Below are 115,343 nucleotides of genomic sequence, written 5' to 3'. Positions count from 1 at the left end.
GACTCATCAGCCGTTCCAGATGGGCAGGCGCGGGTGTTCCGCCCCCCAGATGAAACTGTTCGACCCGTTGCTCTGCACTGAGGTGACAACCGACGAGGTCAATTTCCTGCTCCAGATGCTGAAGGTACTGCTCGATGCCGCTGTGTTCGCCGGCGATATCGCGCGGGGCACAGGAAGACGGCTTGAGGCTGGAAGGCAGTTGCACGTTCAGGGACAGCGGACGGCACTTCTGGCGGCTGACGCGCAATGCACGAAGCAAATCCAGAGAGCCAATACCTTCATGAAATTTTTGTGTGTCGGCATGACAGTTAGGGTCAAGCACGCCTTGATCGCACCGGGCGATCTCGCCTGGGTTGTGAAATAAATCGAGCATGACGGTCTCCGAGACTGGCTGCGGATTGTCAGTCTCCGGGTTTAACCCTCAATGCTCCTTGATTTGCATCAAGCGCAAGCCAAGTGTCTGCACAACGGACCACCGGTCAGTCCCGATTACCACGTCAGGTAAAACATGCCCTTGGCCAGCAGCACGATAACGACCATGTGGCAGAACAGGCTGCCATGGATGAAGTGCAGGTATCGCGGGCTCATTCGGCCGCTTTTGAAGAGAAACATGGCACCCAGGAAATGCAGCAGCACACTCACGGCCACCGCGATTTTCAATGCCAGCAAGGTGCCGAACGATGAGGCCAGTGGTGAGGCCAGGGCTGGCAAGTAACGCAACCAGACCATGCCCAGCCCCGCACCGAACAACACCAGCAGCACCCACGGCATCAGCGAGCGGGCCCGGCGGCCGATACCCTGCTCCACCAGCAGCATCACCCTGGCGGGTAGCTGTTTGCGGATGCTTTCCAGAAACAGGACTTCGAAGAACACCGTGCCGATGAAGATCAGCGCGGCAAACAGGTGCAAGGTCAGAATCAGCGGATAGATCATGGTGTTTTCGCCTTGGGTCAAGGCAACCCGCGCTACGGCGAACATTGGGGTGAGCGCACTGGCTGTCGGTCTCTGGAGATTACAGAGCGCGCCTGGTTATGCGGTTGACACTGATCAAGAAAGCCGTAAAACCGCCAGGCTCGTGTGCATATCCGTTTCTTCGGTAACGGCTGCTTATGATTCCGCTCTTACAGCGGGTCACTTGGAAAAGCCCCAAGTAACCAAGGGCTCTTGCCCCTGACGTTCGGTGCCTCGCCCAGGCTCGGCATGCCCTCGCTCCGGTCCTGCTCCGTGGGCCCGCCGCCATCGGCCATCCATGGCCGGGGGCGGCTAACCCGGCATCCATGCCGGGTTGCCCACTGCGCAGAACCTCCTCTCGGCCTTTCGAGGGGGCGAGTACCGCAAAAGCACCGCGAGGCGGCCTACCGGCCGGCCTGTCTCTTCAAGCGTACGCATTCCCCCTGTGGGAGCGAGCCTGCTCGCGAAGGACGTCAACGATGACGCGTGCTGTCTGAATGAACGCGGTGTCCGGACGTTTTTCGCGAGCAGGCTCGCTCCCACAGGTACAACGCCAGGCTTTTGATCTTGCTTCTGATCTTGATCTGCCCCGTCGGAAGGCCGAGTGGAGGTTCTGCGTAGTGGGCACCGCGGCAAGGATGCCGCGGTAGCCGCCCCCGGCCATGGATGGCCGATGGCGGCGGGCCCACGGAGCAGGACCGGAGCGAGGGTATGCCGAGCCTAGGCGAGGCACCGTACGTCAGGGGCGAAAGCGTTTGGTTACTTGGCGCTCTTCCAAGTGACCCGCCGTAAGGGCGGAACCAATAGCCGCCGTGACCGCAGAAACGGATATGTACCCCAACCTAACCATTCACCGTGACAACAACCCATTCAGTGCCCACGAATGTAATGCTCCAGCTGCCGAATCAGATCAGCCTGTTCAACGATAGCCTCCTTGACCAGATCCCCAATCGATAACAGCCCCATCAGTTCGCCGCCCTCCATCACCGGCAGATGACGCAGATGGCTGTCAGTCATGACCGCCATGCAACGCTCAATACTCTGCTGACTGTCAGCCGTCACCACAGGCGCGCTCATGATGTCGCGCACCGGCGTACCGACCGAAGAGCGCCCCTGCAGCACGACCTTGCGCGCATAGTCGCGCTCGCTGATCACGCCGACCACCCGCCCGGCCTCGATCACCGGAAGCGCGCCCACGTTCTTTTCGGCCATGATCCTCAGGGCTTCAAGCACCATTTCATCAGGCGCGATGCTATGCACCTGGCGGTTTTGCACGACCTTGAGTTTCAGCAATTGTGCGGCTGTTTTCATAAATGCCTCCGATGCGCATACGTGATGCTGTTGAACAGGCTCAAGCCACCCCGACTTCCACCACGCCGCTGTTCAACCGCACGGGCCAGACACGCAGACGCTGTTGCGGGTACTCCAGGCAGCTACCGTCCTCAAGGCGGAAATGTTGTTTGTAGATCGGCGATGCAACCACCAGATCACCCTTGATGCTGCCGACCAACCCGCGACCGATCACATTCGCCCCGGATTGCGGGTCATGGTTGTCGATGGCGTAGAGGGTCCGACCCTCGGCACCCGGCAGGTAGAACAACGCCACCTGTGCGCCGTCGAGCCAGACGACGACGCCGGAGTTGCTGACCAGGTCCTGTTGCTCGCACACCGTTTGCCAAGCCTCGGCGCTTTCCAGGGAATCGATGCGTTGGGTATTGGACTGGCTCATCAGGCAATCTCCTCGGTAACAGGGATAAGGTTGAGTTCGGCCGCCATGATCGGGCGCCGCTGGCCGCGTTCCTGGACAAAGTGGATGTCCGGGTCCGGGCGTTTGTCGTTGACGAAGGTACGGAAGCGCTTGAGTTTTTCCGGGTCTTTGAGGGCGTTGGCCCACTCGCATTCATAGCGATTGACCACCAGTTGCATCTGCGATTCGAGCTCTTCACCCAACCCGAGGCTGTCGTTGATGATCACATCCTTGAGGTAATCGAGGCCGCCCTCCAGGCTTTCGCGCCACACCGAGGTACGCTGCAATTTGTCGGCGGTGCGGATGTAGAACATCAGGAAGCGGTCGATGTAGCGGATCAGGGTCGCATCGTCGAGGTCGGTGGCGAACAGCTCGGCGTGACGTGGACGCATGCCGCCGTTGCCGGCGATGTAAAGGTTCCAGCCTTTCTCGGTGGCGATCACGCCAACGTCTTTGCTCTGGGCCTCGGCGCATTCGCGGGTGCAACCGGACACCGCGAATTTGAGCTTGTGCGGCGAGCGCAGGCCCTTGTAGCGGTCCTCGATGGTCAGGGCCATTTGCACGCTGTCTTGCACGCCGTAACGGCACCAGGTGCTGCCGACACAAGACTTCACGGTGCGGGTCGACTTGCCATAGGCGTGCCCGGTTTCGAAACCGGCTTCGATCAGCTCGGCCCAGATGTCCGGCAATTCATGCAACTGCGCGCCAAACAGGTCGATCCGCTGGCCGCCGGTGATTTTGGTGTAGAGGTCGTATTTCTTCGCCACCACACCAATCGCGATCAGTTTGTCGGCGGTGATTTCGCCACCGGGGATGCGCGGCACCACCGAATAGGTGCCGTTTTTCTGCATGTTGGCCATGAAGGTGTCGTTGGTGTCCTGCAGCGGCACCAGTGAGGCGTCCATGATCGGCTGGTTCCAGCACGACGCGAGGATCGAGCCCACCGCCGGTTTGCACACGTCGCAACCGGTGTGGCCACGGCCATGCTTGGCCAGCAGTTCTTCGAAGGTGATCACCCCTTCTACCCGCACCAGCGCATAAAGCTCCTGACGGGTATAGGCAAAGTGTTCGCACAGACTCTTGTCGACGCTGACGCCACGGGCGATCAACTCATGCTCGAAAACCTGCCTGAGCAGCCCGGCACAACCACCGCAACCGGTGCACGCCTTGGTCTGCGACTTGAGCAGGCCGAGGTCGGTGCAGCCACCGTCGATGGCCGAGCAAATGGAACCCTTGGTGACGTTGTGGCACGAGCACACCGTGGCCGCTTCGGGCAACGCGCCCGGACCGAGGGTCGGCGCGCCTTCGGACGATGGCAGAATCAGGCTGGCAGGTTCCGCCGGCAGCGTAATCGCGTTCTGCATGTATTGCAGCAGCGTGTCGTAATAGCTGTTGTCACCGACCAGCACCGCGCCGAGCACGTGTTTGCCGGTCGCATCCACCACCAGGCGACGATAGCTGGCCGTGGTTTCGTCGATGAACTGATAACTGCGCGCGCCCGGCGTGCTGCCGTGGGCGTCGCCGATGGAACCGACATCGACGCCCAGCAGTTTGAGCTTGGTCGACATGTCCGCGCCCATGAACGGCTCGGCGGTTTCGTTGCACAACAGTGCGGCGACGCCGCGCGCCATCTGGTAACCGGGTGCAACCAGACCAAAGATGCTGCCATTCCAGGCGGCACACTCGCCGATGGCGTAGATGTTCGGATCGCTGCTCTGGCATTGGTCGTCAATCACCACACCGCCGCGCGGACCGACTTCCAGCGAGCATTGCCGGGCCAGTGCGTCTTGCGCACGAATACCGGCGGAGAACACGATCAGGTCGGTTTCAAGAAATTCGTCATTGGCGAAGTTCATCCGGTAGCGGTATTCCTCGCCTGCGCTGATCGATTGCGTGCCGCGCGACAGGTGCACACCGACGCCGAGCCGTTCGATCTGCGCCTTGAGCGCCAGGCCACCGTATTCGTCCAGCTGCACCGGCATCAGGCGCGGGGCGAATTCCACCACATGGGCTTCCAGGCCCAGGGTTTTCAGGGCATTGGCCGCTTCCAGGCCCAACAAGCCACCGCCGACCACCACACCGCGTCGGGCGTTGCTGGCCGCGGCACGAATGGCGTCGAGGTCTTCAAGGGTGCGATACACCAGGCGCGAATCGCCCTCGGCGCCTTCGATGGGCGGTACAAACGGATAGGAGCCGGTGGCCAGCACCAATTTGTCGTAGGAGACACAGCCTTGCGCGGTGATCACCTGGCGGCGGGCGCGGTCGATTTCCAGGACCGGCACCCCCAGATGCAGGGTTACGCCCGGGGTCTGGTACAGCGAGGCTTCACCAAGGGCCAACGACTCGGCATCACGGCCGGAGAAATACTCGGAAAGGTGCACGCGGTCGTAGGCACGCATCGGCTCCTCGCTGAACACGTGCAGCCGATAGTGATCAAGGGCACCGCGTTCGATCAGCTGTTCGACACAATGATGTCCGACCATGCCATTGCCGATCACGATCAGCGTTTGCAGCTTGTTCAAAGTGGCAACATTGGAATTCATAAGAGACACCCGTCGATAGCTGTTCAAAAAGCAAAAAAAAACGCCTGAAACCTTGCGGTTCCAGGCGTCTTTGCCTGTTCGTTTACGGTGCTAAGTCAGGCATCTATGCCGGATCCACCGATGTTGCCCGCGACCTGTTCGGCCAATCGATCGTCGTTGACCGAGGGGGCTGCCCACTCGACTGCATTCACAGTGGGCCTGAACAGTGTCTTGCAGACTTTGTGCCAGTCGGCCATTGGCCGTCCTTGCGCCAGTAAACGTTGACCACGGGAACCCATCAAAGCCCGATGTTTGCCTTCGCATAGTGCAGAGGCGTGTTGCGCGGCCTTATAAAAGTGCACAAAGGCGATCCCGTTCTGGATCAGAATTTGCCACCCAGCGGGTATTCGATCGCCAGGCGGATCTGATTGGCGTCCAGCTCTGCTTGCGCCGCATTCCCGCGATGAACCGCATGGCGCAGGCTGAACGCGAGGTTTTTCGCAACGCCCGACTGCACCACGTATTTGGCTTGTAGATCACGCTCCCAGTGCTTGCCGCCCTGCCCGTAACCCAGCCATTTGTAGCCGCCGTTCGGGTCCATATCAGTACCGTCGATGCCGCTGCCGCGCACGTACAGTGCGCCGAAGGTCAGGCCGGGAATCCCGTAACCGGCCATGTTCAGGTCATAACGCGCTTGCCAGGAAGCCTCCCGGGGCGCGTTGAAATCGGACAGTGCCACGGCGTTGCTCAGGTAGATCGCGCCACGGGTCACGTAATCGAAAGGCGTGTCGCCATCGACCTTTTGATAGCCCAGGCCGAAGCTGTGGGCCCCGAGCTTGTAGGTCGACAGCAAACTCCAGGTGGTGTTGTCGATGCGGCCGGACAAGGCTTTGCCAGTGTCCTGGGTTCGGTACAGATTGAGATCAAAGATCAGGTCCTGACGTTCCGCCAACGGCTGGGTGTAGACCGCGCCCAGGTAGTGCTGTCGCCAGGTGTCGGCGTAGTCCGCGCTGAACAGGCTGGCGTTGAGCCCTTTGACAGCCGTGTTGCGCACCCCCACCAGGTCGAAGCTGTCGCCCTGTTTGCCGTTGGAGTAATTGACCACAAAACCTTGGTCATGACTGGTGGCGTTGCGGTCGGTGCTTTCGTTGAAATGCCCGCCATACAGGGTGGTGGCGGGCAGTTCGCGACTGGTCAGCAGCCAGCCGGTGGCAGTCTCTGGCAGCAAGCGGCTGTCGGATGAACCGAACACCGGGGTTTTTACCCGCTGCTCGCCGTAACGCAATTCCGTCGAGGAAAACCGCAGCTTGGCCACGGCGCCGCCTCGGCTGAACTCATCCTTGGGGTGCCCGTCATTGTCCACCCCCAACACCCGCGCCTTGCCGGCCCGGCCGCCGCCGCTGTCCAGTTCCCAGCCGGAATAGACATGGGCATCCAGGCCCAGCCCTACGGTGCCGGTGGTGTAGCCGGACATGAAATCGGCCATCAGGCCATAGGCCCATTCCTCGGCCAGGTCGCTGCGTTCGGCTCGGGGCTTAAAGGCATTGCGCGCGCCATTGCTCAGTGAGCCGTGTTCATAGTCGCGACGGTCGTAGAGGCTGCGGTTGAGCAGGCTCCATTGGCTGTCTTCGATAAATCCTTTTGCGGTGTCTTGCTCTGAAGCCAGGGCGAGCAGGGACTGCCCGCCCAATGCCAATAGCAGGGTGTGCGTCGATAGGGTTTTCACAGTGCAACTCCACAGAATTCGGGGTCTGCAAGGTGTCCCGCCGAACGGGGGACACCCTTGGGCACGTCAGAGGTATTTGAGGATCGCGATATCGCGGCGGCGCTGTTTGAGGTTGGCGAACCAGCGCGTCGGGAAGAACAGCAACACCCCGAGGATCACACTCCACAGCCACACCGTGGGCAGGTTGTCGAAGCCATAGTAGGCACCCTGATTGGCGCCCCAGATCGCCACTGCCACCAAGTACATGGCCTTGAGCACGTACAAGTGCAGCAAATAGAAGAACATCGGCGCCCCGCCGTAAATCGCCAGGGTCGCGGTGGACCAGCGATCCTGCAGCTTCTCGAACAGCGCCAGCAAGATCAGCGAAAGGCCAATCGTCGGCATCAGGAACATCAGCGAGGGCGGGTACTTCTTGGCGCTCATGAAACTCATGAAGGTGCGCAACGAGTCACCGGTCTGCACCCAGGGTTTCTCACCGTAGACGTTCAGGTAGCGAATGAACACGAACGCCACCAGCAGGCCGGCGCCCAGTTTGAGCAGACGGAAAATCCGCTCGGCCGGGTCCATGTCCTTGCCGAACCACGGCCCGATTCCCCACCCCAGCAGGATCACGCCAATCCAGGGCAATACCGGGTAAGTGGTGCGGGCCCGGGTGAATTCGGTGATGTCGATGAACACCCGCTGATGCAGGATCGACCACGGCACGAAGAACGGCGACTCCGGCCCCACGGTTACGCCATCGAGCAGGTTGTGCCCGGCGACAATGGCCACCCCGAGCACGATCAGCCAACCGCGTTTGAAGTGCAGCAACCCGGCAAGCACGATCATGCAGATGCCGATACACCAGATCACCTGCAGCCACAGGGTCTTGGGCGGGAACTCGGCGTTCCAGGCAAAGCACACAAAGGTGACTTCGAGAAACACCAGGAACAACCCGCGCTTGAGCAGGAACACCGAGGTTTCTTTCGCCGTGTGTTTCTGGCTGTAGAGCCAGGCTGACAAACCGGTGAGGAAGATGAATGCCGGGGCGCAGATCTCGCTGAGCATGCGGGTGAAGTACAGGTCCGGCGTGACGCTCAACGCATCGATCGGGTCGGTGACCTGACGGTGCAGCAGAAAGGTTTCCCGCACATGATCGATCAGCATCAACAGCATGACGAAACCGCGCAGGGCGTCGATCGCCAGCATTCGGGTGTTGGCCTTGACGGCACTGGTTGCAAACGCAGGGGAAGCGGTTGTCGCCTGCCCTGCCAATCCTGAAGATTGGGTCATATCAGTCACTCATGTAGTGGTCGAGGGATCAGGCCTGTTTCTTCAGCCTGGCGACTTCCGATGCCGGCAGCTGCGACGGCGCGCGCGGCAACGGCGTCTGGCCCTGTGATCGATAGAACGACAGTGTCGAACTGAAGCTCTTTATATCGAACGGTTCGGTCTTGCCTTGAGGACTGATGCGTTCGCCGGGCGTGCGGTCCTTGTATTCCACGGCCACCACGTAAGTGCCCTGCCACGGCAGCTCGAAGCTGACTTTGCCCGCGGCATCGGTGCGCTGGGTAAACACTTCGCCGGAGCCGGTTTCCAGCACCACGTCCTGGTCGGCCAACGGTTTGGACGCATAGAACACCTGGAACTGCGCCTTGCCTGCATCGGCGACGCCGGTCGGCACGATGTCCAGGGTCAGTTCCGGGGTGCGCGCGCGCAAGTCACCGACCCAACGGGTCGCTGGCGTCCAGTGCGTCTTCAGCGCCTTGTCGGCCTCATGAAGGTCGAAGATCGGATAGTGCGGGTCCTGGGCCAGCAGCGAGTCCTCTGCCCGGGTTTGATGCGCCACCGCAAACGCCTGACGCTGCAAGGTCAGCGTTAATGGCTGGGACCGGTTGCTGATCGACCAGCCCTTGAGTTGCTGAAACCGGTCCATCCCGCCCGGCGTGACTTCCAGCATGTTCTTGTCATATTCCCCGTAGTACAACGCCAGTGGTTGGCCGGGTGGTTGTTCGTACCAGATTTGATGCGCCTCGCTGCTGCTCGCCAGCAGGATGGCGCCGTAACCCAATAGTGCTTTTGCGTTGCTCATTCGCATTTTTTTACGCTCCGATTGGTGTTATTCAACGGGTTGTTGCCGCCGCCTCGTTTTATCGAAACCAGCCAGACAACAAACCGCTCCCCTCTCTCTGAACGCATTACAGCGCAGAGACTTTTGCGCTTTGCTCTGAAATCAGCGCATACGGGGCAATCGGCAACTGTTTTTGTGGGTTGAAACAGCCGTTTATGCGGCTTGCGCCATGATGAAGCGCCTAGGCCGGTTGTGCCGGCCTGATGTCCAAACGCAGTGCATTGCGAATGCAACTGTGGGAGCAGCCTGCTCGCGAAGAGGCCGTTACATTCAACATTTCTGTTGACTGTGACGCCGCCTTCGCGAGCAGGCTCGCTCCCACAGGGGGGCTCATGTCGGGATTGGGAAAGGGGGTTGGTTCAGTGGCGCAGCAATTTGCGCAGCGGCACGCCGTCCTTGAGCACCGGAGATTTGATGACGATGTAACTGAAGTACTTGGAGATGCCGATGTTCTTGTCCAGCAGGCTTTCGATCACTTCCTGATAATGCTGGATGCTGCGGGTCATGAAGCGCACCAGGTAATCGTAGCCACCGCTGATCAAATGGCACTCGAGCACTTCGTCCACCAAGCGGATGTTGGACTCGAACTTGGCGAAGTCTTCGCGCTTGTGGTCGCTCAAGGTGATTTCGGTAAACACCGTCACCGAATCGGTGATCTTGGCCAGGTTCAGGTGCGCCTTGTAGCTGGAAATATACCCGGCCGACTCAAGCCGTTTGACCCTTTGCAGGCAGGGACTGGCCGACAACCCTACCGCATCGGCCAGGCTGACGTTGGTCATGCGCCCGTCCTTTTGCAGCTCCACCAGGATGCTGATGTCGATTCGGTCCAGTTTGACTAACCCTTCCATTGCGTACCTCTTGACTGCCGTTTGTAAGACAATCTTCTAGCAAAATCAGCGCCGTAAAGACAGCTGATGCTGAGCCACCAGATCCGCCATGCTGTTAATACAGTAATCCGCCGCGCACGGCGTAGGGTGTTTTGACCGGCCGCGACAGATCAGGCACACGTCTTTGGCCGTCTGTCGATCGACCGAAGGTCGGGTCACTTGCAGGATGCTGCCGGGTTCAAGTTCGTTGGCCTTCAACCACTCTGAATCGAGTAATGGGTCGCTGGCCAGTGAAATGAAATCGTCGGGCATGATCCCCAATCGTTCACACAACAGCCCTCGATCCTCGGCATCCCGGTCGCCGTGCACCAGCAAGCGGTAGAACTTGCGCAGGTACAACATCGCGCCGGGCGCGTCCTCGAACAGCGACCAGCCGGCCACCGAACGGGCAAAGCTCATGCCCTCCTCCCAACTGGCTTTCAGGCTCCAGCGCTCGGCCAACTGACGATGGGCGAAACACAGCACGCCACTAAAGCCCAGTTCAGCGAAACGCGGATACAGCGCTCGCACCACCTCGCTGTATTCGGCCAGCACCTGTTCCTTGTCCGGGTGACCGCCTCGGCTGTCCAGCAGCGGTTGCAGTGCCGTCCAGACACCCGAGTCCCGATCGACCAGGACCTCATCGCAATCGATGAGCAGTGCTCGATATTCAGTCAGCCCCATGGTGCGCAAAGCCTCCGATGATGCATTCCATCAATCCATGCTCCATAAACGCTCACGGACGATGCCTTGTGGCACCGCCCCGAGCGGCCATGAGCTCAGTTCAAGACCCGTGCCAATGCCGCTTCAAGAATCTGCAGCGCTTCGTCGACTTGTGCTTCGGTGGTCACCAGCGGTGCGAGGAAGCGCAGCACGTTGCGGTACACACCGCATTTGATCACCAGCAAACCGCCAGCCCGGGCTTCATCGATCAGTCGCTGATTCAGGTCCGCGTCCGGCGTGCGGGCCGAGTCATCCTTGATCAGCTCGATCGCCAGCATGAACCCGGTGCCGCGCACGTCGCCGATTTGCCCGTGACGGGCCTGCAGACGCAGCAATCCCTGACGCAAACGCTCGCCCAGTACGTCGCCGCGGGCCAGCAAATGTTCTTCTTCATAGGCCGCGATCACCGCCAGCGCAGCGGCGCAGGACAAGGCATTGCCACCGTAGGTGCCGCCCAGGCCACCGGGCAGCGGCGCGTCCATGATCTCGGCTTTGCCGACCACCCCGGACAACGGCAAGCCACCGGCCAGGCTCTTGGCGACGGTCACCAGGTCCGGCTGAATGCCGGCGTGCTGGAAACCGAACCACTTGCCGGTACGGCCGAAACCGGTCTGGATTTCATCGAGAATCAGCACGATGCCGTGCTTTTCAGTCAGTGCGCGCAGGGCCTGGAGAAACTCCGCCGGTGCTGACAGGAACCCGCCGTCGCCCTGCACCGGTTCGATGATGATCGCGGCGACACGCTCAGGGGCAACCTGGGTGGCCAGCAGCTCGTCGAGGGCTTTGAGCGCCATCTCGCTGGTGACGCCGCGATAGGCATTGGGATACGGGGTGTGGAAGACCTCCGGCGCGAACGGCCCGAAGTTCTGTTTGTACGGCTGGCTCATGCCGGTCAGCGTGGTGCCGAGCAAGGTACGGCCGTGGAAGCCGCCGCGGAAGGCGATCACCGCCGAACGGTTGGTGTGAGCGCGGGCGATCTTCACCGCGTTTTCCACCGCTTCGGCACCGGAGGTAAAGAACGCCGCTTTATACGCTTCCTGGCCACCGATCATTTCGCACAGGCGCTGGGCCAGGTCCAGATAAGGCTTATAGGCCACCACCTGGAAACAGGCGTGAGAGACCTTTTGCAATTGCGCCTGTACCGCAGCGACCACCTTCGGGTGGTTGTGACCGATGTTCAGCACACCGATGCCGCCGACAAAATCCAGGTAGCGCTTGCCGTCCACGTCCCATAACTCGGCACCTTGGGCGCGATCGATCACCAACGGGTGAGCGGTAACCAGGCCACGCGGCACGAATTGATCGCGCTGACGGAGCAAATGAGGGGTTTCGTCGACTTTGCTATTCATGGCATTTCCCATCGTGAGTCCGGCAACCGGGAGGTGGTTGCGATGGTGTTCAGGTTAAGCCTTGCGCGAAACGATCTACGCCGAACTTGGCCCCTGAGAAATTCGGATCGACTGTTTTCACCCTGCCAAACGGCAGATTCCTTTCGCCCGCCGAATCTGCCGGGCCGTCGCCGATCGAACATCACGAAACCCGTTTAACCCGGCCCTTTCGACAGATCCTGCGCCGACGTTGCGCGATGATGGACAGCACCTTCTTCCTTCAGGACATGCCCATGGCCCTGCTTTATAAAGCTGACCCTGTGCGCGGCGAACAGTGGAAAGCGCTGTTCGCCAAACACGCCCCGGATATCGAATGGCGCGCCTGGCCGGACATCGGCGACCCCAAGGACATTCAGTACCTGGCCGCTTGGCAAGCACCGGATGATCTCGAGGTTCTGCTGCCCAATCTGCGCGTGCTGTTTGCGCTGTCCGCCGGGGTCGATCAACTGGACCTCAGTCGCTTGCCCGCGAGCTTGCCGGTGGTACGCCTGCTGGATCCGGGCATCACACGTGGCATGTGCGAATACGCCAGTTTTGCGGTGTTGAGCCTGCACCGGGACATGCTTCGCTATCGCCAGCAGCAAATGGCGCGGTGCTGGCAGGCGCACTTGCTGCAACCGGCGGCTACGCGGCGGATCGGGGTCATGGGCCTGGGCACCCAGGCTCAGCAGATTCTGGCGACGTTGCAGCCCTTGGGCTTTGCCTTGTCGGGCTGGGCGCGCAGTGCGCATCAGGTCGCTGGCGTGGAATGCTATGCCGGGCGCGAGCAACTGCCGGCGTTTCTCAGCCAGTGCGACATTCTGCTGTGCGTGCTGCCGTTGACGGAGCAGACCCAAGGCATTCTTGATCGTGAATTGTTCCGGCAATTGCCCCGTGGCGCGGCGTTGATCAACATGGGCCGTGGCGGGCATCTGGTGGAAAGTGATTTGCTTGAAGCGCTGAACAGCGGGCAACTGAGCGGCGCCGTACTCGATGTGCTACAGGAAGAACCGGCGCCGGCGGATCATCCGTTTTGGGATCATCCGCAGATTCTGCTGACCCCGCACATTGCGGCGATGACACAGCCGGAAAGTGCGTTCGGGGTGTTGCTGGAGAATATTCGGCGGCATCAACGTAGCGAGCCTATGGTCGGTGAGATCGATCGCACCCAGGGTTATTGAATACATAAAAATTCAAAATGTGGGAGCTTGCTCCGGGCGGCGTTCCGACGATAGCGGACTGTCGGTCAACGGTTGAATATCAGGCCCTCATCGCGAGCAGGCTCCCACAGTAGTCCGGTGGTTGATTCAGAGTCTGTCGGCAATCACCCGTTCGACGCTGATCATGCTTTCAATGCATCTTCCAGAAAGGCCACCAACGCCTGTACGCGCGCACTGCGAAGTTTGCGTGAGGGGACCAACAGGTTGATCGGCGCGCTGTCGAATTGCCAATCCGCCAACACCCTTGTCAGGCTGCCGTTGGCGATCGCTTCACTGATATCCCATTGCGAACGTAGCACCAGCCCCAGGCCTTGCTCGGCCCACCGCCGGGCCACGCTTCCATCGTTGCTCAACAGCGCCGGCTCGATGCGCAGCGTTTTTCGCCCCTTCCCCTTACGCATATGCCACAACGTGACGTCTTCATCATTCTCGCGAATGCAAATGCAACGATGCTCGGCCAGTTGCTCGGGCGACGACGGCACGCCGTACTGCTCCAGATACGCCGGACTGGCGCACAGCCATCGGTTGTTTTGCGTGAGGGGTTTGGCGATCCACAGGCTGTCGTTGAGGTGACCAATGTGAATCACCGCATCGCTGTCGTGACGATCAGGCCACGGTGTTTCGCGCAAATCCAGGTGCAGGCACAGCTGTGGATGCAATCTGGCAAAACGGGCCAGCAGCGGCGCAATGCGCTGGCGCCCATAGCCGAACGGCGCCGCCAGCCGGAGTGTGCCAGCCAGCCGCTCATCATGCTGCCTGAAGGACTCTGGAAGTGCCTCCAACTGTTCCAGCAAAAGCGCGCTTTCACGAGAGAAACGTTCGCCATCGGCAGTGAGACTCAGGCGCCGGGCATCGCGATTGGCCAAGGTCAGACCAAGCAGCGTCTCCAGTTTGCGCAAACGCATGGACAGCGCCGGTGGTGAGACATTCAGGACTCTGGCGGCAGCGCTTAAAGACTCGGAGCGCGCCAGCGTTACGGCCAGACGTAAGTCTTCGACAGAGATCATTCAATTTTACTTAATGATTGATGACTATCCATTGAACCACACCTTCATGACGACTGAGTAGAGTGGACCTCGTACCCAGCCACCCGAGTTCTGTCATGTCACCCCCTGTTGCCTCCCTAGATACGCCCGCCGCGATAGTCGATGTCCCGCGAATGCAGCGCAATATCCTGCGCATGCAGCACCGCATGGACACCTTGGGTGTGCGTTTGCGCCCGCACATCAAAACCAGCAAATGCCTCCCCGTGATCAAGGCACAGGTAGCCGCTGGCGCAAGCGGTGTCACGGTTTCCACCTTGAAAGAAGCTGAGCATTGTTTTGCTGAAGGCATCAGCGACATTTTCTACGCCGTTGCCATGGCGCCTGCCAAATTGGTCCAGGCGCTGACACTCAGGCGCAAGGGCTGCCAGCTAAGCGTGCTCACCGACAGTGTTGCCGGGGCGCAAGCCATTGTCTCCTTCGGACAGAAACACGACGAACGATTTGAGGTCTGGATCGAGATAGATTGCGATGGCCACCGCTCAGGTCTGACTGTTGAAGATCATGCACTCGTAGAGGTCGCACGTGTCCTTTCTGCGGGGGGCATGCAACTGCGAGGCGTAATGACCCACGCCGGATCCAGCTACGAACTCGACAGCCTTGAAGCACTGCAAATCCTCGCCGAACAAGAACGCGCCCTCTGCGTCGAGGCCGCCGAGAAAATCCGCGAAGCCGGACTGGCGTGCCCAGAGGTCAGCATCGGCTCCACTCCCACGGCACTGTCGGCACTGAGTCTGGAAGGCGTCACTGAAGTACGCGCAGGTGTCTATGTGTTCTTCGACCTGGTCATGCACAACATCGGCGTCTGCCAGGCAGACGAGTTGGCGCTGAGCGTGCTGACCACCGTCATCGGTCACCAGCAAGATAAAGGCTGGATCATCACCGATGCCGGCTGGATGGCCATGAGTCGTGATCGCGGCACGCAGCGCCAGCGACAGGACTTCGGTTACGGACAGGTGTGTACCGAGGCCGGTGACTGGATCGAGGGCGCGCTGCTCACGGACGCGAATCAGGAGCATGGCATCATCACCCTTGGAGCGGCCGAGAGCGCCAACCTCGTCGCGCGCTTCCCTATCGGTAGCCGTCTGCGCATTCTCCCCAACCATGCGTGTGCCACGGGCGCGCAGTTCCCGGATTATCACGCCTGTGACGCCGAGGGCGTCGTGCACACCTGGAGTCGTCTACATGGCTGGTGATCAAGCAGGTTCGATCGACTTGATCCACACGACTCACGCAGCAACGCCGGGAGGACACTACTCCCAGGCGGTATTGCACGAGGGCGTTTTATATGTGTCCGGACAACTGCCGGTACGCGCGAATGGCGACCACAGTGCCGACCAGCCGTTCGAGATTCAAGCATCCATCGTGCTCGATAACCTGGTGGAGATCCTCCGCGAAGCAGGCCGAAGCACGAGTGACCTCCTGAAGGTCACTGTCTATGTCGTAGGAATAGAACACTGGCCCGTCTTCGATCGGATTTATGCCCAATATCTGGGAGAACATCGGCCAGCTCGCGCCGTGGTGCCCGTTCCGGTATTGCATCATGGTTACTTGATCGAAATCGAAGCACTGGCCCGCGGCGAACAAAAGGAAACCTACCGATGACGAGGCGCTTTGCACGACTGGCCGAGCAGGGTCGGCCGACCGTCAACAAACCCTAATCGACGATGATCATCGAGGAACTCTCATGACGCAAAAAAGTGATGTCCTGATTATCGGCGGCGGCATCATGGGCTCGACGTCAGCATTTTTCCTGCGCCAGCGTGGACGCTCAGTCACCCTGCTGGAGCGTGACCAGATCGGTCAGTACGCCAGCGGCGTGAACTTCGGCAACGTCCGGCGCCAGGGGCGATTCCTTGGGCAGCTTGAGCTGGCGAATCGTTCCTGGGCGTTGTGGAAACGCTTGCCGGAGCTGATCGACGACGACCTCGAATTCATCGCCAACGGCCACATGCGGGTGTGTTATCGCGAGGACGAAATCGCCGAACTTGAGGCCTACGCTGCCGCCCCCGAGGCGGCGCAACTGGACTTGAAAATCTTTCGCGGCGCAGAGTTGCACCAGCGTTTTCCGTTTCTTGGGCCGGAAGTCAAGGGCGGCTCCTATGCGCCTCACGATGGCCACGCCAACCCGCGTCTGGCAGCGCCGGCGTTTGCCCGGGCGGCCCGGCGCCTCGGTGCGCGGATCGAAGAGCGCACCGAAGTCGCCGAGGTGCAGAAGGTCAATGACCAATTCCACGTCACGACCACCGATGGCCAACTGTTCGTCGCCCAGCAACTGCTGATCACCGCCGGCGCCTGGGCCGCCAAGCTGTCCGAACAATTCGGCGAACCCGTGCCGCTGGAACCCAATGGTCCGCAGATGTCGGTGACCGAGCCGGTGCCCTACGCCTTGCCAACGGTGATCGGCGTGTTTACCAAAATCAAGGAAGAGGTGATTTACTTCCGGCAGATCCCCCGCGGCAACATCATTATCGGCGGCGGCAACCGCTGCAAACCGGACATGGTCAACCGGCGCGCTTACTTCAAGCCGGAAAGCCTGCTCAACCAGATGCGGCAAATGCGTCGCCTGCTACCGGGGGCCGAGAAGCTGAACATTATCCGGGTCTGGAGCGGCATCGAGAGCTATACGCCGGATTCCCTGCCGGTCATCGGCCCCAGCGGCACCGTCGATGGATTGTTTTATGCTTTCGGCTTCTGCGGTCATGGCTTCCAGCTTGGCCCGGGCGTCGGCGATGTGATGGCTGAACTGATCAGCACCGGTCGTACCAGCACCTTGATCAGTCCATTCGATATCCGTCGGTTTACTAATCCATCCGCGATTGCGATGCCGTTATCTACAAGCCTCCTCAGCACAGGCAAACTTATATGAGCCGCGCATCGCAACGCCTTGATCGCCCCACTCAAGATTGCCCTCTTCAAGGAGGCTCCATGCCTGCAACGCCAGATTCTGCCTATCTGTACCGCACGGTGACCGCGGCGGATATACCTGCGGCACACGCTCTTTCCGTGCACCTGAAATGGCCTCACCGAGAAGAGGACTGGGCCATGGTACAGCGCACGTCCGAAGGCTTTGTCACGGAACATAACGGTCAACTGGTCGGCGTAGCATTTGCCTGCCATCAAGGTGCTTACTCCTCCATCGGCCTGGTGATCGTGAGTGATGAGCACCAGGGAAAGGGGATCGGACGTCGGCTGATGAACCTGTGCCTGAACGCCACTGCACCCCGCACGCCGATCCTCAATGCCACCGAGCCGGGCGCACCGCTCTATGCCAGCCTGGGATTCGTCGATTTCGCGCGTATCCAGCAGCATCAAGGCGTGCCACAGACACCTGCGCTGATCCCTTTGATCAAGGGCTCGCATTGTCGCGCATTAGGCCCGGCCGATTACCCGAGGCTGATTGAATTGGCCAATGCGGGTAGCGGCCTGGACCGCACAGCGGTACTCAACGATTTGCTTGCGATGGCCGAGCACGCAGTCGGCATTGAGGTGGATGGACAGCTACAAGGCACTGCCCTGCTCCGTCGTTTTGGCCGTGGCCATATCATTGGTCCGGTTGTCGCACAGAACCAGGAACAGGCCCAACACTTGATTACCCACCTTCTGCGTTTGATACCGGGAACCTTTGTTCGCTTCGACATTCTGGCTGATTGCGGGTTAGCAAGCTGGCTGGAGAGCCTGGGGTTGCAGTGCGTCGACAGAGCGCCGCGCATGGTGCGTGGCCTTCCCCCGCAGTCAAGCGGTGGAATCAAGCAGTTCGCGCTGGTGACCCAAGCTATCGGCTAGTGATCACAACCGCCAGCGAGGGTTTTATCGGACGCACTACCCACATAAACGGCTCAGTTGCATGGGTGCAACGTTAACCTGGCAGATACAGCAGATTGTCCCTCGCCGACTTGAATAACGGCATATTTTGCCGGGGTCATTTTGTTAGCGTATCGAGGTAACAGGGCTTAGGGATGTATGGGTCGCCATGGCGATGCTCTGGTGACTCGCTCCCTCCCCGGCCCTTCTGTTCGCGGTGTATTACCGCTCCAAGGAGTTCGTTGGATGACAACACAATCTTCGAATAGCTACAGCGTTGATCCGGAAACGTCTCACAAGTTTTATATCAACGGCCGTTGGTGTTCTCCCGCCATCCCGGCCAGTTTGCCGGTGGTTAATCCGGCAAGTGAAGCCGTTGTTGCGCAGGTCGCGCGCGGGTCTGCCGAGGATGTTGATCGGGCAGTCGCTGCGGCGCGTGCAGCATTTGCGAGTTGGTCTGCTTCCTCGGCAGAGTCGCGCGGGCTTGTCCTTGGAAAGATCTACGATCTCATCCTTGAGCGAAAAGAGGTTCTCGCGCAGGCACTCTCCCTCGAAATGGGGGCAGCGATCAGTTTCGCTCGGGCAATGCAAGTGCCTCTCGCGGCCGAACACGTTCGGGTCGCACGCGATCTCCTCTGCAGCTATCGTTTCCAAACGGTTGAAGGCGGCACCGCGATTGAACGCGAAGCAATAGGTGTCTGCGCGCTCATCACGCCGTGGAACTGGCCGCTGTATCAAATCACCGCGAAAGTTGCCCCGGCTATTGCTGCCGGGTGCACGGTGGTTTTGAAACCCAGCGAACTGTCGCCTCTGAGCGCCCTTCTTTTTGCACAACTGGTCCATGACGCAGGCCTCCCGCCTGGCGTCTTCAATCTGGTGAACGGAAGTGGTCCCGAGGTCGGCGCCGCCATGGCGGCGCATCCCGACATCGATATGATCTCAATTACCGGCTCAAACCGCGCAGGCGCGCTGGTCGCACAGGCAGCCGCTCATACCGTGAAGCGCGTCACGCAAGAGCTGGGAGGCAAGTCCCCGAATCTTCTGCTTCCCGACGCCGACTTCGCCAAAGCCGTCCCGCAGGGAGTGATGTCTGCGTTTCGCAACGTCGGACAATCCTGCAGCGCCCCGACACGAATGATCGTTCCAAAGGACCGGCTGGCCGAGGTCGAATCCCTGGCTGCCGCAACCGCCAATGCGATTATCGTGGGTGACCCGCAATCGGAAGATACAGTGCTCGGCCCCATTGCCAACGAGGCCCAGTTCAATCGCGTGCAAGCCATGATCGACGCTGGCCTTAGTGAGGGCGCCAAACTCATTTGCGGAGGACCAGGACGTGTGCAGGGTTTTGAAAAGGGCTTTTACACCCGACCCACTGTTTTCTCCGAGGTAGATTCCACAATGCGGATCGCCCAAGAGGAAATTTTTGGTCCCGTGTTGTGCATCATTGCGTATGAGACGGTCGATGAGGCGGTCGCTATCGCAAACGACACGGTATATGGGCTGGGCGCCCATATTCAGGGTCAGGACCTTGATCTTGCACGTGCCGTTGCCTCTCGTATTCGCGCGGGACAAGTGCATCTGAACTACCCCGCCTGGAATCCAATGGCTCCGTTTGGCGGTTACAAGCGGTCGGGTAATGGTCGGGAATACGGTGTCTACGGCTTTGAAGAGTACCTGGAAACCAAAGCAATCATCGGATTTGGCGCAGCGCCCGATCTCCCTTCGCGCACATAGAACACGCATCATCGGACCAATAGGGCAACTGCTCGCAGCCGCCCTATTGTTACCTCAGTTCAAAGCATAGCGACGATTGCCCTACCGACATCCTGAGTCGAGCCTTTCCCACCCAGGTCCGGCGTGATCGGCCCCTCGGCAATCACTCGTTCAATCGCCTGCAGAATCCCGTCATGCGCTGCGCGATAGCGCTCATCACCGTTACCGAGGAAATCGAGCATCAATGCCCCGGACCAGATCATCGCGATCGGGTTGGCGATGTTCTTGCCGTAGATGTCCGGCGCCGAACCATGCACCGGCTCGAACAGCGACGGAAACCGCCGCTCGGGATCAAGGTTGGCCGACGGCGCAATGCCGATGGTTCCGGCGCAGGCCGGCCCGAGGTCGGAGAGAATGTCGCCGAACAGGTTCGACGCCACCACCACATCAAAGCGGTCCGGTTGCAGGACGAAACGCGCACACAGAATGTCGATGTGCTGTTTGTCCCAGGTGATATCCGGGTACTGCGCCGCCATCAATGCCGTGCGCTCGTCCCAGTACGGCATGCTGATGGAAATCCCGTTGGACTTGGTCGCCGCCGTCAGGCGTTTGCGCGGCCGGGTCTGAGCCAGCTCGAAGGCGAACTTGAGAATCCGGTCGACGCCGCGCCGGGTGAACACCGACTCTTGCAGCACGAACTCATGCTCGGTGCCCTCGAACATCTTGCCGCCGACCGAGGAATACTCGCCCTCAGTGTTCTCGCGAATCACCACGAAATCGATGTCCCCCGGCTTGCGCCCGGCCAACGGACACGGCACGCCGGGAAACAGCCGCACCGGGCGAATGTTCACGTACTGATCGAAGTCCCGACGGAACTTGAGCAGCGAGCCCCACAGGGAAATGTGGTCTGGCACCTTGTCCGGCCAGCCGACGGCGCCGAAGTAGATCGCATCGAAACCCTTGAGCTGTTCAAACCAGTCGTCGGGCATCATCTGCCCATGCTCAAGGTAGTAATCGCAGTGGGCCCAGTCGAGCACCTCGATGCTCAAATCCAGCTGCCATTTCTTCGCGGCCTGCTCCAGTACCCGCAGCCCTTCGGGCAGGACTTCCTTGCCGATGCCGTCGCCGGCAATCGCAGCGATTCTGAATGTCTTACTCATCAATCGTGGCTCCCCGTGTCTGTGCATTACAGCCCGCCGATGTGGAAGGCTTTGACTTCAAGGTATTCATCCAGGCCGTACTTGCTGCCTTCACGGCCCAGGCCCGACTGCTTGATGCCGCCGAACGGGGCTATTTCCATGGAAATAATTCCGGTGTTGAGACCGACCATGCCGAACTCCAGTGCCTCGCCGAAACGCCATGAACGGCGCAGGTCCTGAGTGAAATAGTAGGCGCCCAGGCCATAAGGCGTGGCATTGGCCAGCGCGAGGGCTTCGGCTTCATCGGTAAAGCGCATCAGCGGCGCCACCGGGCCGAAGGTTTCTTCGTTGGCCAGCAGCATGCCGGCGTGGGCCTCGCCGAGTACCGTGGGCTGCACGAATTGGCTGTCGCCCTCGGGTATGCCGCCGCAGAGCAAACGCGCGCCCTGGCTCAGGGCATCGTCGATGTGCCGGGCGACTTTGCTCACCGCCGCCGGGTTGATCAGCGGGCCGATGGTGACGTCGGCGTCCAGGCCATTGCCGACTTTGAGCTTGCCCACCTCCTCCACCAGGCGCTGGGCGAAGCGTTCGTAGATACCGTCTTGCACCAGAATGCGGTTGGCGCAGACGCAGGTTTGCCCGGCGTTGCGAAACTTGCTGAGCATGATGCCGGCCACTGCCTGCTCCAGATCGGCATCGTCGAACACAATGAACGGCGCGTTGCCGCCCAGTTCCAGGCTCAAGCGCTTGATGTGCTCGGCGCTCTGGCGCATCAGCAAGCGGCCGACGGCGGTCGAGCCGGTGAAGGAAATCTTGCGCACGCTCGGGTTGCCGGTCAGCTCTTCGCCGATGCCGGCGGGCATGCCGGTCAACACGTTGAACACCCCGGCCGGGATGCCAACCCGCTCGGCCAACACCGCCAGGGCGAGGGCTGACAACGGCGTCAGGTCCGAGGGTTTGACAATGATCGGGCACCCGGCCGCCAGGGCTGGCGCGCATTTGCGGGTGATCATCGCGTTGGGGAAATTCCACGGGGTGATCGCGGCGCACACACCCACCGGTTGCTTGAGCGTCAGCAGTCGGCGGTCACCACTGGGGGCCGGCATGGTTTCGCCGTAGACCCGTCGGGCCTCCTCGGCGAACCATTTGACGAAACCGGCACCGTAACGAATTTCGCCTTTGGCTTCGTTCAGCGGCTTGCCCTGTTCGCAGGTCATGATCAGCGCCAGGTCGTCGAGGTTGTCGATCATGGCCTGATACCAGCGCTCAAGAAGCGCCGCACGTTCTGCCGCCGGGCGTGCGCGCCAGGCCGGCCAGGCTTTTTCGGCCGCTTCGATGGCGCGACGGGTTTCCGCGCCTTGCATCGCCGGTACACGACCAATCAACTGGCCGCTGGCCGGGTCGAGGACGCCCAGGGTGGCGGTGTTGTCAGCGCCGATCCACTGCCCGTCCACATAAGCGAGTTCTGCCAGAAGGCTGGGGTCTTTCAAACGATTCTTGAGCATGGTCGAGTCCTGATCCGAGACACGTTCCAGTCTAGGGAGGTGCGGCGGATGAGGATGCTGAAAGTACCTTTGGTGCGGTGTTGGATGCTGAAATTCGGGGTGGGACGGCAGGCTCTACCGAGGGGAGAAACGGTCTGTCCAGGTAAACACAGAACCCTGTGGGAGCGAGCCTGCTCGCGAAGGCGTCGTATCAGGCGACATCAATATCGACTGGAAGGACGCCTTCGCGAGCAGGCTCGCTCCCACATTTGATCTGTGTTTGCCATGGAACCTGATTACAGTTTCAGGGAACCGAGCAACCCATCAAGAAACCGCTCCCCGGCCTCCATCTGGCTGATCTCGATGAACTCGTCCGGTTTGTGCGCCTGTTCGATGGAGCCCGGTCCGCAGACTACCACCGGCACATCCAGGCGCTGCTTGAACAACCCGCCTTCGGTGCCGAATGAGACTTTGGCGGTGCCGGTATCCGGCGCGGCGAAGTTCTTCAGGAAACGCACCGCTTCGACACTCGGATGGGTGTCGAGCCCCGGATAGACGTTGAGGGTTTCAATCTCGATGTCCGCCACGTTGGACAGCTTTTTGGCTTCGCGCACGATGACTTCGGCACGCTCTTGCATCTGCGCCAGGAACTGATCCAGATCGTCCGCCGGCAAGTTGCGCACTTCGAAGTCCAGGGTGCACAGGTTCGGCACAATGTTCAGCGCCTTGCCGCCAACAATCTGCCCGACATGCACGGTGCTGTAGGGCACATCGTAGTCCGTATCCTGCGCGCCCTGCTCTTGCAATTGCTGCTGGCTTTGACGCAGTACCGCGATGAAATCACAGGCCACGTGAATCGCATTGACCGAGCGCGGTGCCAGCGATGAGTGCGCCTCCAGCCCCCGACAGTACGTGCGATAAGAACCTTTGCCCTTGTGCCCGAGCACAAACTGCATGTTGGTCGGCTCGCCAATCAGGCACAGGAATGGCCGCACTGGCGCCAGGTGCAATACGTCCAGCAAACGCCGCACACCGACGCAACCGATCTCTTCGTCATGGGACAGGGCCAGTTGCAGCGGTCGGCTCAACGAATGGTCGGCGGCGTCGAGCATGGCGTCGATGGCCAACGCGATAAACCCCTTCATGTCGCAGCTGCCGCGACCGTAAATACGACCCTTCTGCACCGTCGCCTGAAACGCCGGAACGGTCCAGGCCTGGCCCGCTGCCGGGACCACGTCGGTGTGCCCGGACAGCAGAATCCCCGGCAACCCTTCAGGGCCAGTGCTGGCGAACAGGTTGGCCTTTTTGCCGGTTTCATCCTTGACGATCAACGACTCGATGCCCTTGCTCAGCAACAGCTCGCGCACGTACTCGATCAGGGCCATGTTCGACTCCGAAGACACGGTATCGAAAGCCATCAGGCGTTTGAGAATATCCAGTACACGGGGTTTCATGAGGCCTTGCTCCGTTGCTCGGCTGGGAGGGCGAACCGGTTGATGGAGAACGGCTCAATCGAGGTGCTGGTGCTACCGGTGCTGATCAATTCGGCCATCACGTCGCCGACGCCGGGACCGAGCTGGAAGCCGTGACCGCAGAAGCCGAAGGCGTAGAACAACCCATCAACGGTGCCGCTGGGGCCCATCACCGGCAGGGAGTCGGGCAGATAACCTTCTATGCCGCTCCAGACCCGGATGATATTGAGGTTACCGACACCCGGCAGCAGACGGCGCATCTGCTCCATCTGGTTGAGGATGCTACGTGGCTCGACATAGGCCCGTCGATTGAGCATGTCCGGTTTGCTGCGGTAGCCGCCGCCGATGACGATGTTGCCGCGCGGAATCTGGCGGAAATAGATCACTTCCTCAGGAATTTTGGTGTACACGCCGATCACCGTCGGCAAGGCGTAAGGCACCGGTTCGGTCACGGCCATTTGCGGGCCATGGGTGTCCAGCGGCACCGGTTCGCCGAACTGCGCCGACAGCTTCTGGCCCCAGGCGCCGGCGGTGATCAACAGCTGGGCAGCGCTGAACTGGCGGCCGTCGGTGGTGGTAATGCTGAACTCGCCACCGACCTTCTGCACTTCGGCGACTTCGGTCTGTTCTTCGATCCGCGCGCCAAGGCGTCGGGCAGCACGGGCAAACGCCGGAGCGGCCAAACGCGGATTGGCGTGGCCATCGTGGGGCGCGTAGGAACCGCCCTTCACGTCTGCCCCGAGAAACGGGAAGCGCGCGTGCAGCTCGGCGCCGCGATAGATTTTCAGATCCAGTTGCGCCGCTTCGGGCGCTGCCGCGTAGGCTTCCAGTTCAGGGATTTCGTCTTCGCGGTAGCACACACGCATGTGCCCGCTGGCGATGAATTCGAGGTCGTCGTCGATCAACTCCGGCAAGCGCTTCCACAGCGCCCACGAACGGTTGGCCAACGCCAGTTGCCCAAGGAATCGGCCCTGACGGCGCACGTTGCCGAAGTTTACGCCGCTGGCGTACTGACCAATCTGGTCGCGTTCCAGCAAGATCACCGACTGCCCGCGCTGGCGCAGGAAAAACGCCGCCGCCGAGCCCATCAGGCCACCCCCGACAATCACCACGTCGGCTTTTTCTACCGTCATGGCGACACCTCCTCGGTGAGCATCGAAAGGGGTTTGACCGGCGCCTGACCGCGCTGGCGGCCGACCTGTTGCACGTCGACGCCTGCCGCAGCGGCAATCACCTCGGCACCTGCCTGGGAGCAATAACGGCCCTGACAACGGCCCATGCCGACCCGGCTGAACGCCTTGGCCCGGTTGACCTCACAAGCACCTTTCTCCCGGACCACGGCCCGCAACTCGCCGGCGCTGATCATCTCGCAGCGGCAGACAATGGCGGCGTCAGGCAAGGCTTTGGCTTGCGCCGCCGGCCAGGGAAACGCCTGGGCCAGCCCCAGGCGAAACTGATCCATGACAGCCAGCGCGTGGCGCTGTTCGTCGCGCAACCCGGCATTCACCGATTGGTGCAGGTCCTCCAGCAGCGCCACCGCGACCAGCCTTCCGGCGTGCTCAGCGGCATCAGCGCCGCGAATCTTCGAGCCGTCCCCGGCCGCGTACACACCACTGACCGAGGTCCTGCCGTCCTCATCAACCGCCAGCAACCATTGGCTGGACGCCTCATCGAAACGCAGGCGACAACCGGCCAGGTCCGCCAATTGCGTTTCCGGGCGCAGGTGATAACCCAAGGCCACGGCATCGCAATTGATCGTCAGGCTTTCCCCGCGCGCCGTGCTGATCCGCACGCCACTGACCCCGCTCGCCGCGTCACCCAGCACTTGCTGAGGTTTGATCCCAAGATGTACCGGGATTTTCGCCTGATACAGCTGCGCCAACAGTTTCATCCCGGTGAACAGCAATCCGGGACGGGCCAGCAGTTTGGGCATAGCAAGGATGCGTTTGCTCAGCGGCGAAGTATCGAGCACTGCCGCCACATTGGCGCCGGCTTTGACATATTGGCTGGCCACCAGATACAGCAAAGGCCCGCTGCCCATGAACACCACCGTGTGACCGATGGAAACCGCCTGGGATTTGAGCGCGATCTGCGCCCCGCCGAGGCTGTAGGTGCCCGCCAGTTGCCAGCCTTCGATCGGCATCAAGCGATCGGTGGCGCCGGTGCAGAGGATCAGCGCGTCGTAATCCACCGTCGAGTGCTTGCCCTGGCTGACGCAACACAGTTGCCCCGGCGTGAGGTTCCACACCAGCGTGTCCGGGCGGTAGTCGATCGACCCGCGCAAGCGATCGAAGCTTTGGTGCAGGTCCCGGGCCTTGGCCGCTTCGGTGCCGTACAGCGTGGCGTAATCGCGGGTAAAACCTTCCGGTTGGCGACGGTAGATCTGCCCGCCATCCCGGCGATTTTCATCGATAAGGATCGGCTTGAGACCCGCGGCCACCAAGGTTTCGGCACAGCGAATACCGGCCGGCCCGGCGCCGACGATAACGACTTTATTAGAGCTCAGCCGTGCAGTGGCCATGTCGCCTCCGGTTGTGTGGTGACGATGTCCAACCCTTCACGGACTTCGTTGGAACAGGCACGCAAGCGTTCACCGCTGCGGGTCCAGACCCAGCAATCCTGGCACGCGCCCATCAAACAAAAACCGGCGCGGCGACCCGAATCGAATTCCGACTGGCGCAATGCCGAGCCCTGGGTCAGCAACGCGACCATCAGGGTATCGCCCTGCAACGCCTCGATAGGTGCACCGTCCACCTTCAAACTGACGGTCGGCCGGCCCTGCTCGGCCAGCCTCACAAAACGCCCGTTCATGCATAGGCTCCCTGGGTCATGGTGTTCAAATCCTGTTGGGTTTTCAGCAACTCGGCACTGTCGTGGTGGCAGAGGATTTCACTGCCGCCGACAAGCGTTCGGCGGTTCGGCGCAGTGCGATTACACAAACCGTCGACCCGCACCGGGCACCGATTGAGAAAGGTGCACAGCTCCGGCACATTGGCCGTGGCGCCGATCGGCGGCAGTTCGCCGCAGGTGGTGCCGCAGTTCTCCAGCCAACCCTGACGCAGCTCCGGCACCGAATGGATCAACAGATCGGTATAAGGATGAAACGGTGCCTGGGCGAACGATTGCCGAGAGCCGGCCTGAACCTTGTGGCCGCTGTACATCACCACAATGTCATCACACAGGGCGCGTACGGTGGAGATGTCGTGGCTGATAAACAGGTACGACACCCCCAGTTCCTGACGCAGGTCGCGCAGCAGTTCGAGAATCGCCGCGCCGACCACGGTGTCCAGCGCCGAGGTCACTTCATCGCAAAGAATCAGGTCCGGCTTGGCTGCCAGCGCCCGGGCCAGGTTGACCCGCTGCTTTTGCCCGCCAGAGAGCTCGTTCGGACGCCGCTCGGCCATGGCTCGTGGTAGCCGCACCAGGTCCAGCAGCTCGCCGATGCGCTCGCGCAAGGCCGCCCCTTTGAGACCGAAATACATCTTCAGCGGCCGGCTTAGAATGGTGCTGACACTGTGCATCGGGTTGAGTGCTGTGTCGGCATTCTGGAACACCATTTGAATGCGTCGGAATTGTTCGGCAGTGCGCTCGGACAGGCTGCCGCCCAGCGGTTGACCATCGAAGGTCAGCCCGCCCAGCGCCGGGGTCAGCAGCCCCGCCACCACCCGCGCCAGGGTCGATTTACCCGAGCCCGACTCACCAATCACGCCGATGGCCTGGCCCCGGCGCACGGTCAAATCGATGTCTTCCAGCACCCGAATCGACGGCATGCCGTGCATGTTCTTGTTGCCGTAACCGGCGGTCAGGCCCTGGATCGTCAGCAAAGGCGTGTCTTGCGCCACATCGCAGGGCGGACGAATCGTCATGTCCGGCCGCGCCGCCGCCAGCAGGCTGCGGGTGTATTCGTGGGCTGGACCTTTGAGCAATGGCGCGGTGGCGCTTTGTTCGAAAATCTCGCCGCCGTTGAGCACCACAATCTGATCGGCCATCTGCGCGACCACCGCGAGGTCGTGGGACACGTAAACCGCCGTGGCCCCGCGTTCGCGCACCACCCTTTTGAAGGCGCGCAGCACGTCGATCTGGGTCGTCACGTCGAGGGCCGTGGTCGGTTCGTCGAGCACCACCAGCAGCGGATCGCTGATCAGCGCCATGGCTGCCATGACCCGCTGCAGTTGCCCGCCGGAGACTTGATGGGGGTAGCGTTGGCCGATGCGATCGGGGTCCGGCAGCGCCAGGTCGCGGAACAATTCGATGGCCTTGGCTTCGAGCACGGCCCGGTTGCCCAGGCCATGAATCAATGCGCCCTCCACCACTTGATCGATGAGTTTTTTCGCCGGGTTGAACGCCGCAGCAGCACTTTGGGCGATATAGGACACGCGGTTGCCACGCAGGCCTTGCAGCTCGCTTTCGCTCAAGGCGAGCATGTCGTGCTCGCCGATCTGCACCACACCGGACGCCAGGCGACAACCGCGCCGGGCGTAACCGAGCAGCGCCAGAGCAATGGTGGTCTTGCCGGAACCGGACTCGCCGATCAACGCCAGCACTTCACCTTTGGCCAGGGAGAAACTCACGCCCTTGACGATTTCGACTTCGCCACGCTCACCGCAGGCGACCACGCGCAGGTTTTCGACTCGAATCAATTCACTCATTTCAATGGCCTCCCGTACGTCGACTACGTCGCGAAGACAGGCGGTCGATAAACAGATTCACACCGATGGTCAGGGTGCCAATGGCCAGGGCCGGAATCACGATGGCCGGCGCGCCCTGGTTGAGACCACCGATGTTTTCCCGCACCAGGGATCCCAGGTCTGCATCGGGCGGTTGCACGCCCAGTCCCAGGAAGCTCATGCCACTGAGCAACAGCACGATGTAACCGAAACGCAGGCCCAGATCGGTCAACACCGGGTTGAGCATATTCGGCAGGATTTCCATGCAAGCGACGTACAAACGGCGTTCGCCACGGGTACGCGCCACTTGCACATACTCCAGTGCTTCGATGTTCACCGCCATGCTGCGGGCAACGCGGAACGCGCCCGGCGTGAAACTAAGCACTGCGGTGCAGATCAGCAAGGTCACCGAGGAGCCGAAAGCCGAGACCATGATCAGCGCCAGCATCTTGCTCGGGATCGAGATGAAGGCGTCCATCAAGCGACTGATCACCTCATCCAGCCACTTCGGCGACACCACCGACAGCAGCGCACAACTGGTACCCAGACCGCTGGCCAACACGGCCGCCACCAACGCCAGGCCAACAGTGAAACGTGCGCCGACGAGGATTCGGCTGAGCATGTCGCGGCCCAGGTAATCGGTACCAAACGGGTAAACGGCGCTGATGCTGTCAAAGACATTGTCAGAGACCACTTCACCCACCGGGTGCGGCGCCAGCCAGGGGCCGAAGATCGCCACCAGCAACCAGATAACGCACATCGCAGCCCCGATCAGACCCAGCCAGGCCGGACCATGAGACACCTTGCCAACCGACAGATCGGGGGTCGCGGGCGTCGATTTCACAATGAGATTGTTCATTGGTTTCTCAGCCTCGGATTGGACAGAATCGCGCACAGGTCGGCAATCAGCACCAACCCCAGGTACGCCGTGCAAAACAGCATGGTGCAGGCCTGGACCAGCGCCATGTCGCGGTTGGTCACCGCATCGACCATCAGGCTGGCGATGCCGGGGTAGTTGAAGATCGTCTCGACAATGACCACACCGCCCAACAGGTAGGAAAGACTCAGGGCGATGGCATTGGCGATCGGCCCGATGGCATTGGGCAAGGCATGGCGCAGGACGATGCGCATCGGGCTAACGCCCTTGAGCCGGGCCATTTCCACGTAGGGGCTGTCGAGCTGATCGATCACCGCCGCTCGGGTCATGCGCGCCATTTGCGCAACGATGACGCAGCACAGCGTCAGCACCGGCAAAGCGTAAGTGCGCATGAATTGCCAAGGCGAGGTGATGTCGCTGGCGTAGGACAGCGCCGACAACCAGCCCAGGTTCACCGCAAAAATCAGCACCGCCAGGGTCGCCACCAGAAATTCCGGCACGGCGACCATGGCCAGGGTAAAAAAGCTCAGGAAGCTGTCGATGCGCCCACCGCGGCCCATCGCCGAGCCGATCCCCAGAATCAACGCCACCGGCACTGACACCAACGCCGTGGCGGCCGCCAGCATCAAGGTGTTGGGCACCCGCCCGGCCATCAACTCGCTGACCGGCATGGCGTTGGAGACCGACTGGCCCATATCGCCGCTCAGCAGGTTCATCAGCCAGTGCAGGTAACGCAACACACCGGGCTGATCCAGCCCCAGTTTCAGGCGCAACGCCGCCACCTGTTCCGGCGTGGCGAACTGTCCGAGCGATTGTTGCGCCGCGTCCCCCGGCAGTACCGCCGTGATCGCAAACACAACCATGGACACGATCAACAAGGTCACGATCGCGGCGCCCAGGCGCCGGCCGATCAACCACAGTGTGTTGCTATTCATCGCCCTACCCTCATGCAATGTCCCCGTCGCTTCAATCACCGCTCATCAAGCGTCCAGCCAGACCTGCTCGGCGAACATGTAGCCCATGAAACCACCCAACGGATTGCTGCCGTAGCCTTTGATGCGCTGGTCGACACCGTCGATGTTGCTGATGAACACCGGCACGCCGATACCGCTGTGATCATGCACCAGGGTTTGCATGTCGGCGTACATCTTGCTGCGCTTGGCATCGTCGGTTTCACCCCGGGCGAGCATCAGCAACTGATCGAACTGATCGTTCTGCCAGCCCGATTCGTTCCAGGGTGCTTTCGACTGGAAGAACTGCGAGAACATCACGTCGGCATTCGGCCGCGGGTTGATGTTGCCGAAGCTCAACGGGTGCTTCATCCAGTGGTTGGACCAGTAGCCATCGCTCGGCAGGCGGTTGACGTCGAGCTTGAGCCCGGCCTGTTTCGCCGATTGTTGCAACAGCACCGCGATGTCCACCGAACCTGTGGCGGCCGGCGATGCGACCAGCGGCATGGTGATGCTTTCCATGCCGGCCTTCTTCAGCAGGAACTTGGCTTTTTCCGGGTCGTAGACCCTTTGCGGCAGGTCGGCGTTGTAATAGCGCGAACCGGGGGAAATCGGATGGTCGTTACCGACCACGGCAAAACCACGGAACACTGCGGATTTGACCTGTTCACGGTCCAGCAGGTACTTCATGGCCTGGGTGAATTCGGCGCTTTTGCCCGGCATCTGGTCCTGACGGATGATCAGGTCGGTGTAGTTGCCCGAGGGTGCATCGACAACCCGGTGCTTGGGGCTGGCCTTGATGCGCGTGGTTGAGCGCGGGTTGACCTCGTTGATCAGGTGAACGTCGCCCGACAGCAGCGCGTTGATCCGCGACGGTTCGTCGGCAATGGCGATGAATTCGATCTCGTCCAGGTACGGCAGGCCCGGTTTCCAGTAGCCGGTATTGCGCGCGGCAATCGAGCGCACGCCCGGTTTGAATTCCTTGACCTTGAATGGCCCGGTGCCGATGCCCTGATTGAAATCGGTGGTGCCCTCGGGAACGATCATCAGGTGCGACACGGCGAGGATCGACGGCAGCTCAGCGTTCGGCGCGCTCAGGCGGATTTGTACTTCGTTGGGGCCGGTGGCTTTGATTTCTTCGAACTGCGCCATCAGCGGCATGACCTTGGAACCGGTCAGCGGATCCTTGTGGCGCGACAGCGAGTACACCACGTCCGCGGCGCTCAGGGTCTTGCCGTTGTGGAAGGTCACGTCCTTGCGCAGGGTGATGGTCCACAGCGTGGCATCGGTGTTGTCGATGCGCTCGGCCAGTTCCAGTTGCGGCACCAAGTGGGCGTCGAAACGGGTCAGGCCGTTGTAGAACATGAAGTGGCGCACGTAGTCGGTCGACAACGCGCCTTTGGCCGGGTCCAGCGTATCGGCGGTGGAACTGGACATGCCGGCGACGCGAATCCGCCCGCCCGGCTTGCCTTTGCCTGGGGTGGCGGCTTCTTCGGCGAACAGTTTACCGGCGGCGCCGAACAGGCTGCCGGCGCCCGCTGCGGCAACACCGGCCACACCGAGCATCTGCAAGGCGTTGCGGCGCGACATGCCACGATTGAGACCTTCGAAAACCCGCAGGCTTTCCTGGCCGGAAATCAGTTGGGAGTCGATCTTGTTGTCAGTCATATCAGTTGTACCTGTCGAAGATGAGAAGGCTCGAGTGCTCCTGGTTATCCGGAGCGTCTGGAAACGCAAACGACGGTGACGCCACAACATCAACTCAATGCAAATAATCCTGGAAGCGGTAATAGGCACCTACGAACGGCAGGAACCACGGTTTGCCGAAATGCCCGGGGATCGCCGGCCATTCGAGTTCACGCCAAGGGTTGGCTTCGACGTTGCCGGCCATGACATCGGCCATGACCTGGCCCATATGCACCGACATCTGCACGCCATGGCCGCTGTAGCCCATGGAGTGATAAACACCGCCGTGCTGACCGGCCCGAGGCAAGCGGTCGGAGGTCATGTCCACCAGCCCGCCCCAGCAGTAGTCGATCTTGACGTTGGCCAACTGCGGGAACATCTGCACCATCGCCGCTTGCAGCACTTTGCCGCTTTTGGCGTCGTTGACGCTGTCCGACATGGCGAACCGCGCACGGCCGCCAAACAGCAGGCGATTGTCCGGGGTGAGGCGAAAGTAGTTACCGATCATGCGGCTGGTGACATAGGCGCGGCGGCCCGGCAACAACTGCTCGATCAGCGATGGCGGAAGGACTTCGGTGGCAATCACGAAACTGCCCACCGGCACGATCCGCCGCCGATACCAGCCCAAACCACCGTGCTGACAGGCGCCCGTGGCCAGCAACACCTGACCGGCGTGCAGCGATCCTTTGCTGGTGTTGACCTGATAACCGCCGGCCTGGGCTTTCCAGTCCACAACCGAGGTGCCTTGATGGATCAACGCACCCTGACGGGCGGCGGCCTCGGCCAAACCGACACCGAAGCGTCCGACATGCATCTGCACGCCGTTGCGCTGCAGCAAACCACCGTGGAACTGCGCTGAATTGACTTCCGCGCGGGTCTGCTCGGCGGTCAGCAATTCGACGTCGGCATCGACTTCCTTGCGAATCAGTTCGCACGTCCGTGCCAGCCCCTCGTAGTGCATGGGCTTGGCCGCCAGTTTCAGCTTGCCATTGCGAATCAGGTCGCAGGCGATCTGCTCCTGCTCCACCAATGAAACGACACTCTGCACCGCGCTTTCGTAGGCCTGGTAATAAGCCCGTGCCTTGTCAGCACCGAGGCTGGCGCTGAGCCCGGCGTAGTCCTGGGCAACACCGGTGTTGCACTGGCCGCCATTGCGCCCCGACGCTTCACCGATGACCCTTCCGGCCTCGAGCACCACCACACTGGCGCCCTTCAAAGCCAACGCCCGGGCCGCCGCCAGGCCGGTGAAACCACCACCGACGATGGCCACGTCGACCTGCCCGGGCAAGGCGCCGAGCTGTGCACCGCTGAATGCCGGTGCGGTGTCGAGCCAGTAGGATTCACTGCCCATGTCTAACCCGCCTATGCCAAATGAAGAATGCCGTTACCGTTCGACTCAGAGACCTACCAGAGCCGCCAGCCCACCAATATCGGTGATCTGCTGGTAGCCGTAGAAAGCATTGGCCGGGACTTCATGGCCACGGGCGACGAAGGCCTTGTTCTTGATCTTCATGTCGTGGGCCGGCATCAGGTCGTAACGGAAGCTGGAAGAGACATGCAAGATGTCTTCCGGGCCGCAGTTGAGGTTGTCGAGCATGTACTCGAACGCGGCTAGACGCGGCTTGTAGGCCTGAGCCTGCTCGGCGGTAAAAACCTTGTGGAACGGCGCGCCGAGCTTGTCGACGTTGGACATGATCTGGCTGTCGCTGGCGTTGGAGAAAATCACCAACGGGATCTTGTCGGCGATTTTCGACAGGCCGGCCGGCACATCAGGGTGCGGGCCCCAGGTCGGCACTGCGTCGTAATACAGCTGACCTTCGTCACGGTATTCGATGCCCCAGCGCTTGCAGGTCCGCGCCAGTGCGGTTTTGAGAATTTCGTCATACGGCATCCAGTCACCCATGACCTGGTCCAGGCGGTAGGCCGAGAAGTCCTTGACGAACTGATCCATCTGCTCGGGCTTCACGCGATCGGCGAACAGTTCGCGAGTCATCGTGCCCATGTGGAAGTTGGTCAGCGTACCGTAGCAGTCGAACGTAATGAATTTGGGGCGAAGAAAGCTCATTGAGTGCGGTCCTGAAGTTCGTTGAGGTCATGGCGTGACAAGCATTCGCTCCGTTACCGAAGCTGTGATGCAGCGCTGCAGCACACCGTCATTACAACACTGTGAAATCAGCAGATGGCGTTAAAAGCGACCTTCGCTTGATACAAACCACCGTTTTAACGCCCGCCCTCAGCAGACTTTGCGGTGCGCACAAGCCTTGGGCAAACCCCGTATTTATGCGCTCTTATGGGCCTTTATAGCCCTGCAAGGCCCGATCACGCACCGATCTGCCGCAGAACCTGCGCCGGGCTGAACGAAAACGGGCGCTTACCGAAGTAAGCGCCCGTTTGGGTGCGGTTTGAAACTTTACTCTTGGAGCAGCTGCCGAGCCTGCGAGGCTGCGTTCGGCTGCGCACCAGTCGTGAAATCATGCGCCTCGGTGTGTCAGGTAAACCACGTCATCCCGGTTGACGACTGCTTCGCAGCCGAACGCAGCCTCGCAGGCTCGGCAGCTGCTACAGATGACGTGCTGTGTGTTATTGCACGATATCGATCAGCACACTCTTGAAGCGTAAATTGGCTTCGAACGCTTCGCGCCCCAGGTCCTTGCCAATGCCGGAGCGTTTGTAGCCGCCGGACCAGACGCAGGGTGCGATTGATATCGGCGGTGTGTACGCCCGCCGCCAAGCCATAGGTGGCGTGCGCAGCCTGGCTCAGCGCCTGCTCTTCATCATCGAATGCCTGCACCGTCAGCACCGGGCCGAAGATTTCTTCGCAGACGGCCGGGTTGTCATTGTCCAGACCCGCGAGCAAGGTTGGTTGGTAATAAGCCCCGCCCAGACCTTCAAACAACCTACCGCCGGTCAGCACTTCAGCGCCGGCCTGACGCGAGCGATGGACGATGCCATCGATGCGGCTGGCTTGCAGTCGGGAAATGATCGGCGACAACGTGCTCTCGGATGACCAGGTCGGCCCCGGACGCAGCGCCTCGAAATACGCCTGCAAATGCGCAATAAACGGTTCCATGATCGAACGCTGGATCAACAACCGCGAACCGGATACGCACACCTGCCCGGCGTTGCCGGTGATGGCCAGCGCTACGGTGCGCGCGGTTTTGGCGATGTCCGGTACGTCGGCGAATACCAGTTGCGGGCTCTTGCAACCAAGTTCGAGTGTCACCGGTTTCGGCCCCACCAGCGCGCAGGTCGACATGATGCTCGACCCGGTCGCCGTGGACCCGGTGAACGTCACCTTGGCCACGCGCGGATGGCGACACAAGGCATCCCCCGTGATGCGGCCATCGCCCTGCATAACGTTGAAAATCCCCGCCGGAATGCCGGCCTGCAATGCCAGTTCGGCAAAGCGCAGGCTGGAGAACGGCGTCAGTTCCGAAGGTTTGAGCACCACGGCATTACCGGCAGCCAACGCCGGAGCCACTTTCCAGGAGGCCATGCTCAAGTGCGATGGCGGCAATGACGCCGTAGGGTTCGGCGATCTGCATGCCCAGCCGATCGGTCTGGGTTGCCGCCACTTGGCCGCCATGCTTGTCCGCCAGTTCGGCGAAGAAGCGAATGCCTTCGGCGACATAAGGAATGTCCCAGGCGATCACATCTTTATGAGGACGTGTCGAGCCCACGGCTTCCAGCGGTGCCAGAATGGCGGCGTCCGCCTCGATCAGATCGGCCCAGCGGCGCATCACCCGTGCCCGCTCCCGGGGTGGACGACTGGCCCAGTCACTGCGGTTGAACGCCTGCCAGGCATCAGTGACCGCCTCATCCACCAGGTCGGCATCGGCGATTGGCAACTGGGCATAGACCTGGCCGTCAGAGGGGCGCACCACCTCAAGCCCGGGTTGTGCGTCGCGGTATTTTCCAGCAATGAAGTGAGCGCTGCGCACAGCGATAAGGCGGGGATCGAAGCTATCCATGGAGCACTCCAAATATGGGACGACGCGTCGTGAACTCTGGCCTCCATCGTAGAAAAAAAGCCCTGGCATTTGCTGCCGACCTTGCGGTGCATTTAAGTAGTAAGTGTGGTCTGCCGGCCTCGGGCTTGCGGAATCTGCCGAATGCTCCAGCCCCTCTTGTCAGGCCTTCACACAGATGGGATACAGGCACCATCGCGCTGGAAATCCGGTCGCTCGCGCACATTGTCCAACGGAGACTCGCCATGTCCGCCTTGCAACAACCTGCTTATGTCTATCGGCCAATGACGGCCGCCGACCTTTCCTCGGCCCATGCCTTGTCCGTGCAGTTGAAGTGGCCCCATCGCCTGGACGACTGGGCCATGTTGCAACGGGTCAGCGAAGGCTTTGTCGTGCTCGATGGCGAGCGTCTGATCGGCACGGCATTCGCCTGCCCCCAGGGTGGCTTCACCACCATTGGCCTGGTGATCGTCAGCAATGACTATCAGGGCAAGGGCATCGGCCGCAAGCTCATGGAGCAGGCCCTGGACGCCTGCCAGTCACGCACCCCGATGCTCAACGCCACACTGGCCGGCGCACCGCTTTACGCCAGCCAGGGCTTTGTCGAATTCGGCCGGATTCAGCAGCATCAGGGCAACGCCAATCCACCTGAACCCGCCGCACTGGCGGACGGCGAACATTGCCGTGCGCTGAACGCGGCGGATCAGGCTCGCGTGCTGGCTTTGGCCAACGCCAGCAGCGGGCTGGATCGCAAAGCGGTGCTCGCCGAGCTGTTTGAGGTGGTCGAACAGTCGGTGGGGATCGAATGCGACGGCCAGTTACGCGCCTTCGCCTTGCTGCGCCCCTTCGGCCGTGGTCGTTGCATCGGCCCGGTCGTCGCCGAAAACCTCGGGCAGGCTAAACACCTGATCGCGGTGTTGCTGGCGCAAGTACCGGACGCTTTCGTGCGCATCGATATTCCAGCTGACAGCGGCCTGGCCCAATGGCTGGAGTCGGCGGGTTTGAAGCAGATCGATACCGTGGCGCAAATGGCCAAGGGCACGCCGCCGCAAACAGCCAATGGCGTCCAGCAGTTCGCTGTGGTGACGCAAGCCATTGGCTGATCGCTATCCCTCACAGTCTTTTTATGGAGCGTCACCCGTATGTCTGAACCTACCGTTCTGCTGTTGGCTCGCGCCGACGGTAGCCGCGTTGCCACGCCTTTTACAGCAGCGTCTTTGGGCGCTTTCGATCCGTTCAAGGACGGTCGTCAGGTGGCCTACAACGGCCCGGATGGCGTGTCAGCGGGCATCGTACACATCAGCGGAACGCTCGACAGCGATGACTTTCCGCACACCGAAGTGATCGTGGTTCATACCGGCCACGTGGTGCTGCAATCCGAGGAGCAAACGCTGGCACTGGGTGTCGGCGCCAGCGCCGTGATCGGTCGCGGTACAGCGCTGCGACTCCAGGCCAACGCTGATACGTACTGGGCCTTTTGTGCAGTCACCAGCCCCAGCGCCCCGCCGGCACCCGGCCTCACTGCGCTCGACCCGCTGGACCTGCTCTCGCCTTCGGCTGCACCGGAACCGCAGATGTTGATCGGACCGACGCCGCAGTGCCGCTCACACAATGCCTTCGAAGACGACGCCACCCAGCTACGCGTCGGCGTTTGGGATTCGACACCGTATGAGCGTCACGGCCGGCCCCACAAACTCCATGAGCTGATGAACCTGATCGAAGGCAGTGTCACCCTGCTGACGCCTGATGGAACGAGTGTGGAGGTCAATACCGGCGACACTGTGTTTGTGCCGCTCGGGGCACCGTGCGCGTGGAAAAGTACGCGGTATGTGCGCAAGTTCTATGCGGTGAAGTAGTGGCGTAGTGTCTTCCTGAGTACGCGGCAGTTTGGGTAGGGGACGCTCCACTGCTGCGGCGATGAACGCGTGCCCATTTTTTCTATCCTTTTACGCACACCACCTGACGCAAGGTGTGCAGCACTTCCACCAACTCGCGCTGGGCGTGCATGACGTGGTCGATGTCCTTGTAGGCCATCGGAATTTCATCGATGACGGCAGCATCCTGCAGCACTCCACGTGGGCGGTGGCACGGATCTGATCTTCGACGGTAAACAGGCTTTTCGCTTTGGTACGACTCATGGTGCGGCGGGCGCCGTGGCACAAATTTGCTGCTATCTGCGTGATCATAACGGCGCTCGCGCTCGGCACACGCGTCATGAAGAGAGCCTGCAAACAGTCATGGAGTGAGATCTATCACGGTCTCATGCCCGTTGAGATTGATGACTGCCATCTCACGTTTTTCAACGACCGCGACACTCTGGACTACTGCGACTACTGCACGTCGCCTGACGGTCGTGTTGGGTCTCTTGGAACCTGGCAGCGCTATGACACTGATCCAGTCGAGCTTTTGAGTGGTTGGGAGCGCGAGCGGCTTGAGCACTTGCTGAATGAGCTTTAATGCGGCAGCGGAATCCAGTATCGATCAAACCCACCTTTAATCGAACCCCTCCCGATTCGACAGGTCTGCTCCTGTACTGCTTCTCTGGAATTAGATCCTATGTCCACGCGACAGAGCCTTGTTGTACTCGCAAGGGGTGGTTATGCCGCTCGGGGAGTGATTTATCTGATCATTGGCATCTTTGCGTTGCTGGCGGCTCAAGACTCGACAAAACCGAAAGATAGCCACAGAAGCCTGGAGACATTGTTAAGCCAGCCATTCGGCCATGCTTTAGTGGGGCTAATGGTGGCTGGTCTGCTCGCTTTCGCCTGTTGGCGCGTGTTGCAAGCGACGCGCGACGTTGATCATCACGGTAAAAAGTTCAAAGGCTTGGTGATTCGTGCAGGTTTGTTGGCGGGAGGTGTAGTCAACGGCGCGCTGGCGTTTTTTGCGTTGGGCCTTCTCATCAGCGGACTCAAGAGCTCGGGCAGCTCAGGTGGGGAACAAACCAAGGATTTACTGGCGCATATCTTGTCTTGGGAACACTCAAACTTATTGGTTTACCTCGTCGCACTTGTACCATTAGGCGTAGGCATTGCGCACATCATCAAGGGCTGGAAGGCGTCGTTCGAGAAATATTTTGAGGCTGACGAAGACGTTATGCGATATGTACGTCCGGTGTCTCGGTTCGGTCTTATAGCTCGTGGAGTCGCCTTTATTGAGATCGCAATGCTGCTGACAATCAGTGGTTCGAGTTATCAAGCCATGGATCCACCGGGCATGAAGGACGCCCTCAATGCTCTCCAGAACCTACCGGCCGGAGCTGTGATTTTGATGGTGATGGCCTTGGGGCTGATCGCCTTTTCGGTTTACAGCTTTGCCGAAGCCGCTTGGCGCAAGATAAACATGGACGTGCCGGGAGTGTCGGAAGCATAGCGCCTGTTCTCCTATGAAAGCAGTTGGAACTTTCGCGCGATGCTGACCCCATACAAGCAGCCCCAACAATTTCGGGTAGTAAATTTTGCGCATTGCGGCACAGCTTCGCAGTGGCAATTATCAGGAGATCCAAATGCTTGTACTCACGGACATGCAGCGCGCATACCACCGGAAACTACGCGCCCTCAGCACTGACCTTCAGGGCAACGAAATATTTGCTGGCCTGACTATCGAGGAGTCAATGCGGTTCAATTTCTTGAGTGAGTCGCTTTTGGGGCAGGAGCATCGCACACAGGAAGACGTGAACGAGTATCTCACCCTCCACGAAAAACACGAGCATGACCGGCTTCAAGTGTTAGGCGCAGAAACAGAGGCGCGGCAGCACGGATCGGCACGTCATTAAAAGTCATCTGACGTTGATTGATCCTGGCTTCCACATGGTCGGCACACTTGTCCAAGCGAATAGATCCAACCTACCTTAGCTACCAATATCAGCGTAACAGTGACTGAAGTCACCATGAGCAGATGTTGTGGACAGAAGCGTTGAATCGCCCCGGGTTTCGTAGACACCTCTATGCCTTAAAATGAGGCCAATTAGGAGGTGCGCTTTGCTGGTCGCTGCACCTGGCATCAACTGGATTGATCGACGACCTTAATCTGCGTCAGCCCCACCAGCTCAGCCTGCTCTAAAATCTCCTCCGGCGTCGCGTCCGCAGTGGGCATGATCAGGCTGTTCTCCCCATCCCCAAAATGCAGCTGTAGCAGGTGCATCGCCGCCTCATGTAAGGGCAGCTGAGGCTGCTTGAGTTCAAATATGTGTGTGCGGGGTTCGCCGTTGAACAGGTATTCCAGGATGTATTTACGCATGATGGGATCCTTGTATTGGGACAAATGCAGCTGACCATCCTGACTTATTGATCAGCTTATAGTTCAACTGCAGACCCCAAGATTGGTTATCGAAGAGCTATATATGCGCCTCGGTAAGTCGGCCTGCACTTGCACTTCTGGGAGCTGCCGCTAAAACTGTTGATTGCGACGTACTCATCGCGCCCATTACGCCCGGTGCCTTGCTGGTGCAGGTGCTTTCGCCAGTGCCAGATGATCTACCCAAGGCTCATTCCTTGACCATTACTCTTTCTTCAGGAGAGCGCTTGAATGGCACGGTGGCTCACGCCCGCAAATTGGAAAACGCTGATTTGGAGTTGCAGATCGATGTATGAAAATCCATTGCCGTAGCCAGGTTTCGGAGATCCTTTAATGAACAAATCGCATGCTGTTACAGCTACCGTTCAAATCCTTATGTTTGAACGCAACGAATGGGTTCCCAACAACCCGCGCCTGCCAGTGCTCGTTTACCCCAACGCGATTGCCGTTCAAGGCAGCGACCCAGCTGCGCTGTTCGAAAAAACCTTCAGCGCCAATGGCTGGCCGCCGCAATGGCGATACGGGGTTTATAGCTACCATCACTACCATACCGAAGGTCATGAAGTGCTTGGCATCGCCAGCGGCCAGGCCCGGTTGATGCTGGGCGGGCCGGATGGCCATGTACTTGAAGTCAGTTCAGGCGATGTATTGCTACTGCCTGCTGGTACCGGCCACTGCAATTTAGACTCCAGCGAAGACTTTCTGGTCGTCGGTGCTTATCCACCGGGTCAGCATGCAGATATCTGCCGCGAGGCACCAACCAAGGCCCAACAGGCAAGCATCGACACGATGCCGTTTCCCGAGCAAGACCCGGTGCAAGGCTTGCAGGGCGCCGTACAGCAGTATTGGGTTGGCCAGCGTTGAAAGGCTGCGGTCAATCACGAGCGACACGAACCTTTCCGCTGAAAACTCTGAAGCCATAGGTGTTGTAAATGAGCGTCACCGGTATCAGCACGGCGAAACCTACCAACATGAAAACCTGACTGTTCGGACTGGAGGCGGCAGCTTGCAAGGTCAGGTGCGGCGGGACAATCAACGGATATAGCGCTGCGATCATCAATGCGAACGCCAAAACGAAGATCCCCAATACTGCGAATAGCGGCAGATACTGCCGGCGGCTTCGTAAACCCAAAATGAAGCCGATCAGCAGTGCAATGAGCAGTGTTGCGGCCGGCAGCCAGACAAGACGATTGGAAAGCCGATGCGCATATTGAGTGTCCAGTGTCGCTGTCCAGACAACCAACACGGCCAGAAGCACTAGGGTTACGATGGCCAGCGCCCTCGCCTGTCGACCTGATCGCCGTTGCAGATCTTCGACAGTGCGCCAATACAGCCAGCAGGCGCCCAACCACGTGTAGCCCGCCACGAGCACCGCGCCACAATACAGCGGAAACAGACCTGACCACTCCCAGCCGTCCCCGCTGTACTGCCCGCCCTGATTAGGCACGCCTTGTACAAGCGTACCCAACACAATCCCCTGAGTTGCCCCGGCTAGCAGCGAACCGACCAGCAGCAAGCCATCGACCATGCGCTTGATACGATAGCAGGGCGAATAGTCTCGAAATTCCAGCGCTACCGCGCGAAGAATCAACGCCAAAAACATCGCGATAAACGGCAGATAAAGCGCCGGCAGCAAGGTGGCGTAAGCCAGCGGAAACAAGGCCAGCAACCCCCCGCCTCCCAGCACCAGCCAGGTTTCATTGGCGTCCCAGATCGGCAAGATGGTCACGGCCATGGCACGACGGTGCTGACTACACCGGGTAAGGCCGAGCAGTACGCCAACCCCAAGATCAGTGCCGTCCAACAGCACGTAGTTCAATACCGAGAACGCCAGGGCCGCAGCGGACAGCAGGATTATCCAGTCATTCTCTAACATGGATGTATGCCCTCAAGGTTTACCCGTCTCGTCAGCCAGAGTAGGTTGCGGCCCGGGCTCGCCCTCGTGAGGAGGCTCACGCAGTAGTCGCAGCAACACCCAGAGACCCACGCCGAAGATCACCACATAAAACGAAAGGATTGTCCACGTCGCCCCTACTACCTGCTGTCGAGACACCGAAGACAGGCTGTCAGCCGTGCGCAGCAATCCATAGACGGTGAAGGGTTGGCGTCCGACCTCGGTCACCACCCAGCCGCTCAACATCGCCAGAAATCCGGCCGGGGCCATCAGCACGCACCCTCGGAGCATCCAACGCGCTGCGTACAGCCGTTGTCGCCAGCGCAACACCAGGCTGGCCAGGCCCTGCCCCACCATCAACAGGCCCAAGCCGACCATGAAACGGAAGGCGAAGAACACCGCTGGTACAGGCGGGATGTCCTCAGGCGGAAATTCATCAAGGGCGGCGATAGTGCCACTCAGGTCATGCCGCAAGTAGAGCGACCCTATGCGCGGAATCGCCACTTCCCAATGATTGCGTCGCTCAGCCATGTCCGGAAGTGCGAACAAGCGTAATGGTTCGCCCGCGCCATCAGGCGGGCGAGTCCAGGAGCCTTCGATGGCAGCGACCTTTTGCGGCTGTACTTTAAGGCTGTGCTCACCATGAAGATCCCCCACCAGGATTTGCACTGGGGTGAGCAACACAATCACCCACAGCGCCATGGAGTATGCAAGCCGAGCGCGCGGGTTCTCGGGCCCCCGTAACAGCTGCCAGGCGCTGACACCGGCCACCAGCGTGGCGCTGCCGATCAGCGCGGCCAACGTCATATGCACAAGCCGGTAAGGGAACGACGGATTGAAGATGATCGCCCACCAGTTTTCGGCAATGAAGCGGCCATCGGCGCCAATGGAGTAACCGGCGGGTGTCTGCATCCAGGAATTGGCCGACAAAATCCAGAACGCGCTGATCAGCGATCCGACCGCCACCGCACAAGTGGCGAAGAAATGAATCCGAGGGCCGACCTTCTTCAATCCGAAGAGCATGATGCCAAGAAAACCGGCCTCTAGAAAAAAGGCGGCCAGCACTTCGTAGAACATCAAGGGGCCGAGGATGTCTCCCGCCTGAGTCGAAAGCCGCGACCAATTGAGTCCGAACTGATACTCCAGAATCAGTCCCGAGGCAGTGCCCACCGCTACATTGAGGGCAAACACTTTTAGCCAGTAAAGGTAGACGTCCAGGTAGATCCTTCGCCCGCGCCACAGCCACAGTGCTTCGAGCACGACCAGAAAGTTGGCCACGCCGATGGTGAAGGCCGCCAGCACGATATGAAAACTTATGCTGATCGCGAACTGGGCACGCGCCGCCATCAGCGCAGAATCAACCGCGTCCATGGTGTACACGCACCGTTAGCCGACAAGCGCAGAAATCAGCTATTAGCAGCAGCGAACGATGGCTAGGAAGATAGGCAAAGGTGTTGGCGGGAAGAGGCATGGCACATGTCCAATGTATTGGTCGGTTGACGCTCTTGGGTGGCAATGATTCCGAAAATCAAAGTTCAAAATCTTCCCCTCTGAACAGGCAGAATCAAGCGGGAGGGCATCGGTCGACTTGGTTCCAATGCTTCCCTCACGATAGGTGCTCATGTTTTTAGATCATATGATGCAAAACGATAAATAGAGCGTCCTCCCCGCAAGCCGCTTCAGGGACGAGCTGATTGGGCTGCGACTGGCGAGGCGAACACATTAAACATTAGCTCCTCCCCGCGAATTAACCTCACTACACTTATCCGATTTCCACGAGACAATGCTCTCGTCGAGATTCTTGCCATCGGCCCAGTCCTTGCTTTGGCACGTTTTACAGCCCCTATCTTTTGAGGCTGTGTTCATGCCGAGGTGGGCATAAACGACCGACAGCGGAGTCAACAACGGAGGTGTTCATGGTAGTGGAAGCGACGGTGACTCTATTCATGGCGGCTCTGTCTGCCACCGTGATGGTCGTAACGGCGGCAGTTGCATCAACCGTAGTCACAACGGCAACGTTCACGCCGATGGCGAATTGTACCAACTGCACCTCTGGACTCTTGCCTACTGGCGACTCTGGAGTCCACGCCGCTTCCTGTGGTGATAATGGTGCTCATGCAGACCGGAAGTCTGATGACAATCACCGAATTCATGCATGACGTGAATCTGATAGCTTGGTAAAAACTCTCTGAAAATCGTTTCGGAACTCCCGTTGAAGAGCCTCAGTCAAAACTTGGTGTGGCATCCTGTGCCCCTGAGAAATCAAAAATGAATAAGAAAGAGCTCATAGGCAAGCCTCCGGCTGTTCCCCATCGTTCGTGGATAAAAAAACTAGGGCCCGGCCTTATCACAGGCGCGGCAGATGATGATCCAAGCGGTATAGCGACCTACTCGCAAGCAGGCGCGCAATTTGGCTTTAATACGCTGTGGACGTTGTTTTTCACCTTCCCCCTGATGGTCGGCATTCAGATCATCAGCGCAAAAATAGGCCGAGTCAGCGGGCACGGGCTCGCTACCAATATCCGCAGCAATTACCCTTGGCCTTTTTTATATGGCATCGTCGCCCTACTGATGTTTGCCAATACCATCAATATTGCAGCGGACATCGCTGCGATGGGCACGGCGTTGAAGCTATTGATAGGCGGATCGTCTCAATTCTATGCAGTCGGCTTTGGTCTGGTTTCTCTGCTTCTGCAAGTGTTCATCCCGTATAAACGTTATGTGCGAGTACTCAAGTGGCTGACACTCGTGTTACTGGCTTATGTGGGCATTGTGTTTGCCGTGCACATTCCATGGGGGCAGGTCGTTCGCCAGACTGTATGGCCTAACATGTCCTGGAAGCCGGAGTATATAACAATGGTGGTTGCCATTTTTGGCACAACGATCAGCCCCTATCTCTTCTTCTGGCAAGCATCACAGGAAGTTGAAGACATGGAAGCTGACCCCAAGTCTCAGACGCTGCTTGATGCGCCTGACCAAGCGCGAGCCAACTTTACTCGCATCAAAATTGACACAATAGTGGGTATGGGAATTTCGAACCTCATTGCGTTTTTTATTATGTTGACCACAGCTGTCACACTAAATATGCATGGCACCACAGATATTCAATCGTCCGCACAGGCGGCGGGTGCTTTACGACCGATTGCGGGGGAGTTTGCATTTTGGTTGTTCAGCGCAGGCATTATTGGCACGGGTATGTTAGCGATTCCCGTACTGGCAGGCTCTGCTGCTTATGCAGTGGCCGGTACATTTAAATGGAGAAATAGCTTGGCGGCTAAGCCTGAAGCAAACAAAGCGTTTTATAGCATTATCTCTGCAGCAACATTATTAGGTGTATTGATTGGCTTTGCTCCGATCGACCCCATTAAAGCATTGTTTTGGAGCGCAGTCGTCAATGGGGTGATTGCGGTGCCTGTCATGTTCATCATGATGTTGATGGCATCGCACAAAGAAATAATGGGCTCTTTCGTCATTCACCCCGGGCTGAGGGTATTGGGCTGGAGCTGTACCATAGCAATGGTTTTTGTCGTGATCGGTATGCTCTGGGGCATGTTTTCAGTGTAGAACCTTTTTCTGAGATTTAGCCAGTCGCCTCAGTCATGGCCAGTGGGTGGTTCCCCAGGAGAATCGTGACTTGGGCCGTCATCCATAGCATTCAAGGCTTGGCCCGGTTAATCGCACGACCGCTCTCATTTCGCTCAGTGGCCCAGATGTGATTTCTCCGACTTAAAGGATATGAGAGTTCTGTAGCGATGACTCATTAAGATGAGAACTCCAAGCTGCACACGCCTCCGAATGTTGGGTTACAGCCGCACACCATCTTTCACCGGAAAGCTCGCGAGTTGCGACCAACATCATCATTCGGTTAATAGCCGCATCCAGATCTAAAAGCAGCTCATGAGATTTAAATCTAAAGTCGTCCGCTGCGTTCATGTCGGATCCTGTGCTCAGCGGGCCTGACTCGAAGCTGTGTCGCAGTGCCCACCAAGAATCTTGATTGCGGTTTTTTATGGATCAGCCAGAGCTGATGGACGGCAATAATCTTGTCTGGTGAGAGCTGACCTATGCCCTTGGACTTAGATCAATCACTGTCCACGCCTTTTTATCCGTTTGAATGGATCACCATCGGTAACGTGACCACGAATTCGCTACCCATGCCATCACCCTCGCTCATACCGGTAACTTCGCCGCCGTGTGCCTCAACTAGCTCGCGGACTACTGTCAGTCCGATGCCCAAGCCTGACCCATTGAATCCGACGGCATGCACGTCTTGAACATAGGGGTCGAAAATAAACGGGAGCGCTTTAGCGGAAATGCCGATTCCATTGTCGGAAATCTTTATCTTCAAAACGTCGGACGCTACTGTTAAAGACAGTTCGATTCTACCGTGGGTCGGTGTGTATTTAGCCGCATTCGCTAGAAGGTTTTGGAGAATCTGCGCGAGGCGCCCCGGGTCACCATTGACCATCAAGATGCCATTGGGAAGATGGACGTTGAAATGCTGCTCTTGTGCGCTCATCAAAGGGCGGCACGCATCAATGGCTTCACGCAGAACTTGAATTATGTCGACATCGCGGCGATTGAGTCGCAACTTGCCAGTGCTGGCACGGGAGACATCCAGCAGATCATCGACCAGCTGTGACATATGTTGCACTTGGCCTTCGATCAACTCCCGCATCCGAGGCAGCTGATCGCTAGGCAAACGCACCATACGTTCTGCAATCATACTGATAGGCGTTAATGGGTTACGTAGCTCATGGGCCACAGTCGCCAGTATGCTTTTTTGCTGACTCAGTGCGCGCTCGGCTACAGCCTGAAGGTCTTGAGCACTGAGCGCCGCTATGACCAGCTGTGCATTAGCTTCACGCAGTTCCTGGTACAAACGTTGCTCTTCCAAGCGAGGGGCAACTATAGCGTCAGACTGCACCATGAGTTTCGCCGGTACTGGCTGCTGATTGGTCTCAATCACTTGCTCGACCTGCTGGCTATCCACCAGCCGGCTGCTGGCGTCGCTCAACTCTTTTTGCAGTGCGGCTAATACGGCGCGTGCTTCAACGGTTTTCTGGCCAAGCAGGAAGAGTTCGTGAGCGGCATTAGCGATCTCACGCTCATTCGTGCCATCGACATTACTCATGAGTCGAGCTCAAGCATTTTTATCTCCTGGATGTGATACACCTGAAATCCGCTTTGTGGGTCGGCCTCCGAGCAGACCTTCTTGGTCATGAAGCATTTCGCCAATCTGTAAGCCGTTTTCATCGACGCGGTACAAGCGCAGCTCATCGGAGTGGGCACTGGCCCGCACCTTGACCACGGCCATGATGCGCAGTAAGCGGCTCTGCACTTCAATGTAGCGCTGAACGATGATTGCGTCGGTGAGAAATGCCGTGCCGTAAGGGCTGAAACGCAGGTCGGTATAGCGGTCTTCCAGCTCTGAGGTCATCAACACGCTGACCCCGGTGCTCGTCAAAGCAGTGACCATGCGCGACAGCGACTCGCGAAAGTCTTCGCGGAAGGTCGGCGCGAGCGCCAGTTCGAAGCCAGACAGCGAATCGATCACCACGCGGGTGGCTTTCAGTCGGCTGATCTCGCTGAGCAGTAAATGCACGATTTCGTCGATGGACAGGTCCGGGGCGCGGCTGTCCACCAGACTGACCTGTCCGCTCTGGATCAGGCCCGAAAGGGTGGCGTTCTGGGAGTGATTAGGCCGCTGTTCAAACACCGCGATCACACCGGTTTCACCATTGCGCGCGCCCTCGGCGAGGAAGGTCCCGGCCAGAATGCTTTTGCCCGAGCCCGACGGCCCGGCCACTAGCAAGGAATAACCACGGGGCAGGCCGCCGCCAAGCATCTCGTCGAGTTGTGGCACGCCCATTTTCAGGCGTTTGATCGGGAACTCCAGCGGAGCTTCAACCGGGTTGAAAGTCGCAGGCGCAAAGACCTTGATGCCCGATGTGGCGATACGGAAGGTGTGCAGCCCCGGCAATGTCGGCTGGCCGCGCATCTTCATGATTTCTATCTTGCGCACCATCGAGTTGCGCTCAACGCTCTGGCGCAGCCAGATCAGGCCGTCGGCCACGGTGAAAATCGGGTTGGTATCGGTTTCGGTGAAGTATTCGCCAATCAGGAAGGTCGTCGCCTGCCAGGTGGTCATCAACATGCCCAGTTGCTGAACGAACTGCGGCAGATTGTTGTTCGGGTTGTCCTGGGTCTGGCTGGCCAGCACCACCGAACGGAACGAGTCGACGAACACCAGTGACGGGGAGTGCGCCTCCACCTCGCTGACGATGCGCCGCAACACTTCATCCAGATTCCCGGCCAGGGTGTCGTCAGTCAGGTTGACGTAGCGGATCGAGTGGTTGATCGCTTCGCTGTCGAAAAAGTCGAATTGCTGCTGATAACGCAACATCTTCAGCGGCGGCTCGCCGAGGACCGTAAAAAACAGCGCCGGGCGCTCGGGCGTCGCCAGAGCGAACATCATCTGATGCGCCAGGGTGGTTTTGCCACAGCCAGGCGGGCCTGCGATCAGGTTGAACGAAAACTCCGGCAAACCTCCGCCCAGCACCTCGTCCAGTCCTGGCACGCCGGTGGCCAGGCGGTTGATAGTCACTTTGGTGCTCATGGCGAATTTTCCTGCGAAGGGGTGTCGCTCAAAGAAGGTTCCCACACGCCACGAAGCAAACGTGCGGTGAGCGAGGGCCCGATCAGCGTGGTCAGCAGCTCGTAAAACGTGGTCAGCAACAGGTCACCGAAAAACAGCGCATCGGCGTCGCTTTGCTCGATGAGCACGGATTTGAGGGCAATCAGATCCATGCCTGCCTGCACTCTGTCACAGGTGCCGGCCAGTCGCGGATGATTGGAAACGCACAGATTGAGGCTGCGGCGATAAAGCGCGACAACCCCTTGTTGACCGATGATGGGCCTGAGGGCTGCGTCCATATCCTGCAAGGTTGAAATAATTGCGTGGGCGGTCTTTGCAAGATCAGCAATGTCCCCAACCCGGCGCGCCAGAGAAGCTACGATCTGGCGGCCCTCTTCGCTTTCCCTGGACATGGCTCACTAATTTTTGATGGGCACCTATCGATGGTACACCCTATAACCTGTGATCGAGTTTTCATTTGGACGCAGAGCTGATGATGTTCGGATACCCGCTAGGTGGCTGCCGAGAAGTATTCCCAACCAGCAAGGACTTGCCTCTCTGTCTACGTCTCAAACACCTGGATTTGCGATTTGGATATAAACCGACCAAATGCCAAGCAATATCCAGAACGTCGCAAAGATCCAAGGTGTGCGCACCGAAAACAGCAACGCCTTTCGGTACCCCTTGTGCGTGGACTCTCGCTCACAAAACAAAGGCGATTCGTCATACGCCAACCCCACCACAGGCTCGCTACGCAATAGCTCGCTCTGCTTGAAATGCCAGTGGTCGATAATATCGTATGCCGCGCGAATGCCAGGCCAAGCATTCAGCAAACTTAACACCCCAAGTAACGCAAGAAACGGTGGTACCACTAGCGTGAACAACTTGCCCCACTCTGGGTTGAGATTGCCCATACAAGAGGCAAATGCGATGACTAAAAAGGACTGGGATGCCAGATAGGCGTCAGTTCGATTGGACAAGATGCTGGTCTCGTAGTGAATCTCTCTACGATAAAAATCCAAGCGCTCCTTTGGCGACCCGAACATCCTGGCATTGTGCTCGTTTAGTGCGGTGTCACTTATCTGGGAAGTCAAAATTCTCGGCAAAACGGATTCTCCTCAACAGGTAATAAACGCTCTAGCATCAACCTGCGCCGTGCTCAGCTGACGCCGGCCCTTTTGTAATACCTCTGGGTCCAGCGGCTCTTCCCTTAGATCCAACAACAGCACCATCACTGCTTCGCTGATCCAGAAATATTCTGTTTGCATGATGCACCTCCACATTCATAGTGAATCGCAACGGGACATTGGTGCGATGGCGCCGTCTCTGAAACAGGTTTGCGGAACGGAACTGGGAGCCAAGGTGTCACTTGTATTAGACACCTTGGTGTCGCACATCCTGTGGAGATAGAGAGGTCGTTTTTATGAACAATATCATCTACATCGTTGGGGCAGTTGTAATCGTCCTTGTTATCCTGTCATTTGTCGGTCTTGTATAGACTGCCAGCTGAGAATCGCTTTGGTAACCGGATGCGGTTTAGTACGAGCCAAGCCACGGCACTTGGAATAACAACGAATTTCCGACATGTACCCAACAACCCCTGACAGTCGCTACTTCGTAATCAAAGGACAGCCGTGGCGCTGCGCCAATCCATCGCTGTCTGCGGATGCACGGCAGCTCCTCGTCGACGAACTCATGGCAGCACGCCGTGAGGTAAAGGCAGCGAAAGCTTCTGGTGGGGCGACGGGAGCCCTGACTTCAATAGACGTCAGGTTACCCATACGCCCTATGCTGAATGGTACCGATCATTGCGCGCAGAAATCGCAACACCGTCAGAGTCGAACTGAACTGTGGAAAGCGACCAGCAGTAACGTTGCGCCCTCAGATCTACCACCGGAACGCTACGCTAACTCTCAAAGAAAATCCCTCGAGCTGATATCTCAGCACATCAAGGTTATGACCCAGCCATAATTATTGCTGAGCCATAATTTCAAATAATTTCGTCAGCGCCATCATGTGATGCGGTCAGGAGATTGGTATGTGTCCGGGCATCCCGTCTTGCGTCACTAAACCGGTTGCCACCTGTGCGGCAGCAGCTCCGCAATATCACTCGCTCGCTGCGTCGGCAGGCGCGTGAGGACGTCCTTTAAATAAGCAATAGCCCGACAGCGCCGTCCAGCGTTTTAGGCTGTAATCCGGAGTTTTGCTTATCGCCGAACCGTCGTGCACGATCTGGCGCTGGGCGATCATCCAGGCATGCAGAGTATCCATCACCGGCACGGCTTTTTCTTGCCGTATTCGGCGGCGTAAATCCGGTTCAAGGTCGCGGGCTTCGCTCTCGATTTCATAACGCAGCTGGATGTAGCGCAAGGCCTGTTCGGCGAGCTGGCTCTTGTTGGTGGCGTGCAATTCGCGATGCATGGCGGCGCCTGTTTGGCGTATCACGCCAGACTAAAGCACAGCCCAATGATGCTGACCGACTGCGCAAATACCTGGCGCGCTTAGCCCTCGACTGGAAGCAGGTGTCAGGTTGAACTGCACCCGCAGATACATCCGCACGGATGTGCCGCCCCCTGAAAACCATCTACCACAACGCCACGGTATAGCTGACGATCACGCGATTCTCATCCAGGTCATTACCGAAGTTCGAACGCACTGACGCGTTGCGCCATTTGAGGCCGAGCCCTTTCAACGAACCGTCCTGCACCACGTAAGCGATATCGGTATTGCGCTCCCATTCCTTGCCTTCACCCGGCGCCGTGCGTTGCACATTGTCGCCAGAGATGTAGCGCGTCATGAAGGTCAACCCCGGCACACCGAGTGCGGCAAAGTTGTAGTCGTAGCGCGCTTGCCAGGAATGCTCGTCGATGTTGGCGAAGTCACCGATCTGCACGAAGTTGACCAGGTACGGATCGCTGCGCCCGATATACGGAAACGGATCGTCGCCGCTCATGCGTTGATAGCCAAAGCCCAGCGCATGACCGCCCAGGCTATAGGTGAACAACGCACCGAAGGCCTGGTTGTCGATATCTCGAAAGTTGCCGTCTTCGGTGCTGCGCGCATAGCGTACGTCGCTCTTGAGCGACTGGCCGGAGCCCAGGTCCAGCACGTGCACAAGCCCGAGGTAATTTTGCTGGTAGATGTTTTCCAGCTTGCCGTAGCGGTACTGCGCGGTCAGGTTCGGCAGGAACTGATAGTCCGCCCCGGCAAATTGAAACCTGTCACTCTGCCCGCCAATGCGGTTGGCGGTCATGTCCTGATAGTCGGTGGAGTCGACAAAATTGATCTGCGTGAGCTGACCGGCCGTGAGCTTCAAACGATCGATTTCCTGCACATTCACCAGGCCGCCTTTGAACGTGCCCGGCAACAGGCGGGTATCGTTGGAATTCACCACCGGGTCCTTGATCTGCAATGTCCCGAATTTCAAGGTGCTGTTGGACACGCGCATTTTGCCCGTCAGGCCTAACTCGCCATAGCGATCCTGTGAGCCGCCGGACAAATCCGGTGGCAACAGATTAGTCCCCGCCGTCCCGCCACCGGAGTCCAGTTTGAAACCGGCCATGCCCAAAACATCCAGGCCGAAACCGAACGTGCCCGCGGTGTAACCCGACTCCATCCGCAACAGAAAACCCTGAGCCCATTCCTCGGCCTTGTCGCGCGAACCGTCCTGGCGAAAATCACGGTTGAAGTAGAAGTTGCGCGCTTCCAGGCTGCCTTTGCTGTCCGCGACGAAATCCGCCTGAGCGGCCGTTGCACAGAGCAGACTCAGGACGAGCAACGAGCCCGCCTGGGCGTACCCACCGAACGAGCCGGTGCGGCCCACATTTGAAGGCATGTGATAAGTCATGGTTTTTTCCATGGAGGAAGTTCCTGCGACAGCAAGCGAAGATGACGGACACGCCTCATTGTTTTTTTGTGAAGGCGTTGTCGTGGGGGCGGACGCAGTGACCTGCGTCGTGGAGCGGATTCTTCGTGTCGGGGCAGAACGGCGTCAAACGGGAAAAAGACGAGGTTATGCATAAGAAAATTTGATGCCCGCGAAGGCGGACTCTGGAGTAACAATTGCAACCCGCCCCCTCATTACAAGAGCCACAAGCGCCAAGGGAACCGCCATGAACCTCAAATTCCTCGAAACCTTCGTCTGGGTCGCCCGCCTGCAAAGCTTCAGCCTGACCGCCGAGAAAATGTTCAGCACTCAGGCAGCGATCTCCAGCCGGATCGCCGCGCTGGAAGATGAGTTGGGCCTGCGCCTGTTCGTGCGCGATTCACGCGGGGTGTCGCTGACGCCCGAAGGCCTCAAGGTGCTCGACTACGCCGAGCAGATGCTCGAGGTCCAGCGCGCGTTGAAACGCTCGCTGGACAACACCAGCCCGCAGCAGGGCCTGGTGCGCATCGGCGTGATGGATACGGTGATTCACACCTGGCTCAGCCCGTTGATGTCGACCCTGATGCAGACCTTCCCTGCCGTGGAAATCGAGATCACTGCCGACGCCGCGCGCAATCTCTGCGAGCAATTGCAAAAGGGCTATCTGGACATCGTTTTCCAGACAGACCTGATCCGCCACGAAAGCGTGCGCAACCTCGAACTGGCGCACTACCCCATGCACTGGATCGCCGCCAGCAACTCGATCTATGCCCGGCCTTATGCCTCGCTCACCGAGATGGCCGGTGAGCGCATCATCACCTTCGTCAAACACTCCCGACCGCATCAGGATGTGCTCAACCTGTTGCACGCCCATGGCATCGGCGCTCCGCGCGTCAGTTGCGTCAACTCGGTGTCGGCCATGACCCGGTTGATTCGTGACGGCTTCGGTATTGGCGCCTTGCCGGCGGCACTGGTGGCCAAACCCCTGGCCAGCGGCGAGTTGATCCAGCTGGATCCCGGTAGCCGTTTGCCGCAACTGGATGTCGTGGCCTCTTGGCGCGCGGGGGTCGGATTGGAACTGATCGAGAACATCGTCGAGATGAGCCGCCAGGTAGTCTGCCAATACGCTGCGGATGTCGGTCCGTTACTCATGGTGGCGGCGCCGGGCCTCGATAGCCGACTGCCCCCTGAATAACTTTTAGTTGTCTGGGGGCAACAACATTCCTTGTTGGACGGCATCACCGTGGTTTTCTAAAAAGGGTCAACGAACCTGCCGAGATGCCATGATGAATCAACCCGCCCTGTCCTTCGAACAACTGCAGCGCAGCACCCCTCTCGCCCTGCGCCAAAGCATCGCCGCCGGGCACTATCAGGGGCACACCAGCGGCCTGGGCCAAGGCCGGGTGCAAGCCAATATCGTGATTCTGCCCAGTGATTGGGCCAATGAGTTCCTCAGGTATTGCACCCTCAATCGTCAAGCCTGCCCGCTGCTCGACATTACCGAACCGGGCGATCCGTATTTCCGCAATCTCGGAGCAGCCATTGATATTCGCCATGATGTGCCCCGATACAGGGTTTATCGCCATGGCGAACTGAGCGAAGAACCGCTGGATATCGAGCACCTTTGGCAGGATGACCTGGTGGCGTTCGCCATCGGCTGCTCGTTCTCCTTCGAACAACCGTTGCTGGATGCCGGCATCCCCCTCAAGCACATCGATCTGGGGCGCAATGTCGCCATGTACCAGACCAACATCGACACGCGCCCCACCGCTCGCCTCGGTGGCAAGCTGGTGGTGAGCATGCGGCCGATGAAAGCCGCTGCCGCCATCCAGGCCATTCAAATCACCGCACGCATGCCCAATGTCCACGGCGCTCCCGTGCACATCGGCGATCCGTCGCTGATCGGCATCCACGCGCTCAACACCCCGGACTACGGCGATGCCGTCCCCATTGAGGCTGACGAAATACCGGTGTTCTGGGCGTGCGGCGTGACGCCTCAATCGGTGGTGCAGGCCTCACGCCCGCCACTGTGCATCACCCATGCGCCCGGCTGCATGTTGGTGACGGATTTGTACAACAGCGCTTTGTAAAGGCGTGGGTGTGCCGTAATGCCAATCAGTTAAGGAACGACACAATCCGTAGCAGCTGTCGAGCTTGCGAGGCTGCGTTCGGCTGCGCAGCAGTCGTGAAATCAGGCAGTGCGGTGTTTCAGGAAGACCGCAAACTCAGGTTTTACGACTGCTTCGCAGCCGAACGCAGCCTCGCAAGCTCGACAGCTGCTACAGATCGCGATTTGGCTGCCTATGCAAAGTCGAAGCCTTGTAAAACCACTCAATGTAGTCAACGATGCAATTGGCCTTCGTCCCTTGTTTTGTGCCATGGACCCTGCCCCATTTCCTGAATGTTCAGGACTAAAGTTCCCGCGCATTACCCACAAAAGACCTGATGACAGCAGAACCGACTATCCTTTCGGACAGTGAACGCTGCACTCTTGGCAAAAAGGGACGCCATGCCAGACTATGATCGCGCCATCGGCTCCAGACCCGGCATCACAGGCGGTGATCGAACCTGTCTGATCAGGCCCGGGCTACGCTGGATGGCTTCAATTACGGTTTTCTGTCTTTTCACGGCAACTCCCGGATTCGGCCAGAACCTGCCAACCGCAGCGGGTGTCGAAAACCCCACGGTTACGGTGATTCAAGCGCAGGAAATCGTTTCCAGGGCCACCCTCGAAGCCGTTCGCTGGAGCGGCCCTGAATCCGGCCCGCAAGCCCTGCGGGGCAAGAGCATCGCCTTTGTCGCAGAAGATTTGCGTAACGGAGGAATTGTCGGTGTCGCCCAGGGCGCTCGCGAGGCTGCCAAGGCGATGGGCTGGACGCTGAAGATATTCGATGGCGCTGGATCATCGGCCGGGCGCGCGAAGGCCTTTTCCGATGCCCTGGCAGCGAAACCCGACGGCCTCATTCTGTGCGGCTCTGATGCCCTTGAGAACAAGGCGGCGCTGACGCTCTTCGCCAAAAGGGATGTGCCGGTGGTTGGCTGGCACGCCGGGGCACGACCCGGGCCGATTGACGGCACGCCGGTGGCCATGAACGTTACGACCGACCCGCTCGAAGTGGCTCGCCTCACGGCCATGGCGGCAGTGGCACAGTCGAACGGACACGCCGGCGTAGTCATCCTGACCGACTCCAAGTACAGCATCGCCATGGCGAAAGCCAAGGCCATGGAAAACGTCATTCGGGCCTGTCAGGAATGTACGTTGCTGGAAGTGCGCGATGTCGCGATCTCCGAAAGTGGCGAGAAGATGCCGGCGATCACCAAGGAGCTGCTTCAGCGCTATGGCAAGCGCTGGACCCACACGCTGGCCATCAACGATATCTATTTCGACTACTCGATTGCCTCGTTGACCAACGCCGCAATACCCAGCGACGGCATCAGTCTGTTGTCTGCCGGTGACGGCAGCGCTTCGGCTTTCTTGCGCATACAGGCAAAAACCTACCAGACCGTCACCGTGGCCGAGCCGCTCAACCTGCATGGCTGGCAAGTGATGGATGAATTGAACCGGCTGTTTGCAGGTCAGCCGGTGAGCGGCTTCGTAGCGCCGATCCACCTGGTCAATGCCGACAATATCGCCTTCGACGGCGGAAAGAAATTCCAGTACGACCCTGACAATGGCTATCGAGATATCTATCGCCACCAATGGAACCCCTGAATTTGGACGTTATTTCCCGGCTCGGACGCCAGCTATTGCCGCAATCGCTACGCGCACAGTTCACTCTGGCGTTTCTGACGCTGGCGCTGCTGATCCTGGCGAGTGGTACAACGGCGGTCTACGCCTTGCGCACGTCAAACAACGCCACCCGCCAGCTGACGGATGAACGACTGGTCCGCATGCAAAATGGGCAAGACATGCTGCAGCGTACCTTGCTGATCGAACGCCAGACCGATCAGCTTCTGACAACCCGCTCCCCCGACACCTTGCGTTCAAGCTATGCGGCGACCGTCGAACAGCTTGAAGCCCTTGATCAACTGGTGCAGCAGCTGACTGCCGCGAACAGTGGCGTGGCGATACTCGACATGCATCAGTCGAGTCAGATGTTCCGCAATACCGCCAACATCGTTGCGCAGCTGCGAGAAAGCCTGCTGCAAACCGAGGTCACCTTCGAGCAAACCATGGAGGATCACACCGCCCGGTTAACCGCGACTCAGGCCCGGGCCAGCCTGGAACTGGCGGTGTTACTTTTCGATCTGCCGCAGGCTGTTGACAGTGATGCCGTGCAACGGCTGCGGGTCCGATATGAGCGCCTGTCACGCACCGCAGGCAAGTTACCCGACGCTGATGTGGAGACGCCCGATCTCTTCTCCCTGCGCCTGAAGCTCATCAATCAGCACAACGTCATACAGCGCTTCAATGAGGAACTGAAGAATGAGGCCGGGGTTCTGGTTGCGGTGGCCCGCGAGCAATCCAGTGCTTACACCGAAGACTATCGCGAAGCCCTGCAGCGCCTGGTCGATGCCTCAAATCGTAGCCAGCAATGGGTGCTGATCATGTTGGGCGCCAGCCTGGTGTTCGCCTGGTTCGTGACCCGGGTCTTCATGGGCCGTCATGTGCTCGTGCGTCTGAATGAAATAAGCCGGCAATTGCGTCAGGAACACACTGACAAAACGCATTTGATGATGGCGGAACATGGGAAGGACGAGATCGGCAACATGGCTCGCGCGGTGAATCAATTCCTCAAAGACCGACTTCAGCTGGAAAAAAGAACGGTCCAATTGAGTATCGCCACAGAGCGGCTCGCCCTGCAAAACAGCCGATTAGAGCAAGAAGCCGTCATCCGTGCCGAACAACGTCATGTCCTGGAGCTGATCGCCAGAAGCACCGAGCTTGCAGAAGTCCTCGACAGCCTGGCTCACCTGGTGGAGTCCCAGCTGGAGGGGATGATGGTGTCCATCCTGCTGCTGGATGAGGATGGCAAGCACCTGCTGCACGGGGCTGCCCCCAGTTTGCCGAAAGAATATAACCAGCTCATTGACGGGATTGCGATCGGTCCGAACGTCGGTTCATGTGGCACCGCGGTGTATCGACGAGAACCGGTCATCGTCACGGATATCGAGCTGGATCCACTGTGGGAGGAGTACCGTGCAGCCGCTGCGCCCTATGGATTTCGCGCCTGCTGGTCGACGCCGATTCTGTCCCATGAGCGAAAGGTATTGGGTACGTTTGCCTTGTATTCCAACACCGTACGCCGCCCCAGCTCGACCGAGACGCGACTGATCGACATGGCGACACCGCTTGCCGGCATCGCGATAGAACGCCAACTTACCGAAAAGCGCATTCGCTATATGGGCGACCATGACGCACTGACCGGGCTGCCGAATCGCACACTGCTCGAAGACCGTCTCAAGCAGGCAATACTTTATGCTCAGCGCTACGACCGCCTGGTGACGGTGGTGTTTCTCGATCTGGACAAATTCAAACTGGTGAATGACAGCCTTGGGCACAGTGCTGGAGACGAACTGCTGAAAACCGTCGCCCAGCGCATGCTGGAGTGTGTACGCCGCACCGACACCGTCGTGCGACTGGGTGGCGACGAGTTTGTGATCATCCTGTTCGACCAGCCCTCAGACCTCGACGGCGTTACGCCAGCCCTGCACAAAATCCAGGAAGCCATCCTGCGGCCGATTCAGCTCAGCGGACATACACTCCACGTCACCTGCAGCATGGGGTTGGCCACCTACCCTGCCGACGGCAGCGATACCGACACGTTGCTCAGCAACGCGGACGCCGCCATGTACCGGGCCAAGGAGCTGGGTCGCAACAGTTACCAGTTCTATACGAGCGAGATGAATAACAAGGTTCAGGGCAAGCTCGCCATGCAAGACGGGCTTCGAAACGCACTCAACCATGACGAGTTCCTGCTGCTGTACCAGCCACAGGTGGATTTGCAGTCAGGTCAGATTATCGGCGTAGAAGCGCTGATCCGCTGGCAGCACCCCGAGCTCGGCATGGTGTCTCCAATCAAATTCATTCCGCAGGCCGAAGAGACCGGGTTGATCGTGCCCATCGGCGACTGGGTGATTCATGCCGCGTGCAGACAGAACAAGGACTGGCAGGATGCGGGCTGGCCGCCGATTACCATGTCGGTGAATATTTCAGCACGCCAGTTCATTGAAAGGGACCTGATCGACCGGGTGAGGCATGCCTTGCAAGAAACCGGACTGGACCCGATGTACCTTGAGCTGGAACTGACCGAAAGTCTGATCATGCAAGACCTTCAGCAAGCCATCAGCAAAATGAAGGAACTGCAATCCATGGGGATCAGTCTCTCGATCGACGACTTCGGCACCGGCTACTCCAGCCTCGCAGCATTGAAAAGCTTCCCGATCGCGAGACTCAAGATCGACCAGTCTTTCGTGCGCGATCTGCCCGACAACGAGAACGACAAAGCCATCGCCACCGCGGTGATTTCGTTGGGGCACAAACTGAACCTCAAGGTGATTGCCGAAGGTGTCGAAACCGAAGAGCAGCAAACCTTCCTGCGTGAAAACGGCTGCGATGAAATTCAGGGGCACTTTTTCAGCAAAGCGGTCAGCGCAGAGGAAATCAGTCTGTTACTGCGTACGCCCCGGTTGCCTCAACCGAGCCGCATTGCGAGCCCTGACTCGGTAAGGCGAAAACGCGATGAAAAACGCCCAAGCAGTCCAATGCCCGGGCATTAATGACTCAGCGCACGGTAAAACGCTGCTGTGTCAGAAGCCGATCGCCCTGGAACACCTTGAAAGCCCGGCCGTGTTGATGTCGGGCCTGCGCTTACGCTCGCCTGACAAAATCGACCGAGATCTCCACCGCCGCAATCGTGCCTCTGTTCTCAAGCCAGTGCGTGGTGTTCCTGTCCTCGGGCCAGCCCACTCCCGGAAGTAGAGAGCCTAAAAGGAGTGATCAGTCGAGAGGCGACAAAGGGTTGTGGATTCAACCGGTTGAATCCACAGTCAAAAGCTGCCATTCACTTAAGTAAATCGTAGCGATTTAGCACCACAAAACTTCCAGGCTTTGATTTGCGTAATTCGGTGGCGCCGTCCCGAACTCGCGGAGCGCGAGTTCGGGGTCTTCCAAATCGCCACGGATAGCGACGACCTTCAGACAGGCGCAGAGATAAAGCAGAGCCCCTCTTGTGGAGAGTGCACCGACAGCAAGGAGCTTGGTAAAGCGCCTCGATTAGGCATGGCTACTAACGCCGTGGAACGCGTAGCGTCCGCCCGCTGTAAAGAGCCCCCATGACAGGTTCAGCAATGGGCGCTGGAAAAACTACTGAATCAATTCTTAGTGGAAATGCTCTGGGTCAGGTCGATTAGTACCGATAGGTTGCCTGCACTGAAACTCCATTCGCACTATTGTCGTAATTAGCACTGTATTCCGGTTGAACACCGGAATTGTTCGATTGCTTTATCGAGACTTTGGAATCCCAGAGATAACCGTAAGCAAAGTCTATCGTCAGATCGGAATTCGGCGAATAAGCACCGCCCAAGGTCACGGCTTGGCGATTCCCAACCGGAATGCGCACGCTGCGATCGGCATTTCTAATGGGCGAAGGATCATAGGCGTAGCCTGCGCGCAGCAGCCATTCTTGGTTCAATTGATAGGAGGCGCCAACTGCGGTGCTCCAGGTGTCACGCCAGTTCATTTCTTCGATCACATCTCCTAGGCCAGCCGCCTGGCCCACGGGGGAAAGACCGCTGTTGACTGCCTCGACCTTCTGGATCCGGCTCCAACGTTTCCAGGTAGTTCCCAGGTAACCTGTCCAGCGACTGTTGAAATGATGTGTGATGGACGTGTCCACGGATTCGGGCATCGTGAGGTCTATCTTGTTGTCATACTTTCCGTCCAGCGGAATAACGCTCGGGGAGCCGGAAACTTCAGTATGCCCTTCGAGTTCATAGTCCACCTTCGAGTGATAGTTAACCCCCCAACTGGTAGCCTCAGTAAAGTCAACCAGGATGCCGACGTTGTAGCCAAGTGCGGTGTCATCGCCTTTGATGGTGACCAGTGTGTCCTCGCCGTTGTTAAGGGCGCCGGTGGCCAGGTAATTCTGAAGTTTTGCATTAAAACGGTTTATGGTCGGTCCGCCACCAATGGACACGTAATCATTGATCCGATAGGCAATGGTGGGCTGCAGGGTTATTTCCTTGGTCGTGCTATAGGAGCCATGGTAGCGACCCTGAAATGAGCTCTCGTAATCATTGATCAGACCACTCGGAGCATAGAGACCCAGGCCAATCGAAAAACGATCATCAAGTGGCGTCGACATATAAGCGAAGGGCACAACCCCCAGCGGTACCGAGTCCCCTTTATTCGTTCCTGAGGCACTGCTCTGCGCATCACTGATGTCATCGCTCACCGAGACGACCGCAGCTCCGCCGGAAATCTCAGTACGTTTCAGTTTGGTCAAACCTGCAGGATTTCCAAAGATAGTGCTGGCGTCCAGCGCAGAAGACGACCTCCCCGCATAAGCAGTTCCCGCACTGCTTGCACTTTGCTCGTTCAAGGCAATGCCATTGGCGCCCGCGCTTGTGGAAGCGCTGAGTATTGCCGCGGCACCAGCAAATTTGATCCAGGAAGACACTTCTCGCACAGCTGAGTGACACGGGGTTGCACGGTTGCTCAGTTTCATTTCCCACCCTCGTATTGTTGTTATTGATTGGTTCGCAGGCAAGGCTTCGCCTTCCGGTGCACTTGGCAGTGCCGGTTGGAATTGATCGAGTTGTAAACAGGCCCTGGCTGACGACAACCAGGGCCGAGGTGCCGAACTTACGAAGTCAGGATCATTTGAACCACTCCACTTGAAAGCTATAGCGACCAAGAAGGAGGGCCAGGGCCTCTTGATCTCGTCCGGCCCGGATGCACGCGACTAACCCACGTTGTTCGTGTTGAATCACCTCGACCGCAATGTCCTTCAGACACATGCGTTCCACTTCCTGCCAAACTACTCGGGTCACCTCGCGCTGCTGCAAGGCGGGCTTGAAGATTTTGCCAACCGCCGTCAATGGCAGTGCTTCGAGGATTTCGATCCGCTTGGGAATGGCCGCCCGCTCACTGATGTGTCGCTGAGCAAACTGCTCAAGTTCTTCGACGGTACAGTCGTGATCTGGTCGCAGTTGCACGTAGGCGACCGGCACTTCACCCGAATAGGCGTCCGGGCTGCCGATGGCAGCCGCCAACGCCACCGCTGGGTGGGCCTGTAAAGCCTCCTCGATTTGTTTTGGATCGATATTGTGACCGCCGCGGATGATCAGTTCCTTTTTGCGCCCGGTCAGCCAGAAATAGCCATTTTCATCCTGGCGCCCCAGATCGCCCGTATTCAGCCAACGCTGACCATTGATCTCAATCCACAGGCCCCGGTTATGGCTATCTTCAACGTAACCCTCGAACAGGTTCGGACCCGTGATGGCCATCAGGCCAATTTCATCGATGTCGGCGTCGCGCAGATAAACTCCAGCGTCATCGAGCATGACTGCGCGCATGTCCTGGTAAGCAATTCGTATACCGATAGAGCCGATATAGCGCTCGCCATGGGGCGGATTAACCGAGGAGACGCACGCGCCTTCCGTGAGTCCATAGCCTTCGAGGATCTTTACCCCGGTCCGGCCTTCGAACTCCCGGAAAAGCTCGACCGGCATCGGCGCGGCACCACACATGGCATAACGAAGACTGGACAGGTCGCGGCCTTCCAGCTCGTTTTGCAACAGTGCGGAATAGACGGTTGGAACGCCGGAAAAGAAGTTGATGCCGAAGTGCTCAACCATCTCCCAGAAGCGTGTGATCACACCCTCACCGCGATAACCGTGCGGTGTGCCGAGGATGACATGATCCCCTTGGGTCCAAGGCATCAGGCCTGTCACCAGCTGTGCATTTACGTGGAACAGCGGTAATCCACAAAAAATGACCTGGCGACTCCCCTGTGGTTGCATGTGCGTAGCCATGGCCCATGCATTGAAGACCTCCGCCCCATGGGTTCGCATTGCTATCTTGGGTAGCCCGGTGGTACCGCCGGTGCAGAAGTAAGAGGAACGATCCTCAGGGCGGAATTGCCGGTCGCTTTTCAGGTGCGTGCCTGGTTGAGCATCCATCAGCGTCCGTAATTCGTGAATCGTGGCCCCCCTGTGCAACTCATGTTCTTTCTCTGCCAGGGATTCAAGCGATTCACGCTGAGCTACATCAACATAGGGGCCCATGCCAACCCAAATGACGTGCTTGATCTCGGGAAGTTGATCCAGCTGCGAGGCCAGCTTAGGCCAAATGTCACTGCCCGGCGTCGGTGCGAGCGTTACCACCACGCTGGCCTTGGCGGCCCGTAGCAAGGCAGCCATCTGTTTGGCCTCTTGCAGCGGATTGATCGCCATGACGACACCGGCCGCTTCCCCCCCCCAGATGGTGAAGTGGGTTTCCGGCAGGTTGGGCAGGATGAAGGCCAGCACTTCACCCGGGGTAATGCCCAGGTCGTGGAAGGCATTCGCCGCGCGAGTGATATCGTCGACGAGTTCGGCATAGCTCCAGTGGTGGGTGTTCCTGAAGCTGGCAGCGTCGGCGAAGAAACTCAGTGCCGGCGCGTTGGGGCTGAGCTTGGCTGTCCGTGTCAGCGCTTCATAGGTACTGGAAGCCAAGCCACGCTCCGCCAACGGTACCTGCTCGATATTTTCAATGTCGTTCAGAGATCGCACCATCATTGTCAGGCTTCCTCTACGACTCGGTTGCGTTGCACGCCCAGGTCGATCACACCATCGGCGCTACGAATGCGCGCTTCGACCACGTCACCGGCCTTGAGGTACTGCGTCCGGCCCTCTTGCGCCTTGAGGAAAAGCTTCCACTTGGTGGCTTCTGGCATCAGGGCCGCAATGCGCTGTTTTGCGGGCGAAGGGATCGTTAGAGCGCAGCCGGCAGGCGTACCGGTGGCGATCAGGTCTCCAGCGTCGAGATCTTGCAAGGCGCAGAGTTCGATAAGGGTTTCAGCGGGGCCGTAAACCAGGTTGGCCGTGCTGTCCTCCTGTCGCACCTGACCGTTGACCGTCAGCTTCAGCTGCAGTGCCTTGAGGTAATGCATGTCCTTGGCATCCAGAAGGCAGAGGTACGGGCCAACAGGGCCGAACGTGCGGTAGCTCTTGCCCTTGTAGAACTGCATCTGGGGAATCTGAATGTCACGAGCCGAGTAGTCGTTGACAATGACGACGCCTGCAATGAACTCGTGCAGATTGGCGTCAGTGACAGCAATAGCGCCGGTGATCGAGCGCTTCATCACAAGCCCCAGTTCGATCTCGTAGTCAAGGAAGCACACGTGGCGCGGCTTGATCAAGTCGCTGTCAGCCGCCACCAGGCAACTGGTCGCCTTGGTGAAGATCATGTTGAATTTCTTCGCATCCGGGTCCATGCCTGACTCGATCATGTGCTGACGGTAGTTGGCACCTTGGCAGACGAACTGCTGGTTACGGGTCACCGGCGACAGCAGTTTTACTTCGCCCTCCGCAAGCTCAGAGCCTTTCATTTGAGCGAGGTCGTCGATTCTGTTCTGGCGAATGAAGTCACCGGTGGTTTCAAAAACACCGGGGATGACCGTGATACGGCCTTGGCGAAGCACGCCCCAGTGGATACCGTTCTCAAATTCAAAGCGGACTACGTGTACAGCAGACATTGAAGGTACTCCTGGAGCGGCGTTTGTCCCGCGTTCGGTGGCGCGAGAACTGTGGTGTTGTTCTGAAACGGGGCTGGCAACGTTGTAGACCCACGCGCCGCCAGCAATCAAAGCGGCGGCTTCAAGCACGTCTCGCCGGCCAAACAGGGTTGAGTTGTCCGACATGGCGGCAGCTCTACCCGAACATCCGCATAAGTGTTATCAGCTTGCGAATCGTCAGGTCCGGGCTGCGTCGCAGGTTGCGGATCAGCAGAAGCACATTGGTCAGGTTCATCTTGGGTTTGGTAAAACTCTTGGGCATTCGCTGCCCCCACTGCGCCATTGCCTCGGGACTCACCGGATGAATGCCTGTAGGCCGAGTGGCGGTGAAAATATCCCCGTCGCAGTAATGCTCGTGCTTGTCGCCCCATGGGTCTTGCCAGTAATCGAAAATCTGACTGCCCAGAATGTGCCGGCCGATGCCCCATGAGTGCTCCCAACCGCGCTCGCGCAAGACGCGCTGCCCCATACCGACGGCGTCTGCATCGACGACTTCATAGGCGCTATGGCTGTAGGTGGCCATGAACCCTTGCGCAATCGCGAGCGTATGGTGATCTGCCGGCCTGTCACCGAGATCAAGGCGCATGAAAGCGACGATGGGGGTGCCGTCGGGGAGTACCTGCACATCGCTGGGAATAAACCCGAAATGCTGGGTGTACCAGGCACAGGTCGCCTGATAGTCAGCCACTTCAATGACGATGTGGCCAAGCTTGAGGACCTCAGGGGGAGCGATCGGCGGGCGCTGCGTGGCGTTGATTCGGGGTTGCTCGTGCGCCAGATTCCAGTTGAGAGGAGCTCTATGTGCCAGCGCCTTGCCTGGTGTCTGGTCGCAGACGGCTTCCACAATGAAACCGGAAGGATCCGTCAGTCTGACGTAATACCCTTTACCAGGATGTTCCGATTTCTCGACCGATGAGGCACCCGGGATTCGAGTGAGCTTTTCCAGATCTTCCAGGGACTGCACGGCAAGTCCGAACCCGATAAAACGTGCATGTTCGGCCCGTTGGACACGGTAACAATATGCAGTGGCGTCGGTGGCCCGCATATAGAGCGTATCGGCCTCCTGCCGATTTACCGTCAGACCGAAGTCAGTCAGGAAACGCGCCGCCTCATTCAAGTCCGGCCGTTGGAAAATCAGGTGAGTCAGATCCTGGGCCTTTACCGTCGGCTGCGGATGCCGCGCGGGGTGTGGTGTCGCCAACCGGTGCAATTCGTTTTTGTTGTTCATTGTTCTTGTTTTCCGGGTTTTTAGAGCAAAGCTGTCCCGAACCCCTGAAAACTCAGGGGTTTATTCAGTCAAATCAATTACGAGCTCAGTCGAGAGATGGAAGTGCCGGCAACTCTTGGGTCGCCAACGCACGAGCCTCCTCTGACGGCACACCCAATGCCCGCAGTACCAGTTCGGCGGTATCAGAGCCCGACTCGCGCCAAGTTCGGTGCCCCTCCAGTACCAGGAAAATCGAGCCAAGCACGCTGCTCGATATCAACGTCAGTACCGAGAGCAATTGCTCCTGCGCAAACGTGTAGCGCCCAGTGGTAAGCCCGCTCAGAAGATCCTGCGTCGCTTGGCTGCTGAACATTTCGCGCAACGCCGAATTGCTCATGGCGAATTTATGGATGAACGCGCCCCACTGGGAGTCTTCGTGCGCTCGGCGAATGAAGAATCGAATGCCATTGGCCAAGCGATGAGCGGGATCCGAGAGGGAATTGAAGCTCTTGTTGACGCGCTCATGCATCTCCCTCGCGAGATGGCTGGCGACCGCCTCGAACAGGCTTTCCATGCTGTCGATGTTGCTATAGACCGTTCCGCGCGCCACGCCTGCCTCTTGTGCGAGGTCCAGGATGTTCACTTGTGAGGTGCCTCTCTCGGCAAACAGGCGAAAGGCAGCTTGATGGATGCGGCGCTGTGTTGGATTCAGGGATTCCACGGTTCTCTCTCCAGGATTACCTTATGGAGCGATTGAACACTCGTGTTCATTCTGCGTCAACCATATTTTTAAGCATGTTGGATTTTTTGTCTGAAAAACCGGCGCACAACCTAATAATTTGGATGCCATAATCGATGTCGCCGGATCAATAACAGCCCTGCACATTGACATAATTGAACACGAGTGTTCAATTATGTCATGACTCAGGTTCGTCTTCTCGGCAAGCACCTGGCTCTGCCCATCGATGAAAACCAGGACACAACATGACCGGCTCAAATCTCTTCAAACCGCTTCGATTACCCAACGGTACGGTGATTCCGAACCGAATCGCCAAGGCTGCCATGGAGGAGAACCTTGCCAATGAGGAACACGCTCCTGGCGAAGCGCTGGTTAAGCTCTACCAGCGTTGGGCGGAGGGTGGTGCCGGTCTGATCATCACTGGCAACGTCATGGTCGACCGTCACGCCTTGACCGGACCCGCTGGCGTAGTGCTTGAGGATGATCGGAATCTGCGCAATTTCCGGTTATGGGCCGAAGCTTGCCGCAGTCGCGGGGCCCAAGCCTGGATGCAGATTAATCATCCCGGACGTCAGCTACTGGCTTCAATGGGACAGCCGGCAAGAGGCCCCTCCGCCATTGCGGTCGATATCCCCGGACTTTCAAAAGCTTTTGTGCCGCCCAGAGCTTTGGATGAACAGGAGATCGAGGAACTGATTGAGCGCTATACCCACGCGGCGGTGCTGGCTGAGCGCGCCGGATTTACGGGTGTGGAGATTCATGCGGCGCATGGCTATCTGTTCAGCCAATTCCTGTCGCCCTTGACCAATCGGCGTGACGACCGCTGGGGCGGCAGCCTGGAAAATCGTGCGCAAATTCTCCTGCAAACCATCGACGCAATACGTCAGCGAGTGGCACCGATCTTTTGCGTCGCCGTAAAGCTCAACTCCGCGGACTTTCAGCGTGGCGGGTTCGATGCCGCGGATGCGGCTCGCGTAGTGGAAATGCTTAACGCCAAGGCGGTCGACCTGGTCGAGTTGTCGGGTGGCAGCTATGAAAGCCCAGCCATGCAGGGACAGACCCGCGATGGCAGCAGCCTGGCTCGAGAAGCCTACTTTCTCGAGTTCGCAGAAAAAATAGGAGGAATAGCACGCATGCCGCTGATGGTCACCGGCGGCGTGCGTAGAAAGGAGGTCGCGGAGCGAGTGGTGAGCGGCTCGGTGTCGATGGTCGGACTTGCCACTGCTTTAGCAATCGAGCCAACTCTGCCGAAACAGTGGATGGCAGGTCGGGACATCAAAGTGGAGCCCATCGTCGTCCGCTGGAAGAACAAAGCGCTGGCGTCGCTTGCAGTGGCATCGGTGGTCAAGAAGCAGCTCGGCTTGTTGAGTCAAGGGAAACGGACAAAACCCGGGACGTCGCCACTCATGGCATTGATCGGCAATCAACTGAAGGCTCGTCGCCAGGCGAAGAGCTATCGGCAATGGATTGATCAAGCCAGGTAGAGGATCAGGCCGGTAGCGGCTTGCCCGCGATTTTCCTGGCTCTGGCAGGTGTGACGCCCAGAGCCAGGAGAATCATTTCGGCGACCCGCAGATCGTGCTCCGCTATTGCACGCCCTTCGACGACGGAGCGCATTGCTCCCGTTGTGCACGACAGGACGATGTCCAGGGCGACCCCTTCGTCCCCATAAGCAAAAGTGCCCGCACGCAGCCCCTCACGCAGATCGCCCAGTACATGGTCAGCCAGACGCGAGCGCATTGCCTGGTCGAAATGGATAATGCGCAGCAGCGCATTCGCCCACTGGTGATCGGCCGCGGCCCGGCACACAAACATGCGCACGCCGATCGAAAGCCGCTGTGCGCCGCAGTGCACGTCCCTGCTCATGGCGGAAATGGCATCGGAGAACTCGGCGGCCATGGCGATGCCAACCGCCTCCAGCACTTCGTCGCGAGTTCGAAAATAGTTGTAGATGGTGCCATTGGATACTGCGGCTTCCGCAGCCACCTCAAGCAGTGCAATCTCCCCCACTTCCTTGCGTGCGATAAGGCGCAATGCCGCGTCCACCAGGCCGCGACGGGTGCGCTCACGCTTCTTGTGACCTCTCGTGAGAGGTTCTGGCGCATCAGCTTCTAAAGGAAGTGTGGGGGAATGCATGATCAAGCTCGTAATCTAATGGGCTCGTTGATGGTAATGGAAACGCTGTCCAGAGTGGCGCCTTCGCTAGCCAGCAGGTTCCTGCAGTCTCGAAGAAGGCTGCCGGCCTCTGAGCCAGGGGCGTGATGCATGATGATACGGTCGGGGCGAACCGCGACGAGCGTTCCCTTGGCAGCCAGCGGCAGGATCTCATGGTTCATGTCTTCGATGAAGTCACAGCTGCCACCGGAACGTTGACCGCGTGCTCTGATCTCTAAAAAGTGGCCGCCCATTTTTTCCCAGGAAACGATCTGATCAGGGGTTAGCAGTGACAACGGGTCCACACCGAATCCAACCAGGGTCAGGCTATCTCCAAGCGCATCGTCGCTCAGTTTGATCTGCTTTTGCAGGTTGCGGGTCCAGGCCTGGGGAAACAGGCTGCCACGTACCAGTTTGTCGCCCCGCCGATGCTGCACGAACAGGCCGTGTTTGAAGGTGTTCTTCGGCTTGATGTCCAACTGTTCGAAGTACCTCCTGGTCGTGGGTGTCAACGCCAGCGTGCGCATCAGACCGTGGACAAAGAAAGCGGCGATCTTGTTCTTGGGCATCACCAGGCGGCCCATGAGTTTCGCCAGATTGATCATTGCCCGGGCATGGGGGCGGCGCTCTACGTCATAGGTATCGAGTATCGCAGGCGTGGCATGGCCGCGAAGGACCCAGGCCAGTTTCCAGGCAAGGTTGGAGCCATCTCGAAGTCCCGCAACGAGGCCTTGCCCGACAAAAGGAGGTGTAATGTGCGCTGCGTCGCCGGCGAGAAAGACACGCCCCTTGCTGAATCTGTTGCAGCACCGCGCGTGGAATCGATACACCGCCTTGCGCTCGATTTCCAGCTCCTGCGGGTTGATCCATGGCGCGATCAGCCGGGCTATGCTTTCCGGGCTTTCCAGCTCTTCCCGGGACTCGCCGGGTTGCAGCATGAACTCCCAACGTTCCCTGCCGCCGGGTGCCGGCATGTGCGGCGTCGGGCGGCGCGGATTACAGAGAAACTCAACGTGATCAATCGCTGACTTATGCCGGTTCTTGACATCGACAATCAGCCAATCCTCCGCGTAGGTCTGCCCTTCGAATTCCTGGCCAATCAGCCCTCTGACCCTGGAGCTAGCGCCATCCGCTCCAATCAGGTACTGGGCGCGAACGGAATGCGACTGCCCATTCTCATCCCGTACGGTAGCGAAGACGCAATCTGACACTTCAACCAGGCTCTCCAGCTCGAAGCCACCCAGGCTGGTGACGGTTTTTAGCCGGGAAACCTGGCCGCGCATCGCGTGCTCGAGGTCGGGTTGATAGAACGTCACGAGTTTCGGATGGCCGTCGACGCACCCCTCGGTATTGGCTCGACCGAACTGCCCGAGTACCGGGGAGTGCATCTTCACTTCAGGGATAACGATCTTCTCGAAAGCGTCTTCCGACAAACCGGCCTGTTGCAGGATGCGCAGCGCCTCGTTGTCCAGAGCAATGGCACGCGGCATCAGTACGACGTCATGGACCTTGTCCAGTACCAGGGTCGTGACCCCATAGCGGCCCAGAAGCGCAGCGATGGTCGCACCTACCGGACCATAACCGATAACCAGCACGTCGACGGCGGCGGGAGGCAATTCGCAAACTTTCTTGTTGTTGTTCATCTCGGGCCCTTGTTGTGATTGAAGTCGTGAGACGCGAGGTCTCATCGTCAGGCAAGGTCAAGGTATTCAATATTGAGAGATATTTCAATATTGATGTTTTTGTCATTAATTTTTGGGATCATGCTCAAGCCGCGATAGGGCCAAGGGGCGAGCCGAATTGCGCGGCGTGAACCGAGTTTGCGCGTGTGCCAGTTTCCGACCGGCGACGCTTGGCTTCAGCGCCGATCAGCGTTGTCATTGGAGTAATGGCTCAAGACTGCCGAGGCTGGAGAGCCGTTGATTCAAATGGCTGGTCGACTGGGAAGTCGGGCACACCGGTTTTCAGCATCGAACCCCCTGTGAAGCTTCGCGGCGCACAACCCTGTTTTAGTCTTTAGGAATCAACCGTGGCACGTCCGCAGCCCCACCCAGATCCAGTCTTGCTCTGCTTCTTCGAATTCGAGCTCGACGAGTCCAACGCCTGCTTGTTGCGTAATGGGGAAACCGTTGCAGTGGCACCAACGCCTTTCACGTTGTTATGCGTGCTGGCACGCCAGCCAGGGTCGCTGGTGACCAAGGATGCCTTGCTTGATGCCGTGTGGGGGCATCGGTTCGTCAGCGATTCGGTCCTGAAAACGGCCATCAGCGATCTGCGCAAGGTGCTGGGCGACGACCCCAGGCATCCTCGTTTCATTGAGACGGTGTCGCGGCGCGGCTATCGCTTCATCGCCCCACCCTCCTCCGCACTTTTGCCGCCGCCTGCATCCGCGACGGTTACAGCGGCCGGCACACCTTCGTCACCGTCATTCATCGGTCGCACTGACGAGGTCGCGAGGTTGCAAAGGGCCTGGGAGCGGGCGAATGGCGGCCAGCGCGCCTTGGTTTGGCTCGCCGGCGAGCCGGGGATCGGCAAGACCACGTTGATCGAACATTTCCTCACTGGCCTTGGCGACATCGCCTGCGCACGCGGCCATTGCGTGGAGCACTACGGCGCCGGCGAGCCGTATCTACCGGTGCTGGAGGCCTTAGCCGATCTGTGCCGCAACGACCCTACCCTGCCGGCCCTGATGCGCGCCGTGGCACCGACCTGGCTGCTGCAACTCCCGTGGCTGAGTACCACGCAGGAGAAAGACGCATTGAGGCGCGAGCTTGCCGGTGTCGGCCCGGACCGCATGCTCCGGGAAATGGGCGAATTGCTGGACCGCTACACGGAGCAGCGCCCGCTGATGCTGGTGACCGAAGACCTGCACTGGAGCGATCGGGCGACGGTCCAGCTCATCAACTATGTGGCACGGCGACGTGGCCGTACGCGGCTGATGTGGCTGTCGAGCTTCCGCCTCGCCGAGGTGGTTGCGCTCGATCATCCCCTCAGCTCCTTGCGCCACGAACTGCGCCTGCAACGTCTGTGCGAGGAAGTGGTGCTCGACCCGTTCTCGGAAACCGAGGTCGCTGCCTATATTGCGTTGCGTTCGACCTCGCTGGCACGCGATGAAACCTTCGTGCGCGCCCTGCACGAGCGCACTGACGGTGTGCCGTTGTTCGTGTCGTCAATCACCAGTGAAGTGATGGACCCAAAGGACGACAAAGCCACCATCGAAGCAAGGCTTGCGGATCTGGCGGTTCCCGAAAACCTCGCAGCCATCATTGATCACTACATCGCCAGGCTGGGTCCGGAGCAACGTACCCTCCTCTCGGCCGCAGCGGTATGCGGAGTTGAATTCCGAATCGAGACGGTTTCACTGGCCCTCGAGCGAGACCTCGCTTCGGTGGCCCACGCCTGTGAAGACCTGATACGCGAGCAGGTATGGCTCATACGATCGCGGGCCACAGAAGTTGAGGAGACGCTAGAGCCACCCCACTCCTTCCGACATGCTCTCTTCCGCCAAGTGCTGTACGACCGCACGCCGCGCTCATTGCGCACCCAACTCCATCGCCAGGTCGGCGCTGCCCTCGAACGCGAGCGCACGACCGGCGTGCCGGTTGCTGCCTCGGAGCTGGCAATGCACTTCGACCGGGCTCGGCAGCCGATGATTGCGCTGCGTTATTACGCCGAGGCCGCGGAAGCCGCACTACTGCACTTCAGCCCGGACTTGTGCATCGGCCTCACTGAGCGTGCCTTGGTCCTGTTGATGCAGGCTCCCGAAGGGACGGAGCGCAATGCGCTCGAAATCACCCTGGCCACGCTGCAAGGAGTTTCGGCTTTCCACATGTTCGGTGTCGGCAGCGAAGCAAAAAGCGCCTTCGAACGTGCATACAGGCTGTTGGCGGATGTCCCCGAACACCCCATGCGCGGTCGTCTGCTGCACGGGTTCGGCTATCTGCTTGGTCTGCGCGGCGACTATGCGTTGGCGCTCGAAGTGGCTGAGCGTGCCGAAGCCCTCTCCTGCGAGGCAAATGATCAAGAGCTCATGCTGGCGGCGTGCATCGTCCAGGGCGAGGTGCATCACCTCCAGGGACGCACGAAAACGACTCGCCGCTGGCTGGAACGCGCCCTCGCGATCGCCGAACCGCTGGACATCGGGACGAACGAGGTTTTTGCGGCTGATCCTCAGGTCATGCTGCACGGCATGCTGGCTATAGAACTCGTGCGTTCTGGTCTGGTTGAGCAAGCCCGAGTCCACAGGCAGCAGGCGCGGGTACGCGCGCAGGCGTTGCGCCAACCCATGACCTGGCTGGTCGCCGCCTGGCAGGAGGTGTTGATCGAGGTGCGGATGGGAAACCACGTGCGTGTAGCCGCGCTGGCTGACGACATGCAGAAGTTGGTCGATGAGTATTCGCTCGCACTGGGGCGAACGGCTTGTCGCTGGTGGCGTGGCTGGGCCGACGCGCGCAACGGTGCACCGCGCGACGGCTACCGTCGCATCCGCGAGGCCTATGAAGAACACACCGGGCTTGGAATGCGCTCCGGTGCCAGCGAGGTGCTCGGCTACGCCACCGAAGCGCTGCTGCTCGCAGGTGATTGCAACGCAGCGCAAGTCGAGCTGCAGGAAGCATTTCGGGTGGGCGCGGAACTGGGCGAGCGCGTCTACCTGCCGCAGCTATTGCTGCTGGAGGCAGCGATCTCGCGAGCACAGGGTCAGCCCGACGCCGGCATCGCTGCGGTGCGGCGCGCGGTTGAAGAGGCTCGCGCCCAGGAAGCACCGTGGCTGGAGCTGCAAGCGCTGGTCGAACTGTGCGAGCACCCTGACGCTACGGCCGAGGACCAACAGGCATTGGCCACGCTGGTTGACCAGTCGCCGGAAACTGACGGAACCGAGCTGGCGAAACGTGCGCGCTCGCTGATTCTCGCTGCCAAGCCGGCGTGAAGCGGCGCGATTTCTCTGCGGTAAGGATTACTGTCCCGACCGAAGTCTGACCTTTCGCTTACGACTCGCCCCAGGGGGACGCTTACGCTGTCGTCGAACTCTCTTGCCCCCTGGTCCGCGATGATCCTGAACCCTGAATCCAAATACCCGAGCCGCCGCTCGTACGTAGTGAAGCTGCGTAGCGACGCCGCGCCGGGGGCCCTGATGGGCCGCCTCGAAAACCTGGTCACCGGACGACAACGCGAGTTTTCCTCCGCCGAAGAACTGCTGGAGTCGATTGCCTCGGACCTCGCGCTGGCAGCCGGCGGGCACATGGCCGATGCCGGCGACGAGTGACGCCTCCACCACGAACGAGCGCTCGATATGGCGACCGAACGGCGACCCTTCGCTGACGACTTCGCGCACACCGAGCCCTACGCTGATGCCACCTCGAATCTTCACGAGTCCAATCCGATGTCGCGACTTCCAACTTCCCATCTGTTGACCCGCAACGGGCAGACGCCCCTGCAATATGCCGAACGCGTGGTCAGCGTCGTCATGGGGGCAGCGCTCGCCGCGTCTGTTGCCCTGGTCTTGAACGGTTGCTCCACGGAGGTGCTCACGCCGTCGGTAGAACTGCCGAGCAACTTCTCCACGAGCACGGCCTCCGAAATGGAACCCGAGGCGGCATGGTGGGAGGTCTACCACGACCCCGTGCTGACGGATCTGGTGCGCCGGGCAGCGCGCGAGAATCGCGACGTCAAGATTGCCGCCGAGCGCCTGCGCGCCGCGCGTGCCGGCGAAACGGTCAGCCGTTCATGGCTGTTCCCGAGTGTCGGCGCATCCGCCTCCGGCAGTGATCGCAGCAGCGGCTACAGCTCGGCCACGAAACAGGGTTATCCGGATACCAAGACCACCAGTGCGGGCCTGGACGTCTCGTGGGAGCTCGACCTGAGCGGCCGCCTGCGCGCCGGCGCAGCGGCGGCCGACGCCGATGCGCTGGCCGCGGAGCACAGCATGCGCGGCGTACGCCTGCTGGTGATGAGCGACGTCGTCAGCAACTACTTCACACTGGTCGGCGCGCAACGCCAGGTCGCGACGCTGCGCGCCATCTCAGCGATGCAGGACGAGACACTGCGTCTGGTTTCCGCTCGCCAGCAGGTGGGGCTGGCATCCGCCTTCGACGTCGAACGTGCGCAGACCGACGCCTTGTCGGCGCGGGCGCAGATTCCGCCGCTGGAAACGCAGGTGGCTGTGTCGCGCCATCGTATCGCGGTGCTGATTGCCGACCAGTCCTTCAATACCGCGAACATCCAGACTTCGATTAGCGATGTGACAGTGGTGCCCGAGGCCAAGCCGGGCCAGCCCGCCGAGCTGCTGCAACGCCGACCTGACGTGCTGGCGATGATGGCGCAGCTCGATGCAGCCAATGCACGCCGCCAGCAAGCGAAAGCTGAGTGGTTCCCGCAACTCTTCCTCGGCGCGTCCTTCGGCCGCCAGGGCCTCAACCTGAACGGTGCCGATCTCGGCGCTGCGCGCTTCACCAACGTCGCAGGCCTGCTGGCTATGCCGCTCTTCAATGCCGGGCGCACGCAAGCGATCAACGAAGCGGCCGAAAGTGCTCAACAAGAGGCGCTGCTACGCGCCGAGGACGGGATCGTACGGGCGCTCGAGGATGTGGAAAACGCCCTTGTCACGCTTGCGCAGGAACGCCGCCGCTCGGGGTCGCTGCAATTGGCCGCCGCTTCCGCAGAGTTGGCTCAAAGTCGCGCCCAGTCGCTCTATAACCGCGGGCAGATTGACCTGTTGCCTCTGCTGGATTCGCAGCGGGCGCGCCTGGCGGCACGCCTGAATTCCAACGAAAGCAACACCCGCTTGCTGCTCGATAGCGTGCAGCTCTACAAGGCACTGGGCGGGGGCTGGCAGGTGTTCGAACAACCCTCCAACCCAACCGCATCCGCCAAAGCCGACCGGCCACCACTTTCCTAAGAATCTCTCGTTTTCCAAAGAGGAACCGTCTTGAAGAATTCCCTTACTGCGGCCGGCGCCTTGGCCGTTGCCGTCATGCTGTCCGCGTGTAGCCCCGACCAGCCCACCGTGCAGGCACCACGACCGGTGCGCACCGCTGCAATCAGCTACGACAATGCCCGCGACATCAGTCGCTATGTGGGCACCGTACAGTCGCGCCATGAAGTCGAGCAGGCCTTCCGCGTGGGCGGCAAGATAGCCCAGCGCAAGGTCGATGTAGGCCAGTTTGTGCGTGAAGGCGACATCCTGGCTGTGCTGGATGACAGTGACTACCGCCTCGCTGAGGAAGCATCGCGACAACAGTGGTCGGTTGCCGTCGAGCAGACGCGCCAAGCCGACTCGGACCACCAGCGCCTGACCGCGCTGAAGGCTGACGGCTCGGTCAGTGCGGCCGACGCCGAGCGCGCGCATACCAATGCCCAAACCGCGCATGCGACCGCCGAGGCCGAGGCGCGAAAGCTCGAACTCGCACGCAACCGTCTCAAGTACACCGTGTTGCGCGCCTCGCGTAGCGGCGTCGTCACGGCTGTGCGCTTTGAGGCCGGGCAGGTCGTGCCCGAGGGTCAACCGGTTGTCTCGATCGCGAATCCGGATGAATCCGAGATCGTCATCGACGTGCCCGAGGATCAACTGGCCGTCTTCAAGGACGCGCGTTTCAAGGCGTCGCTGGCCAGTGCGCCGAGCGAGGTCTTCGATGTCACGCTGCGCGAGCTATCGCCGCAGGCTGCAGCGCAGACGCGCACCTATCGCGCGCGGCTCAAGCCGATCCAGGCATTGCCGCTGGGCGCCACCGCCACGGTGATGGCCGAGCGAGTCATGACAAGTGTCTCTGTGGCGGCAGTGCCAGCCACTGCATTGACGCAGAGCGGCGGTCAGCCGGCGCTGTGGGTGGTCACGCCCACGGGCAAGGATCCGGTAGGTATCGTCGATCTGGAGCCTGTGGCGGTGTGGGGCTATCGCAACGACGAGGTGCTCGTCTCCGGGCCGCAGGCTGGCGTATTGGTCGTCACCGCCGGCGTCCAGAAGATGACGTCCGGACTGAAGGTCGCGCTCCCCGGTGCGGCGATCGTTGACGCCAATATCACGCAGCAGGCCGCCCGATGAACAACTTCAACCTCACCGACTGGGCGCTGCGCCATCGCGCCATCGTTCTGTTCATGCTCCTCATTGTCGCGGTGGCTGGCGCCTTCAGCTTCACCCGGCTCGGCCAGCTCGAGGATCCGAACTTTTCCGTGCCATCCATGACCGCCATGGTCATCTGGCCGGGCGCCACTGCCCAGCAGTTGCAGGACCAGGTCCTCAACCGCATGGAGAAGAAATTCGAGCAGATCGACAACTTCGAGAAGGTGGTCACCTACGCGCGGCAAGGCTATGCAGGCATGACGCTCACCGTGCGCGGCGGCACTTCCAAGGCTGACCAGCGCGAAGCCTGGTACCAGGCGCGCAAGAAACTCAACGACCTGAGCCTCGAGATGCCTGACGGCGTGATCGGCCCGATCCTGAACGACGAGTACGGCGACGTGTATGGCCTGATGTACGCCATCAAGGGCGACGGCGTCGGTCACGCCGACCTGTCGCACGCGGCCGAGGACATCAAGCGCCAGATGCTGAAGGTGCCGATGGTCAAGAAGATCGATCTCATCGGCAAGCAGGCCGAGCGTGTCTACGTCGAGTTCTCGCACGAGCGCCTGGCCGCGCTGGGCATCACACCACTGGCCATTGCCGAAAGCCTCAAGAGCCAGAACGCCATGGTGCCCGCAGGCCAGATCGACACCCGCGGCGACCGCGTCATGGTGCGCGTGAGCGGCCAGTTCGCCAGCGAAGCGGCTATCCGCAACGTGCCCATCGCCGCGGGCGGCCGGCAGATCAAACTCGGCGACATTGCGACCGTTACACGGGGCTTCGAGGATCCGCCCACCTACACGGTCCGCCACAACGGCGAGCCCGTGCTGATGCTCGGCATCACGATGACCAGCGACGGCAACATCGTGGACCTTGGCAAGGCGATGGACACGGCCGTCGCCAAGATCCAGTCGGAGCTCCCACATGGCGTGGAACTTGAACTCGTGGCCGACCAGCCCACCACGGTGAGGGATGCAATCCTGGACTTCGGGCGCGCACTGGCCGAGGCGTTGATCATCGTGATCGCGGTGAGCCTGGCCAGCCTGGGCTGGCGGGCAGGCCTCGTGGTCGCGGCCACGGTGCCGCTGGTGCTGGGCGGCGTGGCGCTGGTGATGTTGGCGATGGGCTGGAACCTCGAACGAATCTCGCTCGGCTCACTGATCATCGCGTTGGGACTGCTGGTGGATGACGCCATCATCGCCATCGAGATGATGGTGGCGAAAATGGAAACCGGCATGGACCGCGTGAAGGCGGCCGCCTTCTCCTATCAGTCCACCGCCATGCCGCGCCTGACCGGCGCACTCATCACGGTCGTGGGCTTCCTGCCGATCGGCCTCTCAAAGTCCACCACCGGCGAGTACGCGGGTGGCATTTTCTGGATCGTCGGCGCCGCAGTGCTGTTCTCGTGGATCTGTTCCGGCATCTTCACGCCGTACCTGGCGGTCAAGATGCTGCCCAACGACTTGGGCACGCACCAGCACGCTGATCCGCACGACACCAAGTTCTACCGCAGCCTCCGCCGCCTGATAGACGCCGCCATCGAGCGCCGCTGGGTGGTCATCGGTGCGACGGTTGGCGCTCTGGCGCTTGCTCTGGCCTGTATCAAGCTGGTGCCGCAGCAATTCTTCCCCAACAGTTCGCGCCCTGAACTGGTCATTGACCTGCGCGTCAAGGAAGGCTCCTCGTTCGCCGCGACGACCGAGCAGGTCAAGCACATGGAGGAGATCCTGGCGAAGGACGAGGACGTGCGTTTCTATACCGCCTACACCGGCGCCGGCGCACCGCGTTTCTATCTCTCGCTCAACCCCGAGCTGCCCAATCCGGGATTTGCACAGTTCGTTGTCATGACCAAGGACCTGGAAGCACGCGAGCGGGTACGTGCGCGGCTGGTGGCCTCGGCTGACCAACAATTCCCGCAGGCGTGGGTGCGCGTGACCCGGCTCGAGTTGGGGCCACCTGTCGGCTACCCGGTGCAGTTCCGCGTCGTCGGGCCTGATACCCAGAAGGTGCGCCAGATCGCTCGCGAGGTGGAGAACGTGATTGCGTCCAACCCGAAGGTGCGCGACCTCCAGCTCGACTGGAACGACCCGGTGCGCACGTTAAAGGTGGAACTTGATCAGGACAAGGCGAGCGCGCTTGGCCTCACGCCGGCCGACGTGTCGCTGGCGACCCAGACTGTGATGAACGGCGCAACCTTGTCGCAGCTGCGTGAGCACGAGGACCTGATCGACATCGTCGCCCGTGCCGTGCCCGCTGAGCGCCTGAGCCTCGACACACTGAAAGACATCAACCTCTACACGCGCCAGGGCACGGTGGTGCCGCTGTCGCAAGTCGCCCAAGTGCGCTCTGAACTGGAAGAGCCAGTGCTTTGGCGCCGCAACCGCGATATGGCAATCACGGTGCGTGCCGACGTGAAGGATGGCGAACAAGGTGTATCGGTGACTCAGGAGATCCAGCCGTTGCTCAAGGACATCGAAGCGAAGCTGCCATCGGGCTACCGCATCGACACGGGTGGAGCCGTTGAGGAAAGTGACAAGGCCAACAAGGCGCTGATCGCGGTGGCCCCGCTGATGCTGATCACCATCCTGCTGCTGCTCATGCTGCAACTGCAGAACTTCTCCCGCATGTGGATGGTCGTGCTGACCGCACCGCTGGGGCTGATCGGTGTGGTGCCGGCGCTGCTGGTGTTCCAGTCGCCGCTGGGCTTCGTTGCGATCCTGGGCATCATCGCTCTGGGTGGCATGATCATGCGCAACGCAGTGATCCTGATCGATCAAGTGCAGATCGAAATCGCCGAAGGGCGCGACCCGTGGAATGCTGTGCTGGACGCGGCCATTCACCGGGCCCGTCCGGTGATGCTGACGGCGCTGGCCACCGTGCTTGCAATGATCCCGCTGACGCGCAGTGTGTTCTGGGGGCCAATGGCGATCGCGATCATGGGCGGTCTCACCGTGGCGACACTGCTGACGATTTTCTTCGTCCCTGCGTTGTACGCCGCATGGTTCAAGGTGGGTCGGCAGACGGCCACTGACACCCAACAACTACGGGATGACGCCACGCTCGTTTCTGACTGATGAATGCCGGTGCACTGTGCCCCCGACCTCATTGCTGTTAGAGAAGCTTATTCAGCGCCGTTTCTGAAACAACCGAGGTCAGCCGTGAGGTCCTGCGAAGGTTACTTTTCTTTCGCACCTCGCGGCTCACAGGAAAGGCTGATGGCCATAAATAACTGCTGACGACAGAGTGCTATCGGCCAGGAGCGGACAGTCACTTTGATTCGCCTCCAGCGATGGACAGTCCCTCGGCTACCTCAGTTTGAACGCTGGTTTATCGCCGGATTGGCGCACTTCTACATCAACAATATAGCTTCATGAAATCCATCGAATTCTGAGCGTGTCGGGCTTAACATGGATGTCAGTTCAACAGGAAGGCTGCAATGGATCTGAAGTTCAGTCACGTAGATGTACTGGTCAATAATCTCGACGAAGCCTGTGCTTACTACGCACAGATACTTAATGCCAGGATCTCCAAAACGCTCGTCTGGGAACGAGGTGGTCTGCACGTGCGCTACGCGATTGCGCTGATCGGTCAAGAGCGCTTCATGTTGGTACAGCCATTGGCGGGGAACCTGAGGGAGCTATTAGACTCCTCGGGAGAAGGGATGATTTATCGCCACTGCTATTCGACGCCGGACATCGAGAAGGCCTACGACGAACTGATGGACACCGGTGTTCAGCCAGAAGACGAAAACGGAAAGCCATTGGCCCGCGCGAACCTGCAATCCCCGTCCGGGACACGCATTATCTGGTTGCCCAAGCGCTTCGGGCACTTCTCTATCGAAATCCTGGAAGACAAGGCGTTAGAGGCATTTGTAGAAGCTGCATTTTCCTGAGTGATGCGGCGATGAACGTCTGCTTGCGGCCATTTATTGCCTGGCGCCACCGACCGCTATGGGTCGACAGTGGCCTGTTCTTGGAAGCTCCGTTCGATGTGACAGGCCCGACATATGCTTTGGCGAAGCTGTGCGTTGCCAGGACGGTTCAAAGTCTTGGCGCGAGCTAAGTGAAATTGCTGTTACATCGACTTGACCGATATCACTTCCACATACCTGAACTTTTTCCTCGCAGCCTTGGTAGCCTGTTGCTCTGCCAGGAGGGTGCTCAGCGTATCGGCGTCATGGATTATCTCGTAAGTTTCACCTTCGAATTCATTTCCTACCCGGAGGGTGACCCTTAGCCTCGGCGTGAAGGCTTTCGAACCCCCCTTTTTTGTCGCAGCCTTTGCTGGCGGCACGGTCATGCCGGCCGGATGGACTTCTTGCACACCGGGCATGTTAACCGGCGTAGGTACCTCTGCGTAACCGAACAGCGCTCGGCGCATCTCTTCTTCCGTCAATTCTTTAATCATGCTCTGTCCCAGAGGGGCGCTTTGTGAAATCTGCCCAATTCTATCAGCATGGCTGGTGCTCCCAGTATCCGGGCGCTGGATGGGCTCAGAGCAACCTTGGCTCGCAAGGCCGAAGACTGGTCGATTAGCATCTGTCACACCTGCGAGTCGCTTGCCTTGGAACACATGACGCGACCAAGGCATTCTTCGACAAGGGTTTGGAACCGAGCTATTCACAGAAGCAGAATTAAAGATATTCATCGCTAAAGGATGAACAGACCCTGGCCCTGCCAGTTTTTTTCGCCTCGTAAAGTTGCTTGTCTGCTGCTTCTATCAACGCCTGGAATTCATGGTTGTCAGTGGGCGTCAATGTTGCAACGCCTAGAGAAAGAGTCACCACACGAGCTACATCGGAAGCAGAATGCTCGATACCCAGCGCCCGGATATTCCGTTGCATTTTTTCTGCAAGTTCGACTGCTCCGCAAAGACCTGTATTGGGCAGAACGCAGGCAAACTCTTCGCCACCATACCGAGCGACCAGGTCATAGGGCCGTCTAACCGTTTCAGATAACGCCTGAGCAACGGATTTCAGACAGCCATCACCAGCCAGATGCCCGTATCGGTCGTTGTAGCGCTTGAAATAGTCGACATCCACTAAAATGAGCGACAGCGGCTTTTGCTCTCGAAAGCACTGGCGCCAATCCGCCAATATGTCCTCATCGAATTTGCGTCGATTGGCCACTCCCGTAAGGCCATCCATCAACGCCATGGAGCGCAGCAGATCGTTCTGTAGCTTCAGGGTCAGATGTGTTCGCACACGTGCTCTGACAATGGTGGGATTGATCGGTTTACTGATGAAGTCCACCGCGCCTAGCTCCAGACCTAGCACCTCATCTGATTCCTGCTGCTGTGCGGTAATGAAGATGATAGGGATGCCTTGAGTCGCGGGATCAGCCTTGAGCCGACGGCATACTTCATGCCCGTCCATGCCCTCCATGACCACGTCCAGCAGAATCAGATCGGGTAGCAGGGTCCGACATAGGGTGATCGCCTGCTCACCGCGTGTAGCCATGAACACATCACAGTCCTCGCGGAACAGCTCATGGAGTACCCGGATATTAGTCGGTTGGTCGTCGACGATGAGGAGTCTTGGACGGTTATGGGAATGCGGCAACCAGGTTTCCATCGATTGTTCCATCAGGCAGATCTCAAAAGGTCACGACCAACCGGCATCGCAGCGGAAAAGTCGAGCGACTGCACCAGGACAACCAGTTCGTCGAACTGTGGGCGCAGGGATGGCGGCGTTTTTGACGCCAATGCGTCTGCCAGCTCTATGGCTTGAAGGTTACCCGCCTCCAGCAATAGCAAAATCTCTTTAAGGGACTCTTTCCATTGCGTCGGCTCCATTGCTTCCTTGCCTGCACTGATCTTTGCTCGTGGGCTCTGACCAAAGTCGACATTCATCTGCTCAAGGCTTTGTTGCAGTAGCCTGCTCAATTCGTCAAACCATGTTGCGTCAGCAAAGATGCTCGCTACAGACTCTGCATCTGCGGATTTCAGCTTTTGCTCCAGGTCGCCAGCCAGCAGCGACATCGCCTTGGCACCCATGGTCCCGCTACTGCCTTTAATTGTATGAAGCACGAAAGTTGCCCCCGATGCGTCTTGCCGCTGGATCTGATCGTGCAACCGGACAAGCTGTTTTTCTAGCTCGGGACCAAAGTTACGCAGCACGTTGCGGATCAAATCGAGGTCACCACCAAAGCGGCTAATGATCGATTCACGAGGCTCGATGACGCCTTCTCCTGTATTGGCTTGGCCCAGGGCTGGAGATGCCTGGCGATCCTCACGGCCCGCTTGAAAAAGCAATGTTGCGACGAGTTGTTCCAGATCTATGGGCTTGCCGACATGCTCATTCATCCCCGCAGCAAGACAGGCCTCACGGTCGGTATTGGAGGCATTTGCGGTCATCGCCACTATTGGCAGCGCTGCAAAACGTGGATCCGATCGAATGCGACGGGTCGCCTCCAAGCCATCAATATCCGGCATCTGGATATCCATCAACACCGCGTCGAAGGGCACCATCTCAGCCATCACCCTGCTCACACCTTCCAGACCGCCTTCAGCCAACGTCACTTGAGCACCTTCTCCTGTCAGTAACTCATCGGCAACCTGCCGATTAAGCATGTTGTCTTCCACGACCAATAGCCGCAGCCCGGCCAGGCGCTGCGGCCTGTCAACAGTTGACTTGGACGGGAGTGACTGCGCAAGGTCCTTGCCGTTGAGTGCTCGCTGAACAGCGTCGGCTAACTGCTTAGGCGTGACAGGCTTGGTGAGAAACCCCACGAAGGGAGCGTCTCCCATCTCGTTTGCGTCGGCCAGCACTTCACGGCCGTAAGCGGTAATCATAATAACCATTGGAGGAGGTACGCCGTTGCCCTGCTGACGGATCAATTGCGCAGCACTCAGCCCATCCATATCGGACATCCGCCAGTCCATCAGTACCACGTCGTAGGTTTCGCCTCTCGCCTGGGCGTTCTTCACCCATTCCACTGCTTTCGTGCCGCCACTCACGTGGTCGGCCTTCCACCCCAATGCATGAACCGTTCGCAACAGCAATTCACCCGCCATGGCGTTGTCGTCGACGATCAGTATCCGTATGAACGCATCGACTCCAAAGCTGTCAGATTTCAGCAGCGAATTCGGCGCTACATCCAGCGTGATATCGAACCAGAAGCGACTTCCCACACCCTGCTGGCTCTCCACCTGAAGTTCACCGCCCATCAAGCTGACCAACCGCTTACAGATCACCAAGCCCAGACCGGTACCGCCAAAGCGGCGGGTGGTTGAAGCCTCGGCCTGAGTGAATCCTTCAAAAATGCGTTGAAGTTGCTCCGGGCTGATACCGATACCGGTATCAGCAACGGCGATGCGCAAGCTCACAGTGTTCTCCGTGCGCATCAGTTGCTCGACGCTGACCACGATCTGGCCTTCCATGGTGAACTTGAGGGCATTACCCGCCAGGTTGATCAGCACCTGTTGCAGCCGCAGGCTATCGCCGATCAGGTCGTTGGGTAGATTGGAGTCCAGGTCGAACATGACCTCGACCTCTTTCTGGCCCTGATTACCTGCCAGCACAACGGAGAGATCACGCATGAGCGGTTCGAGTTCGAACGGGTGCACATCCAGCTGTAGCTTGCCGGCCTCAATTTTGGAGTAATCAAGGATGTCATTGAGCAACCCCAGCAGTGATTTCGCAGCGGTCTGCGCTTTGGTCACATAGTCGAGTTGACGACCATTCAGGTCAGTGTTCTGCACCAACTGCAACATGCCCAGCACGGCGTTCATCGGCGTGCGTATTTCGTGGCTCATGTTGGCCAGGAACGACGATTTTGCCGCACTCGCGGTATCGGCCTGTTCCTTGGCGTACAGTAGATGTGATTCCAGCTCGCGCTGGGCAGTGATGTCCCGATTGATACCCGTCACGCGCAGGGGCGTACCGTTGGGACTGCGTTCGACCTGCGCGCCTGCCTGTATGAAGCGGATCTGGCCGCCTGGGTGAACGACACGGAAAACTGTGTCGTACACACCATTCCCCTCAACGGCGGCATTCAGCTTTGCAGCCGCCGCCACAGCATCCTCACGGTGAATGCGAGAGTACCAGTGCTTATAACTCAGACCAGTATTGCGCAACGTCAGTGGCTGACCGTAGAACTCGAACATGCGGTCATTCCACTGCAAGTTATTGTCCGCCAACGTCCATGACCAGATGCCCAGTTCGGCTACCTCAGCAGCCATCACTAACTGATCGTGCACCGCCATCAGTTCACTACGTTGATTCTGCGTCGTCTCCAGGCTCGCAGCCAGCTCCTTTTCTGCCGCTTTCCGTTCGGTGATGTCTACCGCGATGCCCAGGTAGCCGCTCAATTTCCCATCGTCATCGCGCATGGAGGTGACCACCAGCGTGACAGGAAACCGCGAGCCGTCCTTACGTATGTAAGTCCACTCACGTGTTTCTGCGCCTTCAAGTTCAGGTTTATGGGTAAACACATGGAAACCGTCGATCGTCTGAGCGTACTCCTCGCTCAGTTCTGCGCCACGAGCAGTGACTTCCTCGGGCACATGGATCAGCGCTGGAGTGTTTATTCCCAGTAACTCATCGGCGTCATAACCCAACAAATGCTCGGCACCTTTGTTGAACACACGGATAACGCCATCTAGATCCGTCGCAATGATCGAAACCTCGGTGGCCGAGCGCAGCACCGTGCCCAACAGCAGATTGAGATGCCGCAACTCAGAAGTTCGCTGCGCAACCTGCTGCTCCAGGCCGGAGTTGAGTTCGAGAATTCGGGCTTCCGCAGCTTTTTTCGCTGAGATATCCCTTAATGTCTTGGAAGCTCCAACGACGCGACCACCCTCGCCATAAATGGGTGAGACAGTGGCAGAGACATCAATCAGCCGACCGTCCTTGCAATGGCGTTGGGTATCAAAGCTGGAGATACGCTCCCCCGCCCTGATACGCACAAGGATCCCGGCCTCCTCAGCGACAAGCGCCTCAGGAACAACCAGGTGGGCCAGTGTCTGGCCCACTGCCTCTTCGGCCGTATAGCCAAACAGGTGCTCGGCCCCCTTGTTCCAGTTGGTAACTACGCCATCGAGTGTTTTTCCAATGATGCCATCGGCCGAGCTTTCGACGATGGCGGCCAGCCTTGCCTGCTCGGAGAATATCTGTCGCCGGCGTTGACGGCTGACACTCACGACACTAGCCAGAGTCGCCAGAAGAAGAGTGAGCAGACCACCCATCAACAGGACGACCTTTGGTGAAACCTGATGCAGGCGCTGGATGAACAACGGATGCGCGCCGAGTTCGATTTGCCATCGCCTTCCGTATACCTCGCGCTCCGACTGGTGGGTCATCAGCGTTTCACGGCTGGCCGAGTTGTCGGTGCTTTCATAAAACAGGTTCTCTTGCCCTGGGACAGTGATATCCCTCAACCGCAGATGCACCGTCTCATTTTCTATGCGCAGGCCCCTAAGTACCTGCTCTGTCTGCAACACGACATAGCTCCAGCCAAAAGCTGCTGTCTCTCGTTCAGCAGCGGTCGCCGGAGTCTCTCCGCCGCGAAAGATGGGCATCAACACCAAGAAAGATTGCTGCGGTTTTGCTGTGTTCTGTATCAAAGTGATGGGCCCGGTTATCCGTGCCACACCGCTCTGTATCGAGGATTGGGCAGCCTCTCGCCGCGCCGGCTCCGAAGCTATGTCCAAGCCAATTGCAGCCTGGTTACCCTCAACCGGTTCGACATACTGGACAACGTAACGCTCGCCTGAATGGGGTGAGAGTTGACGAATGGAGAAATCAGCTTTGCCGTCGGCCCGAGCGTATTTGAGAAACTCGCGTTCATCGCTCTCCGGTACTCGCCTGATAAAGCCCAAAGCACTTGCGCCGGGGAACTCGGCAGCGAGGTCGCGCGTTTGGTGATATTGGCCAAAAACTTCGCGACTGATGCCATGCTCACCCGCTGTCAGCACAGCTCCACGAGCGCCACGCAATCCGAATTGGTAAAGTTCGAGGCGAGTTAAAACCAATTCTGCGGCTTCCTCGGTAGCCGCGGCGATCGCGTCTTGAGCCTGCTGTTCGTTGATGCGTTCGAGGATCCAGCCACCCAGAATGCTTGCCCCTAACCCCACCACCAGAGTGATAGCTACTCCCCAGCTCAATGCAAAAAACTTATGTTTTCTCACCCGCATTGTCCCATTGCAGAAGACCTTCAAGCCTTCAATATTAAGTTCGAACCCTGTTGATAGCGTCAATAACTTAGTTCGTATGCATCACGTTAACCATGAACCCCGTGGATAAAGATGTGCATATTTGAGCCAAGGGAATAAGACGGATATATAGATAAACGACTTGTTACGCATTTCCTTTGAGCCTCGCAAATCCCTTTTTTAATAACAAAAAATCCTCGCCCAGCTTTTCGGTGGTGAGATGCCCTGTCTGTGTCCTCGAGTGCGCTCAGGCCAGGCCCGCCAATCGTTGAAGTCTTTCGAGGTCCGCTTCAGGCTCTCTATTATTCATAGCAGCCCCAAGGCGCATGACCACTTGTTCGCGGCGTACCTGCATGGGAGGCAACGCATAGATCGCGCCTATCAACTCACGTAGTGCTTGAGGGAGTCCCCAGGAGGCTTTCAACTTGATGGCAAAGGGGGCGGCGAAATCACGCAGGGCATGGGTGAGCACTTCTTCATCCACCCTATGGCCCTGGCCCTCCCACTTCTGGATTTGGTAAAGCACACAAAGCTCGCCTATCCGGTGCAGCAACGCAGCACTCTGTAGTGGCGTCGGATCTAGCTGGCATCGTCGAGCCAGGAAAACAACCTGCTCAGCCAGGCCCTCGGCATCATCCAGATAAGACTGCATGCAGGTCATCAGCAGCCCATTGGTTTGGGTATTGGCCTGTCGCAGGGCTTGGCTCAACGCCAGATTCACACTGGTAAGCTCACCCAATCGTTTAATAGCATCGATCAAACTGGTGCAGGGTTGGCCCACTCCGTGATAAGCCGCGCTGTTGGCTGCCCCAATCAGATGAGCGCACAGCGCCGGATCATGCTGCCAATCCTGGACCAATTCGCGAATATCCAGCTGCTCTCCCCCAAATCCACGCTGGAGATTTTCCTTCACCTGAGCGAGTAACGGCAGGTCCAGTTCATGGGTGGATAATCCGCTGAGATAGTTGATCAGGTTTTCATCAATATCAGCGGGCACCTGCACAAACGTATCGGCAGGAAGGAGCGCTTTGAGGCATTCAACGACACGCGACACTTGAAACGGCTTGGTAAAAAAAGCGCTGATCCTCAGCGATTTGACTGCCAAGACGCTTTCTCGATCGGAACGCCCGGTGATCATAATCAGCGGTATTTTCAGATCCTGTGCACGAATCGTTTGCAACAGGCTTACTCCGCTGGCATCCGGTAGATTCCAGTCGGCCATGACCATCTGGTAGGCACTCTGCTGCCAGGCATACAAGGCACTGGCAACATCGCCAAAGCAATCGACTTGCGCCAGCGGACGGATGCTCAAAACCAGCTGTTTCAGAAGGTCTGCTATCCAGGGATCGTCATCCAGAATCATCACGCGCATTCGGTCACCGCACTGGATTGATGCACCATTTCGCAAGGCTTTGCGGCCCGGGTTTGTTCGACGACGAAGTTGAGGTCGCTGACGTCAGGAAGTGCGGTTGTGAGCGAGGAATCGAGATTGAGTCACGGCGATATCCATTTCAATTTTGGTGTAAAAAGGTTCACAACGAATCTATTCCTCAGCGGCGAACTATACAAGCAAGCAAATAGCTCACAGGTAAATAGGCAGGCGGGGCTAATGCATGAATGCTGCGATAGCGCTATTGCTCGAGTGATTCCATTCTGCTGCTCACTGCTCCCGGCCCCCAAAATGAGCTGGACTCAAATGGTATTGGCTACCGGTCCGCACGACACTCAACCCATTTTTCCGAATGGTTTTATTTCAACTCCCTTGGGAATGATCTGACCTCTACTGAGGGGACCCGTGTCGAATGACCGCAAAATGTTAGTTGTGGTCAGGCGTGACAGGCAGAAATCGGCCAGAAGCTGCCATTCGCTGAAAGCAAGTTTCGACTGAATTTGCCTTTCATGCAGGCGGATGGAGACATCGACCAAGCACGCGGCCATATGAAGCCGCCGATTGCCATCCCCCACCAAAGATCCATAGTGCGCAGATGACCACGCTGCTTGCGCTTACTTGGCGAAGCCCTTCAACGTGTTGATGACGGTGGCGACATAGGTGAGGAAGAGCTTGATGCAGTCCCCAGCGCCGCTCATCAGCTGCTGGCAAGGCCAAGTTGCTGCTGCATTACGGAAGCCGCGTTGTAGCAATTAAAGGATATGACCTTGCCACTCTCCAGGTGAAAAACGTCACGGCATGGAACATCTATTGCCTTGCCCGTTGGAGCGACAGTCCCTGAGGCAAGTGTCAGCTCACCTTTATGCGTCCCCCGAATTGCGAGCTCGACGACTACGACATTCTCCGCAAGATAGATGTTGAATAGCTCGCGGTGAACATCAGGAAATGCACTTGCGAATGCGTCGATAGCGTCGCCAATAGCCTGCCCATGCAATTTCAATCCGGTAGGAATGTCGCACATATATCCTTCTTCGGAGAAGAAGGAGACAAACTTCGCGATGTCTTTTCCGCTTCCCTCCCCGGCGGCGTACAGTTTTCTGACGATTTCTTTATTGTTAAGCATCAACAATCCTCCGCGTAGTTGCTTACCGACTAACTTTGCGCCGTTGCCGCTGTTCAACGTATTCGCTGACTTTGCGAATTGTTTCGGGTGAGCTCGATGGATCAGGGCAAGGGGCTCGCGTTCAACTCGGAGGCCCGGGCCAGGGCTTGCGTATCGATATACTCCCGGATGTGCGTCAGTTTTCCATTTCGCACAGTAATGGCGAAGACCCAATCGTCCTCCCACGTCCTGTTCGTAGCTTTAATTCTCCCCCTGGCGAAGCCGACGACCAGAACCCGGTCTCCCTGCGCTACGAATTCGCGGGGTTCCATGAGTGAAGTTTCCATCGTTTCGGATTGCGTCTGAAACAAATCCGCCAATCCTGCGTGTCCGCGGCGCGTGCCGGCCAGCGGCCAGTCCTCGCCTGGAATGATCCACTCGATATCTTCGGCAGACAACGCCAGCAGACCTTGCATATCACCGCGGCCGATTGCTGCAAAAGCATCCTTCACAATCTGGACATTCTCTTGCACGTTCATCGAAATCTCTCCGTTTCTCTTACTTCTGATCGCGACGCTATGGACCTGACGGGTATCGGCGATTCAGCCGATATCGACGTTCAGGGCGATGTCCCAAGTGCCGGCGCCGTTTTTCGCCAGGCCGATCATCATCAGGCCGAGCGCCTCGAGCGTCTGGGCCATGTGCAGGCCGCCGACATCCAACGGGCGCAGCCCGAGACTCTCGATGAACGTCGAGACGCGCGCCTTGGCCTCCGGATCGTCGGCGGCGATGAACGCGTCGTGGCGCCCACCCTTGGCAAGGACGTGGCCGAAGAGGGTGTTGAACGCCTTCACGATATGCGCGCTGGCGGGGGCGATCTTGGCGATCTCCTGCGCGCCAGAACTTCCGGCGGGAGAGACGAGGCCCGTGAGGTCCGGAGAGGCCGTATTGGTGATGTCGATGATCACCTTGCCGTCAAGCGCGTCCCCGTAATCGGCCACCACCGACGCCGCACCGGTGTACGGCACGGCGAGGATGACGATGTCGCCGGCCGGCGCGGCCCCGTACGTCCCTGTGGTCGCTCCGGATGCGAGCTTGTCGGCCAACGCCTGCGCCTTGGCGGGGTCGCGGCTGATCACCTCAACGGTATGTCCAGCTTTGGCGGTACGACCGGCGATCGCTGCGGCCATGCCTCCTGAACCGATGATGCTGATAGTACTCATGTGCAGTTTCCTCGTGAATTAGGGTATTTTTCGTTGCTTCAACGGGCATCCCACGGTCATATCGCGTGAGTGCCGGGCCGCGTGCGTCATCCCTCATGCCATCTCTGAATCGGCAGAATCTTTACCCGAACGGATCACGCATCGCGACATTGCTGTCCGCCGGGCTCGTTGCGCCCCGGCGCCCTCCTCAACTCAACTCAGCCGGCAGGGAAGTAATGGCCGTTGTCCAGGTCCTCGAGCAGGCCGGGCTGAGCAGGCTCCCAGCCGAGGGTCTGGCGGGTGATCAGGTTGGACGCCGGGAGGTCCAGCGTGACCAGATTCGCGAGGAACCCAAAGTATCCCGGCAGCATCAGTACGTCCGCTGGAATGCTCACGGCCGGCAGGCCCAGACGGCTGCCAATGGCCTCGGCGATCTTGCGGACCGAAATAGCCTCGTCGGCAACCGCGTGCCAATTTTTGCCGGCAGGGCCCTTCTCCAGTGCCAGACGGAACACGGCGGCGAGGTCGCGGGCGTGCACGGCCGACCAGTTGTTCTTGCCGTCACCGGGATAGCCTACGACGCCCTTCTCCTTCGCAAGTCCGATCAGGATCGGGAGGAAGCCGGCGTTGTCGGTCGTGCTGTGCATGATGGTAGGAATCCGCACGACCGAGGACCGCACGCCTTGCTTGGCGAGACCGAGTACGGTCGTTTCCACGATGTTACGAACTCGCAAGGTGCCCTTGAACTTCTCGCCGCCAGAGAGGGTGGGATCCTCCTCGGTTGCTGGACGGCCGAGATGTTCCCAGCCCGGCGAGCCGATGCTCCCAGACGTGACCAGCGGCTTTCCGGTCCCCTTCAGTGCCTCGCCGTATGCGAGCATGATCGCCTGCTCCGCGGCAGCCACCGCGTCGAGGCCTCCGGTGGGAAGCAGGTCTTGCCTGTGCGCGACGTGAATGACACCGTCGGAATCCGCTGCCGCCGCTTTTAACCCGTCGAGATCATCGAGGTCGCCGCGACGCACCTTGGCGCCAAGCGCAGACACCGCCTCTGCGGACTTGTCCGACCGGGCAAGCGCAGTGACCTCGTGACCGGCTGCAATGAGGTCGGAAATGATATACGGACCGGAATGGCCGGTCCCTCCAGTGACAAAAACGCGCATGTTAATGCTCCTTGTGAGTGATGTGATGCGAGAAGTGGTACTACGGGAACGCTCAGCCGAGATGGCTGACGCCGATTGAGAAGTTGGTGTGCTTGACGGAGTGGGCGATCAGGCCCAGCGACAGCAGGCAGACGTGCTCCAGCGTCCGGGCCATGAGCAGCGGCCCCGAGTCCATCGGGCGCAGGCCGAGGCTCTCGATGAACGCCGAGACGCGTTCTTTCGCCAGCGCGCCGTCTTCGGCGATGAACACGTCCAACGGGTGCCCCTCGACTGAACCGGCAGCCAGGACGTGGGAGAAGTGGGTGTTGAACGCCTTGACGACTTCGGCGTCGGCAGGGGCGGCTTTGGCGATCTCCTTCGCGCCGAAACTGTCCTCAGGGGTCACAAAGCTTGTGAAGTCGGGGGCGACGGGGTTGGTGATGTCGACAAGAAGCTTGCCGGCCAGTGCTTCGCCGTATTGCTTCACCACGTCGAGAACGGCGGAGTAGGAAACCGCCAGGATGACAATATCCCCAGCCGGGGCGGCGCCGAACGTTCCTGTCGTCGCGCCGGCTCCGACCTGCTCGGCCAGCGTCTGCGCCTTGGCGGCGTCACGACTCATCAACTCGACGGTGTGTCCGGCTTTGGCGGCAAGGCCGCCGATCGCTGCGGCCATGTCACCTGAGCCGATAATGCTGATAGTGCTCATGCGCAGTGTCCTTGCAGATATGGGGGTTGATCATTCCAAGGCTGCTGGTGCGATCCGGAGAACTCATTCAACGTGCGATCCATGCTGGGCGCCTTACTTGCAAAAAGCAAGTGATCTATAGGGTTTTACTTGCGTCATGCAAGCGATGCTAAGATCCAGCCATGAAGACAACTTTTAAAGAAGACTTTCGGTCCCATTGCGCGGTGAACTACGGCGTGGAGATTTTCGGCGACCGGTGGTCGCTCTTGATCATTCGCGACATCGTTTTTGTTGGAAAGAAGACGTATGGCGATTTCCTGAAATCGGAAGAGGGAATCGCGACCAATGTCCTTGCTTCCCGACTGGCCTTTCTTGAGAAGCAAGGCGTTCTCTCGAAGGCGCCCAGCCCCGACGACAGGCGCAAGGACTTCTACACCTTGACCGAGAAGGGTCTGGACCTCATTCCTATTGTGATCAACATTGTGCTCTGGAGCGCGAAGCATGATTCGGAGTCGTACGTGCGGCGCCACGAGGATTTGGTTGCTCGATTCAGTCAAAACCCCATGCAGGCGAGCGAGGAAGTGAGGGCGCTGGTCCGCAATGGCGGTTGCCTCTTTCCTGAGAGTGGGAGATGAACAAGGCGGCGAACGCGCCTTTTCACGGCGCGCAAATGAGTTGGTATCGGTCCTGATGACTCAGGACCTTGGGCTCGCGACCCTTTCTGAGGCCCGCGCCAATGCTTGAGTGTCGACATACTCGCGGATGTTCGTCAGCTTGCCATTGCGAACAGTGATGGCGAAGACAAAATAGTCCTCAAACGTCCGGTTCGTGGCTTTTACTTTCCCCGTCGCAAAGCCAACGACCAGAACCCGGTCGCCCTGCGCTACAAACTCGGGGGGCTCCATGGATGTTTCCAGTTCTGCGGAAGCCTTCTGAAGCACGTCCGCCAATCCCGCGTGCCCGCGGTGCTTGCCAGCCAGCGGCCAATCCTCCCCCGGAATGATCCACTCGAAATCTTCGGCACACAACGCCAGCAGACCTTGCCTATCGCCGCCGCCCATTGCTGCAAAAAAGTCCTTCACAACCTGGATATTCTCTTGAATGCTCATAAAGACATCTCCATTGCGCTTGCATCGGATCGCGTGGTGTCGGCCATTCAGCCGGGGACGAGGCCAAGTTGTTGCTGCATCGCGGAAGCCTCGTTGTAGCAATGGAAAGAGATGACCTTCCCGCCTTCGAGGTGGAAAACATCGCATGACGGAACATCTATCTTCTTGCCCGTGGGAGCCAGCGTCCCTGAAGGAAGAGGCAGATCACCTTTGTGCGTGCCGCGAATCGCGAGTTCGACAACGACGACGTCTCCCGCGACATGGATGTTAAATATCTCACGGTGGACGTCGGGGAACGCACTGACCATACCCGCGATAGACTCACCAATGGCATTCCCGCGAAACTTCATGCCGGATGCCATATCCCACATGTACCCTTCCTCAGAGAACATGGAAACAAACTTCTCGATATCCGTTCCTTGCCCCTCCGCGGCGGCGCAGAGCTCTCTGACTATTTTTTCATTATCAAGCATCATCATTCCTCTCCTTCATTATTGAGCACTTACCTGGTCACATAAGTTGTGGCCAGGACCGCCCTCAAAATTTGCGATCGAGATTTATCAGTCGAACTTGACCAAGTCCTTGAAGATCAGTTGACCCCAACTATTTCCGCGCGCCTGCACCAGCAGTCCACCTTCCGAAAGCCCACCCAGTTTGATCGGCGAGAAACCGAGATTTTCCGCAAGCGCACCGATCTCCGCTGCGGCGCCGTCATCATCGCTCGCCAGGAAAACGACTCTCCTGCCACCCTTTACGGCCGGGTCCTGGCCAAGGACGGCAGCGCCCAAATGGTTGAAGCCCTTGACCAGTCGTCCACCAGTAAAGGCCTGCGCAACGACTCTGGAAGAAGGCTCTCCTCCCAGTTCCTCAGGGGACACGCCGTAGGCATTGGTCACATCGATGATGGTCTTCCCCTTCCAGGTCGGCAACGCCTTAGCGACATCCGGGTGCGACTCAAAACGGACAGCCAAAAACACGATGTCCGCCTTGACCGCGTCCGCCAGGTTTTTGGGAATGATCTGAGGTCCGATCGCTGCTGCGGCGGATGCAAAGCTTTCCGGGTCGCGCGTGGTTGCAACGGATACTTCGATGCCGTTGCGGGCAAACGCCTTGGCCAAGGCCTGACCGATATTGCCGAAGCCGATAATTGCGTAGCTCATATATTCTCCTGAGGTTTACCGAGTTCTACGGCGCTCCTAACGATCGAATGGAGCGCCGTAGGGCGTAGCGCGTCAGATTTGCGCTAGGCCGCCGTCGACGGCGACCTCGCTGGCGGTCATGAAGCTGCTGTCCTGCGACGCGAGAAAGGCAGCCACCGCTCCGATCTCCGCCGGATCGGCCATGCGCTGGAGCGGATTCATCGAGGCGAAGACCTTCATGCCCTCCTCGCCTAGCGCTGCCTTCGCGAGTTCGGTCGCCGTCGGCCCGGGCGACAGCACGTTTACCCGGATGCCGGTGCCCTTCAGGTCCTCCGCCCAGGTCCGCGCGAGGTTGCGCACTGCCGCCTTGCTCGCGCTGTAGACGCTGAATGCCGGGGCGCCCGTGGTGCCGGCGCTCGATCCGGTCAGGATGATCGAACCGCCCTGACCCATCAGCGGCAGCGCCTTCTGGACAGTGAAGATCGTACCCTTCACATTGGTGTCGAAGGTTTCGTCAATGTGCTCGGCGGTGATCTTGCCGAGCGCAAGCGGGCCTCCCGCCCCGGCATTGGCGAAAACGATGTCGAGGGTTCCGCGCTCGGCCTTCACCGCCGCGTAGAGTCGGTCGAGGTCGGCCTCATCCGAGACCGAGCCCTTCACTGCGCGAGCATTGGGCCCGAGGTCGGCCACAGCTGCGTCGAGCGCTACCTGCCGGCGGCCGAAGATGAAGACGAAGGCGCCCTCCTCGATGAAGCGCTTTGCAGCGGCGAGGCCGATGCCCGTAGCGCCGCCGGTGATCACGGCGGTTTTTCCATTCAGTCTGGTCATGGCGTTCATTTTTCCTTGGAGTGCACGGAAGCAGGGAACTGCTTGCTTGAGACCAAGGATGCGAGCCTAATAACCTAAGGACAAGTATGCACTTTTAGGTAAGTATCAAAAAATGACGACGACTTCTGAAATCTGCGGCACCGGCTGCGGGCTCAACGCCACGCTGCGCATCATCTCGGGCAAGTGGAAACCGCTGGTCCTGTTTTTCCTGCGCGACGGCCCAAAGCGCTATGGCGAACTAAAGCGCTTGGTCCAGGGCGTCAGTGACAAGGTGCTGATCCAGCAATTGAAGGATCTGGAGGCCGATCACGTGCTAGCGCGGACCGACTACAAGGAAGTGCCGCCGCGCGTGGACTACGCGCTGACCCCGCTCGGTCGCAGCTTGGCTGACGCGATCATCCCGCTGTGCACCTGGGGAACCGAGAACGCGGCGGAAATGGCAAGCATCTTCGCCAAGCGCGACACGTTGCCCTAGCGGGATGCTGAAGAACCGATGCGTCGGACGACCCTACGCATTGGTGGGAGGGCGGCAGGTCGAATTCCTCCGATCAGACCGTCAGGATGCGCGGTTTGGGCGCTCTGGCCCATGTTTGTGGTGAAACGAGAACGGCGGTTGTGCGAGGAGGCCCATTTGAACCTGGCGTATCGCTGGTTCTGCCGGTTGAGCCTTGAAGATGAAGTCCCCAACCACTCGACCTTTTCCAAAAATCGACACGGCCGTTTTCGGGACAGCGATCTGTTTCGCTGGTTGTTTAATGAAGTGCTGCGTCGCTACATGGACGCAGGCCTGGTCAAGGGCGAAGGATTTGCCGTGGACGCCAGCATCATCAAAGCGGATGCGAGTCGGCAGCGCGGCGTACCGGGTGATGACCCGGTCAACTGGAGCGATCCGTCCCTGAGCACCCGCGCCGTGCGTGAGTACCTTGAGGCACTCGATGAAGAGGCTCTGGCCGAAACGCTACCGAAGCGCCTGTCGCTGACGGATCCTCAAGCCCGCTGGACGGCTGCTCCAGGCGGCCGAGCTTTCTACGCTTACTCCACGGATTATCTGATCGATACCGAGCACAGCGTGATCATGGATGTGGAACCCACCCAGGCTCATCGAACCGCAGAAGTCGAGAGCACCAAGACGATGATCAATCGGGTCGAAGCGCAGTTCGACATCAAGCCAGAGCTCCTCATTGGCGACACCGCTTACGGCACAGCGCCGATGCTGGCCTGGATGGTGGAGGAAAAAGACATCGAACCGCATGTGCCGGTGCGGGACAAAACTGAGCGCAAGAACGACAGCTTTTCGAGTAACGATTTCCACTGGAATGAAGAGGCTGAGGAATACCGCTGCCCAGCCGGCAACGTATTACGCAGCGAATGGCGAGCGTTCGCACGTCACAAAAGCCAACACCATCATCTTCCGATCCAGACAGACCGACTGCGCGACATGTCCGATGAAAGCCAAGTGCTGCCCGAACACTTCGATTCGCAAGATCGTCCGCAGTCCATGAAGCCGCTCGTGATGTGGCTCGACGTATCGCGGCGACGCCGAAGTACGTGCGCTCTCGCCACGAGCGTAAGAAGGTCGAAATGTTGTTTGCCCACCTCAAGCGCATCCTGAAACTGGATCGCTTGCGACTACGTGGCCTGAGTGGCGCGTCCGATGAGTTCACGCTGGCGGCCGCGGTACAGAACCTGCGACGTCTGGCCAAACTTGCATTTCAAGGGCCACCTTCTACGGGATAGGTGCGCCTGCACGAAGCAAAAAACCTCAAATTAACCCAATAACAGAGCAGCAACGGTCAACGAAGGGCCGAGAAACCACTCAATGTGGTGAGTAGGTTCTCCGGTGGTGGTCGCGCCTGAGTTCAGGCGAGCTGAAAATCCGACTTTTTCAACAGAATCGGCCAGAAGCAAGCCATCAACGCCCCTGTGTCGCTTGGGACTCTTCAAAATGATGCCGTAACAATGGCACTCCTCGCTAATAGCCAGCGTAGACACCTACTCGCCCATAAAACCCCTCTTGAAAAACGCGATAAATAGCTAGCTATTTGTTGACAAAAGTCTGAAGTATTCATTTGAACTTTCAGATTCTTTCACCCGCCGCCTATGCCTAACATCGGCCCCACAGCGAACTAGCCTCGGCAGCGCTTAGTGGGACCATCAGGCAGAGCCCCGGCTCAAAAATCCTCTGTCGTTGCTGGCCCTTGATCGCCGACTGGCTTTGTCGAAGAGCTTTTGCAGTAGGCCTAAGGATTTTTGAGGATCACCGATGAAGCTGGAAATTTTCCGTACGCTGTGGGGTTACACCGCCAGCAAGGCCCAGGCGCTTGAAGAGCTGCTGCAGGCGGGCTTTGATGGAATGGAAGCACGTCTGCCGCTGGACGCCCGTGAACGGGCTGAGTTTGCCGCTTTTCTCCAGGCCAATCGCCTGGGTTACATCAGCACAGTCTTCACGGCGTACGATGTGCTGCCGGAGCAGTCGGCGACCCCTGCCGTTCACCTCAATGACCTCAATCAGAAACTTGCGTGGGCCGGCGAACTCGGCCCACGTTTCGTCAACGTGCTGGCGGGCAATGATCGCTGGTCCTTGCAACAACAAGTGGAGTTCTTCGGTCAGGCACTGGAGCTGGCGCGCAAGCACGGCCAGGTTTGCAGTTTCGAAACTCACCGCTCGCGTTCGCTGTTCAACCCCTGGGTGACCCTGGAGTTGATCCGTCAACTGCCCGATCTGTTGTTCACCAGTGACATCAGCCATTGGGTCGTAACCTGCGAGCGTCTGTTGAATGATCCGGCCGATGATCTGAGCGCTTTCATCGAGCGGGTTCACCATATCCAGGCACGGATCGGTTACGACCAGGGCCCGCAGGTTCCGCACCCGGCGGCTCCCGAATATGCAAAAGAACTGGCTTTCCATCAGCAGCACTGGGAAAGCATCTGGCGCTCGCAGCAAGCCCGCGGTTACCAGGTCAGCACCCTGACCCCGGAATTCGGCGCCGACGGCTACCTGCATCATTTGCCCTTCACTAACGTCCCGGTCGCCGACCTATGGTCATTGAACGTGTGGATGGGCCAGACCGAGCGCGAACACTTCGAGCGTTTCCACCACTCAAGCAATCCTTAGGGAGCCGATGCGTCATGCCTGACAATAAAAACAACAGCGCCAGCTCGGACACACACAAAGCCAACTTCAATAGCATCCCGGTGGTCAACATCGCCGGTCTGTTCAGCATTGAACTGGAACACCGCCTGGCCGTGGCCGAACAATTGGGGCGCGCCGCCAGCGATGTCGGGTTCCTCTACATCACCGATCACGGTATCGACCCGCAACTGATCGTCAACCTGCGCAAGGCTGCCAAGGACTTTTTCGACCAGCCCCTCGACACCAAGATGCGGCACTACATCGGCACCTCGCAAACCCACAAGGGCTTTGTACCCGAAGGCGAAGAGGTCTATTCCAAAGGCAAGCCGGACCACAAGGAAGCCTTCGACGTCGGCTTCGAAGTCCCGGCCGATGACCCGCTGGTGCTGGCCAATACCCCGTTGCTGGGGCCCAACGACTGGCCGCAGCTGCAGGGTTTCAAGGCGTCGGTGCAGGCCTACTATGAAGCGATCTTCGCCTTGGGCCGGCGCCTGTTCGGCGGCTTTGCCCTGACCCTGGGCCTGGAAGAAAACTATTTCGACAGCCTGGTCACCCGCCCGCCGTCAAAGCTGCGCCTGATCCACTACCCCTTCGACGGTGCCGCCCATGACGCACCGGGTCTTGGCGCCCATACTGATTATGAGTGCTTCACCATCCTCCTGGCCGACAAACCAGGCCTTGAGGTGATGAACAGCCTTGGACAATGGATCGATGCACCACCGATTGCCGATGCCTTTGTGGTCAACATCGGCGACATGCTGGAAGTGATGACGGCAGGCGCATTCGTTGCCACTGCGCACCGGGTGCGGAGCGTGAAGGAAGAGCGTTATTCCTTTCCACTGTTTTATGCCTGCGACTATCACACCCAGATCAAACCACTGCCCGGGTTCGCCCAGGGAGGCAACGACTACGAAGAAATCACGATCGGCGAACACATGTATGGCCAGGCGCTGCAGACCTATCAGTATCTGCGCCAGAGGGTGGCCAATGGGGACGTTCAACTGCCAGGCAAGGCACGTAAGCCCGCCAGTTTCGGACATTTGAAAAATCAGGCTCAACCGTCCTGATTGAAGTTTTCAGTTACCCCTTACCTACGCCGGAGTCAGTAAAAAATGAAAAACAATAAAAAACACCTGTTGAGCTTGGCTGTATTGGCAGCCGGTATGCTCGGTGCCTCGTTGAGCATGGCCGCATCAGACACGTTCAAGGTCGGCATGGAAGTCACCTACCCGCCCTTCGAGTCCTATGACAAGGACAAAAACGTGGTGGGCTCGGACCCGGAACTGGCAACAGCCCTGGCCAAGCACATGAACGCCAAGGTGGAGTTCGTCGACACCAAGTTCCCGAGCCTGATCCTGGGCCTGAACTCCGCCAAATACGACGCGGTCATTTCCGGCATGTACATCACACCGGAGCGCCAGACTCAGGCCCAAACCATCGCCTACGCCAACACCGGTGCCGCCGTCATGGTGCCCAAGGGCAGCGAGATCAATGCGAAAAAACCTGAAGACCTGTGCGGCTTGAAACTGGGCCTGGAACAGGGCACCACCTGGGTCAAGGAATTCAAGAAGCTCTCCGATGACTACTGCGTGCCGAACAACAAAGGCGCCATCACCGTCAGCGAGTACCCCTCTGCACCCGAAGTGACCCAGGCCCTGTTGTCCAAAAACATTCAGGCCCAGGTTGAAATCGCTGGCGCTGCAAAAATGATCGCGGAAAAGACTAATGGCCGGGTAGTGATCACCACCGAACACCCGATCTATCAGCAAACCCTGGGTATCTTCGTCAAGAAAGGTAACGACGAAACATTCCAGGCGGTGCAAAAAGCCTTCGAAGAGACCAAAAAGAGCGGTGAATACGCCGCTATTCTTAAGAAATATGGCTTGGAAGAACCGACTGCCCACTAAGAACGTGTCCTTGTAGTCTGGTCATCTGCCGCCCCTGCACCGGGGGCGGCAGATCGAGGTGCCCTATGCAATTCGATTGGTCGTATTTCTTCTCCCTGTTCTCCCTGCCGGACTTCTGGAAGGCCTGCGTCACCGTGGTCCAGCTCAGTGCCCTGGCCTGGTTCCTCGGCATGCTGCTGGGTTTTGGCCTGGCCACGGCCAAGCTGTCCCAGTCGCCCTTACTGCGAATTCCCGCGGCGGTCTACATCTGGTTCTTCCGCAGCATCCCGTTGCTGGTGCTGGTGGTCTTCGTCTACAACTTGCCCCAATTGTTTCCCGGTAGCGGACCCATTCTGTCAAACCCCTTCTACTCCGGCTTGCTGGCCCTGGTGGTCACGGAAGCGGCTTACATGGCAGAGATCCACCGTGGTGGTCTGATCTCCGTGGCCAAGGGCCAGAAGGAAGCAGGCCGCGCGCTGGGTGTCGGCCTGTTCGGCATGCAGCGCTTGATCGTGATCCCCCAGGCTTTCCGTATCTCGCTGCCTACGTTGATCAATGAATACATCACGGTGGTCAAGCTGACGTCGCTGGTCTCGGTCATCTCCCTGACCGAAATCCTCACGGTCGGCCAACGCCTCTATGCCACCAACTTCCTGGTCATGGAAACCCTGGCGGCGGTGGGCGTGTACTACGTGCTGATCGTCACCGTGTTCGGCTATTTCCTGCAGCGTCTGGAGCGCTACCTGGACCTGAACTTCCGCAAGCCGCATACACTCGATGCCGCCGCCGTGGTCAAGCTCAAGGCCTGCGCCGAAGCCTTGCCCGACAATGCGCGTAAAGCCGCGGGCAGCAACACGACGCCAATCCTGCAACTGAAGAACATCCAGAAGAGCTATGGCACGCACCAAGTGCTGATGGGTATCGATCTGAATGTCGAATACGGCCAGGTGATCTCGATCATTGGCCCCTCCGGTTCCGGCAAAACGTCGCTGATCCGCACGGTCAACGGTCTGGAAAGCATCGATACAGGCGACATTCTGTTGTTCGGTGAAAAATTCATCGAAGCGTCGGACAAACCCAACAGCGCCCGTCTGCGCAAAGGCGTGCGACACATTGGCATGGTGTTCCAGAACTTCAACCTGTTCCCGCACCGCACCATTCTCGACAACGTCACGCTGGCGCCGCGTTACCACGGTATCGCGGGCGAGCTGAGTGAACATCGTGCTTATGCGCTGCTGGACAAGGTCGGCCTGCTCGCCCACGCCCACAAGTACCCGCACCAGCTCTCCGGCGGGCAGCAACAACGCGTGGCGATCGCGCGTGCTTTGGCCATGGAGCCGGACATCATGCTGTTCGACGAGCCTACGTCAGCGCTCGATCCAGAGCTGGTGGGCGATGTGCTGAACGTCATACGCGACCTTGCCAGTGAAGGCATGACGATGATTATCGTCACCCACGAAATGGACTTTGCCATGTCGATATCCGACAGGGTCGTCTTCATGGAGAACGGTAATATCCAACTGGATGCTGCGCCTGAAACCATACGATGCGATGCCGAAGGAGAGAGAGTGCGGCGCTTTATGGGTATCAGTACTCGATCGCCAAACCTGCCTATAACTGCGAATCATGCATGAGCATGGGTGCTGCAGTAGGCAACCACTTTCTTTGAACTTACTTCTTTCAGGAAAACACGCATGAATCTTGGAATAGCAGGACGCTGGGCGCTGGTGTGCGCGGCCAGCAAAGGCCTGGGTAAAGCCTGCGCACAGGCACTCGTCAGCGAAGGTGTGAACGTGGTGATCACCGCCCGAGGCGAACAGACGCTGAATGAAACAGCCCGTCAGCTCAGAGCGATAAATCCTGAAGTGACTGTCATCGCCGTCGCCGGAGACATTTCGACGCCCGAGGGTCGCGCGGCAGCCCTCATGGCCCATGAGCATTTCGATATTTTGATCAACAACGCTGGAGGCCCTCCTCCCGGGGACTTCCGCGAATGGAACCGCGACGCCTGGCTCAAGGCGCTGGATACCAACATGCTCACCCCTATCGAGTTGATCAAGGCAACGGTAGACGGTATGGCGACCCGCGGATTTGGCCGAATCATCAACATCACGTCGAGTGCTGTGAAGTCCCCGATCGAAAGCCTGGGTCTGTCCAATGGCGCGCGCAGTGGTCTGACTGGATTTATCGCAGGGCTTGCCCGGCAAGAAAACATTGCCAGCCGGAATGTGACGATCAACAACCTGCAACCGGGCTCATTCGACACCGATCGACTGCGTGACAACCTGGTCGCTGCCGCCGAAGAGTCAGGGCAAGACAGTGAGGCATTCCTCGGCGAATGCCGTAGCGAAATTCCGGCTAAACGCTTCGGCTCACCCGAGGAGTTCGGCGCTCTGTGCGCTTTCGTTTGCAGCAGTCATGCGGGCTACCTGACGGGGCAGAACCTGTTGATTGATGGAGGGGCCATTCGCTCCAGCCAATAAAGACGGCAGGCGCAAGTGGAGCGGATGGCATGGCAGACTCAACGCATTACAAGCCGCGCTGATCAGACGATAGCCATTCGCCAACCTGGCTTGGACACCCGACTGCAACACGAAGAGCCACAACACGCCCCGACCAGGAGATACGGGAGCACTCGTCTTACACCCAGTCGATTCATTGCGATAAGAATGACCAAGATTGCAAGCGAGGCCTGCAACTTCCGCATGGATGTGCGCGTAGCTCATGCTTGTATCGAATTGACATGCCGAGGTAAAGCGATAGAAATCAGGGCGGCCAGCAACACGAATGCGCTCGCAATCCACAAACACGCGCCCAGCCCATACACCTGATAAACCCAGCCGGAGAGTACCGTTCCTATCAGTCGTCCCATAGCATTCGACATGTAATAAAAACCCACATCCAGTGACACGCCGTCTTCCTTGGCGTAGGAGACGATCAGGTAGCTGTGCAACGAAGAGTTCACCGCGAACAGCACACCAAAAACCATCAATCCGCCGAGCAGCACAACTTGTTGTGACAATCCGGTGTTCAGACCGAGAGCGATTGCCGCAGGCAAACCCGCCAATGCAAGGGCCCACAGAAATGCCGCACGACCATCCGGTACGTGCCCCCGTTTCTTTCCGGTGATGTTAGGCGCAAAGGACTGCACGATGCCGTAGCCAATCACCCATGTTGCAAGGAAGCCGCCAACCTTCCAGAAATCCCAGCCGAACACGCTGCTCAGGTACACCGGCAGGGCCACCACAAACCAGACATCGCGGGCACCGAACAGGAACAACCGTGCAGCCGAGAGGATATTGATCGCCCGGCTCTTGGACAGGATCTCGCGAAACTTTGGTTTGGCTTTGGCTTTGCCCAAGTCCTTCTTCAACAGGATCAAGCTGCTGATCCAGATCAGCGCCAGGATACCCGCCATGCTCAGCAACGCACCTTTGAAGCCGATCAATGCCAGCAAGGCTCCGCCAAGAAAGAAGCCGACACCCTTGAGTGCGTTCTTCGAGCCGGTGAGGATCGCCACCCACTTGTAGAGCTTGCCCTGCTGCCCATCAGGAACCAAAAGCTTGATGGAGCTTTTGGCACTCATCTTGTTCAGGTCTTTGGCAATTCCTGACAGAGCCTGGGCCCCCATTACCCAAGGGATGGTCAGCCAGGCTACCGGAACCGTCAGCATCAGCAGCGCCGCGACCTGGATACCCAGCCCGATGTTCATGGTTCGGTTCAGCCCCAGCCGGGCGCCGAGGTAGCCACCCACCAGGTTTGTGATCACGCCAAAAAGCTCGTAGAACAGAAACAACGCGGCGATTTGAAGTGGGCTGTAGCCTAACGCGTGAAAGTGAAGCACCACCAACATGCGCAACGCGCCATCGGTAAGTGTGAAGGCCCAGTAGTTACCCGTGACGAGCAGGTACTGCCGCACTTGCGGAGCGAGGGCTGACAACGCTTTCATGACCGCTCCTTAGACTGCCAGACCGACCATTCTGGCCAGTTCGACGGTACGGTTGGCGTAGCCCCATTCGTTGTCGTACCAGGCATAGAGTTTGACTTGGGTGCCGTTGATGACCATGGTCGACAGCGCATCGATGATCGATGAACGAGGGTCGGTACGGTAGTCGATGGACACCAGCGGGCGCTCCTCGAAGCCGAGGATGTCTTTCAGCTCATGCTCGGAAGCGTCCTTAAGGAGTTGATTCACCTCTTCGACAGTGGTGGCCCGCTCGACCTCGAAGACACAGTCTGTCAGCGAAGCGTTCGCGAGCGGTACGCGTACGGCGTGACCATTCAGGCGCCCACGCAGCTCTGGGAAGATTTCGGCAATGGCGGTGGCCGAGCCGGTGCTCGTCGGAATCAAACTCATCCCGGATGCACGCGCACGACGCAGATCCTTGTGCGGCTGATCGAGGATGCTTTGGGTGTTGGTCAGGTCGTGGATGGTGGTGATCGAGCCGTGACGAATGCCCAGCTTTTCGTGGATCACTTTGACTACTGGAGCGAGGCAATTGGTGGTGCATGATGCCGCCGTGACGATGCGATGTTCAGCCGGTTTGAACAGCTGATGATTGACGCCCATGACGATATTGAGCGCGCCTTTTTCCTTCACCGGGGCGCTGACCACCACTCGCTTCACACCTTGGTTGAGGTAAGCCTGAAGTACCGCGACGGTCTTCATCTTACCGCTGGCTTCAATCACCAGATCGCAGCCCGACCAATCGGTATCAGCAATCGCCTTGTTGGCCGTCACCTTGATTCGTTTGCCATCGATGACGATGCTGTCGCCCTCGGAGTCGGCCTGGTAATTCCAACGACCATGCACCGAGTCAAAGTTCAGCAGGTGTGCATGAGTCGCCGCATCCCCTGCTGGATCATTGATCTGCACGAATTCGAACGCTGGCCAGCTCCAGGCTGCTCGCAGAGCGAGGCGACCGATCCGACCAAAACCATTGATGCCAACTTTGATTGTCATGTTGTTGTGCTCTGTATCTGTTGTCAGTGGGAGTTCGACGGGGTGTCGAACTGGCCAATGTACTCGATATGGGCAGGATGCTGAATGCCACACCGCTTTCGATCAACAGCTGAGCGGCAACCAAACCCATTTGGCGATTGAACTGTGCCAGGGGCAGTACGTGCTTTCACCGACCTCACTTGTGGATTCCGAGGGGCGCAAGCCGATGAGGGAACTCTCATCAGCGTAGTGAAGTTCAAGTCTGATCAACGCGGGTTAGTTCAACGCTATCGCGATACTCCGGCACCGACACCGACCAGCCTAATTCCAGGCTGATACGTCGACGCAGCACATCCGACGCATTGGGTTCTCCGTGTACCACATAGGTGTGTTTCGGCGGCCGCTTGAACCCGCGCAACCACTGAATGATTTCATCGGCATCAGCGTGTGCGGACAAGGTTTCCATCGGCACCACTTCGGCCCGAATCGGCACGTCTTTACCGTGGATACGCACCGATGGGGCACCGGCGATAATCTGCGCACCACGAGTGCCTCCTGCCTGGAAGCCCGGTACCAGCAGTGTATTCAAAGGATTGGGCGCCAGCGCTTTGAGGTGATGAAGCACCCGTCCGCCAGTCGCCATCCCGCTGGCGGCGATGATCACCGCCGGGGTACGTTGCTGATCCAGCTCGATTGAGTCTCGGGTCGAACGCACAAAGTGCGTGCCCTGGCACATGCCTTCGCATTCCTCCAGCGACAACCGGTGTTCACTGCGAAAGCGCTGGTACAGGCGCGTGACATCTGTCGCCATGGGGCTGTTGAGGTAGATCGGCAAGTCGGGAATGGCCCCTTTTTGTTTCAGCCGATACAAGTGATACATCAACAACTGCGCGCGCCCTACCGCGAATGAAGGCACCAGGATAATGCCATGGCGTAGCGCGGTGCGGGTGATGACCTCGGCCAGCTGTTCCTCCGGGGACTCGTCAGGATGCCGACGGTCGCCATAGGTCGACTCCACCAACAAGTAGTCGGTCTGCTCGATGGTTTCCGGGGCGAACATCAACGGATCGTTCGGCCGCCCCAAGTCACCTGAACACACCAGCGTGATCCCGTCGGCGACGACTTCCACTGTGGCGGCACCCAGAATATGCCCGGCACAGCGAAACATAATGCGCAGGTCCGGGACAATCTCGATCTGATGATGCAACTCCACCGGCCGCAACAACTTCAGCGCCCTCTGCGCATCTTGCTCGGTGTAGAGCGGCAGCGCCGGAGCGTGTTTGGAGAAGCCATGCCGGTTAGCAAATTCGGCTTCTTCTTCCTGCAAACGACCACTGTCGAGCAGCAGGATTTTCACCAGTTCACAGGTGGCAGGCGTGGCATACACCGGCCCGCGATAACCATTGCGCACCAGCACCGGCAGGTAGCCGCTGTGATCCAGATGGGCATGGGTCAGCACGATGGCGTGGAGGTCGCGAACGGGTAGCTGGAACGTATCCCAGTTGTGCAAGCGCAGTTGCTTATAGCCCTGGAACAGGCCGCAATCGATCAGCACATGGTGGTCGTGATGGTCCAGCAGGTACTTGCTGCCCGTGACCGTGCCCGCCGCACCGAGAAATGTCATTCGCATGGCCGTCTCCTTGAACATTCATGGGAGCGCTATTGATCGCTCCTTTTGGCGCAAGCGCCGTTGATTTTTATCAACAGCGGGTGCGACCGGGTCGTCGTTTCAGTCAAGCCAAGGCAATGGCTTGACGATCGTCAAGCTGCACGGGGCCCTGTTCAGTACGCTCTCGGCAGTACTGCCGATCAACCTGTCGATGCCGTGGTGATAGACCGTGCCCAGCACCACCATGTCGAATGCATTCTGTTGGGCGAAAAGTTCGATCACTTTGTGGGGAATGCCGGTCAGTAGATGTTGGCATTTCTTTTCGATGCCATAGCGTTCGACAAGTACCTCAAAGGCCTCCTCCTGGGCATCGTTGACCGCGTCTCTCAAACTGTTATCCAGACTCGGTGTCGGCACACTTCTCGTAGCGTCACCCATCACCGACCAGTTGTTGACGTTCAACACGTGCAAGGCGGCGCCACAGGAGGTCGCCAACGTTGAGGCCAGATCGAGAATCCGGTCATTGAGCCCCTGGGTCAGCTCCTCCAGATGGGACAGATCGATGGTCGCGAGAATCTTCAACGGTTTGGGATTTTTAGCTTCAGTCACCAGATGCAAGGGGGCCGGACAGTTGCGCAGCAACAGCCAGTCCAGAGGACGATGGAATGCGCGATCGAGTGCCGGTACGTGCTGGGTGTCCTTGATCACCAGATCCGCATGGAAGTCATTGACGTACTCAAGGATATTCGCCGGGGTGGACTTGGCCCAGACAACCTCGGTGGTTACCGGCGACCCGATGCATCGTTGAAACCGGGCTTGTTGCTCCAGCCAGTGTCGATGCACCTGCAAGTAGCCCTCCCGTGCCTGGGCCATCGCATCGTGATCAAACAGCCCGGCCACCGCCAGCGCCGGCACATAGTCGAACGCGACAATGTGCAATAAGGCTCCGGTGGCACAGGCCAGCGCATGCGCCCGGTCAAACGCCGGGGTGCGGGTCATTTCGGTGGGGGCAATCAATAGGATACGTTTAAGTTTCAACATCATAGACCTCGTCCTTGGAACGCGTTACCTGCCGGACTGCAAACCCGACTTCCTGTCAGGAGTTCGTACAATCGCTCATTACTTGCGAGTCGCCTTATTGGTCATCCGACTGGCGCGCACCTTCTCTTCATCGGCCGTGCGTAGCGCCTGACTGGCCGTTGCCTGCGCCTGTTCCGCCTTCATGTAGGCCTCATCGGCCCTGAGCCTCGCCGTTGCGGCATTGTTTTCGGCGGCCTCCAATCGGGCGTCAAATTCCTGAGTTTGCTTATGACTGCAACCGGCAGTCGCTGCCAACAAGACGCTCAGCAATACAAAGGACAGGCGCTTATTCATGACTTTTTCCCCTCGGTGTATCGCAACTGGAAAAGCTTCAGATAGTTGACCCAAGTATCTGACGCCCTCGCCTGCACACTCTGATATTTATCAACTAATGGCCCGCTGGCGATTAATGAGGAACTCACTGAAGCCTTGTTGATTTAGCTCAATGTCTTGGCGCCGTTCGGGCGTAAAAAAAACCAACCGGGCGCGTGCGACCCATCAATACCGCATCAAACAGAGGACACCGTCATGAGCGACTTGAGTCTACGTAAGACCATTTTGGAAGAGCTTGAATTCAAGCCTGAAATCGACGCTGCCCACATTGGCGTTGCCGTGGACAATGGCGTTGTCACCCTCTCTGGTCACGTCAACAGCTATGCACAGAAAGTCTGTGCAGAGCGCGCGGTAAAAGGCATCAAAGGGGTGCGCGCGGTGGCCGAAGAAATCCAGGTCAGGCTGGAGAAAGGCGCCGGCACAGCGGACGACACCATCGCGACCCGCGCCTTGAACATCATCAAATGGAGTGCCGACGTTCCCGACGGTGACATTAAAGTCATCGTGCAGAACGGGCGGATCACCCTTGAAGGCGAAGTGGACTGGCAGTACCAGAAAGAAGCCGCCGAGCGCGCCGTGCGCAAGTTGTCCGGCGTGGTCGGCGTGGACAATCGGCTCAGCCTCGTCCCTCGGGTGGACGTGGTCGATATCCAGCATCGCATTGAAGAAGCCCTCAAGCGCAACGCCGAAGTCGACGCCAAGGAGATTCACGTCAGGGTCGATGGGGATGTGGTGAGGCTGGAAGGCAAAGTTCATTTGTGGCGCGAGCGCCGTATAGCCGAACGGGCAGCCTGGTCGGTGCCAGGGGTGAGGGAGGTGGAGGATCGTTTGCTGCTTGCTTGAACCGATCACCCCCGGGAGCCTGCGATCTCCCCGGGTGACTCAAGGGCTGCCGGTTCGGCCCATGTTTCCTTTCTGAGCGAAGGCCATGAAAAAAAACCACCAATGGAACCTGTCCTACTTCGCGATCGCGTTTATCGTGCTCACCCTCGCTCAATTTCTGTTTATTGATCGTCGTGTCGTGCAGAGCATTCCATACAGTCAGTTTCTGCAACTGCTGAACGAGCAAAAGGTCAGCGATTTACGGGTCGAGAAGGATCAGATCAGCGGCAAACTGCAGGAGCCCATTGACGGGCACAACCTGTTCTCCACCGTGCGGGTCGATCCGGCGCTGGCGACGGATCTCGCTCAATCGGGTGTCGGCTTTACCGGGGTCAACGAAAACACCTTTTTGAATGGACTGCTGGGCTGGCTGCTGCCGTTTTTCCTGATCATGATGATCTGGCATTTTCTGTTTCGCACCATGGCGGAAAAACAAGGCATTGGCGGCTTGATGAACATCGGCAAGTCCCGGGCCAAGGTGTTCGTCCAGCGCGATACCGGGGTGACCTTCGCCGATGTCGCGGGTATCGATGAAGCCAAGACCGAACTGGTAGAAATCGTCTCTTTTCTCAAGGACAAGGCCAAATACGCACGCTTGGGGGCGCACATTCCCAAGGGCACGTTGTTGGTCGGACCGCCGGGAACCGGCAAAACCCTGGTGGCCAAAGCCATTGCGGGTGAAGCCGGTGTGCCGTTTTTCTCGATCTCGGGATCGGAATTTGTCGAAATGTTCGTTGGCGTGGGTGCCGCCCGTGTGCACGATTTGTTCGAGCAAGCGCGGCAGGCGGCGCCCTGCATCATCTTCATCGACGAACTGGATGCGCTGGGCAAAATGCGAGGCGTTGGCGCATTTGGCGGCAATGACGAAAAGGAGCAAACCCTCAACCAGTTACTGGCAGAGCTGGACGGATTCGATCCCCGTGAGGGCGTTGTATTACTGGCCGCGACCAATCGGCCAGAGATCCTCGACCCGGCGCTGCTGCGAGCCGGCCGGATCGACCGCCAGGTGCTGATTGATCGACCGGACCGTAAAGGCCGGCAAGCGATCCTCAAGGTTCATCTTCAAAAAATCACTGTGGAGCCGGATCTGGATGGCGAGCGTATTGCCGACATCACCACGGGCTTCACGGGCGCTGATCTGGCAAACCTGGTCAACGAAGCGGCGATCGTGGCCACTCGTCGTGGCGCCGAAGCGGTCAGCCTGAATGACTTCACGGCGGCAGTGGAACGTATCGTCGCGGGGGTTGAACGCAAGAGCAGCGTGCTACGCCCCGACGAGCGCCAGGTGGTGGCGTATCACGAAATGGGGCATGCCCTGGCCGCCAGTAGCCTGCCCGCCATGGACCCCGTCCACAAAGTCTCAATTGTGCCCCGCGCCATCGGCTCTCTGGGCTATACGCTGCAGCGACCGACCGAAGATCACTTCCTCATCAGTTGCCAAATGCTCAAGGACCGGATCGTGGTCCTGATGGCCGGACGCGCCGCCGAATACCTTGCTTATGGCCAGATTTCTACCGGGGCTGCCGATGACCTGGCCCGCGCCACTGATATCGCCCGACAATTGATCACCCGGTTTGGCATGAGTACCGAACTCGGACAGTCGGTGCTGGAGCGGCAAAGCGCGACCTATCTGGGCGAGCGTATGCAGGGCGTTGGCGAGAAAGACTATTCGGAACAAACGGCCAGGGAGGTTGACCTGGGTATTCGTGCCCTGCTCGATGAAGCCTATGGGCGGGCAAAGGCCCTGCTCGCCAGTCGCCGGGGAGATCTGGACGCTGGTGCACACCTGTTGGTGGAAAAAGAAACCCTGACGCCCGAAGAGTTTCCACCGCTCATGCCGATCAAACCCGCCCCGCCATCCACCCCACTGACCGTGACGCCACCCTGAGGAGCGTGTCTTGTTGTCACCCCTTAGTGCGGAACGCCGCGCATCCGCTACCGCCGGAGGTTCGCCATGCTGGCAGTCACCTTGATCAATACACTGGTGGTCATCATCGCCGTGGTGATCCACTACGAATGCCTGTTACGTCTGAACGATTGGCTGCCCCGGCTCAAGCTTTGGAGCCGGTTCAGGATTGTCGTCGGGGTGTTCGGCGCCCTGCTGGCCCACGCGTTAGAAGTCTGGTGCTTCGCGCTGGTCTATTACCTGATGGTGCGCGCCGGGGAATGGGGCAGCCTGACAGGCAACTTCGATGGTTCGCTGCTGGACTGCGTCTATTTTTCCTTCACGACCTACACGACGATCGGTTTCGGCGATATTACTCCCGTGGGCAATCTCAAGTACCTGACCGGCCTGCAAGCGCTGACTGGTCTGGTACTCATAACCTGGACGGCCTCGTTTCTATTTCTCGAAATGCAGAAATACTGGAAGAGCAAATAGCACGCGCAGGCATCGGACGCTCTCTGCCAGACCCGCCTGGCGGTCTGGCATAAACGGCCTGAGTCTCTTCAGACTCAGACCGCCAGGACGCTGCAAGGCACCTGATACAAAATATGCTCGGTTGTGCTGCCCAGAAGCTTGTCCACCCCATGGGATTGGACTTTGCCCATCACAATCACATCCACTTGATGATCGTGGGCGAACTCGCTCAGCGCCGTGACGGGGTTTCCTAAAATGAAATGTCGATGATCAGAGGCCACACCATACCGGCCGGCCAACTTGAGGAAAGACTTCTCCAGGTCTCGGCGCAGCGCTTTGGTGAGGTCAGCCAGCGTCAGACCGCCCATGTCCGCCAGAAAGGCGGCAGAAATATTGCAGGCGTACAGCAAATGCAACTCGGCATCACACTGCAGGGCGAGGCCGCTTGCTTGCTGGATGATTCGGTCATTCAGTTCGTCGTCGGGAGACTCGGCATCCGAGACTTCGACCGCCGCCACCACCTTGCGTGGCAAGACGAAGCCGCTCCCGCCCACCAGGTAAACCGGTATCGGGCAGTGACGCAGCAAATGCCAATCCAGAGGCGTGAAAAAGGCGCGCTTGAGCGCTGATTCATGCTGAACTTCCTTGATCAACAGGTCGGGCTGCATTTCCGAGACGTGATCAAGGATGTCTTGCTTCATGTCATCGGCCCAGGCCACCTCGGTGGTCACATCGAGCCCCCTGCCCCGCAGATTTTTTGCCTGGTCCTTCAGCCAGTCGTGATGGTCCTGCAGGTAAAGCTCCCGAGCCTTTTCCCGGTCGCCTTTTTCGAGCAGCGACAACATTTTCAACGAAGGAATCAAGGCGGCAATATGCAAACTCGCGCTGCTCGCCTTGGCCAGCGCTGCAGCATGATTGATTGCCTGGGAATGGCGCAGGGCCGGGTTGATGATCAGTAACAACCGTTGATACTGGCTCATGATCTGCCTCCAGTCAGGTGGGTCTTCGACGCCGGTTGCTGCCTGTTGCCGAGGCCAGCGGTGGCGCGCTCGCTGAATCAAGCACCAGCGTGGCTCCAGAGTCCTCCTCCGGCGCCTGCGTGCCCTTGATTTAAATCAGATCCCCCGCACACACCGGACCTCAGCCATCGGCCACGGGCGTCCACTGCCAGTTCAGCACCTCGGGCATGTCTTGCCCGTGTTCGATGAGGTAGAGCTTGTGTTTTTCCATCGTCGACCAGTATCGCGACCGCGCGTTTTGCAATTGATCATGCAGGCGGGGGACTCGCTCGATGACGTCCAGCGCCAGTTGATAACGGTCCAGGTTATTGATCACGGCCATGTCGAACGGCGTCGTGGTCGCGCCCTCCTCATTGAAGCCACGGACGTGGAAATTGTCATGATTGGTGCGTTTGTACAGCAGGCGGTGGATCAGCGCGGGGTACCCGTGGAAGGCGAAAATCACCGGTTTATCAACCGTGAACAGCTCATCAAACGCCGTGTCCGGTAAACCATGAGGATGCTGCAAGGACGGCTGCAGCACCATCAGGTCGACCACATTGATTACCCTGACGCGCAAATCCGGAACGTACTCGCGCAACAAGGTTACCGCCGCCAGGGTTTCCAGGGTCGGCACGTCACCGGCGCAGGCCATCACCACGTCCGGATCCTGATCATCCCGGCATGCCCAGTCCCAACGGCCGATCCCCGTCTGGCAATGCCGGACGGCCGCATCCATATCCAGCCACTGCCACTCCGGCTGTTTGCCGGCGACGATGACGTTGATGTAATCGCGGCTTCTCAGGCAGTGGTCAGCCACCGACAACAGGCAATTGGCATCGGGCGGCAGGTAGATCCGCACCACGTCCGACTTTTTATTCGCCACCAGATCGATGAACCCCGGGTCCTGATGGGAGAAACCGTTATGGTCCTGGCGCCAGACATGGGACGTCAGCAAATAATTGAGCGAAGCAACGGGCTTGCGCCACGGCACCTCGGCGGCGGTTTTCAGCCATTTGGCATGCTGATTGACCATCGAATCGACGATATGAATGAACGCCTCGTAACAGGACAACAAACCATGGCGACCCGTCAGCAAATAGCCTTCGAGCCAACCCTCGCACACCTGCTCGCTGAGGATCTCCATGACCCGGCCATCGACCGACAGGTTCACATCGTCTGGCTCCAGCGGCTCCATCCATACTTTGGCGCTAACCTCGTAGACCGCATCCAGTCGGTTCGAGGCCGTTTCATCCGGGCCGAACAGACGAAAGTTTTTCGCTAGCAGATTGTTTTTCATTACATCGCGCAAAAACGTACCCAGTACCCGCGTGGCCTCTGCGCGAAGGCTGCCAGGCACCTCGAGTTTCACCGCATAGTCGCTGAACCGCGGCAGGTCCAGCGCCCGCAACAACACGCCACCGTTGGCGTGGGGATTGGCGCTCATGCGCCGGTGGCCGGTCGGTGCCAGTGCAGCGATTTCGGGCAGCAAGGCGCCATTGGCATCAAACAGTTCACCGGGGCGGTAGCTGTTGAGCCACTCCTCCAGTTGCCGCAGATGAATCGGCTGCTGGAAATCGGCCAAGGGCACCTGATGCGCGCGCCAGGTGCCTTCGACGCGATGGTCATCGACGAATTTCGGGCCGGTCCAGCCTTTGGGTGTGCGCAACACCAACATGGGCCAAAGCGGCCGTTCTGGCGCTCCGGACTGCCGAGGCTGGCGCGCTTCGCGCTGAATCTCGCGGATTTTCAGCACTATCGTATCCAGCGTCCGGGCCAGGGCCTGGTGCACCTGCGCCGGATCATCGCCTTCAACAAAATACGGATCGTAGCCATAGCCATACATCAGCGCTGACAGTTCATCCTCACTGATTCTGGACAGCACCGTGGGGTTGGCGATTTTGTAGCCGTTGAGGTGCAGGATCGGCAACACAGCCCCGTCACGCGCAGGGTTGAGGAACTTGTTGGAGTGCCAACTGGCCGCCAGCGTACCGGTTTCGGCCTCGCCATCACCGATCACGCAGGCGACGATCAGGTCAGGGTTATCAAACGCGGCCCCATAGGCATGGGCCAGGCAATAGCCCAGTTCGCCACCTTCATGGATCGAGCCCGGAATCTGCGCCGACACATGGCTGGAGATCCCATATGGCCAGGAAAATTGTCGAAACAGGCGAACCAGACCGTTGGTGTTGCGTTCCACCGAGGGATAAAACTCGGTATACGTCCCTTCCAGATAAGTCTGTGCCACAACCGCTGGCCCACCATGACCGGGGCCGGCGACGAAGAGCATGTTCAAGTCGTACTGGTTGATCAGTCGATTGAGGTGCGTGTAGATCAGGTTAAGCCCCGGCGTCGTGCCCCAATGGCCCAGTAACCGCGGTTTGATGTGGGCCAGGGTCAGGGGCACCTTCAGCAAAGGGTTGTCTTTGAGGTAGATCTGCCCGACAGCCAGATAATTGGAAGCCCGCCAATAGGCATCCAGCCCTTCCAGTTGCTCATCACTCAGAAAATCGCTCATGAAGTTCTCCCCAACGGCCCGACCTACCGATAGTCATTCGTGGATTCTGGGAGTCTGAAACGCTCAAGACTTGATTTACATCAAGTCTCACCGCCGGCGATCAAGTTGAATGGCGTGGGACGCTATGAACATTGACCCGCAGGATGCGGGTTTTCCCCGTTCGTCGATTACCCCGGCAAACGCCCGAATGAGGTGCGTGCCCCAAAACCCACCATCTATGCTTAGAGCACCCCCCAGATGGCGTCCCCTCT

Annotated in this window: 95 protein-coding genes and 7 pseudogenes (1 of these 102 cut by a window edge); 37 read left to right on the top strand and 65 right to left on the bottom strand. The window is 58.9% G+C overall.

Annotated elements, in window-relative coordinates:
• The 12 genes from JFU47_RS01055 to gabT form a co-directional block, all read right to left on the bottom strand.
• Window positions 1-373, bottom strand: partial view of a coproporphyrinogen III oxidase gene (locus JFU47_RS01055; protein WP_201180249.1) — the start only. The gene continues 974 nt to the left of window position 1, outside the view; 373 of the gene's 1,347 nt are visible here — the first part of the coding sequence; it begins with the start codon at window positions 371-373; the stop codon falls past the left edge of the window.
• Window positions 374-489: 116 nt separating this feature from the next.
• Window positions 490-933: a CopD family copper resistance protein gene (locus tag JFU47_RS01050; RefSeq protein ID WP_046046915.1), complete on the bottom strand. Its 444-nt coding sequence runs from the start codon at window positions 931-933 to the stop codon at window positions 490-492.
• An 888-nt stretch (window positions 934-1,821) separates the two neighbouring features.
• Entirely contained in the window at window positions 1,822-2,262 is a 441-nt protein-coding gene (locus JFU47_RS01045) for a CBS domain-containing protein (protein WP_140678100.1), read from the bottom strand.
• Window positions 2,263-2,302: 40 nt separating this feature from the next.
• The gene (gene nirD / locus JFU47_RS01040; protein WP_140893080.1) at window positions 2,303-2,680 is read right to left on the bottom strand and encodes a nitrite reductase small subunit NirD; all 378 of its coding nucleotides are present in this window, start codon (window positions 2,678-2,680) and stop codon (window positions 2,303-2,305) included.
• Window positions 2,680-5,241, bottom strand: a complete 2,562-nt coding sequence (nirB, locus tag JFU47_RS01035; RefSeq protein WP_201180248.1) for a nitrite reductase large subunit NirB — start codon at window positions 5,239-5,241, stop codon at window positions 2,680-2,682. Before nirB ends, nirD begins: the two co-directional genes overlap by 1 nt.
• A gap of 95 nt (window positions 5,242-5,336) precedes the next feature.
• Window positions 5,337-5,477, bottom strand: a complete 141-nt coding sequence (locus tag JFU47_RS01030) for a hypothetical protein (RefSeq protein WP_156400838.1) — start codon at window positions 5,475-5,477, stop codon at window positions 5,337-5,339.
• A gap of 125 nt (window positions 5,478-5,602) precedes the next feature.
• The gene (locus JFU47_RS01025; RefSeq protein ID WP_201180247.1) at window positions 5,603-6,946 is read right to left on the bottom strand and encodes an OprD family outer membrane porin; all 1,344 of its coding nucleotides are present in this window, start codon (window positions 6,944-6,946) and stop codon (window positions 5,603-5,605) included.
• A gap of 66 nt (window positions 6,947-7,012) precedes the next feature.
• Window positions 7,013-8,218 carry a DUF1624 domain-containing protein gene (locus JFU47_RS01020; protein ID WP_201180246.1) on the bottom strand — a complete coding sequence of 402 codons (1,206 nt, stop codon included), beginning with the start codon at window positions 8,216-8,218 and terminating at the stop codon, window positions 7,013-7,015.
• 28 nt (window positions 8,219-8,246) lie between these two features.
• Window positions 8,247-9,017 (bottom strand): DUF4198 domain-containing protein, encoded by a 771-nt coding sequence (locus tag JFU47_RS01015; protein WP_242485027.1) that lies wholly within the window; start codon window positions 9,015-9,017, stop codon window positions 8,247-8,249.
• 398 nt (window positions 9,018-9,415) lie between these two features.
• Window positions 9,416-9,904, bottom strand: coding sequence for an Lrp/AsnC family transcriptional regulator (locus JFU47_RS01010; RefSeq protein ID WP_008055821.1), 489 nt, complete (start codon window positions 9,902-9,904; stop codon window positions 9,416-9,418).
• A gap of 45 nt (window positions 9,905-9,949) precedes the next feature.
• Window positions 9,950-10,606, bottom strand: coding sequence for a 2-haloalkanoic acid dehalogenase (locus JFU47_RS01005; protein ID WP_201180244.1), 657 nt, complete (start codon window positions 10,604-10,606; stop codon window positions 9,950-9,952).
• Window positions 10,607-10,701: 95 nt separating this feature from the next.
• On the bottom strand, window positions 10,702-11,994 hold the full coding sequence (gabT, locus tag JFU47_RS01000) for a 4-aminobutyrate--2-oxoglutarate transaminase (RefSeq protein WP_201180243.1): 1,293 nt from the start codon (window positions 11,992-11,994) through the stop codon (window positions 10,702-10,704).
• Between the two features lie 272 nt (window positions 11,995-12,266).
• Between gabT and JFU47_RS00995 the strand changes: the two genes are divergently transcribed.
• Window positions 12,267-13,193, top strand: coding sequence for a 2-hydroxyacid dehydrogenase (locus tag JFU47_RS00995; RefSeq protein ID WP_201180242.1), 927 nt, complete (start codon window positions 12,267-12,269; stop codon window positions 13,191-13,193).
• 161 nt (window positions 13,194-13,354) lie between these two features.
• Here the strand turns inward: JFU47_RS00995 and JFU47_RS00990 are convergent, their stop codons facing one another.
• Window positions 13,355-14,239: a LysR family transcriptional regulator gene (locus JFU47_RS00990; RefSeq protein ID WP_201180241.1), complete on the bottom strand. Its 885-nt coding sequence runs from the start codon at window positions 14,237-14,239 to the stop codon at window positions 13,355-13,357.
• 95 nt (window positions 14,240-14,334) lie between these two features.
• Here JFU47_RS00990 and JFU47_RS00985 point away from each other — a divergent pair, with 95 nt between their 5' ends.
• The 5 genes from JFU47_RS00985 to JFU47_RS00965 all read left to right on the top strand — a co-directional run bounded on the left by JFU47_RS00985 (window position 14,335) and on the right by JFU47_RS00965 (window position 19,813).
• A complete protein-coding gene (locus JFU47_RS00985) occupies window positions 14,335-15,471 on the top strand; it encodes a DSD1 family PLP-dependent enzyme (RefSeq protein WP_201180240.1) in 1,137 nt (378 codons plus the stop codon).
• On the top strand, window positions 15,461-15,880 hold the full coding sequence (locus JFU47_RS00980; protein ID WP_201180239.1) for a RidA family protein: 420 nt from the start codon (window positions 15,461-15,463) through the stop codon (window positions 15,878-15,880). Before JFU47_RS00985 ends, JFU47_RS00980 begins: the two co-directional genes overlap by 11 nt.
• Window positions 15,881-15,962: 82 nt before the next feature.
• On the top strand, window positions 15,963-17,144 hold the full coding sequence (locus JFU47_RS00975) for an NAD(P)/FAD-dependent oxidoreductase (RefSeq protein ID WP_201180238.1): 1,182 nt from the start codon (window positions 15,963-15,965) through the stop codon (window positions 17,142-17,144).
• Window positions 17,145-17,203: 59 nt separating this feature from the next.
• Window positions 17,204-18,061 (top strand): GNAT family N-acetyltransferase, encoded by an 858-nt coding sequence (locus JFU47_RS00970; RefSeq protein ID WP_201180237.1) that lies wholly within the window; start codon window positions 17,204-17,206, stop codon window positions 18,059-18,061.
• 264 nt (window positions 18,062-18,325) lie between these two features.
• A complete protein-coding gene (locus JFU47_RS00965) occupies window positions 18,326-19,813 on the top strand; it encodes an aldehyde dehydrogenase family protein (protein WP_201180236.1) in 1,488 nt (495 codons plus the stop codon).
• A 59-nt stretch (window positions 19,814-19,872) separates the two neighbouring features.
• Here JFU47_RS00965 and JFU47_RS00960 read toward each other — a convergent pair whose 3' ends face one another.
• The 13 genes and pseudogenes from JFU47_RS00960 to JFU47_RS33340 form a co-directional block, all read right to left on the bottom strand.
• Window positions 19,873-20,952, bottom strand: a complete 1,080-nt coding sequence (locus tag JFU47_RS00960) for a tartrate dehydrogenase (RefSeq protein WP_201180235.1) — start codon at window positions 20,950-20,952, stop codon at window positions 19,873-19,875.
• Between the two features lie 26 nt (window positions 20,953-20,978).
• Window positions 20,979-22,436: an NAD-dependent succinate-semialdehyde dehydrogenase gene (locus tag JFU47_RS00955; RefSeq protein ID WP_201180234.1), complete on the bottom strand. Its 1,458-nt coding sequence runs from the start codon at window positions 22,434-22,436 to the stop codon at window positions 20,979-20,981.
• Window positions 22,437-22,711: 275 nt separating this feature from the next.
• Window positions 22,712-23,869, bottom strand: coding sequence for an acetylornithine deacetylase (argE, locus tag JFU47_RS00950; RefSeq protein WP_201180233.1), 1,158 nt, complete (start codon window positions 23,867-23,869; stop codon window positions 22,712-22,714).
• A complete protein-coding gene (locus JFU47_RS00945; protein WP_201180232.1) occupies window positions 23,866-25,020 on the bottom strand; it encodes an NAD(P)/FAD-dependent oxidoreductase in 1,155 nt (384 codons plus the stop codon). The genes argE and JFU47_RS00945 overlap by 4 nt, the downstream gene beginning before the upstream one ends.
• On the bottom strand, window positions 25,017-26,408 hold the full coding sequence (locus JFU47_RS00940; protein ID WP_201180231.1) for an FAD/NAD(P)-dependent oxidoreductase: 1,392 nt from the start codon (window positions 26,406-26,408) through the stop codon (window positions 25,017-25,019). The genes JFU47_RS00945 and JFU47_RS00940 overlap by 4 nt, the downstream gene beginning before the upstream one ends.
• Window positions 26,390-26,698 (bottom strand): (2Fe-2S)-binding protein, encoded by a 309-nt coding sequence (locus JFU47_RS00935; protein ID WP_201180230.1) that lies wholly within the window; start codon window positions 26,696-26,698, stop codon window positions 26,390-26,392. The genes JFU47_RS00940 and JFU47_RS00935 overlap by 19 nt, the downstream gene beginning before the upstream one ends.
• The gene (locus tag JFU47_RS00930) at window positions 26,695-28,536 is read right to left on the bottom strand and encodes an ABC transporter ATP-binding protein (protein ID WP_201180229.1); all 1,842 of its coding nucleotides are present in this window, start codon (window positions 28,534-28,536) and stop codon (window positions 26,695-26,697) included. The genes JFU47_RS00935 and JFU47_RS00930 overlap by 4 nt, the downstream gene beginning before the upstream one ends.
• 1 nt (window position 28,537) lies before the next feature.
• Window positions 28,538-29,413 (bottom strand): ABC transporter permease, encoded by an 876-nt coding sequence (locus tag JFU47_RS00925; protein ID WP_201180228.1) that lies wholly within the window; start codon window positions 29,411-29,413, stop codon window positions 28,538-28,540.
• The gene (locus tag JFU47_RS00920) at window positions 29,410-30,366 is read right to left on the bottom strand and encodes an ABC transporter permease (protein WP_123366699.1); all 957 of its coding nucleotides are present in this window, start codon (window positions 30,364-30,366) and stop codon (window positions 29,410-29,412) included. The genes JFU47_RS00925 and JFU47_RS00920 overlap by 4 nt, the downstream gene beginning before the upstream one ends.
• A 45-nt stretch (window positions 30,367-30,411) precedes the next feature.
• Window positions 30,412-32,049, bottom strand: a complete 1,638-nt coding sequence (locus tag JFU47_RS00915) for an ABC transporter substrate-binding protein (RefSeq protein WP_056743947.1) — start codon at window positions 32,047-32,049, stop codon at window positions 30,412-30,414.
• 94 nt (window positions 32,050-32,143) lie between these two features.
• Window positions 32,144-33,418 carry an NAD(P)/FAD-dependent oxidoreductase gene (locus JFU47_RS00910; RefSeq protein ID WP_140893089.1) on the bottom strand — a complete coding sequence of 425 codons (1,275 nt, stop codon included), beginning with the start codon at window positions 33,416-33,418 and terminating at the stop codon, window positions 32,144-32,146.
• A 45-nt stretch (window positions 33,419-33,463) separates the two neighbouring features.
• A complete protein-coding gene (locus JFU47_RS00905) occupies window positions 33,464-34,132 on the bottom strand; it encodes a haloacid dehalogenase type II (protein WP_129444761.1) in 669 nt (222 codons plus the stop codon).
• A 515-nt stretch (window positions 34,133-34,647) separates the two neighbouring features.
• Window positions 34,648-36,038 (bottom strand): annotated as a pseudogene (locus tag JFU47_RS33340) (aldehyde dehydrogenase family protein).
• Between the two features lie 242 nt (window positions 36,039-36,280).
• On the opposite strand from JFU47_RS33340, the gene JFU47_RS00895 reads away from it, so the two are divergent.
• Both JFU47_RS00895 and JFU47_RS00890 read left to right on the top strand, forming a co-directional pair.
• Window positions 36,281-37,138: a GNAT family N-acetyltransferase gene (locus JFU47_RS00895; RefSeq protein WP_201180227.1), complete on the top strand. Its 858-nt coding sequence runs from the start codon at window positions 36,281-36,283 to the stop codon at window positions 37,136-37,138.
• Window positions 37,139-37,177: 39 nt separating this feature from the next.
• A complete protein-coding gene (locus JFU47_RS00890) occupies window positions 37,178-37,891 on the top strand; it encodes a cupin domain-containing protein (RefSeq protein ID WP_201180226.1) in 714 nt (237 codons plus the stop codon).
• 82 nt (window positions 37,892-37,973) lie between these two features.
• Here the strand turns inward: JFU47_RS00890 and JFU47_RS00885 are convergent.
• Window positions 37,974-38,191: pseudogene (locus JFU47_RS00885) on the bottom strand (RtcB family protein); the annotation flags it as partial.
• Between JFU47_RS00885 and JFU47_RS33430 the strand changes: the two are divergent.
• The 3 genes from JFU47_RS33430 to JFU47_RS00875 all read left to right on the top strand — a co-directional run bounded on the left by JFU47_RS33430 (window position 38,172) and on the right by JFU47_RS00875 (window position 39,810).
• Window positions 38,172-38,492, top strand: coding sequence for a DUF7693 family protein (locus JFU47_RS33430; RefSeq protein WP_446739622.1), 321 nt, complete (start codon window positions 38,172-38,174; stop codon window positions 38,490-38,492). The pseudogene JFU47_RS00885 and the gene JFU47_RS33430 sit on opposite strands and share 20 nt — an antisense overlap.
• A 99-nt stretch (window positions 38,493-38,591) precedes the next feature.
• Complete coding sequence (locus JFU47_RS00880; RefSeq protein WP_201180225.1) at window positions 38,592-39,407, top strand: DUF1206 domain-containing protein; 816 nt, start codon at window positions 38,592-38,594, stop codon at window positions 39,405-39,407.
• Between the two features lie 133 nt (window positions 39,408-39,540).
• A complete protein-coding gene (locus JFU47_RS00875; protein ID WP_201180224.1) occupies window positions 39,541-39,810 on the top strand; it encodes a hypothetical protein in 270 nt (89 codons plus the stop codon).
• A 227-nt stretch (window positions 39,811-40,037) separates the two neighbouring features.
• On the opposite strand, the gene JFU47_RS00870 is transcribed toward JFU47_RS00875, so the two are convergent.
• A complete protein-coding gene (locus JFU47_RS00870; RefSeq protein WP_201180223.1) occupies window positions 40,038-40,274 on the bottom strand; it encodes a hypothetical protein in 237 nt (78 codons plus the stop codon).
• A gap of 390 nt (window positions 40,275-40,664) precedes the next feature.
• On the opposite strand from JFU47_RS00870, the gene JFU47_RS00865 reads away from it, so the two are divergent.
• Window positions 40,665-41,195, top strand: a complete 531-nt coding sequence (locus JFU47_RS00865) for a cupin (RefSeq protein ID WP_201180222.1) — start codon at window positions 40,665-40,667, stop codon at window positions 41,193-41,195.
• Between the two features lie 10 nt (window positions 41,196-41,205).
• Here the strand turns inward: JFU47_RS00865 and cydB are convergent, their stop codons facing one another.
• Window positions 41,206-42,207, bottom strand: a complete 1,002-nt coding sequence (cydB, locus tag JFU47_RS00860) for a cytochrome d ubiquinol oxidase subunit II (RefSeq protein WP_201180221.1) — start codon at window positions 42,205-42,207, stop codon at window positions 41,206-41,208.
• Window positions 42,208-42,219: 12 nt separating this feature from the next.
• Window positions 42,220-43,596: a cytochrome ubiquinol oxidase subunit I gene (locus JFU47_RS00855; protein WP_201180220.1), complete on the bottom strand. Its 1,377-nt coding sequence runs from the start codon at window positions 43,594-43,596 to the stop codon at window positions 42,220-42,222.
• A gap of 897 nt (window positions 43,597-44,493) precedes the next feature.
• Between JFU47_RS00855 and JFU47_RS00850 the strand changes: the two genes are divergently transcribed.
• Entirely contained in the window at window positions 44,494-45,789 is a 1,296-nt protein-coding gene (locus JFU47_RS00850) for an NRAMP family divalent metal transporter (protein ID WP_201180219.1), read from the top strand.
• 538 nt (window positions 45,790-46,327) lie between these two features.
• On the opposite strand, the gene JFU47_RS00845 is transcribed toward JFU47_RS00850, so the two are convergent.
• The 5 genes from JFU47_RS00845 to JFU47_RS00825 form a co-directional block, all read right to left on the bottom strand.
• Window positions 46,328-47,359: a sensor histidine kinase gene (locus tag JFU47_RS00845; protein WP_201180218.1), complete on the bottom strand. Its 1,032-nt coding sequence runs from the start codon at window positions 47,357-47,359 to the stop codon at window positions 46,328-46,330.
• Between the two features lie 9 nt (window positions 47,360-47,368).
• Window positions 47,369-48,844: an ATPase domain-containing protein gene (locus JFU47_RS00840; RefSeq protein ID WP_201180217.1), complete on the bottom strand. Its 1,476-nt coding sequence runs from the start codon at window positions 48,842-48,844 to the stop codon at window positions 47,369-47,371.
• A complete protein-coding gene (locus JFU47_RS00835; protein WP_242485025.1) occupies window positions 48,841-49,275 on the bottom strand; it encodes a hypothetical protein in 435 nt (144 codons plus the stop codon). Before JFU47_RS00835 ends, JFU47_RS00840 begins: the two co-directional genes overlap by 4 nt.
• A gap of 156 nt (window positions 49,276-49,431) precedes the next feature.
• The gene (locus tag JFU47_RS00830; RefSeq protein ID WP_201180216.1) at window positions 49,432-49,968 is read right to left on the bottom strand and encodes a hypothetical protein; all 537 of its coding nucleotides are present in this window, start codon (window positions 49,966-49,968) and stop codon (window positions 49,432-49,434) included.
• 12 nt (window positions 49,969-49,980) lie between these two features.
• Complete coding sequence (locus JFU47_RS00825; RefSeq protein ID WP_201180215.1) at window positions 49,981-50,130, bottom strand: hypothetical protein; 150 nt, start codon at window positions 50,128-50,130, stop codon at window positions 49,981-49,983.
• Between the two features lie 316 nt (window positions 50,131-50,446).
• Between JFU47_RS00825 and JFU47_RS32945 the strand changes: the two are divergent.
• A pseudogene (locus tag JFU47_RS32945) lies at window positions 50,447-50,709 on the top strand (hypothetical protein).
• Window positions 50,710-50,928: 219 nt separating this feature from the next.
• Here the strand turns inward: JFU47_RS32945 and JFU47_RS00820 are convergent.
• Window positions 50,929-51,274: pseudogene (locus JFU47_RS00820) on the bottom strand (IS66 family transposase); the annotation flags it as partial.
• A 5-nt stretch (window positions 51,275-51,279) separates the two neighbouring features.
• On the opposite strand from JFU47_RS00820, the pseudogene JFU47_RS33425 reads away from it, so the two are divergent.
• A pseudogene (locus JFU47_RS33425) lies at window positions 51,280-51,396 on the top strand (hypothetical protein); the annotation flags it as partial.
• Window positions 51,397-51,446: 50 nt separating this feature from the next.
• Here the strand turns inward: JFU47_RS33425 and JFU47_RS00815 are convergent.
• The gene (locus JFU47_RS00815) at window positions 51,447-52,709 is read right to left on the bottom strand and encodes an OprD family porin (protein WP_446739621.1); all 1,263 of its coding nucleotides are present in this window, start codon (window positions 52,707-52,709) and stop codon (window positions 51,447-51,449) included.
• Between the two features lie 265 nt (window positions 52,710-52,974).
• Between JFU47_RS00815 and JFU47_RS00810 the strand changes: the two genes are divergently transcribed.
• The 4 genes from JFU47_RS00810 to JFU47_RS00795 all read left to right on the top strand — a co-directional run bounded on the left by JFU47_RS00810 (window position 52,975) and on the right by JFU47_RS00795 (window position 59,447).
• Window positions 52,975-53,922: a LysR family transcriptional regulator gene (locus JFU47_RS00810; RefSeq protein WP_123368427.1), complete on the top strand. Its 948-nt coding sequence runs from the start codon at window positions 52,975-52,977 to the stop codon at window positions 53,920-53,922.
• Between the two features lie 91 nt (window positions 53,923-54,013).
• Complete coding sequence (locus tag JFU47_RS00805) at window positions 54,014-54,817, top strand: putative hydro-lyase (protein WP_201180528.1); 804 nt, start codon at window positions 54,014-54,016, stop codon at window positions 54,815-54,817.
• A 602-nt stretch (window positions 54,818-55,419) separates the two neighbouring features.
• Window positions 55,420-56,439: a substrate-binding domain-containing protein gene (locus JFU47_RS00800; RefSeq protein ID WP_201180526.1), complete on the top strand. Its 1,020-nt coding sequence runs from the start codon at window positions 55,420-55,422 to the stop codon at window positions 56,437-56,439.
• Window positions 56,427-59,447 (top strand): EAL domain-containing protein, encoded by a 3,021-nt coding sequence (locus JFU47_RS00795; protein ID WP_201180214.1) that lies wholly within the window; start codon window positions 56,427-56,429, stop codon window positions 59,445-59,447. The genes JFU47_RS00800 and JFU47_RS00795 overlap by 13 nt, the downstream gene beginning before the upstream one ends.
• A gap of 91 nt (window positions 59,448-59,538) precedes the next feature.
• On the opposite strand, the pseudogene JFU47_RS32940 reads toward JFU47_RS00795, so the two are convergent.
• The 6 genes and pseudogenes from JFU47_RS32940 to JFU47_RS00770 all read right to left on the bottom strand — a co-directional run.
• Window positions 59,539-59,643: pseudogene (locus JFU47_RS32940) on the bottom strand (cupin); the annotation flags it as partial.
• Window positions 59,644-60,076: 433 nt separating this feature from the next.
• Window positions 60,077-61,396 carry an OmpP1/FadL family transporter gene (locus JFU47_RS00790; protein WP_201180213.1) on the bottom strand — a complete coding sequence of 440 codons (1,320 nt, stop codon included), beginning with the start codon at window positions 61,394-61,396 and terminating at the stop codon, window positions 60,077-60,079.
• 151 nt (window positions 61,397-61,547) lie between these two features.
• Complete coding sequence (locus JFU47_RS00785) at window positions 61,548-63,449, bottom strand: acyl-CoA synthetase (protein ID WP_201180212.1); 1,902 nt, start codon at window positions 63,447-63,449, stop codon at window positions 61,548-61,550.
• A 2-nt stretch (window positions 63,450-63,451) separates the two neighbouring features.
• Window positions 63,452-64,408: a fumarylacetoacetate hydrolase family protein gene (locus JFU47_RS00780; protein WP_201180524.1), complete on the bottom strand. Its 957-nt coding sequence runs from the start codon at window positions 64,406-64,408 to the stop codon at window positions 63,452-63,454.
• 175 nt (window positions 64,409-64,583) lie between these two features.
• Window positions 64,584-65,675 (bottom strand): VOC family protein, encoded by a 1,092-nt coding sequence (locus JFU47_RS00775; protein WP_201180211.1) that lies wholly within the window; start codon window positions 65,673-65,675, stop codon window positions 64,584-64,586.
• Window positions 65,676-65,760: 85 nt separating this feature from the next.
• Entirely contained in the window at window positions 65,761-66,375 is a 615-nt protein-coding gene (locus tag JFU47_RS00770; RefSeq protein WP_140677999.1) for a TetR/AcrR family transcriptional regulator, read from the bottom strand.
• A gap of 263 nt (window positions 66,376-66,638) precedes the next feature.
• Here JFU47_RS00770 and JFU47_RS00765 point away from each other — a divergent pair, with 263 nt between their 5' ends.
• A complete protein-coding gene (locus JFU47_RS00765; RefSeq protein ID WP_201180210.1) occupies window positions 66,639-67,877 on the top strand; it encodes an NADH:flavin oxidoreductase/NADH oxidase family protein in 1,239 nt (412 codons plus the stop codon).
• 4 nt (window positions 67,878-67,881) lie between these two features.
• Here JFU47_RS00765 and JFU47_RS00760 read toward each other — a convergent pair whose 3' ends face one another.
• Both JFU47_RS00760 and mhpA read right to left on the bottom strand, forming a co-directional pair.
• Window positions 67,882-68,529 carry a TetR/AcrR family transcriptional regulator gene (locus JFU47_RS00760; RefSeq protein WP_201180209.1) on the bottom strand — a complete coding sequence of 216 codons (648 nt, stop codon included), beginning with the start codon at window positions 68,527-68,529 and terminating at the stop codon, window positions 67,882-67,884.
• 2 nt (window positions 68,530-68,531) lie between these two features.
• Entirely contained in the window at window positions 68,532-70,190 is a 1,659-nt protein-coding gene (gene mhpA / locus JFU47_RS00755) for a bifunctional 3-(3-hydroxy-phenyl)propionate/3-hydroxycinnamic acid hydroxylase MhpA (protein WP_201180208.1), read from the bottom strand.
• A 386-nt stretch (window positions 70,191-70,576) separates the two neighbouring features.
• Here mhpA and JFU47_RS00750 point away from each other — a divergent pair, with 386 nt between their 5' ends.
• The 6 genes from JFU47_RS00750 to JFU47_RS00725 all read left to right on the top strand — a co-directional run bounded on the left by JFU47_RS00750 (window position 70,577) and on the right by JFU47_RS00725 (window position 80,495).
• A complete protein-coding gene (locus JFU47_RS00750) occupies window positions 70,577-73,474 on the top strand; it encodes an AAA family ATPase (RefSeq protein WP_201180207.1) in 2,898 nt (965 codons plus the stop codon).
• 120 nt (window positions 73,475-73,594) lie between these two features.
• Entirely contained in the window at window positions 73,595-73,810 is a 216-nt protein-coding gene (locus JFU47_RS00745) for a hypothetical protein (protein WP_201180206.1), read from the top strand.
• 117 nt (window positions 73,811-73,927) lie between these two features.
• Window positions 73,928-75,442, top strand: a complete 1,515-nt coding sequence (locus JFU47_RS00740; protein ID WP_201180517.1) for an efflux transporter outer membrane subunit — start codon at window positions 73,928-73,930, stop codon at window positions 75,440-75,442.
• A 30-nt stretch (window positions 75,443-75,472) separates the two neighbouring features.
• Complete coding sequence (locus tag JFU47_RS00735; RefSeq protein ID WP_201180205.1) at window positions 75,473-76,585, top strand: efflux RND transporter periplasmic adaptor subunit; 1,113 nt, start codon at window positions 75,473-75,475, stop codon at window positions 76,583-76,585.
• The gene (locus JFU47_RS00730; protein ID WP_201180204.1) at window positions 76,582-79,677 is read left to right on the top strand and encodes an efflux RND transporter permease subunit; all 3,096 of its coding nucleotides are present in this window, start codon (window positions 76,582-76,584) and stop codon (window positions 79,675-79,677) included. Before JFU47_RS00735 ends, JFU47_RS00730 begins: the two co-directional genes overlap by 4 nt.
• Window positions 79,678-80,039: 362 nt before the next feature.
• On the top strand, window positions 80,040-80,495 hold the full coding sequence (locus JFU47_RS00725) for a VOC family protein (RefSeq protein WP_201180203.1): 456 nt from the start codon (window positions 80,040-80,042) through the stop codon (window positions 80,493-80,495).
• A 182-nt stretch (window positions 80,496-80,677) separates the two neighbouring features.
• Here the strand turns inward: JFU47_RS00725 and JFU47_RS00720 are convergent, their stop codons facing one another.
• From JFU47_RS00720 to JFU47_RS00680, 9 genes are all read right to left on the bottom strand, one after another.
• Window positions 80,678-81,010, bottom strand: a complete 333-nt coding sequence (locus JFU47_RS00720; RefSeq protein WP_140677973.1) for a hypothetical protein — start codon at window positions 81,008-81,010, stop codon at window positions 80,678-80,680.
• A 226-nt stretch (window positions 81,011-81,236) separates the two neighbouring features.
• Window positions 81,237-82,187, bottom strand: a complete 951-nt coding sequence (locus JFU47_RS00715; RefSeq protein WP_201180202.1) for a diguanylate cyclase domain-containing protein — start codon at window positions 82,185-82,187, stop codon at window positions 81,237-81,239.
• The gene (locus JFU47_RS00710) at window positions 82,187-86,737 is read right to left on the bottom strand and encodes a PAS domain-containing hybrid sensor histidine kinase/response regulator (protein WP_201180514.1); all 4,551 of its coding nucleotides are present in this window, start codon (window positions 86,735-86,737) and stop codon (window positions 82,187-82,189) included. Before JFU47_RS00710 ends, JFU47_RS00715 begins: the two co-directional genes overlap by 1 nt.
• Before the next feature lie 265 nt (window positions 86,738-87,002).
• Window positions 87,003-88,127, bottom strand: coding sequence for an HDOD domain-containing protein (locus tag JFU47_RS00705; RefSeq protein WP_201180201.1), 1,125 nt, complete (start codon window positions 88,125-88,127; stop codon window positions 87,003-87,005).
• Window positions 88,128-88,842: 715 nt separating this feature from the next.
• A complete protein-coding gene (locus JFU47_RS00700; protein ID WP_201180200.1) occupies window positions 88,843-89,268 on the bottom strand; it encodes an ester cyclase in 426 nt (141 codons plus the stop codon).
• A 101-nt stretch (window positions 89,269-89,369) separates the two neighbouring features.
• Window positions 89,370-89,786: a nuclear transport factor 2 family protein gene (locus JFU47_RS00695; protein WP_201180199.1), complete on the bottom strand. Its 417-nt coding sequence runs from the start codon at window positions 89,784-89,786 to the stop codon at window positions 89,370-89,372.
• Window positions 89,787-89,849: 63 nt separating this feature from the next.
• The gene (locus JFU47_RS00690; RefSeq protein ID WP_201180198.1) at window positions 89,850-90,470 is read right to left on the bottom strand and encodes an NADPH-dependent F420 reductase; all 621 of its coding nucleotides are present in this window, start codon (window positions 90,468-90,470) and stop codon (window positions 89,850-89,852) included.
• Window positions 90,471-90,667: 197 nt separating this feature from the next.
• Entirely contained in the window at window positions 90,668-91,609 is a 942-nt protein-coding gene (locus JFU47_RS00685) for an SDR family oxidoreductase (RefSeq protein ID WP_201180197.1), read from the bottom strand.
• A gap of 52 nt (window positions 91,610-91,661) precedes the next feature.
• Window positions 91,662-92,297 (bottom strand): NADPH-dependent F420 reductase, encoded by a 636-nt coding sequence (locus JFU47_RS00680; protein ID WP_201180196.1) that lies wholly within the window; start codon window positions 92,295-92,297, stop codon window positions 91,662-91,664.
• A 161-nt stretch (window positions 92,298-92,458) separates the two neighbouring features.
• Here JFU47_RS00680 and JFU47_RS00675 point away from each other — a divergent pair, with 161 nt between their 5' ends.
• Window positions 92,459-92,911 carry a winged helix-turn-helix transcriptional regulator gene (locus tag JFU47_RS00675; protein WP_140684083.1) on the top strand — a complete coding sequence of 151 codons (453 nt, stop codon included), beginning with the start codon at window positions 92,459-92,461 and terminating at the stop codon, window positions 92,909-92,911.
• A 60-nt stretch (window positions 92,912-92,971) separates the two neighbouring features.
• Here JFU47_RS00675 and JFU47_RS00670 read toward each other — a convergent pair whose 3' ends face one another.
• The 4 genes from JFU47_RS00670 to JFU47_RS00655 form a co-directional block, all read right to left on the bottom strand.
• Window positions 92,972-93,385: a nuclear transport factor 2 family protein gene (locus tag JFU47_RS00670; RefSeq protein WP_140684085.1), complete on the bottom strand. Its 414-nt coding sequence runs from the start codon at window positions 93,383-93,385 to the stop codon at window positions 92,972-92,974.
• A gap of 47 nt (window positions 93,386-93,432) precedes the next feature.
• Window positions 93,433-93,864: a nuclear transport factor 2 family protein gene (locus tag JFU47_RS00665; protein ID WP_240050594.1), complete on the bottom strand. Its 432-nt coding sequence runs from the start codon at window positions 93,862-93,864 to the stop codon at window positions 93,433-93,435.
• A gap of 81 nt (window positions 93,865-93,945) precedes the next feature.
• Window positions 93,946-94,545 (bottom strand): NADPH-dependent F420 reductase, encoded by a 600-nt coding sequence (locus JFU47_RS00660; protein ID WP_201180195.1) that lies wholly within the window; start codon window positions 94,543-94,545, stop codon window positions 93,946-93,948.
• Window positions 94,546-94,617: 72 nt separating this feature from the next.
• A complete protein-coding gene (locus JFU47_RS00655; protein WP_201180194.1) occupies window positions 94,618-95,352 on the bottom strand; it encodes an SDR family NAD(P)-dependent oxidoreductase in 735 nt (244 codons plus the stop codon).
• Between the two features lie 112 nt (window positions 95,353-95,464).
• Here JFU47_RS00655 and JFU47_RS00650 point away from each other — a divergent pair, with 112 nt between their 5' ends.
• The 7 genes and pseudogenes from JFU47_RS00650 (at window position 95,465) to JFU47_RS00620 (ending at window position 102,854) form a co-directional block, all read left to right on the top strand.
• Window positions 95,465-95,827, top strand: coding sequence for a winged helix-turn-helix transcriptional regulator (locus JFU47_RS00650; RefSeq protein WP_201180193.1), 363 nt, complete (start codon window positions 95,465-95,467; stop codon window positions 95,825-95,827).
• Window positions 95,828-95,947: 120 nt separating this feature from the next.
• A pseudogene (locus tag JFU47_RS00645) lies at window positions 95,948-97,089 on the top strand (transposase); the annotation flags it as partial.
• Between the two features lie 526 nt (window positions 97,090-97,615).
• A complete protein-coding gene (locus JFU47_RS00640) occupies window positions 97,616-98,467 on the top strand; it encodes a sugar phosphate isomerase/epimerase family protein (protein WP_201180192.1) in 852 nt (283 codons plus the stop codon).
• A gap of 14 nt (window positions 98,468-98,481) precedes the next feature.
• Window positions 98,482-99,552 (top strand): isopenicillin N synthase family dioxygenase, encoded by a 1,071-nt coding sequence (locus JFU47_RS00635; RefSeq protein WP_201180191.1) that lies wholly within the window; start codon window positions 98,482-98,484, stop codon window positions 99,550-99,552.
• 45 nt (window positions 99,553-99,597) lie between these two features.
• Window positions 99,598-100,392, top strand: coding sequence for an ABC transporter substrate-binding protein (locus tag JFU47_RS00630; RefSeq protein WP_140684097.1), 795 nt, complete (start codon window positions 99,598-99,600; stop codon window positions 100,390-100,392).
• Window positions 100,393-100,457: 65 nt separating this feature from the next.
• Window positions 100,458-102,005 (top strand): amino acid ABC transporter permease/ATP-binding protein, encoded by a 1,548-nt coding sequence (locus JFU47_RS00625; protein WP_201180190.1) that lies wholly within the window; start codon window positions 100,458-100,460, stop codon window positions 102,003-102,005.
• A 60-nt stretch (window positions 102,006-102,065) separates the two neighbouring features.
• Complete coding sequence (locus JFU47_RS00620) at window positions 102,066-102,854, top strand: SDR family oxidoreductase (protein WP_140684101.1); 789 nt, start codon at window positions 102,066-102,068, stop codon at window positions 102,852-102,854.
• Window positions 102,855-103,093: 239 nt separating this feature from the next.
• Here the strand turns inward: JFU47_RS00620 and arsJ are convergent, their stop codons facing one another.
• The 5 genes from arsJ to JFU47_RS00595 all read right to left on the bottom strand — a co-directional run bounded on the left by arsJ (window position 103,094) and on the right by JFU47_RS00595 (window position 108,296).
• The gene (arsJ, locus tag JFU47_RS00615; RefSeq protein WP_201180189.1) at window positions 103,094-104,320 is read right to left on the bottom strand and encodes an organoarsenical effux MFS transporter ArsJ; all 1,227 of its coding nucleotides are present in this window, start codon (window positions 104,318-104,320) and stop codon (window positions 103,094-103,096) included.
• 9 nt (window positions 104,321-104,329) lie between these two features.
• On the bottom strand, window positions 104,330-105,334 hold the full coding sequence (locus tag JFU47_RS00610) for an ArsJ-associated glyceraldehyde-3-phosphate dehydrogenase (RefSeq protein ID WP_201180188.1): 1,005 nt from the start codon (window positions 105,332-105,334) through the stop codon (window positions 104,330-104,332).
• 235 nt (window positions 105,335-105,569) lie between these two features.
• Window positions 105,570-106,943, bottom strand: a complete 1,374-nt coding sequence (locus JFU47_RS00605; RefSeq protein ID WP_242485024.1) for an MBL fold metallo-hydrolase RNA specificity domain-containing protein — start codon at window positions 106,941-106,943, stop codon at window positions 105,570-105,572.
• A 99-nt stretch (window positions 106,944-107,042) separates the two neighbouring features.
• On the bottom strand, window positions 107,043-107,963 hold the full coding sequence (locus JFU47_RS00600; protein WP_201180512.1) for a universal stress protein: 921 nt from the start codon (window positions 107,961-107,963) through the stop codon (window positions 107,043-107,045).
• A 78-nt stretch (window positions 107,964-108,041) separates the two neighbouring features.
• The gene (locus tag JFU47_RS00595; RefSeq protein ID WP_201180186.1) at window positions 108,042-108,296 is read right to left on the bottom strand and encodes an Lpp/OprI family alanine-zipper lipoprotein; all 255 of its coding nucleotides are present in this window, start codon (window positions 108,294-108,296) and stop codon (window positions 108,042-108,044) included.
• Window positions 108,297-108,530: 234 nt separating this feature from the next.
• Here JFU47_RS00595 and JFU47_RS00590 point away from each other — a divergent pair, with 234 nt between their 5' ends.
• From JFU47_RS00590 to JFU47_RS00580, 3 genes are all read left to right on the top strand, one after another.
• Window positions 108,531-109,178 (top strand): BON domain-containing protein, encoded by a 648-nt coding sequence (locus tag JFU47_RS00590; protein ID WP_201180185.1) that lies wholly within the window; start codon window positions 108,531-108,533, stop codon window positions 109,176-109,178.
• A gap of 85 nt (window positions 109,179-109,263) precedes the next feature.
• Window positions 109,264-111,105, top strand: coding sequence for an ATP-dependent zinc metalloprotease FtsH (gene ftsH / locus JFU47_RS00585; protein WP_201180184.1), 1,842 nt, complete (start codon window positions 109,264-109,266; stop codon window positions 111,103-111,105).
• A gap of 66 nt (window positions 111,106-111,171) precedes the next feature.
• Window positions 111,172-111,597 carry a potassium channel family protein gene (locus JFU47_RS00580; RefSeq protein WP_123365967.1) on the top strand — a complete coding sequence of 142 codons (426 nt, stop codon included), beginning with the start codon at window positions 111,172-111,174 and terminating at the stop codon, window positions 111,595-111,597.
• A gap of 74 nt (window positions 111,598-111,671) precedes the next feature.
• On the opposite strand, the gene JFU47_RS00575 is transcribed toward JFU47_RS00580, so the two are convergent.
• Together JFU47_RS00575 and JFU47_RS00570 are read right to left on the bottom strand one after the other, a co-directional pair.
• Entirely contained in the window at window positions 111,672-112,556 is an 885-nt protein-coding gene (locus JFU47_RS00575; RefSeq protein WP_201180183.1) for a universal stress protein, read from the bottom strand.
• Between the two features lie 160 nt (window positions 112,557-112,716).
• Window positions 112,717-115,092: a phosphoketolase family protein gene (locus JFU47_RS00570; protein WP_201180182.1), complete on the bottom strand. Its 2,376-nt coding sequence runs from the start codon at window positions 115,090-115,092 to the stop codon at window positions 112,717-112,719.
• Between the last annotated feature and the right edge of the window lie 251 nt (window positions 115,093-115,343).

It is taken from the genome of Pseudomonas sp. TH39(2020) (assembly GCF_016650715.1).
Classification (GTDB): Bacteria; Pseudomonadota; Gammaproteobacteria; order Pseudomonadales; family Pseudomonadaceae; genus Aquipseudomonas; species Aquipseudomonas mandelii_C.
The sequence above is the reverse complement of the archived record's forward strand: the minus strand, read 5'-3'. Positions and strand labels throughout refer to the sequence as shown.

What these genes read in the sequence shown, in the direction of transcription:
- JFU47_RS00980 (WP_201180239.1), top strand. Translation starts at nt 15,461, where the DNA reads ATGGCTGGTGATCAAGCAGGTTCGATCGACTTGATCCACACGACTCAC.
- JFU47_RS00650 (WP_201180193.1), top strand. Translation starts at nt 95,465, where the DNA reads ATGACGACGACTTCTGAAATCTGCGGCACCGGCTGCGGGCTCAACGCC.
- JFU47_RS00675 (WP_140684083.1), top strand. Translation starts at nt 92,459, where the DNA reads ATGAAGACAACTTTTAAAGAAGACTTTCGGTCCCATTGCGCGGTGAAC.
- JFU47_RS00685 (WP_201180197.1), bottom strand. Translation starts at nt 91,609, where the DNA reads ATGCGCGTTTTTGTCACTGGAGGGACCGGCCATTCCGGTCCGTATATC.
- JFU47_RS00910 (WP_140893089.1), bottom strand. Translation starts at nt 33,418, where the DNA reads ATGGGCAGTGAATCCTACTGGCTCGACACCGCACCGGCATTCAGCGGT.
- JFU47_RS00780 (WP_201180524.1), bottom strand. Translation starts at nt 64,408, where the DNA reads ATGTCTGCTGTACACGTAGTCCGCTTTGAATTTGAGAACGGTATCCAC.
- ftsH (WP_201180184.1), top strand. Translation starts at nt 109,264, where the DNA reads ATGAAAAAAAACCACCAATGGAACCTGTCCTACTTCGCGATCGCGTTT.
- JFU47_RS00925 (WP_201180228.1), bottom strand. Translation starts at nt 29,413, where the DNA reads ATGAACAATCTCATTGTGAAATCGACGCCCGCGACCCCCGATCTGTCG.
- arsJ (WP_201180189.1), bottom strand. Translation starts at nt 104,320, where the DNA reads ATGAAAGCGTTGTCAGCCCTCGCTCCGCAAGTGCGGCAGTACCTGCTC.
- JFU47_RS00895 (WP_201180227.1), top strand. Translation starts at nt 36,281, where the DNA reads ATGTCCGCCTTGCAACAACCTGCTTATGTCTATCGGCCAATGACGGCC.
- JFU47_RS01010 (WP_008055821.1), bottom strand. Translation starts at nt 9,904, where the DNA reads ATGGAAGGGTTAGTCAAACTGGACCGAATCGACATCAGCATCCTGGTG.
- nirD (WP_140893080.1), bottom strand. Translation starts at nt 2,680, where the DNA reads ATGAGCCAGTCCAATACCCAACGCATCGATTCCCTGGAAAGCGCCGAG.
- JFU47_RS00575 (WP_201180183.1), bottom strand. Translation starts at nt 112,556, where the DNA reads ATGAGCCAGTATCAACGGTTGTTACTGATCATCAACCCGGCCCTGCGC.
- JFU47_RS00815 (WP_446739621.1), bottom strand. Translation starts at nt 52,709, where the DNA reads ATGACTTATCACATGCCTTCAAATGTGGGCCGCACCGGCTCGTTCGGT.
- JFU47_RS01015 (WP_242485027.1), bottom strand. Translation starts at nt 9,017, where the DNA reads ATGAGCAACGCAAAAGCACTATTGGGTTACGGCGCCATCCTGCTGGCG.
- JFU47_RS00595 (WP_201180186.1), bottom strand. Translation starts at nt 108,296, where the DNA reads ATGAATAAGCGCCTGTCCTTTGTATTGCTGAGCGTCTTGTTGGCAGCG.
- argE (WP_201180233.1), bottom strand. Translation starts at nt 23,869, where the DNA reads ATGAAACCCCGTGTACTGGATATTCTCAAACGCCTGATGGCTTTCGAT.
- JFU47_RS00660 (WP_201180195.1), bottom strand. Translation starts at nt 94,545, where the DNA reads ATGAGCTACGCAATTATCGGCTTCGGCAATATCGGTCAGGCCTTGGCC.
- JFU47_RS00805 (WP_201180528.1), top strand. Translation starts at nt 54,014, where the DNA reads ATGAATCAACCCGCCCTGTCCTTCGAACAACTGCAGCGCAGCACCCCT.
- JFU47_RS33430 (WP_446739622.1), top strand. Translation starts at nt 38,172, where the DNA reads ATGGTGCGGCGGGCGCCGTGGCACAAATTTGCTGCTATCTGCGTGATC.
- JFU47_RS00705 (WP_201180201.1), bottom strand. Translation starts at nt 88,127, where the DNA reads ATGCGCGTGATGATTCTGGATGACGATCCCTGGATAGCAGACCTTCTG.
- JFU47_RS00665 (WP_240050594.1), bottom strand. Translation starts at nt 93,864, where the DNA reads ATGATGATGCTTGATAATGAAAAAATAGTCAGAGAGCTCTGCGCCGCC.
- JFU47_RS00890 (WP_201180226.1), top strand. Translation starts at nt 37,178, where the DNA reads ATGTCTGAACCTACCGTTCTGCTGTTGGCTCGCGCCGACGGTAGCCGC.
- JFU47_RS00695 (WP_201180199.1), bottom strand. Translation starts at nt 89,786, where the DNA reads ATGAACGTGCAAGAGAATGTCCAGATTGTGAAGGATGCTTTTGCAGCA.
- cydB (WP_201180221.1), bottom strand. Translation starts at nt 42,207, where the DNA reads ATGTTAGAGAATGACTGGATAATCCTGCTGTCCGCTGCGGCCCTGGCG.
- JFU47_RS00795 (WP_201180214.1), top strand. Translation starts at nt 56,427, where the DNA reads ATGGAACCCCTGAATTTGGACGTTATTTCCCGGCTCGGACGCCAGCTA.
- JFU47_RS00880 (WP_201180225.1), top strand. Translation starts at nt 38,592, where the DNA reads ATGTCCACGCGACAGAGCCTTGTTGTACTCGCAAGGGGTGGTTATGCC.
- JFU47_RS00635 (WP_201180191.1), top strand. Translation starts at nt 98,482, where the DNA reads ATGCCTGACAATAAAAACAACAGCGCCAGCTCGGACACACACAAAGCC.
- JFU47_RS00855 (WP_201180220.1), bottom strand. Translation starts at nt 43,596, where the DNA reads ATGGACGCGGTTGATTCTGCGCTGATGGCGGCGCGTGCCCAGTTCGCG.
- nirB (WP_201180248.1), bottom strand. Translation starts at nt 5,241, where the DNA reads ATGAATTCCAATGTTGCCACTTTGAACAAGCTGCAAACGCTGATCGTG.
- JFU47_RS00970 (WP_201180237.1), top strand. Translation starts at nt 17,204, where the DNA reads ATGCCTGCAACGCCAGATTCTGCCTATCTGTACCGCACGGTGACCGCG.
- JFU47_RS00840 (WP_201180217.1), bottom strand. Translation starts at nt 48,844, where the DNA reads ATGAGCACCAAAGTGACTATCAACCGCCTGGCCACCGGCGTGCCAGGA.
- JFU47_RS00630 (WP_140684097.1), top strand. Translation starts at nt 99,598, where the DNA reads ATGAAAAACAATAAAAAACACCTGTTGAGCTTGGCTGTATTGGCAGCC.
- JFU47_RS00740 (WP_201180517.1), top strand. Translation starts at nt 73,928, where the DNA reads ATGTCGCGACTTCCAACTTCCCATCTGTTGACCCGCAACGGGCAGACG.
- JFU47_RS01030 (WP_156400838.1), bottom strand. Translation starts at nt 5,477, where the DNA reads ATGGCCGACTGGCACAAAGTCTGCAAGACACTGTTCAGGCCCACTGTG.
- JFU47_RS00825 (WP_201180215.1), bottom strand. Translation starts at nt 50,130, where the DNA reads ATGCAAACAGAATATTTCTGGATCAGCGAAGCAGTGATGGTGCTGTTG.
- JFU47_RS00775 (WP_201180211.1), bottom strand. Translation starts at nt 65,675, where the DNA reads ATGAACAACAAAAACGAATTGCACCGGTTGGCGACACCACACCCCGCG.
- JFU47_RS00995 (WP_201180242.1), top strand. Translation starts at nt 12,267, where the DNA reads ATGGCCCTGCTTTATAAAGCTGACCCTGTGCGCGGCGAACAGTGGAAA.
- gabT (WP_201180243.1), bottom strand. Translation starts at nt 11,994, where the DNA reads ATGAATAGCAAAGTCGACGAAACCCCTCATTTGCTCCGTCAGCGCGAT.
- JFU47_RS00960 (WP_201180235.1), bottom strand. Translation starts at nt 20,952, where the DNA reads ATGAGTAAGACATTCAGAATCGCTGCGATTGCCGGCGACGGCATCGGC.
- JFU47_RS01050 (WP_046046915.1), bottom strand. Translation starts at nt 933, where the DNA reads ATGATCTATCCGCTGATTCTGACCTTGCACCTGTTTGCCGCGCTGATC.
- JFU47_RS00730 (WP_201180204.1), top strand. Translation starts at nt 76,582, where the DNA reads ATGAACAACTTCAACCTCACCGACTGGGCGCTGCGCCATCGCGCCATC.
- JFU47_RS00625 (WP_201180190.1), top strand. Translation starts at nt 100,458, where the DNA reads ATGCAATTCGATTGGTCGTATTTCTTCTCCCTGTTCTCCCTGCCGGAC.
- JFU47_RS00850 (WP_201180219.1), top strand. Translation starts at nt 44,494, where the DNA reads ATGAATAAGAAAGAGCTCATAGGCAAGCCTCCGGCTGTTCCCCATCGT.
- JFU47_RS00765 (WP_201180210.1), top strand. Translation starts at nt 66,639, where the DNA reads ATGACCGGCTCAAATCTCTTCAAACCGCTTCGATTACCCAACGGTACG.
- JFU47_RS00570 (WP_201180182.1), bottom strand. Translation starts at nt 115,092, where the DNA reads ATGAGCGATTTTCTGAGTGATGAGCAACTGGAAGGGCTGGATGCCTAT.
- JFU47_RS00955 (WP_201180234.1), bottom strand. Translation starts at nt 22,436, where the DNA reads ATGCTCAAGAATCGTTTGAAAGACCCCAGCCTTCTGGCAGAACTCGCT.
- JFU47_RS00790 (WP_201180213.1), bottom strand. Translation starts at nt 61,396, where the DNA reads ATGAAACTGAGCAACCGTGCAACCCCGTGTCACTCAGCTGTGCGAGAA.
- JFU47_RS00690 (WP_201180198.1), bottom strand. Translation starts at nt 90,470, where the DNA reads ATGAGTACTATCAGCATCATCGGTTCAGGAGGCATGGCCGCAGCGATC.
- JFU47_RS00845 (WP_201180218.1), bottom strand. Translation starts at nt 47,359, where the DNA reads ATGAGTAATGTCGATGGCACGAATGAGCGTGAGATCGCTAATGCCGCT.
- JFU47_RS00905 (WP_129444761.1), bottom strand. Translation starts at nt 34,132, where the DNA reads ATGAGCTTTCTTCGCCCCAAATTCATTACGTTCGACTGCTACGGTACG.
- JFU47_RS00725 (WP_201180203.1), top strand. Translation starts at nt 80,040, where the DNA reads ATGGATCTGAAGTTCAGTCACGTAGATGTACTGGTCAATAATCTCGAC.
- JFU47_RS00590 (WP_201180185.1), top strand. Translation starts at nt 108,531, where the DNA reads ATGAGCGACTTGAGTCTACGTAAGACCATTTTGGAAGAGCTTGAATTC.
- JFU47_RS01005 (WP_201180244.1), bottom strand. Translation starts at nt 10,606, where the DNA reads ATGGGGCTGACTGAATATCGAGCACTGCTCATCGATTGCGATGAGGTC.
- JFU47_RS00930 (WP_201180229.1), bottom strand. Translation starts at nt 28,536, where the DNA reads ATGAGTGAATTGATTCGAGTCGAAAACCTGCGCGTGGTCGCCTGCGGT.
- JFU47_RS00965 (WP_201180236.1), top strand. Translation starts at nt 18,326, where the DNA reads ATGACAACACAATCTTCGAATAGCTACAGCGTTGATCCGGAAACGTCT.
- JFU47_RS00580 (WP_123365967.1), top strand. Translation starts at nt 111,172, where the DNA reads ATGCTGGCAGTCACCTTGATCAATACACTGGTGGTCATCATCGCCGTG.
- JFU47_RS00720 (WP_140677973.1), bottom strand. Translation starts at nt 81,010, where the DNA reads ATGATTAAAGAATTGACGGAAGAAGAGATGCGCCGAGCGCTGTTCGGT.
- JFU47_RS00700 (WP_201180200.1), bottom strand. Translation starts at nt 89,268, where the DNA reads ATGCTTAACAATAAAGAAATCGTCAGAAAACTGTACGCCGCCGGGGAG.
- JFU47_RS00990 (WP_201180241.1), bottom strand. Translation starts at nt 14,239, where the DNA reads ATGATCTCTGTCGAAGACTTACGTCTGGCCGTAACGCTGGCGCGCTCC.
- JFU47_RS00940 (WP_201180231.1), bottom strand. Translation starts at nt 26,408, where the DNA reads ATGGCCACTGCACGGCTGAGCTCTAATAAAGTCGTTATCGTCGGCGCC.
- JFU47_RS00655 (WP_201180194.1), bottom strand. Translation starts at nt 95,352, where the DNA reads ATGACCAGACTGAATGGAAAAACCGCCGTGATCACCGGCGGCGCTACG.
- JFU47_RS00670 (WP_140684085.1), bottom strand. Translation starts at nt 93,385, where the DNA reads ATGAGCATTCAAGAGAATATCCAGGTTGTGAAGGACTTTTTTGCAGCA.
- JFU47_RS00865 (WP_201180222.1), top strand. Translation starts at nt 40,665, where the DNA reads ATGAACAAATCGCATGCTGTTACAGCTACCGTTCAAATCCTTATGTTT.
- JFU47_RS00710 (WP_201180514.1), bottom strand. Translation starts at nt 86,737, where the DNA reads ATGCGGGTGAGAAAACATAAGTTTTTTGCATTGAGCTGGGGAGTAGCT.
- JFU47_RS00610 (WP_201180188.1), bottom strand. Translation starts at nt 105,334, where the DNA reads ATGACAATCAAAGTTGGCATCAATGGTTTTGGTCGGATCGGTCGCCTC.
- JFU47_RS00875 (WP_201180224.1), top strand. Translation starts at nt 39,541, where the DNA reads ATGCTTGTACTCACGGACATGCAGCGCGCATACCACCGGAAACTACGC.
- JFU47_RS00915 (WP_056743947.1), bottom strand. Translation starts at nt 32,049, where the DNA reads ATGACTGACAACAAGATCGACTCCCAACTGATTTCCGGCCAGGAAAGC.
- JFU47_RS00935 (WP_201180230.1), bottom strand. Translation starts at nt 26,698, where the DNA reads ATGAACGGGCGTTTTGTGAGGCTGGCCGAGCAGGGCCGGCCGACCGTC.
- JFU47_RS01045 (WP_140678100.1), bottom strand. Translation starts at nt 2,262, where the DNA reads ATGAAAACAGCCGCACAATTGCTGAAACTCAAGGTCGTGCAAAACCGC.
- JFU47_RS00810 (WP_123368427.1), top strand. Translation starts at nt 52,975, where the DNA reads ATGAACCTCAAATTCCTCGAAACCTTCGTCTGGGTCGCCCGCCTGCAA.
- JFU47_RS00640 (WP_201180192.1), top strand. Translation starts at nt 97,616, where the DNA reads ATGAAGCTGGAAATTTTCCGTACGCTGTGGGGTTACACCGCCAGCAAG.
- JFU47_RS00870 (WP_201180223.1), bottom strand. Translation starts at nt 40,274, where the DNA reads ATGCGTAAATACATCCTGGAATACCTGTTCAACGGCGAACCCCGCACA.
- JFU47_RS00975 (WP_201180238.1), top strand. Translation starts at nt 15,963, where the DNA reads ATGACGCAAAAAAGTGATGTCCTGATTATCGGCGGCGGCATCATGGGC.
- JFU47_RS00605 (WP_242485024.1), bottom strand. Translation starts at nt 106,943, where the DNA reads ATGCGAATGACATTTCTCGGTGCGGCGGGCACGGTCACGGGCAGCAAG.
- JFU47_RS00945 (WP_201180232.1), bottom strand. Translation starts at nt 25,020, where the DNA reads ATGACGGTAGAAAAAGCCGACGTGGTGATTGTCGGGGGTGGCCTGATG.
- JFU47_RS00600 (WP_201180512.1), bottom strand. Translation starts at nt 107,963, where the DNA reads ATGTTGAAACTTAAACGTATCCTATTGATTGCCCCCACCGAAATGACC.
- JFU47_RS00745 (WP_201180206.1), top strand. Translation starts at nt 73,595, where the DNA reads ATGATCCTGAACCCTGAATCCAAATACCCGAGCCGCCGCTCGTACGTA.
- JFU47_RS00680 (WP_201180196.1), bottom strand. Translation starts at nt 92,297, where the DNA reads ATGAGCACTATCAGCATTATCGGCTCAGGTGACATGGCCGCAGCGATC.
- JFU47_RS00920 (WP_123366699.1), bottom strand. Translation starts at nt 30,366, where the DNA reads ATGAATAGCAACACACTGTGGTTGATCGGCCGGCGCCTGGGCGCCGCG.
- JFU47_RS00835 (WP_242485025.1), bottom strand. Translation starts at nt 49,275, where the DNA reads ATGTCCAGGGAAAGCGAAGAGGGCCGCCAGATCGTAGCTTCTCTGGCG.
- JFU47_RS00760 (WP_201180209.1), bottom strand. Translation starts at nt 68,529, where the DNA reads ATGCATTCCCCCACACTTCCTTTAGAAGCTGATGCGCCAGAACCTCTC.
- JFU47_RS00785 (WP_201180212.1), bottom strand. Translation starts at nt 63,449, where the DNA reads ATGATGGTGCGATCTCTGAACGACATTGAAAATATCGAGCAGGTACCG.
- JFU47_RS01020 (WP_201180246.1), bottom strand. Translation starts at nt 8,218, where the DNA reads ATGACCCAATCTTCAGGATTGGCAGGGCAGGCGACAACCGCTTCCCCT.
- JFU47_RS00620 (WP_140684101.1), top strand. Translation starts at nt 102,066, where the DNA reads ATGAATCTTGGAATAGCAGGACGCTGGGCGCTGGTGTGCGCGGCCAGC.
- JFU47_RS00985 (WP_201180240.1), top strand. Translation starts at nt 14,335, where the DNA reads ATGTCACCCCCTGTTGCCTCCCTAGATACGCCCGCCGCGATAGTCGAT.
- mhpA (WP_201180208.1), bottom strand. Translation starts at nt 70,190, where the DNA reads ATGAACAACAACAAGAAAGTTTGCGAATTGCCTCCCGCCGCCGTCGAC.
- JFU47_RS00715 (WP_201180202.1), bottom strand. Translation starts at nt 82,187, where the DNA reads ATGGAACAATCGATGGAAACCTGGTTGCCGCATTCCCATAACCGTCCA.